Source organism: Dactylosporangium sp. NPDC000244 (assembly GCF_040300725.1).
Classification (GTDB): Bacteria; Actinomycetota; Actinomycetes; order Mycobacteriales; family Micromonosporaceae; genus Dactylosporangium.
Map to the genome: position 1 here is coordinate 151094 of NZ_JBEPEH010000001.1, position 115343 is coordinate 266436.

A 115343-nucleotide genomic window follows, 5' to 3' on the forward strand; every position below is an offset into this window, starting at 1 on the left:
GCCGGTGCGACGTGCGAGCCGGTGCGACGTGCGAGCCGGTGCGACGTGCGAACCAGCGTGACGTGCGAACCAGCGTGACGTGCGAACCAGCGTGACGTGCCGCTGCCCGAGGCAAGCCCTGTACGTCGCCGCGACCCGGGTGGCCGGCCGGGAGCGTCACACCGAGAGGCGCAGGAGCTGGAAGCTGTGGTCGGACTGGCCATCGGTGCGGCCGAACTCGTAGGAGTGCACGCGTACGTCCGAGGTTGTGTACGCCCAGTCCAGGCGCCACCAGCGGGGCAGGCCGTCGCGGTCGCGCCAGGAGGCGGGGTAGAGCGACGGCAGCAGCGCGCCCGCGTCGTGCAGGCGGGACGGGACCTTGCGCAGGTCGCCCATCGCCGGGGACGTGTTGAAGTCGCCCGCCACCAGGATCGGGTTCGCGTTCGCGGACACGTCGGCGGCCAGGGCGCGCAGCTGCGGCTCGCGCTGGGCGTGCTGGTCGCGCACCGTGCGCCAGAAGGCGCCGTCGAACACGCTCAGGCCGGGGGAGAGCTGGACCGGCAGGTGCAGGTTGTAGACCGACAGGACGTGGCCGGAACCCAAATCTACGTCCGTGCGCAGGATCTTGTCGCGCACGAACTCGGCCACCCAGCCGGTGTCGGTCAGGGGGACGTCGGCCGGCAGCGGGTACGTGCGCAGGATCGGCAGCCGCGACACCGTCACCAGCTCGCCCGCGATCGCGATGTGGTAGCCGGGGAACGCCGCCTGCAGGCGCTCCAGGTCGTGGACGGGCGTGGGGATGTCGCCGTCGTTGAGGTACTCCTGCAGCAGGTAGATGTCGGCGTGCTGGCGCTGCAGGAACGGGTAGAAGGGGCCGCCGTCGCTGTCCCAGTACTCGGTGTTCCAGCTGAACACGGTCAGCGCGCCGGGCGGGGGCGTGGTGGGCGACGTCCACAGGGCCGGGACGTTCCAGCCCGAGATGAACACGCCGGGGATCAGGGCGGCCAGGCTCAGCAGGGCCACCGGGCGGCGCAGCCGGCGGAAGGGGGCCGCCCCGGCCGCGAGCACGACCGGGACGGCGGTGAACACCAGGGGCGGGACGATGTCGGGGACGAGCCAGAGCCACCACCGTCCACTGAGGACGAGGTGGGCCAGCACGAAGGCCGGCCACAGGGCCACCAGGAACGGCAGCACGGGCCGGGATCGGGCGGCGACCGGCGCCGGGGCGGGGTCGAGGACCGTCGTCACGCCGTGGCCTCGGCCGGGAAGGTGCGGTCGTAGAGGCGGCGGAACGCGCGCGAGCCGAGCCACTGCACGGCCCCGGCCGCGACCCCCGCGGTGATGGTGACGTTGACGACGAAGTGCACGGCCGCGAAGAGGCCCAGGAACGCGGGGCCGTTGCGCCGCAGGACGAACGCGTACATGCCGGCGTCGCAGGCGAGCGAGAGCACGAGCAGGGCCGCCGGGAGCAGCACGAGGAACGGGCTCAGCAGCGCCAGGGGGAGGGTGACGAGGGACGCGGCGGCGGCGAGGCTGCCCCACGCGCGGGACTGCGTCTCGAAGCCGGACGCGAAGCGCCGCGCGCGCAGGTAGAGCGGCACCCGTAGCCGGCCGCGGTGGAAGAGCTTGCGCAGCAGGCCCCGCAGCGCGTGGTCGTGGTCGTGGCGGCCGCGGACCTCGGCGGTGAGCACCATCCGCCAGCGGCGGGTGAGGCGGTAGCCGTAGTCGACCTCCTCGGTCTGGCGCAGGTCCGGGTTGAACGGGCCGACGTCGTCGAAGACGTCGCGGCGCAGCGCGCACAGGGCCGGGAAGAGGAACGTGATGTCGCCCTCGGCCGTGATCGACCAGTAGTGGTACTGCAGCCCGCGGTAGCGCGCCGTGATGGTGTCGTGCAGCAGCGGCTCCGGGTCCTCGATGCCGCACACGCACCCGATGGCCGGGTCGGAGCCGAGGATGCGCACGGCGGTCGCGACGGCGTCGGGGGCGAGGCTGACGTCGGAGTCGACGAAGTACAGGATCTCGCCCCTGGTCGCGGCGACGCCGACGTTGCGGGCATTGCCGCAGCCGCCGTTGGTGCCGGTGCTGAGCACCCGCACGCCCAGGCCCTCGGCGACGGCGACGGAGTCGTCGGTGGAGCAGTCGTCGACGACGAGCACCTCGAGGTTGGGGTACGTCTGGTCGAGCACCGAGCGCAGGCAGAGATCGAGGGACTCGGCGTAGTTGTAGTTCGGCACGATGACCGAGACGAGGGGCTCGCTCATCGCGCCAGCTCCGGCACCTCGTACAGGTTGCGGAAGCGGGCCGACCAGAGCCAGGCGAGCACGCCCGCGATGGCCGCGGCCGCGATCACGAGGTTCAGCAGGAAGTGCATCGTCACGAAGTACAGCAGGAACACCGGTGATCGCAACCGCGCCACGAACCGGTGCATCGGCAGGTCCCCGGCCACGAACAGCGCCAGGAACGCGGCCGGCACCAGCCACAGCACCGGGCCGAGCAGCACCGGCAGCGCGACCGACAGCACCGCGAGCAGCGCGGCGATGCTCACCCAGGCGCGCGGGCCGCTGGTGATGCCGCCCGGGAACGTGGGCTTGCGGATGAACATCGGGATGTGCAGGGCGGTGCGCACGAACACCTTGCGCACCAGCGTCGCGAGGTCGTGGTCGTGGTCGTGCACGCCGCGGACGCGGGGGGAGAGCCAGATCTCGTACCGCTGGGCGAGCCGCCGCCCGTAGTCCGCGTTCTCGGTCTCGCGCAGCCGCGGGTTGAACGGGCCGATCTCCCGGAACACGCCGGCCGGGATCGCCAGCAGCGCCGTGTACAGGGTGGTGATGCGGCCCTCGTCGGCGATGAGCCAGTACGACTGCTGCAGGCAGCGGTACTCCTCCAGCAGGCTGTCGCGGATGAGCGGCACCGGGTCGTAGTTGCCGCACACCGCGCCGATCGCCGGGTCCGAGCGCAGCAGCTCCACGGCGTTGGCCACGGCGTCGGGCTTGGCGGCGACGTCGGAGTCGACGAAGAACAGGATCTCGCCGCCGGCGTGTTCGGCGCCGAGGTTGCGCGCGGCCGCCGGCCCGCCGTTGCGCGGGGTGCGCAGCACGCGGAACCCGAACCCGGCCGCGACCGCGGGGGAGTCGTCGGTGGAGCAGTCGTCGACGACGATCACCTCGAGGTTCGGGTAGGTCTGGTCGCGCAACGCCTGCAGGCACAGCGGCAGGGCGCCCGCGTAGTTGTAGTTCGGCACGATGACCGAGACGAGTGGGAGGGCGAGAGTCATGGTCCCATCCAGGTCAGCAGGGTCGGGTGGTGGTGCGCGGTGATGGCGGCGGCGAGCACGAGGCCGACGACGCAGGCGCTGGCCACGATCAGCCGGTCGTGCAGGACGGCCCGGACCGGGTCGCCGCCGGCCCGGTGGACGTGGATCGCCTGCAGGTACCGGAACGCCGCGAAGAGCCCGGCGGGCGCGGCGACGGCGAGCACCGCCTGCCGGTAGGGGTCGACGGGCGCGTCGGTGGCCAGGTACAGCAGGAACGCGCCGGCGGTGAGCGCGAGGTTGAGCCCGAGCAGCTGGTCGGTGAGCGGCAGCGTGTACCCGGCCAGGGCGGGGCGGTGCTCGGGCCCGGCGGTGCCGAGCTCGTGGCGTCGCTTGCCGAGCACGAGCACGAGGCAGCCGGTGAACACGGCGCTGAGCAGGGGCAGGGACACGGGGGCGCCGACCGCGCCGTAGCCGTACAGCACCCGCAGGACGAACCCGGAGGCCACGACGCAGATGTCCAGCGGCGCGGCGTGCTTGAGCCAGCGGCTGTAGGCGACGTTGACGAGCAGGTAGGCCGCGACCGGCCACGCCGGCACGGGTGGGCCGAGCAGCAGCAGGCTGCCCAGGAGTACCGCCACCAAAGCCCCGAACCCGGCCGCCACCGGCACCGAGATCCGCCCGGCGGCGATCGGCCGGTGCCGCTTGGTCGGATGCAGCCGGTCGGCGCGGCGGTCGCTGATGTCGTTGCCGATGTAGACGAGCACGGCGGCGCACGTGAACACGGCGACCGCCCAGCCCGCCTTGGCCGCCCCGGCCCAGGTCGGGCCGGCGTCGAGCAGGGCCAGCGGGACGGCGAGGAGGTTCTTGGCCCACTGGCGCGGGCGGGCGAGCCGCACCAGCTGCCCGGCCAGCGCGGGCGCGGCGGGAAGCTCGACGGCGGCCCCTTCGGCGGACATCAGAAGAAGACCCTCGCGGCGGACAGGGCTCCCTGCCGCCACGGGTCCCGGCTGGTGCGGCCCTTGGACGTGGACGTGAGCGTTTTCTGCGTGCGCCACCACGCGTAGGTGGCCAGGATGGCGTCGCGGTTCGACTGGCGCGGCTCGAAGCCGAGGCGTTCCCGGGCCCGGTCGATGCTCACGTACGAGTCCGCCATGAGCTTGTGCAGCAGCCGCCCGTACACCGGGGAAAGTTTCATGCTCTGCAGGCCCTTCAGCGCCAGCAGCGCCGGGCGGGCGGGCACGGACACGACCCGCTTGCCGTGCCCGGCCGCGTCGAGCACCGCCTGGAAGTCCTCGCGCAGCGTCCCGAACTCGGCGGCGGCGAGGTTGTACGTGTCGTTCGCGGCGTCCGCCGGGGCGCCGAGCACGGTCACCACCGCGTCGACGAGGTCCTCGACGGCGAACATCTGGATGCGCACGTCGCCGCGGCCCAGCACCGGGAAGTTGCGCCCCTCCTCCGCCCACTCGAACAGCATCGCGAACAGCCCCATCCGGCCCGGCCCGAGGAACGTCTTCGGGCGCAGGACGGCCACGCACATCCCGCCGGCGCGGTGGCGCTCGGCGACCTCCTCGGCCGCGGCCTTCGCCCGGCTGTAGGTGTCGACGGGGCTGCGCGGGTACGACTCCGGCGTCGGCACGACCGTGGGCAGCCCGTAGACGGCCGTCGAGGACACGTGCACGACCCTCGGCACGCGGGCGGCCGCCGCCGCGTCGAGGACGTTGGTGGTGCCGCCGACGATGATCGAGCGGATCTCGTCGGCCGGGTAGCTGGGCAGCGCCGCGGCGCAGTGCACGAGCGCGTCGGCGCCGGCGGCCGCCGCGGCCATGGCGGCCGGGTCGCGCACGTCGCCGACGAGCGTGACGGTCGGGGCGGGCCGCAGGTCCACCCCGCGCACGTCGTGGCCGTCGGCGCGCAGCCGCTCCACGAGCCGGGACCCGAGCATGCCGGCCGCGCCGGTGACGACGGTTACCACAGGTTCCCGACCTTCTGCGCGATGAACCGGGTCACCAGGCGCGTGAGCCCCTGGCCGAGCACCTCGCCGAGCGCGTCGACGCCGCGCTGGACGTCGTCGAGGTCGGTGACCAGCGACGGGCCGAGCACCAGCGGGTTCAGTCCGTTGAGGGTGTAGTAGGCGAAGATGTCGTGGTCGCGGTACAGCGCGTTGATCACCGCACACGTGATGAGCTTCGTCTTGAACCGGGGGTCCTTGTTCATCCCGCCGGGCGCGAGCCTCGCCACGAGGTCCAGCAGCGCCGGGCCGCCGTCGATGAACACGCCCCACAGCGCGCCCGCCCCGGCGACGTGGCTCACCGCGTCGGGGTACTGCTTCGCCAGCCGCTGCAGCCCGGGCTCGAGAACCCGCCCGATCGCGCGCGCCCGGGCCGGGTAGTCGTCCTCGACCACGACGTTGATCGCCTCGATCGCGGTCGCGCACTCCTCGCCGAAGCCGTAGTACGTGGTGCTGGTCGACTGCAGCAGGGCGTCGCCGAGATTGTCGTAGGCCTTGCGGAAGATCTTCTCCCGGGCGACGAACGCGGAGATCGACGACTTGCCGCCGCCGAACGCCTTCGAGGTGGTGAGCACGTCCGGGATGAGTCCGTCGTACCGCATGAAATAGAACAGCTCGCCGGTCTTTCCCCAGCCGGTGTAGATCTCGTCGAAGATCAGCACGATCTCGTGCTCGGTGCACAGCCGGCGTACCTCACGCAGGAACCCCTCGTCGCACCACGACATCGTCGAGGCGCTGAACGGCTCGACGATCAGCGCGTAGACGTCGCCGGGGTGCTCGCGAATCGCGGCCCGCACCGAATCGATGTCGCCGTAGGTGAATGTCGCGATTCCCGGGATTGTCGGGAAATCGAAGTGCGGCTGCCCGGTCAGCCCGCCGGAGCCGAGCAGTTTTCCGTGAAATCCGATATCCGCGCGCAGGATGGTGCCGCGCCGCCCGCCATGGTACTTGTACGCCAGCTTCACCGCACCCTCCACCGCCTCGGCGCCCGAGTTCGGCAGGAAGGACATGTTCAGGTCGCCCGGCAGGAGCTGGGCGAGGTTGTGCCCGAGCGCGGCCAGATACGGCGAGAAGTACGTCTTGTGCACCTCCATGCGCCGCTGCTCGGCGAAGTACCGCCGGGCGGCGAGAATGCGCGGGTGGTTGTGCCCGTGGTTGAGCACGCCGACGCCCCCGGTGAGGTCGAGGATGCGGCGGCCGTCACGCTGCTCGAGGTACGCGCCCTCGGCCCGGTCGACCAATTCCCGGCCGAACCCGAACGACGTCATCAGGCTCACCTGGCTGGCGTTCACGTAGCGGCGGTAGAGCTCGTGCGTCTCCCGGACGGTGAGCCGCTCGCACTCCCGCAGACCTATCAGGTTGGACATGCCGCGACCGTACTGACGGCACCTCGACGGGATCGGAATCGTTCCTGAATCGACCCTGTACCCGATCTGGACTACCCACCGCAACGCTTGCCCGGGTCGTGATCGGGCCGATACTTTGGGTTCGGCAATGCAGCCATGAGCGTGAATGTCCTTTTGTTCTAAAAAGGAGTTCTGATCATGCGACCGGATGTGTCGGTCATCGTGCCCGCCTTCGACAGCGCGCAGACCCTCGGGGCGTGCCTCGCCGCCGTCCGCGCCCAGCGGGAGCCGGTCGCCGAGGTGATCGTCGTCGACGACTGCTCCACCGACGGCACCCGCGAGATCGCCCGCGCCTTCGGCGCCACCGTCGTCGAACAGCCCGAGAACCGCGGCCCGGCCGCGGCGCGCAACGCCGGCATCCGCGCCAGCCGCGGCGACGTGCTGTTCTTCCTCGACGCCGACTGCGCGCCCGAGCCCGACGCGCTCGCCGTGGCCCTGCGCATCCTGCGCGACGAGCCCGACGTCGCCTGCGTGCACGGGATCTACTCGCTGCGGCCGCTCTTCGACGACGGGCCGGTCGAGGCGTACCGCCTGCTGCACGGCCACTACTGGCGGCTCAAGCACGCCGGGCGCGTGCGCACGACCCTCTTCGCGGTGTGCGCGATCCGCCGGTCGGTCTTCGACGAGGTCGGCGGCTTCGACGAGCGGCTGCGCGCGTCCGAGGACGTCGAGGTCGGCGACCGGATGCCGGCCCGGCTCGGGATCGTGCTCAGCCCCGCGATGGTGTGCCGGCACGACGACGACAGCCGGCTCCTCGCGCTGCTGCGCAAACAGTTCCGCCGCTCGCAGCTGCTCCTGCCGGTCGCCCGGCACGAGCGTGGCCCGGCCGGCATCCGGGCGAACTCGCTCGCCACGGTCGGTCTCGCCGGCCTGACCGCGTTGGCCCTGCCGCTCGCCGCGTTCTGGGCGTGGGCGCCGCTGCTGGCGTTCCTCGGGTTCGTCGTGGCCGATCCGGGGCTGCTGCGGTTCGTGGTGCGGCACCGGGGACCCGCCTTCGCGGTGTACTTCTTCGCCGTACACCTGCTGGTCGTCTGGTCCGTGCTGGCCGGCGCGCTCGTCGGCGCGCTACGCCCGTCGCCGTTGCTGGAGCCCGCATGAAGCCGGCCGTGGTCCTGCACTACGCGTGGTTCGCGGCCCGGGCGCTGGGCGTCCTGCGACCGCGGCTGGGCCCCGTCTTCCGGGTCGAGGGGCGCGCGGTCGCGCTGACCGTCGACGACGGCCCCCACCCCGAGTGGACCCCGCCGCTGCTGGACCTGCTGGCCCGCCACGACGTCCGGGCCACCTTCTTCCTCATCGGCGACCGCGTCCGGGAGCGCCCCGACCTCGCGCGCCGCGTCGCCGACGCCGGTCACGTGCTGGGCAACCACTCGATGACGCACCCGCACCCGTTCGCGGCGCTCACCCCCGGCTCGATCGAGGACGAGATCGCCGGCGCCCAGGACGCGGTCGTCGAGGCGACGGGAGTCGTACCGCGGGTCTTCCGCGCCCCCTCGGGGAACTGGTCACCGGCGGTGCTGCGCGCCGCGGCCCGCCACCGCCTCACCCCCGTCGACTGGGCCGTCAACCCGAGCGACTGGCGCAGCCCCGGCACCGCGCACATCGAGCGCGTGCTGTCCCGCAGCCGCCCGGGCCACATCATGCTCTGCCACGACGGGGGCGGCGACCGGTCGCAGACCATCGCCGCGCTCGCCCAAGTGCTCCCGCGCCTGCGCGCGCGGGGCCTGACCTTCGCGACTTTGGGGTGAGCGGCTGTGTCTGATCTTTCGATCTCGCTGTTAGGTCCCGTCCGGGCCCGCCGCGGTCCCGCCGCGCTGTACCTGGGCACGCCGCGGCAGCGGGAGGTGCTGGCCGTGCTGGCCCTGCGCTCCGGCATGGTGATGTCGGTGGCGCAGGTCGTCGATGCCGTCTGGGGCCCGCGCCGGCCCACGTCCGTGGAGAACATGGTCCACACCTACATCGGCCGGCTGCGCCGCGCGCTGGAGCCGGTGCGGGAGAAGCCCTCCCGCGCGACGGTCCTGTGCTCGACCCGGCCCGGCTACACGCTCGTGCTGCCCGGGTCCGCCATCGACGTCAACCTGTTCGAGCAGGACATCCGCCGGGCGCGCACCGCCCGGGCGGCCGGTCGCCTGCCCGACGCCCTCGTCTCGTTCCAGTCCGCCGTGGCCCGCTGGAGCGGCCCGCCCCTGCACGAGGCGACGGGCCCCCTCGCCCTCGGCGAGCGGACCCGGCTCGTGGAGCTGCACCAGGACGTGCTCGAGGAGATCGCCGGCGTGCGGCTGCTGCTCGGCGACGACGAGAACCTGGTCTCGGAGCTGCGCTGGATGCTGGCCGAGCAGCCGATGCGCGAGCGCCTGTGGGAGCTGCTGCTGGTGGCCCTGGGCCAGTCCTCCCGCCGAGCGGAGGCGCTGACCGCCTTCCAGGACGCGCGCGTGACGCTGGCGGACCGGCTCGGTGTCGAGCCGGGCCACCAGCTGCAGGACCTGCACCGCCGCCTGCTGCGCAGCGAGCCGGTGGGCGTGCGCCCGTGGTGGAACAGCCGGATCCCGGCCTGAGCGCACGCCGGGTCAGGCCCTGACCACGGGCGACTTGAGCAGCAGGAACGCGCCGGACGGCCCGTCGCCGAGCCGCGCCGGAACCTCGCGGTCGACCGGCACGCCGCAGCCGCGCACGAGCTCGACCACGTCCCGCGCCTGCTCGACCGAGTGGATCTGCACCACGATCCGCCCGCGGTCGCTGAGCAGCCCGGGCAGGCGCAGCAGCAGGTCGCGGGACTCCTGCGGGGTGAGGTAGTACAGCACCTCGCGGAGCAGGATCGCGTCGTAGCGCTCGTCCGTCGTGAACGTGCGGATGTCGGCGACCTCGAACGACGTGTGCGGCCGGCCGAGGCGGCGGGCCTGGGCGATCGCGGCCCGGCTCACGTCGACGCCGTGGTAGTGGCGGTAGCGGCCCGCGGGCAGGGGCATGTTGGCGCTGCTGCCGCAGCCGAGGTCGAGGATCGTGGGCCGCGGGGCCCAGGTCTCGACCAGCGCGAGCGGCATCTCGCCGTCGCTGAGGCGGTCGAGGTAGCGCCAGAAGCCCAGCTTGTACTGCAGGTCCCAGACGATCGAGTTGATGCGCGGGTTGGGGCGGATGTAGCGCTCGACCGGGGCGCGCAGCAGACGCGACACGCGAGCCAGCACGGCGTTCAGCACGGGGACTCCTCTACGTGGGGACGTTCAGGGCGGGCCGGCGGCGGTGCATCATCTCGGCGGTCACGAGGCCGCCCGCGCCGACCAGCATTTCGCTCAGGGAGCAGACCAGGCGGCTGGCCAGGACCACCGACGTCGCCACCGAGAACGGCAGCACCGTCACCAGGCCGACCATGACCACCGCCTCGCGCACGCCCAGGCCGTCCGGCGCCACCAGCACCACCACGCCCGCAACCGCGCCCGCGGCGAAGCCGCCGATGCACAGCAGGTACGACGAGGCCGGGGGCGCGCCCGCCACCACCGCCAGCAGCCACAGGTGGTGGCCCGACACGATCCACGACAGCGTCTGCGCGGCCAGCGCCCGGCGCATGCCACGGTCCGACGCGAGCACCTCCGGCGGCGGCCGCCGCAGCACCCGCGAGGCGAACCCGAGGACCGTGTTGAACAGGGCGGGGCGAACCAGGAGCGCCGCGACCGGGACGGCCGCCAGCAGCAGCCAGCCGAAGCGCCCGCCGGCCAGGCCCGGCCCCGCGGCGATCCCCACGGTCAGGCCGGTCAGCGCGACCACGCCCCAGCTCAGGACGAACAGGCCGGCCAGCCGCACGGGGCCGACGTCCACCTCGCGGCCCATGCGCAGCAGGACCGGCAGGGCGATGAAGCGGCCCGGCAGGAACTTCGTCAGGAAGCCCACGAAGAACAGCCGGCTCGACGTCCACCCGCTCACCCGCGCGCCCAGGTCGGCGAAGAGCGCGCGCCAGGAGACGAGGCCGAGGACCAGTCCGGCGGCGTTGAGCAGCGCGGCCAGGCCGAGGACGGCCGCGACGCGCGCGGCGCCGAGGTGCCCGGCCAGGTCGCGGGCCGGGGCCCAGTCCTGCGCGCCGAGGAACAGCACCAGCCCCGCGGCCAGGGCGACCCCGAACAGGGCCGTGAACGCCTGGTGGAGGCGGCGGGTGCCGAGCGCCATGCCGGCGAACTCGACGACGTGGGTGAGGTACCGGATCAGCACGAACGAGGGCCCGTAGCGCAGCACGGACCGGTCGAGCACCAGGAAGCCCAGCAGCGCCAGGACCGGTACGAACGCGAACGCGGGCCGCCACAGCGCCAGGCCGATCCCCGGCAGGGTCAGGGCGGCCGAGACCATCGTGGCGACCGCGGCCACGTCGATGCCGCGGCGCCGGCGCACGGACGGGGCGGAGATCGTCGTCGCGTACGTGCGGGCGCGGCGGAACACCTCCCGCAGGTACGGCACCAGCCGGTCGGTGTCGTCGTGGAACCCGACCACCGCCGCGCTCATCCGGATCTCCCACACGTCCGGCAGGCGGGTGCCCCACTCGACGTCCTCGGCGTCGCGCAGCGACTCGTCGAAGCCGCCGACGGCCGCCCAGGCCTCGCGGCGCACCGCGGTGATCGCGAACAGCGTCGCGTCGACGACCCCCGCCCGGCGGCTGCGCCAGTGGTGCTCGGCCCGCGTCTTGTACGCCGCGACCGGCCCGCCACCGGGGAACATCGGCCGGTCCGCGTAGATGCCCTGCACGACGCCGCAGGACGGGTGCCGCTCGAGCTCTTCGACCGCGTTCGCCAGCGCGTCCGGCGCCGGCGCGACGTCGGAGTCGACGAACATCAGCACGTCCCCGGTCGCCAGCTCGGCGCCCCGGTTGCGCGCGTGCGACACGCCGCGGTTGACCGCGAGCCGCACGAGCCGGATGTCGTACCGCGCCGCGATGGCCGGTGACCCGTCGGTGCTCGCGTCGTCGACGACGATGACCTCGGCCGGCGGCACCGTCTGCGCGAACACCGCGTCGAGGCACGCCGCGAGCGACCGTTCCTTGTCGAAGTTGGCAATGATGACTGAGACGCGCACGGCCCGACGCTATCGGCGCCACATCGACCGGACCTCGACGCGACCTTGACTACGCAGCGTTCACCCGGGTGAAGCGGTCAGGACCGGGCGGCCCGGAAGGAGGCCCGCTCGGCGAGTTCGTCCTCGTCGACGAGGGTGAGCATCGGCGTGCCCGGCTCGCAGAGCATCGTCACCGTGAAGCGGACCGGGATATCGGGACGGTTGTTGGCGTCCTGGTAGTGGATGACGTCGCCGCCGGGTTCCCAGAAGACCTCGCCCTCGCGGAGCACCCGGGCGGGGGAGCCCTCGAGCTCGAAGACCATCTCGCCGGACAGGACGTAGCCGAATGCGGGGCCGGAGTGGCGGTGCGGCGGCGTGCCGGGGGAGCCCGGCGGGTGCTCGACGACGATCGTCATCGCGTGCGCGCCGTCCGGAATGCGCGGCGGCGAGACCTCCTGGAGCGTGGTGATCGGCATGGGGGCTGGCTACCCGGTCGTGCGCGAGGTACACAGGCCGTGGCCGTCCTCGTCTTCCTGGCCCCGGCGCTGTAGGCGGGTCACCCCTCGAACCACACCCGCAGCTGCTTCGCGGCCTGGGCCTGGGCGACCTTGCCGGCCTCGAGCGAGCCGGCCATGGCGAAGAACCCGTGGATCATGCCCTCGTAGCGGGTCACCGCGACCGGCACGCCCTCCTGGGCCAGCCGGGCCGCGTACCGCTCGCCCTGGTCGCGCAGCGGGTCGTACTCGGCGGTGATGACCAGCGCCGGCGGCAGCCCCGCGAGGCTCTCGGCCTGCAGCGGCGAGGCGAGCGGGTTGTAGGCGTCGTCAGGGTCGGCGAGGTAGTGCTGGCGATACCAGGCCACCGAGTGGTGGTTGAACAGGTAGGTGTCGTCGTTGGCGCGCATCGACTCGTCGTCGGCGGTCTGGTCGGTGTTCGGGTAGACCAGCAGCTGGCCGGCGAGGGCCGGGCCGCCCGCCTCCTGCGCCATGAGGGAGATGCCCGCGGCCAGGTTGCCGCCCGCGCTGTCGCCGCCGACGGCCACGCGGGCCGGGTCGGCGCCGAGCGTGGCCGCGTTGGCGATCACCCACTCGGTCGCGGCCCAGCAGTCCTCGACCGCGGCCGGGAACGGGTGCTCGGGCGCGAGCCGGTAGCCGGGCACGGCCACGATGCAGCCGGCCGCGTTGGCCAGGCTGCGGGCGATGCCGTCGGCGGTGTCGACGGTGCCGAGGACCCAGCCGCCGCCGAAGAAGTACATGAGCACGGGCAGGTCCCGGGCGGCGCTGGGGCGGTAGACGCGGACCACCAGCCGGCCGCCGGGGCCCTCGATCCAGTGCTCGGTGACCTCGTGGACCTGCTCGGGGCTGCCGCCGGCGGCCCGGATCGAGGCGAGGTCGGCGGCGCGGGCGGCGTCCAGGCTCATCGTGTAGAGCGGCGCCGCCGCGTCGCGCTCCTTGGCGTCGCGCATGGCCTGCACCTGCGGGTCGAGCGGCATCAGCGGAACTCCTCCAGACTCGCGAGGCGGTCGAGCACCGCCGCCGCCGCGATCCTATGGCTGTGCGCGTTTCCGTGCAGCCCGTCCTCGCCGGTGAGGGTCTCCCCGGCGGCGATCGCCGGGTGCCGCGACAGGTCGGCGTGCACGGTGCCGAGCCGGGCCGCGAGCGCGTTGGTGCGCTCCGCGAGCACCGCCATGCGCCGCGCGAAGCCCGTCCCGAGCCAGGCCGGCATCCGCGGGTACTCGCGCATGACGAACACCGAGACCGTGACGACGGTCGCGCCCGCGCGCTGCAGCGGCTCGACGATGCCCGCGAACGCCGCGTCGACCTCGTCCGCGCGGGCCTCGTAGCCGGGCCGCATCGCGTCGTTCGCGCCGCACACCACCATCGCCAGGTCCGGCGCGAACGCGAGGGCCCGTGGAAGTTGCGCGTCGCGGACCTCGGCCGCGCGCAGGTTGCGCACGCCGAGGTTGACGAACGCGTCCGGCTCCAGCGCGTCGCGGACCAGCTCGGCGAAGCCGCCCGGCTCCTCGACCACGCTGTCGCCGAGCGCGCAGTAGCGCCGCCAGGGGGAATATTCCGGTGCCATGTAGGCCTTTCGGCTCATGGAGGAGCGGGCGGGGGTACCGATAGGCTACTGCCTATGAGGCCCCGCCGGTGACACCAGTGCGAAGCGGGCCGCCACTGCTCACCGCGTCGGACTACCGGCATAGCGCCGAGCGGATCGCCGAGCCGGACGTGTGGGACTTCATCGAGGGTGGCGCCGAGGACGAGCGCACCCTGGCGGCCAACCTGCGGGCCTTCGACCGGGTCCGGCTGCGCCCGCGGATGCTCGCCGGGGTCCCGGATGCCGACACCACCGTCTCGCTCTTCGGGACGCGGTATGCGACCCCGATCGGCGTCGCGCCCACCGCCTACCACCGGCTCGTGGACCCCGAGGGCGAGGTCGCGACCGCGCGCGGGGCGGGCGCGGCCGGGGCGCTGTTCGTCGTGGGCATGTTCGCCAGCCGCACCATCGAGGACGTCGCCGAGGCGTCCACGTCCGGGCTGTGGCTCCAGCTGTACTGGCTGCGCCGCCGCGACGTGATGCGCGCCCTCGCCGAGCGGGCCGAGCGGGCCGGCTACGGCGCCCTCATGCTCACCGTCGACGTCCCCCGCATGGGCCGGCGCTGGCGCGACATGCGCAACGGCTTCACCATCGGCGGCGGGGTCGCCGCGGTCAACATCGACCCGGCCGTGATGGCCTCCGCGCACGAGCGCGACGCCGGCAGCTCCGCGATCGCCAGGCACACCGCGGACGCGTTCGACCCGACGCTGACCTGGTCCGACCTCGCCTGGCTGCGCTCCTGCACCCGGCTGCCGCTGGTGCTCAAGGGCATCCTGACCGCCGAGGACGCCGTGCTGGCGGCCGAGCACGGCGCCGACGCGATCGTGGTGTCCAACCACGGCGGCCGCCAGCTCGACGGCGCCGTCGCGAGCCTCGACGCGCTCACCGAGGTCGTCGACGCCGTCGGCGACCGGCTCCCGGTGCTCTTCGACGGCGGGGTCCGCCGCGGTGCCGACGCCCTCGCCGCGCTCGCGCTCGGCGCCCGGATGGTGCTGCTGGGCCGGCCGCCGCTGTGGGGCCTCGCGACCGGCGGCGCCGACGGCGTGGCCGGGGTCCTGCGCGCGATGACCGAGGAGCTCGAGCACGCCATGGTGCTGTCCGGCCGCCCGGCGCTGGACGCCCTCGACCGCTCGCTCGTGCGTACAGGAGGCGTCTGATGGTGGTGTTGTCCCGCGAGCAGCTGCACACGTCGGTCGTCGACCCGGTATCGGCGTCGATGAACTTCCTCAACGAGGTCGCCGGGCGTTATCCCGAGGCGATCTCGCTGGCCGCGGGGCGCCCGTTCGACGAGTTCCACACGCCGTCCGACATCGACAAGCACCTGCAGGCGTTCCGGGCCAACCGGCCGGTGCTCATGCAGTACGGGCGGACGAACGGCCACATCGGCGACCTCATCGCCCGGATGCTCGAGGTGGACGAGAACATCCAGGTCCCGTCGGCGGCGGTGATGGTGACGACCGGCTGCCAGGAGGCGATGATCATCGCCCTGCGCGGCCTGTGCGCCGGTCCGGACGACGTGGTGCTCGCGGCCGAGCCGTGCTACGTCGGGCTGACCGGCGCCGCGCGCATCCTCGGCGTCGAGGTCGTCGGCGTGCCGGAGTCGCCCGACGGGCTGCGGCCCGAGACCGTGCGGGAGGTCGCCGCGGCCACCCGGGCCCGGGGCAAGAACCCCCGCGCGCTGTACCTGGTGCCGAACTTCGCCAACCCCTCCGGCGTCTCGCTGCCCGTGCCGGTGCGGCGGGCCCTGCTGGCCGCGGCCGCCGACGAGGACCTGCTGATCCTCGAGGACGATCCCTACGGGCTGTTCGGCCTCGACGACGAGCCCCGCCCCACCCTCAAGAGCCTCGACAACGACCAGCGGGTCATCTACCTCGGCTCCTTCGCCAAGTCCTACTTCCCCGGCGCCCGCCTCGGCTACCTCGTCGCCGACCAGCCCGTCGTCGACGCCGCCGGCCGGCACACCCTGCTCGCCGAGGAGCTGTCGACGGTGAAGAGCATGCTCACCGTCAACACCTCCGCGCTGTCCCAGGCGGTCGTCGGGGGCATGCTCATCGACGCCGGCTACAGCCTGCGCGCCGTGAACCAGGCGAAGATCGCGTTCTACCGGCACAACCTGCGCACGCTCCTGGCCGCGCTGGAGCGCCACTTCGCGGGCACCCCGGTGCGCTGGAACAGCCCGAGCGGCGGCTTCTTCGTCGTCTGCGACGTGCCCGCCGACGCGTCCGAGGAGCTGCTTGAGCGCTCGGCCCAGGACTACGGCGTGCTCTGGACCCCGATGCGCTTCTTCTACGTCGGCGGCGGCGGCGAACGGGCGCTGCGGCTGTCCTGCAGCGCCCTGGAGCCGGCCAGGATCGAGGAGGGCGTGCGGCGCCTGGCCGCCCTGCTGCTGCGGTGACCGCGGTCGTCGACGTCTGGCTGGTCGACACCCGCACCCCGTTCGAGTCCACACTGGACGCGGAGGAGCTACGGCGGCGCGACGCGCTGCGCCTGTCCGAGGACCGCCGGCGGTTCGACGCCGCGCACTCGGCCCTGCGCCGGATCCTCGAGCCGCGGGTCGGCGCGGTGCGCTGGAGCCGCGGCCCCAACGGCAAGCCGCACCTCGCCGGCGAACCGTGCCAGGTGAACCTGTCGCACGCGGGGGAGTGGGCGGCGATCGCGGTCACGGACGCCCGGCCCGTCGGCGTGGACCTGCAGGACGCGGTCGCCGGGCTCGACTACGCGGCGATGGCGCGCCGGTTCTTCCCGCCCGCCGAGGCCGAGTTCGTCGCCGCGCGCGGGGCGGAGGCGTTCGCGCTGCTGTGGGCGCGCAAGGAGGCGGTGGTGAAGGCGGCCGGGGACCGGCTCACCCGCGGCCTGCTGCTGCCCGTGGCCGGGGACCCGCCGCCGGCCGTCACCCACGACGGTACCGGCTACACCCTCGCCGACCTCGCGGCGCCGGACGGATTCCGGGCCGCGGTCGCGCTCGCCGGCCCGGAACCGTTCAGCATCCGAAGGCACTGACGCAGAGGTACCCCAGCGCCGGGTCGAAGTCCGCGACCACCGCGGGACCGTCCACCGACGCGAGGGCCTCCCAGACGCCCGTCATCGGCTGCGCGGGATCGGCGAGCACGACCCGGTCGGCCTTCACCCCGACGCCCGCGAGGTGCCCGCCCAGCACGACGGTCGCGTCGCCGACCTCGCCGAGCAGGTCCACCACGTCGTGCGGGCCGGCCCCGCGCACGATCCGCGGCCGCCCGACCTCCACAGTGGACGGCCCCAGGTGCAGGGCGACCGCGCAGTGCTCGGCCGGCACCTCGGCGGGCACGCCCGGCTCGTAGGGCAGCACCGACTGCTCGGCGACGACGAGCAGCGCCCGCTCGTACGTGCCGGACAAGGCGTAGTCGCGCAGCAGCCGCAGCGCGGTGTGCGCCCCCGCGCGGCCCTGGTCCGAGACGGACAGGGCCATCGGGCCGCCCGGGCACACGTGGCTGAGCCAGGTCGCCGTCGCGCGGCCCGGCTCGACGTCGGGGATGTCGTACGCGAGCACCAGCGCGTCCACCGGCTCCCGCGGCAGCAGCGCCGCGGCCATCTCGCCGTAGGACTGCCCGCCCGCCATGCCGCCCGGCGCGCCCAGGGCGTACGGCTCCAGCAGGTCGCCGAGGTAGGTGGCCAGGCGCGTGGCGTGCCCCGGGTCGCCGGCCTGCCCGGCCGGCTCGGAGAAGCGCCGCGCCACCGCGCGCCGCAGACCCCAGACTGGGCTCACTCCTCGTCCAGCAGGTTGCCCGCGACGTAGCTCGCGAGCGTCCCGACCGTCTCGAAGTCGTCGCGGCCGAGGTCCTCGACGCTGATCTCCCGCTCCAGGCGGTCCTCCAGCTCCAGCACCAGCTCCAGGCCGGTCGTCGAGCTCATGCCCAGGTCGTCCATGAGCGTGGTGCCCTCGGACGCGTCGGGCACCTCCCGCTTGAGCACGCGGGGCAGCAGGGCGCAGATCGTCTCCACGACGTGCTCGCGCAGCGCCGGATCGATGGTCGCGGTGTCGGACACGGCAGTTCCTCCAGAGTGCGGGCTGATCAGTGCTCGAAGACCATGGCGGAGAACGTGGCGCCGCGGCCGGCCCCGGCGGCGGCGATCACGTAGCGGTCCCCGGGCCGCAGCAGGCCGCGCTCGACCGCGGTCCGGTGGTTGATGAACGCGTCGGCGCAGAACACGTGGCCGATGGCGGCGACGTGCTCCAGCAGCACCCGATCGAGCGGGAACCCGATCCGCTTGCAGGTGCGCTGCCAGGCGACCTGGTTCACGTTGTGCGGCAGGATCACCGCGATGTCGTCGAGCCCGAGCCCGGCCCGGGCCACCGCGGCCGTGACGGCCTCGCCGAGCGCGTCGTGGTAGATGCGCTGGAACTCCTGCGCGACCTCGTCGAGGTCCCCGTCGAACTCGCCGCGCAGCCGGGCCACGTAGGCCAGCAGCCGGTCCCGCTCGCCCGACGCGGCCACGAGGCAGGCCGCCGCGCCCTCGCCGAACATCGACGTCTCCGGCACGAACCGGGCCTCGCCGGTGAACGCCTTCTCCCCGGCCAGCACGATCGCCAGCCCGTCGTCGCCATCGGCCGCGAGCAGGCGCCCGGCGAGGTCGATGGCCAGCAGCCCGGACGCGCACGCCTGCTGCCCGACCGCGAACGCCTGCGCGTGGCCGAGGCCCACCGCGGCGAGCGCGTCGTGCAGGGGATTGCGGGGGTACGGCACGACGACCGGAAACGTCCGGGCGTAGAGCACGTACCGGACCCGGACCCTCTGCTCCTCGCTCAGCGCGAGGTCCTCCAGGGCCAGCCGCAGCAGCCCGGTCAGCGACTCGTCCGAGCGGGCCGCGGAGCCGAGCTTGTGGTAGCGGCGGAACACCCGCACCTGCATCGGCGTGAGGTCGAACTCCTCGGCGTAGGACTCGATGGAGACCCGCGCCTCGGGCACGAAGGTGCCGATCCCGGCCAGCGTCGTCATGGCGTCTCCTCCAGCATCGCGATCGCCTCCCGCACGGCGAGCTCCTCGGCCCGCCGCAGCATCGCCTCGGCCCCGGCGGCGGACAGGCGGGCGGTGTCGGTGAACACGGTCAGCAGCAGCCCGCCGGAGTCTTCACCGTCGTCGTCGATGTCGACGCTGAGCGGGTCGAACGGGTCGTCCTGCTCGACCGTCCAGCGCAGGGCGCCGGGGGCCGCGGCCAGCAGCGCGGCGGCGTCCGGCACCGGCCCGCTGAAGCCCTGCCGGGTGGCGATCCGGCGGTCGTTGCACCACAGCCCGGCGTCGGGGTCGGCCCCGGCCCGCTCGTACAGGGCGGCGACGGCGTCCGGGTCCACGTAGGCGTACTTGTACGCGGCCATCGCCGCGACCCCGACCCGCCGCAGCGCCTCGGCGAACGGCTCCCCGGCGACGTCGGCGGCGCAGATGCCGCGCTGGGCCACCATGGCGACCACCCGCTCGAACCCGCGCCGGAACCGGTTGCTCACCATCGGCCGCAGCACCGCGGGCCCGTCGCCGGGCAGCGCCTGCGCGAGCAGCGCCATGAGCACCTGCGAGGAGTCGACGTCGGCCCGCTCCGACAGCACGTGCACGGCGAGCGGCAGCGCGGTGGTGCGCAACTCCCCGCGCAGGGACCGCCCGGCGGCCGGAGCCGGCTTCGCGGGGAGGCGGGCGATGGTCCGCTCCCAGTGCCGCAGCGCCTTGGCGTTCTGGCGCTGCCCGGCGTCGCTCGACTGCCACCGCGCCTGCTCGAGGGGCGGCAGGCCGGTGTCGGGATCGGCGTCGGCGCGGCCGGCGACCTCGGCCAGGAACAGCCGCCCGCCGAGGCCGTCGGTGACCAGGTGGGGCATGACCGTGGACAGGTGCGTGGGCGCGCCCCGGTGCCGGACCACGGCCATGCGCACCGGCCACTCCTCGACGAAGTCGAAGGGGCGGGCCCGGTCCCGCGCGTCGAGCGCGATCACGAACGCCTCGGGGTCGGCGTCGTCCGGGCAGTCGTACACGTCGAGGCCGATCGTGCCGCGGTCGGCCACGCTCTGCAGGGGCCGTCCGCCGGCGGTGAACCGCAGCCGGGTGCGCGCCGGCGGGTACCGCCGCATGATCCAGCACAGCTCGTCGGCGACGTCGGCGAGGGTGGTGCCCGGGGCCAGCCGCGACCAGCCGCCGATGGGCAGCCAGGAGCGCTGGCGCAGCATCGTCAGCCAGATCTCGCGCTGGCCCCACGACAGCTCGCCCAGCCCGGCCCCGTCGCCGGTGAACCGCACCGGGATCCGCCGCACGGGCGCCGGCGCGATGCCGGGCGCACCCGCGCCGGGCACCGCGCGCGCGGCCGTGGCCATGGCCGTCGCCGTGTCAGGCATGCGCCATCGCGGCGAGGTGCCGCTGGCGCATGAGGAACTTGCGCACCTTCCCCGTCGGCCCGACCACGATGTCGTCCTCACCGAAGACGACGACCTTGCGCAGCGTCGCGCCCGCGGCCGCGGTCAGGGCGCCCCGGACCGCCTCGGTGTGGTCCGCCGCCGGGTCGGCCCCGGCGTGCAGGGACAGCAGCACGTCGGTGACGACGGAGCCCTCCGGGGTGCGGGCCGAGACCACGGTGCAGTCGCGAACCTCGGGCACCGCCCGCAGGATCCGCTCCTCCGACATGGCGGTGTAGAGCCACTCGCCGCCGCCGAGGTCGATGGAGTCCACCGCCCGGTCGACGTGGTAGTAGTAGCCCTCCTCGTCGCGGTACATGAGGTCGCCGGTCAGGTAGTAGCCGGCCAGCCGGTTGCGGTAGGTGTTGACGTGGTCGTTCCAGTAGCCGGGGGCGAGCGTCGGCGACTTGAGCCCGAAGTGCCCGACGGACCCGACCGGCACCTCGGCGCCGGACTCGGTGTCGAGCAGGGCGACGTCGGCGAAGACGTGCGGGACGCCGACGCAGCGGCCGTAGCGCTCGGTGTCGCTGCGGTGGGTGATGTGGAAGGCGCTGTGGCCCATCTCGGTCGAGCCGAGCCCGTCGACGAAGCTGGAGCCCTTGACCCGCCGCACGCCCTCGCGGGTGACCACGTTGCGGGTGCCGGCGTTGACGAGGTTGCGGATGTGCGGCTCGTGCGCGCAGTCGCCGGTGTTGAACCACAGCGACACCGAGTCGAGCTCGTGCGCCTCCAGGTCGAAGCGGGCCAGCTCGGCCCAGGTGACGGCGAAGCCGAACACGCCGGTCGGCTTCCAGCGCTCGATCGCCTCCAGCACCGCCGCGCCGTCGTCCTGCCGCGACAGGAACGCCAGCTCCGAGCGGTTGCTCAGGGCGTGGTTGATGGTCATGATGCCGGCCGCGTGCGGGGCGGGCAGGGCGCTGAGGATGCGCTCGGTGCCCTGGGCGCGGGGGCCGCTGAGCCGGATGCGGCGGGTGGCGTGGAACAGGCTCGCGTGCGAGTGCACGACGGCGGTCGGCATCCGGGTGGTGCCGGAGGAGTGGGTGATGGCGATCGGGTCGTCCGCGTGGTGCTTGAACGCCACGGGCGCGTCGGCCGGGTCGGCGGTGCCGGTCTCCGCCACGTCGTGCACGGCGAGGCCGTTCAGGTCCTGGCCTTCGAGCCGCTCGCGGTGGGCCGCGTCGGTGAGCAGCGCGACGCCGCGCAGCTTGCGGATGTACTCCGCCGCGATGTCCCCGGGAATGTTCGGGTTCATCAGGGCCGGGATGGCGCCGAGCCAGGTCAGGCCCATCCAGTTCAGGAAGCAGTCGGCGGCGCCGCTCACGTAGATGGCGACCGGGTCGCGGCGGCGGATCCCGGCCGCGTGCAGCCACGCGGCGCGGGCCGCGGCTCGGGTGTAGAGCTCGCCGAGGGTGAGCGGGTGCCAGGCCGGGAACCCGTCGACCGGGGTGTCGAACGCCATGCCGGGCCCGTCCAGCGGGGCGCCGTGCTCGATCAGCTTGTGCAGCACGTTGCCGGCCCCGACGCTCGGGTCGGCGGCGAGCGCCGCCCGGATGTTCGCAGCAGCCATGGTGTCTCCCTCTATTTCGCCGACAGGAAGGGCTTCAGGACGACCTCGGTGCCGTCGGCGCGCAGGGCGGGCGGCAACGCGGGGAACTCGTGGCGGGCGGCGGGGCGGCCGGGGATCAGCGCCCAGGCCTCGCCGGTGCCGGCGCCGGCCGCGACCGCCTCGACGGCGGCGGCGACCTCGTCCGGGCTCAGCAGCGGGATCTTCTGCTTGCGCAGCAGGCGCCCGGTGATGCCCAGGAACGGGGTGTCGGTGAACCCGGGGCACAGCGCGTTGATCCGCACGCCGCGCGGCGCCAGCGGGGTCGACAGGGCCCGCACGTAGCCGACGACGGCGGCCTTGGTGAGCGCGTAGACGGGGTTGGCCTGCTCCGGCCCGAGCGCGGCCAGCGAGGCGACCGCGACGATCTGCCCGCCGGAGCGCTCCAGGGCCTCCAGGGCGGCGTCCACGCCGAACACGACCCCGTCGAGGTTCACGCCCAGGGCGCGGCGGTACCGGGCGAGGTCCACGCCGGGATCGGGCGGCACGTCGGACTGGATGCCCGCGGCGAGCACGAGCAGGTCGAGGGCGCCGTGCGTGTCGAGGGCCCGCGCCACCATGTCCGCGTTGCCGGCCGGGTCGGCGACGTCGGCGCGCACCGCGGTGCCGCCGCACTCCTTCGCGACCCGCTCGGCCGCGTCCAGGTCCAGGTCGGCGACGACGAGCGAATAGCCGGACGCGGCCAGCCGCGCGCAGATCGCGGCCCCGATGCCGCCACCGCCGCCGGTGACGAGTGCGACCGGCATGTCAGGCCTCCTGACCCAGCTCAATGACACATGCCTCGTCGGTGGGCACCCAATCGGCCGGCGCGCGCTTTGCGACGTCCTCGATCGCGGCGCGGATCTGGGCCCGGCTGGGCTGCAGTGCCAGGTCGAGCTCGCGCGCGAACGGCAGCACGGCCCCGTCGGGGCGGGTCACGCGGCGCGGGGGCGCGACGAGGCGCATCCCCTCCGCGGCCGAGGCGAGGATCTCCCCGGCGATGCCGCAGGAGCGGTTGGAGTCGTCGACGACCACGAGCCGGCCGGTGCGCTCCAGCGACGCGGCCAGGCCCGCCCAGTCGAAGGGGTGCAGGGTGCGGGGGTCGAAGACCTCGACGGAGACGGTACCGGCGAGTTCCTCGGCGACCGCGAGCGCGTCGTGGACGAGATGGCCGACCGCGACCACCGTCACGTCCTCGCCGGCGCGGTGGACGCGGCCCACCCCGAGCGGGATCGGCTCCAGCGTCGCGAAGTCGACGTCTGCCCGCACGCCGACCGCGCCCGCGGGGGCGAAGACCACCACCGGGTCGTCGTCGCGGATCGCGGTCACCAGCAGCCCGTAGGCGTCGGCGGGGGTCGCGGGCACGACGGTCTTCACGCCGACGTGGGCGAAGAGGCTGTACGGGTGGTCGGAGTGCTGGCCCGCCCAGCCGCCCCGGGAGCCGGAACTGGGCAGCAGGTACGTCACCGGCACCCGCGTCTGCCCGCCGGTCATGAGCGAGAACTTGTGCGCCTGGTTCGCGATCTGCTCGAAGGCCAGGAACAGCAGCGCCGGGATCTGGAACTCGATCAGCGGCCGCTGCCCGGACAGCGCCGCGCCGGTGGCGAAGCTCGTGAACGCCTGCTCGGAGATGGGCATGTCGATGACCCGGTCGGGCCCGAACTTCTTGTGCAGCCCGGTGGTCACGTTGCTCACCGCGACGCGCACGTCCTCGCCGAACACGCACACGGCCGGGTCGCGCTCCATCTCCGACGCGATCGCACGGTTGAGCGCCTTGAGGTACGACAGGATCGTCATGCCGCACCCGCCCGCACCCGCAGGCCGTCGGCGTAGAGGTGCTCGAGGGCGGTATCGGGGTCCGGCATGGGGCTCTCCTTGGCGAAGCGCACGGCGGCCTCCAGGACGTCCTCGATCTCGGCGTCGATGCGGGCCCGATCGGCCGGGTCGAGCCGCGCGCCCTGGATCTCCACGGGGTCGCGGGACGTGCCGTCGGCGACCTCGGCGTCGGTGCGGTAGCGGGGCCGGGCCGCGTGCTCCCAGGTGTGGTGGGCGTCGAACCGGTAGGCGACACACTCCACAAGCGACGGTCCCTCGCCGGCCCGGGCGCGCTCGACGGCGACGCGGGTCGCGGCCAGTACACCTTCCGGGTCCGCACCATCCACCGTGGACGCCGGGATGCCGAACGCCTCGGCGCGCCCGGTGATGGTGCCGGCCACCGCCTCCGCGAGGCGGGTGGTGGTGGCGAAGCCGTTGTTCTCGCAGACGAGCACGACCGGCAGCTTCCACAGCGCCGCGAGGTTGAACGTCTCCAGCACCACGCCCTGGCTCACCGCGCCGTCGCCGAAGTAGGTCAGCGCGACCCGGTCCAGGCCGGCGCGGCGGGCGGCCCAGGCGGCCCCGGTGGCGATCGGCACCGCGGCGCCCACGATCGCGTTGGCGCCGAGGATGCCCAGCGAGAAGTCGGCCGCGTGCATGGACCCGCCCCGGCCGCGGTTGAGCCCGGTGGCGCGGCCGGCCAGCTCGGCCATCATCCGCGCCGGGTCCGCCCCCTTGGCCAGCACGTGCCCGTGGCCGCGGTGCGTGCTCGTGATGACGTCGCCGGGCCGCAGCGCGGCGCACGTGCCGGCCGCGATGGCCTCCTGCCCGAGGTACGGGTGGATGCCGCCGACGATCGTGCCGTCCCGGACGAGCTCGACGGCCCGCTCCTCGAAGCGGCGGATCAGGCGGACGGTCCGGTACAGCCCGGCGGCGTCAGTCACGTTCGGTCCCCTTAAGCCGGAACGGTCGCGTCGATCTCGGCGAGGATCCCGCTCCACAGCTTCGCCCTGGCGGCCAGGGCGAGGTTGATGGTCGCGGCACACTCGTCCCACTTGGCCTCGTCGTCGCCGCACAGGTCGGTCACCATCTGCATGGCCATCGGCGTGTGCTGCTCGCCGTCGACCTCGATGTGCCGGGCCAGGTAGTCCACGAACGTGTCGAGCTGCCCGACCTGCTCGTTGACCTTGACGACCTGCTGGAACATGTCCGGGATCAGGTCCTCGCGGCCGAACGCGAACGCGGCCGCCTGGCAGTGCACCGGCGCGGTGTCGATGAGGTGCCAGGTGAGCGCGACGAACTCGGCCGCCGGCGCCGGCACCCCGGCCTTCTCCATCGCGGCCGGCACCGGGGTGCCCGCGCGGAGCAGGTCGATGAAGGCGTCGACGGTCGAGCGGTCGGCGCCGGCCTCGGTCATGCCCTCGAGGTACAGCTCGAAGTGGCTGATGAACCCACCCCGCAGCTCGTCGCTCTCCTCGACCAGCACGATGTCGTTGATGAGCCGGCGGCTGCCCGTCGGCCCGGTCGGGATCCACGGGACCTCGACGCAGGTGAGGTTGCGCTGCAGCGACTTGAGCAGCGACATGAAGTCCCACACCGCGTAGACATGGTGCTCCAGGAACGTGCGCACGGCTCGCAGGTCGTCCAGCCGGGCGTAGATGGGGTGGGTGACGACCTCCTCGCGGGCGCTCGCGATGAGCTCCTCGAGGCGGTCGATGCCGGGGTGGCGCTGGCCCCAGTCGTAACGGGACATGCGATCTCCTTCAGGGGGTTCAGGCGTTTCGCCACAGGACCGGGCAGAAGTCCGGGTCCGCGTAGTCGGGCCGGCCGTCGGTGGTACGGCGGACCAGGACGTCGTGGTTGTACTGCACGACGTCGCCGCTGGAGAGCTGGAAGGCGCGGTACTCGTTCGAGCCCGGCTGCAGGTGGAACGAGATCGCCCGCCGCGGGCTCCCGCTCACGTTCGCGCCGCTGCCGTGGTAGGTGCGGCAGTGGTGGAAGCTCATGTGCCCCTTGGGGATGACCATCGGCACCTTGCGGACCTCGGCCCCGTTGTGGGCCGCGTTGCGCTCCAGCATCGTCTCGAGGTCGTCGTTGTCGCGGTCGGCGAAGTGCTTCGTGGTCGAGTCGTCGGCGCCGATCTCGTCCCAGCGGTGGCTGCCGTCGACCATCGTGATGGTGCCCATCTCGACGCCGCAGTCGTGGAACGGGATGAACGCGGTGAGCATGTCGTCGGACGTGCACGACTGCCAGTAGTGGCGGTCGAAGTGCCACGGCACGACGTTGGAGGGCTCCCCGGCGATCGGCGGCTTGTAGATGAGCGTCGACTGGAAGATCCGGATCTCGTCGGCCTGGGCGAGCCGGGCCGCGACCGCGCCGAGGATCGGCTTGCGCAGGATGCGCGCGATGTCGTCGCTCTCGTAGTGGACGTAGTCGTTGTGCCGCTGCACCGGGCCCTGCTCCGGCGTCCAGTAGGCCAGCCGGGGCGGGCGCACGGGCAGGGTCCGCGCGCGGTCGCCCGCGTAGAACCGCTCGCTGGCCGCGACGAGCTCGTCCACCTCGTCGTCGGTGAACAGCTTGCGGGTGAGGTACCACCCGCTGCGCGCGTACTGCAGGACCTCCTCGTCGGTCGGCAGCAGCGCGAGATCCTCCGCCGAGAGCGCGAAGTCGCGTTCGATGGAAACGGTCACAGGACGGTCCTTTCCGAGGCAGTGGTATCGCGGACCGCCGCCAGCTCGCGCTCCTTCGCCGCGTACAGCGCGGGGATGTTGCTCGTGCCGAACGTCCGCGCGCCGTGGCGGTCGATGAGCTCGTTGAAGTACGTGCGCCGGATGTGCGTCGACTTCGCGAAGATCTGGTACATCTGGCCCCAGTGGTCGCGGTCGACGAGGATGCCGAGCGGCCGCAGGTCCTCGACGGGGACGTCGGTCTCGCCGAGGCGCGCCGCGAGCATGTCGTAGTAGCTGCCCGGCGTCTGGGCGAACTCGACGCCCCGCTCGCCCAGCGTGCGCACCGCGGCGACGATGTCGTGGGTGCTCAGCGCGAGGTGCTGCACCCCGGCGCCCTCGTGCCAGGCCAGGAAGTCGTCGATCTGCCCGGCGCGGCGGCTGATGTCGGGCTGGATGAGCGTGAAGGTCACCCCGCCGGACGGGCTCTGCACCACCTTGGACTGCATGCCCTGCTCGCCGACCTCGATGTACTCCTGGAAGATCATCGCGAAGCCGAAGACGCGCTCGTAGTAGGCGACGGTGCTGTCGAGCTCGCCGGCCGGCAGGCACACGGCCGCGTGGTCGATCTCGTGCAGCAGGTCACCCTCGGCCGGCACGGTCGCGCCGGCCGGCATGTCGATCAGGCCCGGCAGGAACTGCGGATCGGTGCGGTCGCGCTGGATCAGCCGGTGCGTCACGTCGCCGAAGCCGGACACCTCCGCGATCACCACCGTCGAGCCGCCGTGCGAGACGGTCCGGGGCTCCTCGATCGGGGTGGCGCCCGCGGCGACCGCCTCCGCGAAGGCCGCCCGGGCGTCGGAGCACCCGAACGCGACGATCGCCACGCCGTCGCCGTGCTGGGCCACGTACCGGCTGGCCCGGTGGCCGCCGGAGAGCCCGGACGTGAGCAGGATCCGGATGTCGCGCTGCCCGAGCAGCACGCTGCGCTGGCCGGTCAGACCGGTCTCCGGGCCGCCCTGCCCGTAGACGCGGAAGCCGTACTGCGCGCAGAGCTGGGCCGCCGCCGCGCGCGCGTCGCCCACATACAGTTCGACGTGGTCGGTGTCCTGGATATCCATTTGCGGGTCCCTTTCGGGTTTTTGGGGCGGGTCAGGCCTTCGTCCACTCGGTCGTCGGCTGGGTGCCGGGCGGGGCGAACACGAGGCTCACGTTGTGGCCGCCGAAGCCGAAGGAGTTGGACAGCGCATGGGTCACCGGCGCCGTGCGGGGTGCGCGCAGGTGGTCCAGGTCGCAGGCCGGATCGGGCTCGTCGAGGTTGTGCGTCGGCGGCAGCACGCCGCGGCGCAGGGCCTCCACCGTCACCGCCGCCTCGGCCACCCCGGAGGCGCCGAGCATGTGCCCGGTGACGCCCTTGGTGGAACTGACCGGCGGGGTGTGCGGGCCGAACACGGCGCGGATCGCGAGGGACTCGGCGACGTCGCCGAGCTTCGTCGAGGTGCCGTGGGCGTTGACGTACCCGATGTCGGTGGGGGAGAGCCCGGCGTCCGCGACGGCGCGGCGCATGCACTCGGCCGCGGCCGTGCCGTCGGGGCGCGGCGTCGTCGGGTGGTGCGCGTCGTTCGTCGCGCCCCAGCCGAGCAGGTCGGCGTGGCGGGCGGCGCGGCGGGCGTCGGCGTGCTCGGGGCGCTCCAGGATCATGACCCCGGCGCCCTCGCCCAGCACGAGGCCGTTGCGGCGCCGGTCGAACGGGCGGCTCGCCTCGGCCGGGTCGGCCCAGCCGCGGGCCAGGGCGCGGGCGTTGCCGAAGGTGTCGGCCAGGGTCGGGAACAGCGGGGCCTCGCTGCAGCCGCAGACGACGACGTCGGCCTCGCCGGCGCGCAGCAGCCGCAGGCCCTCGCCGATGGACTGGGCACCGGCGGCGCACGCGGTGCCGACCGAGGAGCTGAAACCCATGAGGCCGTACTTCATCGCCACCCGGGCCGCGCCCATGTTCGGCAGCATCCCGGGCAGCAGGTACGGGCTCACCCCGGCCCGCCCGCGCCGGTCGCGCTGCACGGCCTGCGCGTCGAGGGTCGCCAGGCCCCCGGTGCCGGAGAGGATGACGGCCACCCGGTAGGGGTCGACGTCGCGCCCGGCGACGATCCCGGCGTCGGCGAGCGCGGCCTCCGCGGCGGCGAGGGCCATCACGATGTACCGGTCGACGAGCCGCGCGTCCGGGCCGGGCAGCACCGACAGCGGGTCGATCGCGGGGCCGAACGCGGCCACGTCGACGGAGCCGGCCAGCGGATGGTCCTGCGGCGGGCGGGACAGCCCCGAACGGCCCTCGCACATCGCGTCGAAGACCTCGGCGGCCGTACCGCCGACGGGCGTGACGAGTCCGATGCCGGTGACGGCGGCGTGGCGCGCGCTCATGTTGTTCCTTCCGAGAGCAGCACTGCGGTGGCGGGGTCCGCGGTGACGTCGATGAGCAGCACCCTTCGGGCGTCCTCGTCGGCCAGCAGGCCCCGGGCCGAATCGAGCGCCGATGCGGTGTCGCACAGGCAGCTCACCGGGCCGGTCAGCCCCCACTTGGCGGCGACGTGGCCGAGCACGGCGTTGGGGACCGACTGGAAGAAGAACAGCGGCCCGATCCGGGTGCCGGCGTCGACCGCCTTGGCCACGTGCTCGGCGCTGGCGATGTCGCCCTCGTCGCTCACCAGCATCACCGCGGTCTCCGGCTCCGGGCCGGGGGCCGCTTCCAGGCAACGCCCGGCGACGGCGGCGATGAGCGGGTTGAAGTCCGAGTGCACGAACCCGGCCAGCTTCGGCGGCTCCACATCGCGGGGCCACTCGGCCGACGTGAGGACGGTGAGTGTTAAGCCACTCATGCTGCGCCCAACAGCAGCGCGGTGTTGGCGCCGCCGAACGCGGCGTTGAGGCTGAGCGCGTAGCCGGGCCCGGCCGGTCGCGGCGCGCCGAGCACGAGGTCGAGCGCGCACTGCTCGTCGGGCTCCAGGTAGCCCGCGTTGACCGGCAGCAGCCCGCCGCGCAGCGCGTGCAGGGTCACCGCGAGCTCGAGCACGCCGGAGGCCTCCAGGGCCTGCCCGTGCAGCGCCTTGGTCGACGACACCGGCACCGTCGCGGCGTGCCCGCCGAGGGTGGCGCGCAGCGCGAGGGTCTCCGCCGCGTCGCTCTGCGCGGTGCCGGAGCCGTGCGCGTTGACGTAGCCGACCTCACCGGGCTCGGCCCCGGCCCGGCGCCGGGCGCCCTCGAGGGCCCGGGCGCCCCCGCGGCCCTGCGGATGCGGCTGGCACGGGTGGTGCGCGTCCCCGGCGCGGCCCCAGCCGGCCAGGCGGGCGAGGGGCTCGATGCCGCGCTCGCCGGACGCGGCCGCGGACTCCAGCACCACGGCGCCGGCCCCGTCGCCGAGCAGCAGGCCGCGGCGGCCGGCGCTGAACGGGCGGACCTGCCCGTCGGCGGCGAACGCGCGGCCGGCGTCGAAGAGGGCGTACTGGTCGGGCTCGACGAGGTACCCGCCGGCGACCACGACCCGGTCCGCCTCGCCGCGCGCGATGATTCCGGCGGCGTCCGCGATCGCGGTGCTCGCCGCGACGCACGCGGAGGTGTAGGCGCGGGACGGGCCGAGCCCGGTGTTGCGCGCGAGGCCGTCCGCGAACGCGCTGCCGCCGTGGCGGGGCCGCTCCGCCGGGGCCGAGCGGGCCAGCCGCGGGTCGCCGTGCACCGCCAGGAACAGCGGCGCGGCGGCCCGCTCGGCGGTGCCCAGCTTCGCCTCGTCGCAGGCCTCGTCGACCAGCCACCACAGCTCGTCGTCGAGGTCGGGGTCGCCCGGCAGCGTGGCCGCGACGCCGACCCGGCGGCCGGCGACGTCGAAGCGGGTGACGGGCGCGAACGCCGGCCGGCCGGCGTCCAGGCCGGCGGCGAGCGCGCCCATGCCCCGGCCGAACGCGCTGAGCACGGCCAGGCCGGTGATCAGCACGTCCGTCTTGCCCTTGCTGTTCACAACGTCACCGGGCGCCCGTCTCGGCCTGTAACTCCGCCAGGACCGCGACGGCACCGTCCACGGTGGACATGCGGGCCAGCTCCTCGTCAGAGAGGTCCAGCACGGTGCCGTAGTGCTGCTCGAGCTGGTGGATCAGCCAGGCCAGCTCGAGGGAGTCGATCCCTTCCGCGACGTCCTCGCGGCGCCGGTCGCCGTAGGTGGCCAGCATCGCGACGACCTCGTCGCGAGACGGTGCCGAAGGTGCCACCGTCAGCTGCCCGCGGCCGCGGGGGCCCGGCGCTCGGCGACGGCGGCGATGAACTCGCCGACGGTCATGCTCGCGAGCTTCTCGGCCTCGTCGTCGTCGAAGCGGACCCCGAAGCGGTCCTCGACGCGCACCGCGAGCTCGGCGAGCGACAGCGACTCGAGGTCGGCGCCGGCCGGGCCGAGCGCGGTGTCGTCGTCGATGTCGTCGGTGCTGTAGTTCATCTCGGTCAGCGAGTCCAGCAGGAACTGCCGGATCTCGGTGGCGGTGTCGTCGCTCATGCCTCGGTGTTTCCTTCCTTCACGGACGCCGCGACCAGCAGGGCGCGGTCGCGGACGAGCTTGCCGGTGGCCGTGCGGGGCAGCTGCTGCACGACGCGCAGCACCCGCGGGCGCTTGAAGGCGGCCAGACGCCGGGCGAGCTCGGCCTGGACCTGCTCGGCGGTGGCGTCCTCGCGCAGCATCACGTACGCCTCGATGGCCCTGTCGTGGGTGACGACGGCGGAGACGACGCCGGGCAGCGCGGCGAGGGTGTGCTCGACCTCGGTGAGGTCGACCTTCAGCCCGCCGACGGAGACCTGCGAGTCGTTGCGGCCCTGGATGCGGAAGCGTCCGGTGGCGGGGTCCACGGTGCCGGCGTCACGGGTGTGCAGCCAGCCGTCCGCCCAGCGGGTCGGGTCGGACAGGCCCAGGTACGGCGACTCGGCCAGCGACACGAGCAGCTCGCCGTGCTCCTCCCGCACCCGCAGGCCGGGCGCCGGGGTCAGGGCCGGGCGGTGCTCGCCGAAGAGGTCGGTGGCGATGACGCCGACCTCGGTCATGCCGTACATGTTGCCGAGGCGGACGCCGAAGCGCTCCGTGAACGTGTCGTGCACGCCGGCCCGCACGAGCTCGCCGCCGGTGGTCATCCCGGTCAGCTGGGGCAGGCGCGGCGGCGTCGGCCCGGAGGACAGCAGCTCGATGTGGAAGGGCACGCCCAGCAGCGTGGTGGGCTCGGGGCCGGCGGCGACCGCGGCGAGGATGCCGTCCGCGGTCATCCGGGCCGGCACGATCACCTGTGCGCCGGCGTGCAGCCCGTAGAGCAGGCCGCCGACGAGGCCGAGCACGTGGACCATCGAGGCCAGGCACACGATGCGCTCGCCGGGCTGGGGCACGCCGGCCCCGATGGCCACGTAGCGCTCCAGCTCCTCGACGAGGTTGGCGGCGGTGCGCGCGATGACCTTCGACGGCCCGGTCGAGCCGGAGCTGAGCTGGACCAGCGCGTGCGGGGTCTCGGACGGGCGGCCCGGGTAGGTGGCGACGCGCTCCTGCACGTCCTGGAAGCCGCGCAGCGGGCCGCCGGTGGCGTGCTTGGCGGACACGACCGCCTGCGGGGCCAGTCGCTGCAGGGCGGCGTCGATCTCGAACGGGGTGAGCCGGTGGTCCAGCAGGGCCGCCCGGGCGCCCAGGCGCCAGCAGGCCAGCAGGTTCGCGACGAAGGCGAGCGACGGGGCGAGGCAGATCGCCACCGAGTCGCCGGGGCCGTTCGCGCCGATGCCGGCCGCGGCCAGCACCGCCTGGCGCTGCTCGACGAGGCGGCGCAGCTCGGCGCGGGTCACCGGGGCGTCGAGGACCAGGGCGGCGTCGGGGCGTCCGGGCCCGCCGGCCAGCAGCACGTCGTCGACCCAGCTCGGGTCGAGGGCCGGTGCGGTCACCGCGGCACCCCCTTCTTTTCGTTTCGGCACGACGGATCGGCGGCCGGGGGCACCACGGCGCCGGAAATGCCGGCGGGCGGTGCGCCGGGGCCGCTCGGGCACACCGCGCGCAGGGTTGAGCCGCTGACCGGGCCGGCCCGCATTGGCCGCCGATCAGCGTGCGCATCCCGGGATGAACACACTGCGAAGAGGTCGAGGGCAAGTGGCGCCTGACGTCCGTCATCGTTGTCCGAACTCAAGTGCCCGCCGCATTGCATAAGGAATGGGCACCTCGACTAGGGATAGACCTTACGCAATCGAAGTCGTTTGACAAGAGTGTGCAGCCTGAGCATGTGACGGGATGTCCGATCTGTCACACCACCTCCCGGGAAAACTCGTTTGGATCGTTACGATCGGCATTCTTGCAACGCCGCTGGTCAGCGCGGGTGCCCGTCGCGCGAGTTCGCCGGGGATTCGGACATTCGCCCCCATGTGCGCCCGCTTCGGGTCGAGCCGAGGTGTTTCGTCAGTTAATGCGGACCCGAACGCGCGTTCATTCGGGCCATCGCGGATATATGGCCTGGACAGGTATCCCGATGGCCCGCATACGCGCGTTTGTGGAAGTTCCACGGCAAACTCCCGGTCATTGACAAGCGCCATCGCGGAGTTCATACAATGGCCGGGCTCGCGCCGACATTGGGGTTCAGCGCGTACTTTCCCGGTACAGTGTTTCGGAGATTTGCGACTGTGAAAGCCGATACCGGTTCCGCATACCCGTCCGCGCCCGCCGGCCCGGGGCTCAACGCCGCGGTCGAGCGCTATTACGACACCACCCTCGACCTGTACGAGGACCTGTGGGGCGAGCACGTGCACCACGGCTTCTGGGATGCGGGTGAGCGTCCCGGCAGCGACGACGAGCGCCACGCCGCCACCGACCGGCTCGTCCGCGAGCTGGTGTCGTACGCCGGCATCCCGGCCGGCGCGCGGGTGCTCGACGTGGGCTGCGGCATCGGCGGCCCCGCGCTGTACCTCGCCGGCCCGCACGGCTGCACGGTCGAGGGCGTGACGCTGAGCGCCGCGCAGGCGGCCCGGGCCAACGAGAAGGCGGCCGCGGCCGGACTCGGCGAGCGGGCCCGCTTCCACCAGCGCGACGCGCTCGACAACGGCTTCCCGGACGCGTCCTTCGACGCGCTGTGGGCCGTGGAGAGCCTCATGCACATCGCCGACCGCGTGGCCTTCTTCGCGGAGGCGATGCGGCTGCTGCGCCCGGGCGGGGTCCTCGCCATCGCCACCTGGTCGGTGCGCGACGGGGAGCTCGACGCCGAGGAGCACCGCGTCGTCGACCAGATCCTGCGCCACCAGGTGATGCCGAGCTTCTCGTCGCTGGAGGAGCACGAGCGGCTCGCCACCGCGGCCGGGTTCACCGAGGTGTCCAGTGTGGACTGGAGCGCGAACGTCGCCAACTCCTGGGAGCCGACCTTCGCCCAGGTGCGGGAGCTGGGCAACGGCCGGGCGATGATGCGCGACCTGGCCCGCGACCGGGGCGTGGACGTGCTCGGCTTCTTCTACGCCGGCCCGCTCATGCTCAAGGGCTTCAGCACCGGCGCGATGACCTACGGCGCGGTCCGCGCGACGAAGCCGGCCGGGGACTGACCATGTCCACGCCGACGCAGCTCGCGGTCACGCACCTGCTGCGGGAGGTGACGGGGGAGGACGCCGCGTGGGCGGCCGGGATCGGCCCCGGGACGCGGCTCGACGGGGATCTGTTCCTGGACAGCCTCGAGCTGGCCGCGCTCGGGCACGGCCTCGCGGCCAGGTTCGGGCCGGCCGTCGACCTGGCCGGGTTCGTCGCCGGGCTCGACCTCGACGCGCTGCTGAGCCTGAGCGTCGCCGACGTCGTGTCCTATGTGGACAACACTCGCGGTACGACATGAAGCTCCTGTTCTTGTCCCTGCCCCTGACCGGGCACGTCAACCCGATGGCGGCGGTCGCGGCCGCCCTGACCCGGCGCGGCCACGAGGTGCTGTGGGCCGGCTCGGAGTCGTTCCTGCGGCCGCTGCTCGGCGACGCCGCGCAGATCCACCCGATCCCGCTGCGCGCGCACCGCGGCCAGGCCGAGCGCGGCCTCGACGCGACCCGCTCGCGCTGGGAGGGCTACATCGTCCCGCACGCGAAGAGCACCCGGAAGGGCGTCGACGCGGCGATCGAGGCGTTCCGGCCCGACCTGCTCGTCGTCGACCAGCACGCGATCGCCGGGGCCGTCGCCGCGCACGCGCACGGCCTGCGCTGGGTCTCCGTCGCACCGACCACGATGGAGCTGACCCGGCCGTTCCGCCGCGGCCTGCCCCGGGTCGAGGAGTGGATCCTCGGGCAGCTCGCCGCGGCCTGGACCGCCGCCGGGCAGCCCGGCGAGCCCCCGCACGACCTGCGCTTCTCCCCGCACGGCACGATCGCCTTCACCGCGGGCGCCCTGGCCGGAGAGCCGGCTCCCGGGGTGAGGCTCGTCGGCCCGGCCCTCGCCGAGCGCGCGCCGGACCCCGACTTTCCGTTCGACTGGCTGGACCCCGGGCGCAAGCACGTGCTCGTCACCATGGGCACCCTGTCGATGGACCTGGCCAAGGACTTCTACCGCCGCATCGCCGAAGCCCTCGCGCCGCTCGGCGACCGGCTCCAGGCCATCGTGGTCGCGCCCGACGGCACGCTCGACGAGCCCGCGGACCACGTGCTCGTCCGCCGCCGCGTGCCGGTGCTCGACCTGCTGCCGCGCCTGCACGCCGTCGTCGCGCACGGCGGCCTCAACACGGTCTCCGAGGCGCTGGTGCACGGCGTCCCGCTCGTCATCGCGCCGATCAAGGGCGATCAGGCGCTCAACGCCGAAGCGGTGCGGGCGGCCGGCGCCGGCGTGCGGGTCTCCTTCGACCACATCCGGCCCGAGGCGCTGCGCGAGCACCTGCTGCGCCTGCTCGACGACCCGGCGTTCGCCGCGGCCGCGCGGGCGGAGGGCGACCGGTTGCTGGCCGGCGGGGGAGCCGAGGCGGCGGCCGACATCCTCCAGGCACTGGCTCAGGCACACCACAACGATTGAGGCGATCCCCGTGAAAGTACTGCGCGACACCTGGCTCATCTTCCAGCGCAACATGCTGCTCATGCTCCGCTCCCCGCTGTGGGTCGTCCTCGGCATCGCGCAGCCGGTGGTGTACCTCATCCTGTTCGCCCCGCTGCTCAAGCCGGCCCTGAACGCCCCCACGATGCTCGACGCCTACCGCGTCTACGTGCCCGGCATGCTGGTCGCGCTGGCCATCGGCGGCGGCCTCTACGTCGGCTTCGGGCTGCTCGGCGACCTCGCCAACGGCAGCATCGAGCGGGCGCGGGTCACCTCCGTCAGCCGGGTCGCGCTGCTGCTCGGCCGCGCCCTGCGCGACGTGGTGACGGTCCTCGTGCAGGCGGTCATCATCACCGTGCTGTCGCTGCCGTTCGGGCTCATCCTGAACGTCGGCTACATCCTGCTCGGCTACGCCATCCTGGCCCTGATCAGCCTCGCGGCCGCCGCGATCTCCTACGGCATCGCCATCAAGGTGAACAACGCCAACGTGCTCGGCCAGGTCATCAACAACGTCGCCCAGCCGCTGATGCTGCTGTCCGGCACGCTGCTGCCGCTGACGCTCGCGCCGCTGTGGCTGAAGACGGTCGCCGACTACAACCCGTTCAACTGGGCCGTCACCGGGATGCGCAAGCTCTACGCCGGATACCCCGGCGACGTCCACGTCTGGGGCTCCATCGTCTTCTGCGGCGCGGTCGTCGTCGTCGCCATCGTGTGGTCGTCGAGCCTCTTCGCGCGCTCGGTCAAGTAGCCCGCCTCGGTTCTCTCGGGAGATTGTCATGATCAAGACCAAGGGGCTCAAGAAGTCCTACAAGACCAAGGCGAAGCGCCAGACCACCGAGGTCGAGGCGGTCAAGGGGATCGACCTCGACGTCGCCGAGGGTGAGATCTTTGGCTTCCTCGGCCCGAACGGCGCGGGCAAGACCACGACCCTGCGGGTGCTGGCCACGCTGCTGCCGCTCGACGACGGCGAGGCCACCATCGCCGGCGCGAACCTGCGCACCGAGCAGGCCGCCGTCCGCCGCGCGATCGGCTTCGTGGCGCAGGGCGGCAGCACCTCCGACGACGTCACCGCGCGGGAGGAGCTGATCCTGCAGGCGCGGATGTACGGCATGAGCCGCGCCACCGCCGCCACGCGCGCCACCGAGGTCATCGAGTCCTTCGAGCTGACCGAATTCGCCGACCGCAAGTGCAAGACCTACTCGGGCGGCCAGCGCCGCCGGCTCGACATCGCGCTCGGCGTCATCCACCGCCCGCAGGTGCTCTTCCTCGACGAGCCGACCACCGGCCTCGACCCGCAGAGCCGCGCCCACATGTGGGACGAGGTGCGCCGCCTGCGCGAGGAGGGCATGACGGTCTTCATCACCACGCACTACCTCGACGAGGCCGACGCCCTCTGCGACCGCATCGCCATCATCGACCACGGCGAGGTCGTCGCCGAGGGCACGCCGGAGGCGCTCAAGCGGGAGATCTCCGGCGACGTGGTGACCGTCGGCGTCGGCGACGCCGTCGAGGAGGCGGCGGCGCTGCTCAAGGCCCAGGCGTTCGCCCGGGACGTGGAGGTCCGCGACGACGGCGAGCTGCGGCTGACCGTCGAGTCCGGCGACACCGCGATCCCGCAGATCATGCGGGCGCTCGAGGGCGGCGGGGTCTCGCTGACCACGATCGAGCTGCACCGCCCGACGCTCGACGACGTGTTCCTCACCAAGACGGGGCGCTCGCTGCGGGACTGAGCTTTTCGTCCCCGGAACACACAGACGGGCGGCCCGCGCTGGGGCCGCCCGTCGTCCGTGTCCGAACACGGCGAGGTCCGCCGCTCGAGGGAGCGCGGCGATCCGGTGGTGGTGCGGCTTTCCGGCCGGCGGCCGGTCCGAACCGCGCTCGGCTCGAGGCCTCACGCGCCCGGCTGCCGGGCCGTTCCCTTCGAGCATCGTCCCGCCGCCGGGACGGTGTCAACCAGAGCTTTTTCAGTTAACTGTCGTGCTTGGGTCCACAGTGGACAGTCTGATCGACTGGGGGTGGTGGAAGACGTCCTGCGGGTCGTACGCCGCCTTGACCGCCTGCAGGCGCGGGTAGTTGGCGCCGTAGTACGCCGCGGGCCAGTCCCGCAGATCGCGGTCGGCGTAGTTCTGGTACACCTCGCCGGTCAGATGGGGCCGCAGCGCCTCGTGGAAGTCGTCGATCCACGCGACGTTCGCGTCCGTCTCCTCGTCGCCGGGCCACTGCGCGATCACGGAGACATAGTGCAGGGCGCCGCGGTGCACGAACGCGGTGGCGTCGGCCGGAACCCGGGCGATCGCGCCACCCGCGAGCAGGTCGAAACGCACCATGGAGAACCCGGACGGCGCGCGCCGGAACCCCTCGATCAACACGTCGAAGGCGTCCTCGTCGAAGCCCTCCTCCTGGAAGTACCCGCCGAGCCACTTCGACTGCAGGCCGTACACGATCTCCTCGCCCATGACCGTCATCATGTCCAGGTAGTCGGTCTCGCCGATGGAGCTGAACAGCGGCTCCCCGAGCGCGTGCACGGGGGCGAACGCGGCCTCGGCCTCGGCGGGCGGGCCGACGTACATGCCGTACATCCCGATGACGGGCTCGCCGTCCGGGTACGGCTCGGTGGTGAGCAGCAGGCAGAGCGCGAGCCGGTCGTCGGTGCGGTCCTGGTAGAGGTCGCGGTAGGCGGCGAAGACCTCCTTGGCCCGCTCGAACGGCCAGGCGACCATGCCGCCGACGACGGTCTTGGGGAGCGGGTTGAGCCGGTACGTCAGGCTCGTCACGACCCCGAACCCGGCTCCGCCGGCGCCGCGCAGCGCCCAGAACAGGTCGGCGTGCTCGTGCTCGTTCGCGGTCAGCCGCTCGCCGTCGGCGTTGACGAGCTCGACCTCCACGATGTGGTCGCAGCCGAGCCCGTACGTGCGGCCGAGCGGCCCGTACCCGCCGCCGAGGCTGTAGCCGGCGTTGCTGACCGTGGGGCACTCGCCGCCGGGCCCGGCCAGCCCGTACTCGAGGCCGTCCTCGCCGGTCTCGCTGTACCCCGCGTAGGTGACCCGGTCGATCTCGCGCCACCCCACGCCCGGCCCGACCTTGACGGTCCTCGCCGCCGCGTCGAACTCGATCTGCCCCATCCCGCCGACGTCGACGACGACGCCACCCTCCACAAGGGACAGCCCGCTGGCGTGATGCCCGCCGCCGCGGACGGAGAGCGGCAGCTTCTGGTCGCGCGCGTACTTGATGGCGGCGGCCACGTCTTCGGCGCTGGTGCAGCGCGCGATGAGCGCGGGCCGGGTGCGCACGCGGGTGTTGAACAGCACCCGGGCGCCCTCGTACGCGGGGTCGTAGGGGGTGAGAAGCTCGCCGTGGAAGTTCGCCAGGGGGGTCAGGTCCAACCGCACCGGCCGATCTTGTCATCGCCCCCATGGATCGGCAACCGCGACTCGTCCACTGCTCTCGATCATTTCGCTTCGCGGCCATCCCCCTTTCCGCCACCGCTCCCGCCCCGGGTGATTGCAGCGTTTATGCCGATAAATCCGGACATGTCCCGCGCGCGCCGACTCGGACCCGCACCTCCGCGACATCGAGTCGGGCTTCTCCGCGGTGCTGTGCAACGCCGACGACCGCTTCGCCGGGTTGACGCTGGCCCGCACACCCTGCGGGCCGGCACCCCGTCATGCCTGGACCGCAGCTCCCGTCACAGGCCTGCTGGCTTGCTGGCTTGCTGGCCTCGAACCGCGCGGTCCGCCGACGAGTTCGTTCGGACCCGATCGATGCCGCTATCCGCGTGCTTGCGTTCGTTCGCCCCGATTCGCCGCGTGTCCCCGGCCGCCGGGCCCCGCTCCTGGCCGCCGCGAGATCGGCGGTTATGGGCCGGCGCTGTCGTGCGGCGGTGCGTCCTGCGTGGCCGCGACCGGCGGCTCCGGATCGCCCGTGACCGGCGGCTCCGGATCGCCCGTGACCGGCGGCTCCGGATCGTCGGCGGCCGCGGCGAACTCGCCCACCAGCCGCCGCAGCCGCCTCACCACGGGCCGGTCGCCGAGCTTCCCTTCGAGCACGCCGAGCACCTCGCGGTAGTTCCACAGCAACTCGCGCGCCGTCCGCGCGCTCCGCTCGAACAACGCGGGCCCGAACCGGTGCAGATCGTCCACAAGGGACTGCAGGCTGCACACCTTGTCGGCCGCGATGACGAGCAGCGACTCCGCCCCGGCCTCCGAGCTCATCCGGCCCAGGTGCTCGCGCTTGCGCTCCCACCAGGTGAGGGCGCGGCGCTCGTCGGCGTCGGCGTCGGTGCAGTCGTGCACGATGCGGTACACCTCGTCGCCGAACGTCGCCCGCAGGGCGCCGCGGCCCGTGGGCTGGTCCTCGAGCACGTCGTGCAGCAGCGCGCCGATCGCGGCCGTCTCGCCGCCGCCCTCCTCCAGCACGATCGCGCACGTGGCGAGCAGGTGGGAGACGTACGGGGTGCCGGTGTTGTGACGCACCTGGGCACCGTGGCGGCGCGCGGCGTAGGCGAGTGCCTCCTCGAACCTCGGCGACAGCAACCCGGTGCCCCCTCGGGGCGAGAGCAAGAGAGGTGCACCACCCCGGCGGCGCTCCCCAATTTCAGGCTTAGTTTAGCCGGTGCGTCCTAATCGATCTCGTATTCGATCACCGAGCGGTCACCGTCAGTAGTGGCGCCGGGCTAGGCGAGCATGGCGGCGATGTCCGACAGCTGGCGCACCACCTCGGCGCGGCTCAGGCGGCGGCCCAGCTGCACCCCGCCCCGGGGCGAAGGCTCGTCCTGACGGTAGTACACCTGCGACTCGCGCTTCTCCCGGGGACCGCGCAGCACCAGCGTCGCGCAGGCCTGGGTTCGGTCCGTCACGGCCTGGTGCACGACCGTCGCCGTCGTCTCGTACTCGCCCCGCAGGGGTGCGCGCTCCACGGTGCGGAAGGGCTCCAGGCCGACATTGCCGGTGAAGGAGACGTACGCGATCCGCCCGCCGAGGTAGGGGCGGTAGGTGAAGCGGCGCCACGGGGTCGTCGAGCGGGTTTCGTTCAGCTCGATGAAGTGCTGGCGGCCGCCCAGGAGGATCGAGCGGAAGGGGAAGCGGTGGTCGTGCGGGCGGGAGACGTGCTCGCGCTCGGCCGGGTCGGCGGGCCAGTAGTGCAGGGTGAGGCGGCTGCCGTCGGGGTACTCCGCGGCGACGATCTTCGTGAAGCCGTTGACGTGGCGGTAGGGGCGGCCGGCGGGCTCGCGGCCGGCCCGGACCTCGGCGGTCAGCCGCTGCAGGAGCTCGCCCACGTCGAGGCGCGGGAGGAGCAACGTGTCACCCACGGCGCGTCCTTAGGTCGCGGTGAAGCTGATAGGTGAAGCTGATGTCTGAAGCGTGGCACAAATCGGACGCGCGAACGTGCACTAGCCGGGGATGCAACCTCGAAGGGCTAGCGCTTCGTGAAGCGTTCGGCCGCGTCGATCACGCGCTTCAGGGTGTCACCCGTGGCCTCGCGCAGCAGCCTCGCCGGGGAGCGGCCCGCGATGCCCGCGGCGCCCACCTCGCGCAGCCACCCTGCCGCCACGCCGAGCCGGTTGGCCCGTGCGAAGGCGTCGGCCACCTCGACCGCGCCCTGGATGCGCGCGCCGAACTCCGGCCAGCGCCGCCGGTCGCCCCGCCACCGGTGGAACTCGCCCACCGTGGCGGCGCCGGCGATGTACGCCGTCAGTTCTTCGCCCAGTAACGACACGCAGCGATCAATCCCGCTCGCCGACAGGACCCCCACCGTCATGCCACAAACGCTACCTGCAGAACGCGAGGTCAGCGACCCTACGAATCCAAGAACCGAACATACACGAAAAATCCGATATGTCGCGGCGCGAAGCGCCCGACATATCGGAAACCAGCTAGCCGAGGTAGAAAGAGGAGACGTCCGAGGCGAGCAGGTCCAGCACCGGCACACCAGCGTCCAAGGCCGCCGCGAACGCCGACCAGGAGTCGAGGTGATAGCCGCCCGCCTCCGGGAACGACTCGCCGGTCAGGTACCGCGGCAGGAGGAACGCGTTCTGGACGAGCCAGTGCACGTACCCGCCCTCCGAGCCCCATCCCGGCAGGCCGCGCGTCGAGGACAGATAGGCGCGCAGCTCCTCCGGCGACGCCCACCGGACCATGCGCGACTCGTTGGTCAGGTGCTTGATGTACGGGTTGTAGAGCAGCGTCCCGCCGAGGCCGAAGTGCTCGCGGAACTGCTCCCAGAGGAGGCGCTCGTCCGAGCCCGCGTACGCCATCACCTCGGCCGCCGGCTCGGTCTCCAGCAGGTGGTGCAGGTAGGACCAGGTGGTCAGCGGCGTCAGGAGACGGTTCGCGTCCTTGCTCAGCAGCGTCTGCACGATCGCCCCGGCGTTGCGCTCCAGGTCGTGCAGGGCCAGGTGCGGGACGACCTTGATGGCGGCCAGCACGCTGTAGAGCGACGGGTTGCGCTCGCCGTAGAAGATCCGGGCCACCGACCACGGGTCCGTCGGGCGCTCCAGCGACACCGCGGCCGTGGCCACGTAGTCCTGCAGCGACGCCACCTCCGGCGCCGCGTCCGGGTCGACGCGGCGCATCCAGCGGGTGAGATCGGCGGCGAACTCGGCGCTGAGCGCCTCGCGGCCGGTGACGCCGAAGTCGTCGAGGCACACGACCACGCGCACCCCGCGGGCGCTCAGCGCCGCGGCGGTCAGCGACTGCACGGCGTTGATGAGCGACGCCCGGGCCCGCAGCCGGACCGGCCAGAAGAGCAGCCTGGGGCGCTGGGGCTCGGCCGCCCAGTCCACGCCCCAGCCGTAGCGCCGTTCGAGCTGGCGGAGCAGGGGCAGTACACCTTCCGGGACGGTGTTGCCGGGCTGCGAGAACAGCTCGCGTTCCCACTCGAGGTGGCGCACCCGGCGCCGCGGGTCGGTGCGGGGGCCGGCCGGGGGCACCTCGAGCCGGTCCGCGAGGCCGGTGAACAGGTCGTCGCCGTGGATGTCGGTGAAGAACTCGACCAGCCCGGCGAGGCGGTCGGGCAGCAGCAGCGGAGCCGCGTCGTGCAGCGCCCACAGCACCCGGACCGGCCGTGACGCCGCCACGGCCCGCAGGGCGCCGGTGACGACGTCGTCCCAGCCGCTGTACCCCACGACGAGCACGACATCGCCCGTGACCAGCTCCGCGAGGGCCCGCGAGTGGGACTGCGACGCGGTGGCGTCCGGCGCCGGGTCGTGCAGCAGCGGCGAGGGCGGCTCCTCGCTGACCGGCCGCCAGAACCCGTGGAGGTGGAACACCTGCACGGCGCCCTCGCCCTCGGGGCGGCGGTCGGGGCGGCCGTCGAGCGCGACCGGGACGCTGAGCGCCTGCCGGCCCGTCTGGCGGACCGCGACCTCGAAGAGCGGGTCGAAGTTCGTGGTGAGGATGCTGTTGCCGAACTCGTCGGGCCGCCCGGCCAGCAGCCGCCCGACCGCCCGGACCCCGGCCGGCAGCTCCCACCAGTCCAGGCTGTTCTCGACCCGCTCGCCGAGGCGCAGGTCGACGCGCTGCCAGATGCCGTGCGTGGCCAGCGGCGAGGAGTTGAGATCGGGCGCCCGGTAGCCGGCGAGCACGGCCTGCTGGGCGACGACGTCGAACTCGCCGGGGGAGCGGCGGGCGGTGAAGACGCGGCGGTACGCCAGGTAGAGCTCGATCGGCAGCGCGTGCGGGTCGAGCCCCTCGCGCGCCTGCCGCAGCGCCTGCGTGAGCTCGCCGTCGTCGCCGAGCCCGGCCGCGTACCGGTCCGCGAGCTCGACGAGGTCGCCGAGCCCGGGCACCACCGGCATCGTCATCCCGGCGCCGAGGATGAGTGTCACCGTCCCGCCGTGGCGGATCGCGGACACGATCTCGTCGATCAGCCTCAGTTCCATGGTCAGTCTCCCGGGCTCTACTCGCCCGCGGCCCGGGCGTGCAGGGTCGTCCACAGGTCCCGCGGCCGGCTCGACAGCGCCTCGCGCACGTCGGCGTCGCTGAGCAGCAGCAGGCCCCCGTCGATGTCGGCCTCCAGCTGGTCGGGGCCCCAGCCGAGGTAGCCGGAGAACAGCCGCAGCCCGGCGATCACCGGCGCGAGCGGCTGCGGGTCGGCGGACAGGGCGATCACGCCGAGCCGGTCCTTCACCGGCCGCCACCGCAACGGCGGCTCGACGTCGGGCCGCAGCCGGGCGACCGCGATGAACCCCTCGTACCGGCTCAGCGGCCCCGCGTCGAAGAGCACCGCCGGCGTGGTCAGCAGCCGCCGCCAGCCCTGCGGGATGTCGGCCGGCAGCGGGTCGGTGGTGGGCCGGTTGATCCGCACGCCGACGGCGCCCCGCCCCCGGTCGTGCCGCAGGATCAGCACCGCGGCCTGGCGCAGGTCGCGGTCCTCGACGGCGGCGGTGGCGACCACGATCCGCCCGACGAGGTCGCGGTGGTGGCGGGCCGCGTTGTGCACCAGCGCGAGCTCGTCGCCGGCCGAGCGCAGCTCCGGCAGCTCGAAGCCGCGCTCGCGCAGCCGCAGGGTCACCTCGCGCCAGACGGTCCGCACGTCGAGCACCGCGGGCCGGTCGGGCAGGCCGCCGCGCAGCACCCGCAGCAGCTCGCCGGTGAACGCGGTGTACGGCTCGCCGGGCGGCGCCTGGGCGGTGCGGTTGCGCGGGGCCGAGACGAGCAGGCAGGTGTCGTCGGTGCCGGCCTGGTCCGCGACCGCCTGGCTGCCGGACTCCCCGGCGGCCAGGTGCCCCGCGGCCCGCCCGGCGTAGCAGCAGTCCAGGATCACCAGGCGGCGGCGGGCCCGGCTGCCGGCCACCGCGCGGCGGATCAGCTCGAAGGGCAGGCCGGCCTCGTACGGTACGGCGGGATCGGTCTCCCGCAGGCCCAGCACGAGCGAGCCGTCGATCGGGTCGACCAGCCCGTGCCCGGCGAAGTAGACGACCAGCATCCCCTCGGGGGCCGTCTCCTCCGCCGCGCGGCGCAGCACCCGGGACACCTCCCGGGCGTCGTCGGGGTCGTGCAGCACCGTGCAGTGCTCGGGCGCCAGCCCCCAAAGGTCGGGGTCCTGGAGCACCCCGGCGAGCCCGTTGAGATTCCTCGTGATCGCCGGTACCTCGGGCAGCGCCGCGTACCGCGCCCCGCCGACGAGCACGGCCCGCGACGCGCGCGGGTCAGCCAGTTCCGCCACGGTGCCGCCCGGCTCAGCCGTCGAGCGCCCGCGCCGCGGCGGCGACGGCCTCCGGGTCGGAGGACTCGATGCGCACCGACCGCCCGTCGGGGTCGATGCGGGTGAGCACGATCGCGGGGGCCAGGGGCCGCGTCCGGCGCCAGGCCGACACCGCGAGCAGCAGCTGCCCGACCGACAGCCCGGTGCCGAGCACCAGGCTGATGATCTCGACGGCCCCGGAGAGCTCGCCGGGCCGCGTGGCCGTCGACAGCCCGATCTCGGACTGCACGATGCCGGACTCGCCGACCAGCCACCGCTGGAGGTTGAGCAACTCGTCGACGTCGGGCGTGGGACCGTCCCCGAGGGGCTCGAGGTGGATCTGCAGCTGCACTGGTCAACCCGGGGTGAGAGGGATGCGGACTTCGAACCTTATCGAACCCGCGCATCCCCTGTCACCCGGTGCTCACCCAGCGCTCGCCCGGTGCTCGCCCGGGGCGTCACCCGAACAGGGCCCGGGCCGCCTTGCGCACCTTGCGGCGGGCCTTGGGCACGTCCCGCAGGGCCAGCCGGCCGTGCTCGTCGGTGCGCGCGTGCAGCAGCCCGTAGGTGAACGCGTTCTCGCCGGCGCCGTACGCGCTGATGCCGTACTGCCGCAGCAGGTCCCCGGTCACCAGCGCATCCTGGTGCGCGCCGAGCGCGTCCTGCAGGGTGGTGACCCGGTCGGCGAGGCGTGTGGCGGACTTGCCGGCGACGGGCGCGACGAGCTCGGCGGCGTAGCGGGCGCGCTTGTAGGCCTTGCGCGCCTCGTGCCGCCGCTCGTCCACGGTCGCGGTGGCGGCGCCGGTGTCCGCGGCGGTGTCCGCGGCGGCCAGGCGGGCGTCGGCGCGGCGCAGGGCCTTGCGCGCGCGGCGCAGGAGCCGGCGGCGGGGCACGCGCTCGGGCCGGGCGGAGCGCAGGACCAGCGCGTCGATCGCGTTGAGCACATCGGTGTACCGCCGGCTGTCCAGCCCCGCGACGAGCGCCCGGCGGGCCTCGGCGGCGCGCGCGGCGAGCAGGGAGGTGATGCGCGCCGCGACCGGGCCGAGCACGAGCTCCGGCGGCTCGGCGTGCACGAGCCCGGCCAGGCGCTCGCTCATCACGTCGCAGTCGCGGACCTCGCCGAGCAGGCCGGTGACCCACTTGATCTCGTCGTGCAGCCGGTCCAGCGCGGCCGGGTCGTCCGAGCCGTCGGCCAGCAGCGGGGCGAACGAGCGCAGGCTGGAGCGCAGGCGGCGGGTGGCCACGCGCATCTTGTGCACCGCCTCGGCGTCGCCCTCGCGCACGTGCGGGTCGTGCTCGACGAGCGCGTCGCGCTGGATGGCGAGGTAGGCGGTGAGCGCCCGGCGGGACTTCGAGCCGGGCATCCGCACGCCGACCGGCTGGGGGTAGTCGGGGCCGAGGGCCTGGGCGAGCTTCGACGGGCTGTGGGCCGGGCGGGCGCCGGCCCGGCGCAGGGCGGCGTCGAGGCGGTCGAGGGCCTTGGCGTCGCCGTCGACGAGCTCGATCTCCAGCTCGTGCCATTCGCGGGCGCCGCCGCCGTCGCGCAGGGACTCGGTGCTGACCCGGTCGTCGGCGAGCAGGGCGACGGTGCTGCCGTCGGCGGCCTTCAGGGCCCGCTCGACGCGGTGGGTGCGGATGCGGGCGACGGGGGCGAGGTCGGCCCCGCGGGTGAGCGCGCGGACCTGGTCGGTGACGGCCCGCGGCGGGGACTTCTGCCGGTTGTTCGCGGGCAGCTGCAGCTCGCTGCGCTCGCCGCCGGCGGGGCGCTTGAGGTGCCAGCCCGCGTCGTTGCCGCCGGTGCGCCGGCGCAGGGTGACGCGGCCCCGGGCCAGATGCAGCCCGGCGGTGTCGTAGTAGACGGCGTCGAGGCGCTGGTCGTCGGGTTCGCCGACGGCGGTGACGCCGCCGACTCCGGTGAGGTCGGGCAGGGCAAACCCGTCCGGCAGCTCGTACTTGCGCTCCACTTCAAGCTTTCCGGCCATGTCGCCCATTGTCGCAGCGAACGCGGCACGTCGCGAACGTGAACGTGGGATAAACGAGAGGTGCACCACGACGTACTCGGGCTGCTCGACGCGCATCTTGCCGAGCTGACCGCCCTTCGCCATGTCCTCGCCGCGCCCCGACCGGTGCACCCCGGCGAGCGCTGGGCCGCGGCCCTGGAGACCGTCCGCTCCGCCGACCGATACTCGCAGGCGGTGGGCGCGCTGATGGATCCCGCGCCCGTGTAACGACCGGCGCGGCCGTTAATCTGGCTGCGTGGGGGTCGTCGCTCAGCGGATTCGCTTCGCGTTGCGGCTGCTGCGCGACTGGCGCCTGACCGTCGCGTGGGGCAAGTCGCTGCTGCGCTCCGGCGTGACGAGCTTCGCCGTGCTCGCCGTCGTGTTCTGGGCGCTGCCCGGCGTGACGGCCAGCGGCGGCCCGTTGGCCCTGGTCGAGCTGACCGTGCTGCTCGCGGTCATCGGCACCCTCATGCGGCTGGTGCTGCTGGGCGTGGCGGTGCTGGTCGGCGGGGTCGGGGTGCTGGCCGTCGGCGTGGTCATCCAGGCCGTGGTGATGTTCACCGCGCTGCACCTGGCCAACGGCGTCAGCGTCGGCTCCTTCGCCGACGCCTGGATCGCCTCGTGGCTCGCCGCCGTGCTCACCGCGCTCGTGAACTGGCTCGCCGACGCCGGCAGCGAGGACGTCTTCCTCGGCCAGGCGCTGCGGCAGATGGCCCGCCGGCACCGGGGCACCCCGGCGACCGAGCCGGGCGTGCTCATCGTGCAGCTCGACGGGCTCTCCGCGCCGCTGCTGTCGTGGGCGGTGAAGGCCGGGAACCTGCCCAACCTCGGGCAGTGGCTGCGCACGGGCACGCACGCGATGCGGGCGTGGCACACGGGCCTGCCGGCGACCACCCCGGCCAGCCAGGCGGGGATCATGCACGGGGACTTCGCGCAGATCCCGGCGTTCCGGTGGTACGAGAAGGACGGCGCCCGGCTCGTGGTGACCAACCGGCCCCGCGACGCCGCCGACGTCGAGGCCCGCATCTCCACCGGCCGCGGCCTGCTCGCCGACGGCGGCGTGAGCATCAGCAACGTGTTCTCCGGCGACGCCCCGACGAGCCTGCTGACCTTCAGCAACGCCTCCCTGCCGGGCCGGTCGGCTCGCGGCTACCTGGCCTTCGTGGCCAGCCCCTACGGCTTCGCGCGGGCGCTGGTGCTCTCCGTGGGCGAGATGCTCAAGGAGATCCAGCAGGCCCGGCGGCAGCGGTTTCGCAACGTGTACCCGCGGGTGCCGCGCACGGCCGCCTACGTGGCCCTGCGCGCGGTCACCAACGTGCTGCTGCGCGACCTCAACGTCTCGCTGATCGCCGAGCAGATGAGCCGGGGCGCCCCGGTGATCTACTGTGACTTCGTCGACTACGACGAGGTCGCGCACCACGCCGGGCCGCTGCGCCCGGAGGCCCTGCAGACCCTGGAGGGGCTCGACCGGGTGCTCGGCACGCTGCACAAGCTCGCCCGGGTCGCCGGTCGCGACTACCGCATCGTCGTGCTCTCCGACCACGGGCAGAGCCAGGGCGCGACCTTCAGCCAGCGCCACGGCGTGACCCTCGAGCGCCTCGTCGCCGACCTCGCGGGCAACGGCTCCGAGTCGGCCGCCGCCGGACCCGACGACGAGGACTGGGGCCGGGCCAACACCCTGCTCGCGGGCGTGTCGCACCAGACCCGCTCGTGCGGCCCCGTCACGCACGGCCCGCGCGGCGAAGTGATCACGATCGCGTCCGGGAACCTCGCCATGCTGTACCTCACCGCCGTCCCCGGCCGCGCCGAGCTCGACGCGATCGAGGAGCTGCGCCCCGGCCTGGTCGACGGGCTCGCCAAGCACCCGGGCATCGGCCTCGTCGTCGCCGCGGCCGCGGACGGCCCGGTGGCGATCGGCCCGGCCGGCCGGCACCACCTGCGCGACGGGCGCGTCGAGGGCGTCGACCCGCTGCTGCCCTACGGCCCCGCGGCCGCCGCCGACCTGCTGCGGCACCAGGGCATGGCCCACGTCGGCGACCTGGTCGTGGTGAGCCGCGTCGACCCGGGCACCGACGAGGTCGCCGCGTTCGAGGAGCTGGTCGGCTCGCACGGCGGCATCGGCGGCTGGCAGACCGAGGCGATCCTGGTGCACCCCGCCGACTGGCCGATGCCCACCGGGGAACTGCTCGGGCCGGTCGCCGTGCACGAGCGGCTGGTCGCCTGGCTCGAGGAGCTGGGCCTGCGCGAGGAGATGCCCGAGACGCCCGCCGGCGAGAAGGATCTTCCCTTGTCCGCCAGAGTTCGAGGTGTTTAGATCAACGCATGTCTGAGGCCGCATTACGCCCCTGGAACTGGGAAGACCCGCAGGAGCTGGCCGCCACGGTCGACTCGTTCACCGAGGACCTGGCGCGCGTCGAGAAGCTCGCGCCGGAGCTGTCCGCCGAGGTGCTCGACCGCTCGCACTTCGACCGGCTCGGCCTGACCGGCATCGAGTTCGCGGCGTTCAAGACGAGCCACCCGCGGGCGCTGGGCACCGACCTCGTCTCGCTCACCGCCGCCGACGGCACGCGGACCGAGCGCGGCCAGGTGTACCGCGTGGACGACGCCGCGTACTTCACGGAGATGGACATCACCGGCCGGCTGCCGGTCGCCGACGACACCGTGGACTGGGCCTACGCCGAGCACCTCATCGAGCACGTGACCCTGCGGGCCGGCATCGCCTGGCTGACCGAGGTCAAGCGGATCCTGCGCCCCGGCGGCCTGCTGCGCGTCACCACGCCGGATCTCAAGGTCTACGCCGAGAGCTACGTCAACAACGACGGCTTCTTCGGCAAGCACCGCCGGCGCATGAACCGCGCCCTGACCGGGGTCGCGCCCGCGATGCCCGCGCGCGGGGCGTTCATGTTCAACCAGCTGTTCTACGTGTACGGCCACCGCTGGCTCTACGACCTCGAGGAGCTCACGTACGCGCTCACCGCGGCGGGCTTCGCCGAGGACGGGATCGCGGTGCGCGCCTACCGCGAGGGCGCCATCCCGGACGTGGCCGACCTCGACCAGGTGCTGCGCAACGACGAGACGATCTACGTGGAGGCTACGGCGTAACGTTCGCCGCCGGGTCCTTGGCGCCGCGGGCCCGCCGCTTCTCGACCCAGCTCGCGGCCTGGCCGGCGACGAGCACGACGATGATCGCGCAGACCACGCCCTGCCACGGCTGCGGGAAGACGTTGCGGCTGAGCAGGCCGATCGCGCTGTACGTGGCCGACCACAGCACGCACGCGGCGATGTTGGACACCACGAAGGTGCGCCACGACAGCCCGACGATCGCCGCCGCGAGCAGCACCGGGATCCGCCCGCCGGGCACCAGCCGGGACACCAGCAAGGCGGTCACCGGCCGCCGCCGCAGCCGCTCCCGCACGGTCTCGGCGAGCCGCCACGGCTGGCGCAGCAGCCGCAGCCGGCGCGTGAGGGCCTCGCCGCCGGCCCGGCAGATGGCGAACGTGACGGCGTCGCCCACGTAGGCCCCGAGCCCGCCGGCCGCGATCACGACGGGCACGGCCAGGGGACTGTAGTGCGCGGCGAGCACCGCGGTGGCGCTGACCGCGGCGCCGGTCGGCAGCACGGGCAGGATCGAGCCGGCCGCCACGATGCCGAACATGATCGCCACCGCGGCGATGAGCCCACCGAACGTGATCACGAAACGGTCAGGCTCTCGCCGGGCGCGAGCACGCGCACGCCGGTCTGCGGGGCCGTGTCGCGGGTGTGCGCGGCGAACTCGTCGCCCGGTCGGTGGAAGCGGTCCGGCCGCACCCGGCCGCACCCGATCGGCCACAGCGTGCCCCAGTGGATCGGCACCGCCTGGCCGGGCTCCACCAGGCGCATCGCCTCGGCCGCGCGGGCCGGGTCGAGGTGCCCGGGCCCGAGGGTCCAGCCCCAGCCCCAGACCGGTACCAGCGCCAGATCCACCGGACCGATCTCCTTCATCTCGTCGAAGAGCCCGGTGTCCCCGCCGAACCAGGCCGAGCGCTCCCCGGCGACGACGTAGCCCAGGGCCACGGCCCGGATGCGCGACTTCGGGGTCCGCCCGCCGTCGTGCGCGGCCGGCACCGCCCGCACCGTCACGCCGCCGACTTTGGTCTCCTGCCCGGCCCGCAGCTCGACGAAGTCCCGCTCGCCGAGCCGCGAGCGCAGGAACGCCGCCGCCCCGTGCGGCACGATGAGCCGCGTGGCGGGCGGCAGCGACCGCAGCGACGGCAGGTCGCAGTGGTCGGCGTGCAGGTGGGACACGACGACCGCGTCGGGGGCCCGGTCCAGGTGCGGCCGCGGCCCCCGGCGCCGGTGCAGGTGCGCCAGGCGGTCGCGCAGCACCGGATCGGTCAGGATCGTGACCCCGCGCTCGCGGATGGCCACGGTCGCGTGTCCCCACCAGGTGACGTCCATCCAGCCATTATGGGCTCGGGCTAGACAGCCTCGCTGACGACGGGCTCAGGCGCCGGCCGCGGAGCCTCCCAGGCCGGGCGGCCCGTGCGCACCACGAGCAGCACCAGCACCGCGGCGGCCAGGCCGGTGAAGCCCGCCACGGCGACCACATGGTTCACTGCGTCGGTGGGTGCGTGGTGCCCCGCGAGCCGGTGGGCGAAGATCGAGCCGAACACGGCCACGCCGAGGGCGAACCCGAGCTGGCGGAACGTGTTGACCGCGCCGCCGGCCATGCCGCTGCGCTCGTGGGGGACCGCGGCGAGGGCGGCCGAGGCCATCGTCGGCAGCACCGCGGCGACGCCGAGCCCGACGACGATCAGGCCGGGGATGAGCGCGGTCGCCGGGGACGCGGGCGTGAGCCGGGCCTGCAGCAGGGCGCCCGCGCCGATGAGCAGCAGGCCGATGCCGATGGACCAGCGCGGGGACACCCGCTGCAGGAACCGGCCGCCGAACGCCCCCACGAGGAACGAGGCGGCGCTCATCGGCAGGGCGCCGAGCAGCCCCGCGTCGACCGGGCCCTTGCCCATGAACTGCTGCAGCCAGACCGTCGTGAACGGCAGGTAGGCGAAGGCGGAGGCCTGGGCCAGTACCGATGCCGCCATGAGGGCGCTGAAGGACGGCTTGGCGAACAGGCGCAGGTCCAGCATGGGGTGGTCGGTGCGCCGCTCGGCGACGACGAACGCGGCCAGGGCCACGGCGGCGACGGCGAAGGCGGCCAGGGTGCTCGGCGCGGTCCAGCCGGCGTCGCCGCCCCGGATCAGGGCGAACGTGACGGCGGTGGCGCTGAGCGTGAAGGTGACGATGCCGGTCAGGTCGAGCCGGTTGCCGGTGCTGGAGCGGCCGTGGGACTCGGTGACGCCGCGCAGGGTGAACCAGACGGCCAGGAGGCTCACCGGGAGGTTGACGATGAAGATCCAGCGCCAGCCGAGGTGCTCGGTGAGCAGGCCGCCGGCGATCGGGCCGGCCGCGGCGGCGGCGCCGTTGACCGCGCCCCAGACCCCGAAGGCCACGCCGCGGTCGCGGCCGGTGTAGGCGACGCTGAGGATCGCGACGGTGGTGGCGAGCATTGCGGCCCCGCCGAGGCCCTGCAGGAACCGGGCGGCGATGAGCAGGCCGGCGTTCGGCGCGACCGCGCACAGCAGCGAGGCGGCCGCGAACACGACGGTGCCGCCGAGGTACACCCGGCGGCGCCCGTGCCGGTCGGCCAGCGACCCGGAGGCGAGCAGGACGGCGGCGAGCGCGAGGGCGTACCCGTCGAGGACCCACTGCAGGCCGCCGATCGTGACCCCGAGATCGCGGGAGACGGCGGGCAGCGCGACCGTCACGATCGTGACGTCGACGAGCAGCATGAACGTGCCGATGGAGACGGCGACGAGGGCAGACCATTTGGGCATGCCGTCGAATGTGCGGCCCGCGCCGGTTCATGGGTAGCCGTCCGGCCCGGGGTGGCGGATTCCGACATCGTTTATCGTGGGCCGGTGGAAGTCGACACCCTGGACCATCAGATCGTCGACGCGCTGCGGCTGGACGGGCGCGTCCCGTTCAGCGCCCTCGCCGAGATCCTGGGCGTCTCGGATCAGACGGTGGCGCGGCGGTACCGCCGGATGCGCGACGGCGGCCTGCGGGTCGCGGCCCTGCCCGACGGCGTGCGTCTCGGCTACGACATGTGGATGATCCGCCTGCAGACCACGCCGGACAGCGCGGGGGCGATCGCCGAGGCCCTGGCCCGCCGCCCCGACACCACCTGGGTGACGCTGGGCTCGGGCGGCACCGAGGTCACGTGCGTCGTGCAGAACCCGGGCACCGCCGACCGCGAGACCCTGCTGCTGCAGAAGCTGCCGCGCACCCCGCGGATCGTCTCGGTGCGCGCGCACTGTCTCATGCACCACTTCGCCGGCGGCCCGATCGGCGGCGAGGCCCGCGGCACCCACCTCAGCGCCGAACAGGTCGCCCGGCTGCGCCCGCCGGTGCCGCCGCCGGGCATCCCCGCGGTGCTCACCGGCGAGGACCGGCCGCTGCTGGCCGCGCTCAACCGCGACGGGCGCCTCGGCTACCCGGCGCTCGCGGCGGCCCTGGGCTGGTCGGAGTCGACGGTCCGGCGGCGCCTGGAGCACCTGCGCGCCACCGGGGCGATCTTCTTCGACGTGGAGATGGACCCGGCGCTGCTCGGGTACCCGGCGCGGTTCCTGCTGTGGCTGACGGTCGCGCCGGCGCACCTGGCGGCGGTGGGGGAGGAGCTGGCGCGGCACGAGGAGGTCGTGTTCGTCGCGGCGACCACGGGCGAGACGAACCTCATGGCGACCGTGATCTGCCGGGACATGGCGCAGCTGTACACGTACGTCACCCGTCGCATCGGGCCGCTGCGCGGGGTGGAGCGGCTCGAGTCGGTGCCCGCCCTGCGCCATGTGAAGCAGGTCGCCGCGGTGGTGTGAGCCGATAAGTCGGGCACTTCGTGCCACGACTTATCGGCTTTATCCGTTGCCAGGCGATATATCGGTTTCGGCCCGGGATTTCGCGGGCGGGTCCGCGGTGAAGGGTCGCGCGTCGGGCGGGACCCAGCCGGTGCGGGCCGCCTCCGTGGCGAGGGTGCCCGGGCGGTAGTGCTCGTTGAGGAGCCGCTTGTCGAGCACCTCGGGGTGGCGCGCCGCGAAGGCCGCGAAGTCGGGGTCGTCCGGCGTCATGCGGGCCGCGATCAGCTCGACCCAGGCGCGGCTCATCGTCACGTGGTACTTGCGGGGCTGCCCCGCGTACCGGGCCGTGCGCCGGATGCCGTCGCTGACGAGCCCGAGCGCCGCGTCCGGGCCCACCCCGTGGATCGCCAGCCAGGTCAGGTGCACGTGCTCGCGGTGCCCGAAGTGCCCGGGTCCGGCGGTGACCGCCGCGAACAGCTCGTCGAAGGTGGGGCTCATGTGGCGGCCTCCGTCAGCGCGTGCAGTACCGCTGCGGCGTCCCCAGCGGCGTCCGGGGGCAGGGTTGCCAGGGCGCGCCGCTCCAGGTCGGCCATCGCTGCCAGCACCCGCGTGGCGACGGTCGTGCCCGGTGCGGTGAGCCGGACGACCACCGTGCGCCGGTCGCGCTGGTGCGGGCCGCGGCTCACCAGGCCGCGTTGCTCCAGGCGGTCCAGGATGCTCGTGAGGGTGGTGGGGCGCGTGCCGGCCGCGGCGCCCAGCTCCGACACGGTGCACGCGCCGGCCGGGTGGCGGGCCAGGTTCGCCAGGGCGTTGAGCTCGGACGGGGTCAGTTTCAGATCGGCCAGCTCGGTCGTGAGCCGGTGCAGGGTCGCGTGGGTGGCGCGCTGCAGGTCGAGCAACAGGAATACCACGAGATCGGACTATACGATATCGCAGTAGTTTACGCAGCCTCGTGGATGTGGTACGCGCCCGTTTTGCGGCGTTTCTTGGCGGTGTACATCGCCAGGTCGGCCTGGCGCAGCAGCTCGTCGGGCAGCGAGGCGTCGTTCGACAGGGCCACGCCTACGCTCGCGCTCGCCGGTAGCCGGTGGCCCTCGACGATGATCGGGGCGCCCACCGCCTCCACCACCCGCTCCGCGATCCGCACCGCGGCCGCCAGGTCCGGCAGGTCCTCGGCCACCACCACGAACTCGTCGCCGCCCAGGCGCCCTACGGTGTCCTCGAGCCGCACGCAGTGGGTGAGCCGGCCCGCGACCGCGCGCAGGAGCTCGTCGCCGGCCTCGTGCCCCAGCGTGTCGTTGACCAGCTTGAAGCCGTTGAGGTCGACCAGCAGCACGCCTACGTGCCGGCCGTTGCGGCGGGTGCGCGCCAGGGCCTGCGCCAGCCGCTCGCCGATCAGGCGGCGGTTGGCCAGGCCGGTGAGCGGGTCGTGCAGCGCGCGCATCGTCAGCTCGGCGGTGAGCGCGGCGCCGTCCAGGGCCAGCGCGGCCTGGGTGCGCAGCGTCTCCAGCGCGCGGCGCAGGTCGGCGTGCAGGGTCCGCTCCGCGGTCACGCACAGCACGCCGAAGAAGCGGCCGTTGACGACCAGCGGGAGCAGCAGGGCCGTGCGGGTCGTGGTCAGGCCCGGCACGCCGAGCTCGGCGATGTCGCCGACGCCGAGCACCTCGCCGGCCTGCATGAGCGCGCGCAGCTGCGGCGGCGGGGCCAGGCGGCGGCCGACCAGGCCCGTGTCCGCGCCGTCGAGGTCCGTGCCGGCCGCCGCCGCCACGACGAGTTCGTCGACCTGCGGCACCAGCAGCACGGCCAGCGCGTCCGGCGTGTCGGCGAGCAGCGCGGCGGCCCCGTGGACGGCGAGATCGTGCACGGCCTCCGTGTCGGCCGCGGTCAGCAGGCCGGTGCCGGTGTCGGCGAGGATCTGGTCGCGCACCATCGTCTTGCGCAGGGCCGCCAGGGTGCGGTCCAGCCGCCGCAGCAGCCGCGCGTGCACCCGCAGGGACCACGCCTGCCGCACGAGCACCGCGCCGTTGAGCGCCAGCGCCGCGACCGGCACCGCCCACCCGTGCTGATCGGCGCGGTCGCCCCAGGCCGCGAGCAGCACCGCGTCGATCACGCCGACGGCCAGCAGCGACACCCAGGTGACGACCCGGCCGTTGAGGTTCACGCTTCGCTCATCGGCACAGGGCCGCACCCTGCTAACGTTTTCGTGCCGCTTGCCGATGGGAAGACCCGTGGCAGCGGCAGCGGTACTCGTGAGGCGACTGATGGTCGCGATCGTCGCCTGCATGCTGGCCGCCGCGTCGTGGGCCACGCTCTACGCGGCCGGCCTGCCGATGCCCAAGCAGATCGTGTGGGTGGCCGGCCCGTTCGGCCTCGCGATGTCCGCGTGGATGGCCTGGCTGGCCGGGGAGGTGCCCGGGATCGCGGCGAGCGCGCGGCGGTTCTGGCACCGGTTCGCGCTCGCGACGGGGCTGGTCACCATCGGTACTGCCATCATGACCCCGGCCCGGCTCAGCCCCGAGTCGCCGTATGCGCTGCGGCTCATCCAGATCGCCGCGCCGGTGCTCGCGACGAGCATCCTCATCGTGCTGTACGCGCTGCTGCGGCTCCCCGTGCGCACCCGCACCCGGGCCGAGTGGACCCGCCTCGGCCTCGACGGGCTCACGGTGCTCATCACCACGGCCCTGTTCCTGTGGCACCTCGCGCTGCGCCCGATCGCGGAGCACAACGGCCACCTCGGCGTCGTGATCGGCCTCTCCCTCGTGGGCATCACCTGCCTGGTCACGCTCGTGGCGGTGCTCAAGGTCGTCATGCTCGGCAGCGGTACCGTCAGCCGCCGCTCCATGGCCCTGCTCGCCACGACGCTGGTCGCCGGCGGGCTCAGCTCCGCGGTGTCGCCGCTCATCGCCACCCACCCGCGCCTGGCCGGGCTCCAGCCGATGCTCACCCTCGTCGAGTGCCTGCTCGTCGCGGCGGCGGCCCGGGCCCAGTGGCGCCCCGCGGCCGCCCAGCGCACCGCGCGCGGCGGGCGCACGTACAGCAAGCTGCCCTACTACGCCGTCGGCGCGACCCTGGTGCTGCTCGCGTTCGTGGCGTACACCGACCACCGCGACATCGCCGCCGTGGCCACCGGCGCCATCGCGGTCAGCGCGATCGTCGGCGCCCGCCAGCTCGTCGCGCTGCGCGACAACCAGCGGCTGCTCGCCGAGGTCAGCGCGCACGAGCGCCGGCTGCGCCACCAGGCCACCCACGACGCCCTCACCGGCCTGGTCAACCGCAACCACTTCACCGAGCTGCTCGGCGCCGCGCTGCGCCACCCCGGGCCGACCGCGGTCCTGCTCATCGACCTCGACGACTTCAAGCTCATCAACGACACCCTCGGGCACGCGGTCGGCGACGAGGTGCTCATGACCGTGGCCGAGCGCCTCCGCGGGGCCGTGCGCGCCGAGGACGTCGTGGCCCGCCTCGGCGGCGACGAGTTCGCGGCCATGCTCTACGAGGTGCCCGGCGAGCACGCCGTCGGCGTCGCCGAGCGCATCCGCGACGTGCTCACCACCTCGGTCCGCGCGGCCGGGCACGAGCTGCTGGTCCGGGCCAGCGTGGGCGTCGCCACCTCCTCGCCGGAGCTCGCCGAGGACGTCGACACCCTGCTGCGCAACGCCGACCTGGCCATGTACGCGGCGAAGGAGCGGGGCAAGGGCGGCCACTTCGTGTACGTGCCGGGCATGACGACGCGCATCGTCGCCCACGCCGAGATCGGGGCGCGGCTGCGCGACGCGATCGATGCCGGGCAGCTCCATCTGCAGTACCAGCCGATCGTGCGCCTCGACGACGGCCGCACCGTCGGCACCGAGGCCCTGGTGCGCTGGCGCCACCCCGAGCTCGGCGTCATCCCGCCCGGCGACTTCATCCCCGCCGCCGAGCAGACCGGGCTCGTCGTGCCGCTGGGCCGCTTCGTCATGCGCGAGGCGTGCGCCCAGCAGGCCCGCTGGCTGCGCGAGCTCGGCGCGTCCGCCCCCGGCTACGTGTCCGTGAACGTCGCCGGCCGCCAGCTCACCGACCCCGACTTCGTGACCGACGTGCTGGCCGCCCTCGACGACGCCGGCCTGGACCCGCGCCACCTCACCGTCGAGGTGACCGAGACCGCGGTGGTGGACGAGGCCGCGATCGCCGCGCTGCAGCAGCTGCGGGACCGCCGCATCCGCATCGCGCTGGACGACTTCGGTACCGCCGCCTCCTCGCTGGGCCTCCTGCTCACGTGCCCGGTGACGGCGCTCAAGCTCGACCGCTCCTTCGTGGACGAGATCACGACGGTGGCCCGGCAGGAGGCGGTGGCGACGGCGGTGATCCGCATGGCGCAGGCCCTCGACCTGGACACCGTGGCGGAGGGCATCGAGACGGAGGCCCAGGCGCGGATGCTGCGCCACCTGGGCTACACGTTCGGCCAGGGCTACCTGTACTCCCGCCCGCTGGCCCCCGAGGACCTGGCCAGGCGGGCCGCGGTCGCCCCGCCCGCCTTCGCGGGCCTCGCGGTCCACCACGCCACCTGAGTACTCGGCCGCGGCCTCGGTCCTTCGGCCGGCGCGATCAGCCATTCGTATTCTTGTCTACATCAATGTCCGAGTGAACGATCGCCATACATGGAACGCATCACGGTGACCTTCGAGGGCGAGGGCGCCGCCACCGGCGAGCTGACGTGGGGCCAGCAACAGGTCTTCCAGGCCATGCGGGAGATGAACAGCTCCATGAGCATGGGCGGCGTGGTCCCCGTCCACGACGGCCGCACGGTCGCGGACTTCGCGGATGAGCTGCGCTTCTTCATGAGCCGCTACCCGTCGATGCGGACCCTGCTGCGCTTCGCCCCGGACGGCCGCACGACCCAGGAGACCTTCGGCTCGGGCGAGGCGTACCTGGAGGTCCACACCGCCGAGGCCTCGGCGGCGGCCACCGTCGCCGCTCCGGCCGTGTCCTCGTCGTCCTCGTCCCTGGTCCCGGTGGCCTCGGTCGCGCTGCCGGCCGCCGCGGAGGCGCTGGCCGCGGAGGTGTTCGCGGCGTGGAAGTCGCGCCCCTTCGACTACGGCACCGAGTGGCCGATCCGCATGGCCGTGGTCCGCTCGGGCGCCGGCGGTCCGGTCACCCACGTCCTGGTCGAGGTCACCCACATCGCGACGGACGTGACGGGCCTGGCCACGATGATCCGTGAGCTGTCCCAGCGCGACTCGCTCGGCCCGGAGCCGGTGCCGGGCCCGCTGGACATCGCCGCCCAGCAGTGCTCCGCGACCCGCCAGACCGACAACGCCATGCGCCACTGGGAGTCCCAGCTGCGGGCCGTCAACCCCCAGCGCTTCCCGCTCGGGTACCGCGACCCGGCGGCACCGCGCTTCCGCCAGGTGGTGTGGGCGTCGCGGGCGCTGCACGCGGCCAGCGAGCGCCTGGCCGCCCGGCTGGCCATCGACACCGCCCCGATCCTGCTCGCCGCGTACGCCGTGGCCTTCACCCGGGTGGTCGGCGGTGCCCCGTTCGCGACCCAGGTCATCGTCGGCAACCGCTTCCGCCCGGGCCTGGCCGAGGTGGTCTCCCCGTTGTCGCAGAACGGCCTGGTGGTGCTGGACCCGCGCACGATCACGGCCGCCGAGGCGGTCCTGCGGGCTCGCCAGGCGTCGATGAGCGCGTCGAAGTACGCCTACTACGACCCGCAGGCCCGCCAGGCCCTGCTGGAGCGGGTGGCCAAGGACCGCGGCGAGCCGATCGACCTGCAGGTCTTCTACAACGAGCGCCGCCTGGCGCTGCGCCCGCCGGCGACGGCCGCGGACGACGGGGCCATCCGCGCGCTGCGGCGCGAGACGGCGCTGATCCGGGAGACCGAGCTGCCGTACTTCAACGAGAAGCTGATGGTGAACATCGACGACGTCCCCGACACGGTCCAGATCACCACGGAGGTGGACACGGCCTACCTGACCATCCCGCGGCTGCACCTCCTGCTGGCGGAGATGGAGCACTTCACCGTGGAGGGCGCCCTGAACCCGGAAGCACCGGCCATCCCGTAGCGCTTCCAACCTCCCAGCAGACGCCCCACCGCAGCCCAGCCAGCCCGGGCCCGCCACTTCGCGCACCCTGCAACGTCGCTCGGGCCGCCGCTCGGTTGACGATCCGTCTCGGCTCATTCGCGCGTTCCGCCGTGGTCCGCCGCTTCGCGGTGCCCAGTCCACTGGTGAACTGGTGCGCAGGTCCGCCGGCCGCAGGACCGTCGGCTTCGGCCGGTTGCCGCGTCACTTCACGACTCACCGGACCGCGGGTTCCTAGTTCGCGGCGCAAGTCCATTGGTCCGTCGGGTTGCGGCCCGCGCCTCGGGTCGCCCGCGCCTTGGGGTGCGGCCCGCGCCTCGGGTTGCCGCCCGCCGGCCCGCAGGTGCCCAAGTGACCGCGCCGCCCCGTCGCGGAAGCGCTTCGGATGCCTGGACCCTGCTCAGAGCCCCGCCATGCGTCCTCGCTCCCTGGCCTCGTCCCGCCCAAGACCGTCGAGCCCGTCGAGCCGCCACTTCTTCGCGTTGAACAGCCGGATCCAGAGCCCGGCCGCCCACGCCGCCTCGATCTCCTCGCGGTTGAACCGCCGCCCGCTCGCCCGCTGGTACCCGTCGAGAAACTCTCCACTCTCCTGCAGCGTCGCGCCCCACCGCCCGTCGCCCGCCGGCCACATCGCCGCCGCCACGCCCACGATCACCGCCTCGGGTTCGGCCACCACGCTGTCCCAGTCGTGCACGGCCAGCGGCACGTCCCCGCGCCACCAGATGTTGTGCGATTCGAAGTCGCAGTGCCCGATCACCGGCTCGGCCGCGAACCGCCTCAACCGCGCCCGTACCGCCAGCGCCGCCGCATCATGCCAGCTCTCCTCCGCATGCAGATCGACGTCCCGGTCATCGGGCCAGGGCCAGATCGGCCCTTCCTCGTGATGCCAACGAACCCAGGGCGGTGACGGCGTCGTCGAAGGCGTGTCCCGCACCCGCGGCGCCATCTCGATCAGCCTTGCCAGCAGCGCCGAACACTCTGCCGCTCCCGCGACTCCCGCTCCCGCGACTTCCGCCCCCGCATCGAAGCCTCCGCAAGCCTCGCCGACCGGCTTCTCGTGACCGTCGCCTGTCGTGCCGAGCGGGCCGGACGTCGAAGCCGGCCAGACCGCCTCTCGTCGTGTCGTCGACACCGCCGGGCCGGCGGCGGGACCGGCGGTCGGCTCCACGGCCATCTCGGCGCTCACCGCCAGCTCACCGAATCGGGTCGGCCCCGCGATCGGCTCAGGACAGGGGAAACCGGCCCGCCAGAGATGCCGGTGCACGTGGGCGCACCCCAGCAGCCGGTCCTCCGCCGGCCGCGCCTTCACCACTACCGCGCGCCCGTCGGCCAGGCGCAGGACGTGCACGACGGCCAGGTTGCCGGTCGTGCGGAGCGTCCCGGTGACGTCACTGCCGAGCCAGGCGCCGATGGCGGCGTGCGGAATCATGTCAACGGCAGCCATGCGAGCACCTCCCGGATCTTGTCGTCCCAGAAGGCCCAGTCGTGAGCGCCGGGGGAGAACTCGGTCTTCAGTGGGATGCCGCGCTCGGCGCAGGCGTCGCGGAACCGTACGTTCGAGGAGTACAGCACGTCCTCCGTGCCGCACGTGACGAACAGTGGCGGCGGGTGCTCGACGGTGTCGAGCAGGTGCAGCAGGTCGTTGTCGGTGCCCTCGATGGTGGGCGGGGTGCCGTAGATGCGCCCCCACATCCGCGGGTCTTCGGGCCGGACCAGTTCGCGCGCCCGTGTGGCGAGGTCGAGGACGCCGGAGAGGCTGGCCGCGGCGCCGAATCGGTCGGGGTGGCGGAGGGCGAGCTTGAATGCGCCGTACCCTCCCATGGAAAGCCCGGCCACGAACGTCCTCGCGGGATCGTCGGTGAGGCGGAACAGGCCGCGGGCGGTTCGCGGCAGCTCCTCGGAGATGAACGTCCAATATGGACGGCCCCAGACCTCGTCGGTGTAGAAGCTGCGTTCGACCCGCGGCATGACGATGGCGATCTGCCGCTCGGCGGCGTAGCGCTCGAGCGACGTGAACCGCGTCCAGGCGCTGTCGTCGTCGCTGAGGCCGTGCAGGAGATAGAGGGTCGGGAACTCGGCGGTCTGGCCGGTCGCCTGTTCGGGAAGGAGGACGGTCATGGAGGTGCCGACCCCGAGCGCGTCGGAGGAGAAGTCGCATCGGATGCGGGCCATCGTCATGCTCCCATCGTAGCTCAGTTTGGTGGTAGCTGTCTGCCCCGGCGGCGGTCGGTGAGGCGGCGGGCCTTCACGCGCGAGCCGCAGTCGGTCATCGAGCACCATCGCCGCGAATGGTTGCGGCTGCGGTCGAGGAACAGCCAGCCGCAGCCGCCCTCGTTCAGCGGGCAGATGCGGAAGTCGTCGACGTTTTCGCTGGTCAGCACGTCGACGGCGATCGCGGCGAGACGATCCTGCACGGCGAACGCGGCCACGTCGCCGATCCGCAGGTGCGCGGCCGTCGGGGCGTCAAACGACAGCGTGACGCGCGCCCGGGCCACCGCGGCCGAGTAGCGCGTGCTGAGCTGCTCGAGCGCCGGCTGATACGGCAGCCGTGTCTTCAGGGTCTCGTCCAGCCGCACAAGCAGTACCGTATAAAGGGCCTCCCGGATCGCCAGGGCCGCTGCCAGGGCCTGCTCGCCCTGCCACGTGAGCCGGATGTCGGGTGCCTCCTCCGGCTCCACGACGGCCGTGCGGATGGCCCACCTCAGCAGCTCCTCCGGCGTGCTGAGGTGCTCCTTCTCCGGCTCGGCGTTCGGCACCCGCGGCTCGACCGTGTTCACCAGGTCGAGCGCGGTGTGCCCGCCGACGACGCGGAGGGCGGGCTTGTCCGTCGTCTCCATATGTGCGATGCTACCACCGTACCGCAGTTGACTGGAATCACATCGGAGCGGGGGAGTGCTGATGCTCGAACACCGACGCGCAAACCTCGCACTGGCCGCACTATCCATCTCGACCTTCACCTTCGTCACCACCGAGATCCTGCCCGTCGGGCTGCTGACGCTCATGGCCGACGATCTGCATCGTTCGAGGTCGCAGGTCGGGTTGCTGATGACGGGCTACGCGGTCGTGGTCGTGCTCATGTCGTTCCCGCTCGCGCACCTCACGCGACGCATCCCGAAACGGCTCCTGCTCGGCACCACGCTCGGCGTGTTCTCCGCCGCGACAGTGGTCACCGCGATCGCGCCCGGCTACGAGGTGCTGCTCGGCGCGCGGCTCATCGTCGGGCTCAGCCAGGCGCTGTTCTGGTCCATCGTCGCCTCGACCGCGACGAGTCTCTTCCCGCCGTCGCAGCGCGGCCGCACCGTGGCCCGCATGTCCATCGGTGCCGCCCTGGCCCCGGTGCTCGGCGTGCCGCTCGGCACCTGGCTCGGGCAGCAGGCGGGCTGGCGCGTCGCGTTCCTCGTCATGGCCGTCGTCGGAGTCGCGACCTGTGCCGTGGTGGTGGCACTCGTACCGTCCGCCCCGCCCGAGGCCGACTCGGCATCGCGAGGCGTGAACCCCTCGCTCCGGCGCTATGTGCTGCTGGTGCTGTGCACCGCCATCGTGGTGACCGGCGCGCTGACCGCCCAGACCTACGTGACGCCGTTCCTGCTCGACGTCACCGGATTCGCCGCCGCGACCCTCGGCCCGCTGCTGCTGGTGACGGGCTCCGCCGGATTCCTGGGCACTCTGGTGGTGGGGCGATTTCTCGATCGGTACCCGTGGTTCGCGCTCGTCGTCCCGATGGCCCTCATCTGCCTGGCACTGGTCGTGCTCTACGCGCTCGGCACGATGAAGGCGGCCGCGATCGTGGCCCTGGCTCTGAACGGCTTCGCGTACAGTGCGATGGCCGCGGCCGTGCAGAACCGCATCCTCCTGGTCGCCCCGGGCAGCACCGACCTCGCCTCGGCCGGCGGCAGCTCGGCGTTCAACGTCGGCATCGCCACCGGCTCGTTCGTCGGCGGCGTGATCATCGACCACGCCGGTGTCCGGTCCGTCGCCCTGGCCGGCGCGCTCATCACCGTCGTCGCCGTGGCGCTCCTCCTCGCCGAACCCCGCCTCGCTCGCACCCGCCGCGACCCGTCCGCAACGCCGGCAGAGCCGCAGGCCGAGGCGGCGACGCTGAACTGGCAACGCGCGGCGGCCTGAGACCGGCCGGTCAGGGGGCCTCGACCCGGCCGGAGCGGCCATCGCGGTGCGACCGCGCCTCGGGGCCACGGTCGTGTCCGGGCCACGCGTAGCCGCACCGCGCTTGAGAAACCAGCCGCGCCGCGTCAGACCCGCGGACGAGCCGTGCGCCGGGCTGCGCCGGATGAGACTGAGCCGCGCGCCGGGACCGCGCCGGGTCGGGCCGCTGTGGTGGGACCGGACGGAACAGAGCCGGGCCGGATCGTGTGAGGGCGTGCTGCTTCGGACTGGGCTGCGAGCGGGGGCCGGCACAGCGTCGGGGCGGGCGTGTGGCGCCGGGCCGTGGCGTGGGGGAGTCCGGCTCGTGTGGAACTCGTCAGACCGCGACGCGGTGTGAATCGGGTCGAGGCTGCAGTGCTCTGAGGAATCCCTATCGGTCGATGCGGTGTTCCCGCTGCGAGATAACACGAGCGATGACACAGGCTCCGGGCGGTCTGCGGTGCTCAGACCTGGGCTCGCGGCGGGGTTGCGTCGGCCCGTGCGCCCGTCTCGTGTGAATGGGTCGGCCCGTCGGCCATCCCGCTCGCGTGCACCCGGCAGTCGTGGAACCACAGCCACGGATCTGGGATATCCGCTGAGACCGCGTGGCGGTGGCTGCCGAGGCTGAGAGAGAAAGGCGGCCGTCATCGGGAAATGGGGCTGATACTGATCCACAACTGTTGCTCGATGTCGGCTATTCGACAAATTCCGGTGTATTTCTGCCGTCAATGGATTCGTACAAGAAAGAGACCCGGAAACAGCCTGTCGGATCCGTTACATCGGCGAGTGGCGGGCGGGGTTGGGAAGTGGTGCGAGACGGCTCTCACCTGCGGAAACGATCTCGGATAAAGGATCGATGACCGGCCGTTCGGGTGGTCCTCGTGATCGCATTCTGTGCCTACCATCGGCATTGCCGTAAGGGCGGCGAGCATCCAAGATCGGAGGCTGGGTCGTTGCTGGACACCGTCGTGCCCCCATCGGCGACTTCCGCGGCCGAGGCCGAGAAGCCGGGCCGTCTTGAGCGGCGTCTGAAGCGGCGGCAGGCGAAGCTCGCCGAGACGCACCGCGCCTACGAGGACTGTAACGAGCTCGCCGGGCCGCTGACCACGCCGGGGCGGGCGCAGCACCCGGTGGTCTACCGGTACGTGGGCGGGGTGGGGCGGCGGGTCGTGCTGTCGCTGCTGATCGCGCTGAATTTCCTGACGGGGTTCGTCTTCGTCGGCTGGCTGCTGCTGCCCGAGCACATTCCCGGCGTCGGCCAGGACTGGCACGTCATCGTCGCGCGGGTTGCGTTCTGTTTTGTCGTGCTGGTCGAGGCCGTACGGATGCTGCAGAACTTCGCGGTGTGGGTGTTCGCCTGCAAGGCCAGGGACCCGGTGCCGATGGTGCCCGAGCGCGGCCTGCGCATCGCCATGCTCACCACGATCGTGCCGGCCAAGGAGCCCATTGACGTCGTCGTGCGGTCGCTGCGGGCCATGCAGCAGGTGCGCTACGACGGGCAGGTCGACATCTGGATTCTCGACGAGGGCGACGACCCCCGCGTGAAGGCGATGGCCAAGCGGCTCGGCGTGCACCACTTCAGCCGCAAGGGCCGGCCCGAGTTCAACCAGGACCACGGCGCGTTCCGGGCCAAGACCAAGGCCGGCAACCACAACGCCTGGCGGGCCACGCACGAGCACCTCTACGACGTCGTCGCGCAGATGGACCCCGATCACGTGCCGCTGCCCAGCTTCCTGGAGCGCACGCTGGGCTACTTCCGCGATCCCGACGTCGCCTTCGTCGTGGCGCCGCAGGTGTACGGCAACATGTACGACAACTGGGTCGTGCACGGCGCGTCGGTGCAGCAGTACCTCTTCTCCGGCCTCATCGAGCGCGGCGGCAACGGCCTCGACGCCCCGCTGCTCATCGGCACCAACCACCTGTACCGGCCGCTGGCGTGGGGGCTGATCGACGGCTACCAGGACTCGATCATCGAGGACCACCTGACGAGCATGGTCGTGATGGGCGCCCGCAACCCGCTCACGGACCGGCGCTGGAAGGGCGTCTACACCCCCGACGTCGTCGCGGTCGGCGAGGGCCCGACGAGCTGGACCGACTACTTCAACCAGCAGAAGCGGTGGGCGTACGGCGTGTGGGAGATCCTCCTGTGCCGCTCCCGGCCGCACCTGAAGAACCTCGGGGCCGGGCAGCGCCTGTGCTACGGCCTGGTGCAGTCCTACTACCCGAGCGTCGCGCTGTCCGCGGTCTCCGGGATCGTGGCCACCGGCACGTACCTCGGGCTGGGCATCAACGCGGCGACGATCGAGTGGCAGTGGTGGCTCGGGCTCTGGTCGGCCAGCATGGGCAGCTGGGCGGTGCTGTGGCTGTGGCTGCGCCGGTTCAACCTGGCCCGGCACGAGCGTAGGGAGATCGGCGTGCACGGCATGGCGCTCGCGCTCTTCGCGGTGCCCGTCTACGCCGCGGCCGGGCTCGCCGCGCTCGCCCGGCGGCCGCTCGCCTACGCGGTGACGGCGAAGGGGCGGCTGCGCAGCGCCGACGGGCCCAGGACGTTCCGGACGCACGCGGTCTGGGCCCTGATCGGCGTCGCGCTGCTGGCGACGAGCGGGCTCATGGGGTACGACTCCATCGCCCTGCGTTTCTGGGCCTCCGTCAGTGTGGTCGTCGGGGTCGTCCCGCCCCTGATCGCGTGGGTGGCCTATCTGCGCGACCGCGGCGTCGAGGTGCCCGAGGAGGATCCGGTGACCGCAGGGCTCGTCGTCACCGTCCGCGCCACGGCGGCCAGCGCGACCGCCGTCGACGAACTGCCGACCGTGCGCGGGTTCCCGGCCGTGCCCCACGCCGGCTTCCCGCTGCCGAACCCGGCCGTGCCGCAGGGGAGCGCCGCGTGATCACGCTGCCGCGCGTCATGCTCGCCGCCCTCGTGCTCATCGGCGGCTACGTCTTCGTCGTCGCCCCGCGGGTCGAGGCGAACACGCGCACCACGGCGAGCTGGCAGGAGCAGGTCGCGGAGCCGGTGCCGAGCTTCAGCCCGGTGCCGAGCGCGCCGAACAAGAGCCGGCAGACCTTCCCGCAGGCCGGCACCGCGTTCTTCGGCGTGTTCACCGAGAAGGGGCCCGGCGACCTCACCGACTACGACGGCTTCGTGCGGGCGGCCGGCAAGAGCCCGCAGGTCATGATGTTCGCGTCGGGCTGGGGCGCGGAGAAGCACTTCGACCGCCAGCCCTTCGACCGGATCGTGAACCGCGGGATGCTGCCGATGCTCGGCTGGGAGCCGTGGGACTACCGCGCCGAGTCCAAGACCGACCGGGACCGGGGGACGCAGCCGCAGTACCGGCTGGCGAGGATCAGCGGCGGGGACTTCGACGGCTACCTCACCGAGTGGGCGCAGGGCATCAAGGCGCTGGGCTATCCGGTGGCGATCCGCTTCGCGCACGAGATGAACGGCTACTGGTACCCGTGGGGCGAGTCCGCCAACGGCAACCGGAAGGGCGACTACGTGGCCGCCTGGCGCCACGTGCACGACCTTTCGATCGCCTCGGCGCCCGCAACGTCATCTGGGTCTGGAGCCCGAACGTCGTCTACGAGAACGCCACCCCGCTGACCCAGCTGTACCCGGGCGACGAGTACGTGGACTGGGTGGGTTTGTCGGGCTACTACGGCACCGCGGGCATGGAGACGTACCAGACCTTCGACCAGATCTACCGGCCGACGCTCAACGGGCTCAAGCGGCTGAGCCGGCGCCCGATCGTGGTCACCGAGACGGCCGCCACCGACAAGCAGGGGCGCAAGGCCGACTGGATCACCGACCTGCTGCAGACGCTGCCGCAGCACCCGGAGATCATCGGCTTCCTCTGGTACGAGTCGGTCAAGGAGACCGACTGGCGCATCGCCGCCACGCCCGCCGCCTCGGCCGCGTTCGCCCAGGGCATCGCCCGGCCCTACTACGGCGCGACCTGGGACCCCGACATGGTCCCGCGCCGCCTGACCCGAGCCAACTAGAGGAGCAGCGTCGTGGTGAGCCCCACGCCCGGCGGGTACGTCGTCGGCATCGACCTCGGCACATCGAACACCGTCGCGGTGATCCGCTCGCCCGACGGGCGGCGCCGCCCGGTGCTGTTCGACGGCGCCCCGCTCATGCCCTCGTCGCTCTTCCTCACCGACCACGGGCAGCTCGCCGTCGGCCGCGACGCCCAGCGCCTCGCCCAGCTCGACCCGGCCCGCTACGAGCCGAACCCGAAGCGGCGCATCGACGAGCCCTCCGTGCTGCTCGGCAGCGCCGAGATCCCGACCGTGCACCTGCTCGGCGCGGTGCTGCGGGCCGTCGCCGCCGGGGTCGCCGAGGTCACCCGCTACGCGCCGCCCGTCGTGCTCACCTACCCCGCCTCCTGGGGCCAGACCCGGCGCAAGGCGCTGCACGACGCCGCGCTCGCCGCGGGGTTCACCGACGTCAGCATGCTGCCCGAGCCGGTGGCGGCGGCACGGTACTTCATCAGCGCCCTCAACCACCCGCTGCCCCGCGGCGAGGCGCTCGTCGTCTACGACTTCGGCGGCGGCACCATCGACATCGCGGTGGTGCGCAACGACCCGCAGGGCTTCACCGTCATCGGCTCCGGCGGCCTCGAGGACGTCGGTGGCCTCGACCTCGACGCCGCGCTCGTCGAACGCCTCGGCGAGGTGCTGCAGGCCTCCCAGCCGGACGTGTGGCGCCGCCTGCAGGACCCGCGCACCGCCCAGGACCGCCGCGACCGCCGCCTCTTCTGGGAGGACGTCCGCGGCGCGAAGGAGATGCTCTCGCGCACCACCGTCGCGCCGGTCAGCGTCCCCGGCGTCGAGTCGGCCCTGCACCTGACCCGCGACGAGCTCGAGCAGAAGATCGGGCCGATGATCGCGCGCACCGTCGCCGAGACCGCCCGCGTCGTGCGCGACTGCGGCCTGGAGCCGAACAAGCTCGCCGGCATCCTGCTCGTCGGCGGCTCGTCCCGCGTCCCGCTCGTGGCCCGCATGTTGCACCGCGAGCTCGGCGTCGTGCCGACCGTGCTGGAGCAGCCGGAGCTGCCGGTGGCGGAGGGCGCGGTCGTCCACCCCTCGGAGCTGGCCGCGGCTTCGGCGGTCAAGGCCACCGCGTCCGTCCCGGTGAGCGCGCCACCCTCCGGAACGGTCTACGGCACCGAGAACATGGTGATCCCGGTGTCCGGCGTGCCCATGTCGGCCCCGCCGATCTCCCGGATCTCCCCGATCTCCGCGATCCCGGTGTCCCCGCCGGTGGGCACGCCGATCCCGAAGCCGCCCACCATGGACGGTCCGCCGCCGCCTCCGCCCCCGGGCGGTCGCGGGCGGGCGGCCCTCATCGCCGGTGTCGCGGCGGTGGTCCTGCTCGCCGCGGGCGGCTTCTTCGCCTACAAGGCCCTGAACAAGACGGACACGACGCCGACCACCACCACGATCGGCAAGTGGGAGAAGCTCAGCGAGATCCCCTCGAAGATCGGCATCGAGGGCGCCGGGGCGGCGGTCGTCAATCGCCAGCTGTACGTCATCGGCGGCTACACGGCCGAGGAGCCGCGCGGCCAGACCAGCGACGTCTACATCTACGACCTCGACCGCGACAGCTGGCTCAAGGGCCCGAAGCTGCCCCGTCCGCTGAGCCACATGTCCGTGGTCCTCGACGGCGGGAAGAGCATCTGGGTCCTGGGCGGGCTCGCCAGCGACGGCGCCACCGACCAGGTCTGGCAGCTCAAGCTCGGCGCCGACGCGTGGGAGGAGGGGCCGAAGCTGCCGGCCAAGCGCAACTCCGGCACCGCGGTCTACGACAGCGACGGCATCGTCTTCGCGGGCGGCACCGGCTCCGACGGCTTCGCCACCGACACCGTCTGGGCCCTGGGCACCAGCGGCTGGACGACGACCGGGCAGCTCTCCGAGAAGCGCGAGAAGCTCGCCGCGACCACCGACCGGGCCGGGCGCGTCTGGTTCATCGGCGGGCGGCGGCAGAAGCCGGACAACGCCACGCTCGACTCCGTCGACATCATGCTCAACCGGCAGATGACCGGCGAGCACCTGAAGCTCGACGGGCCGCGCGAGGGGGCCGCGGCCATGAACATCAAGGGGATCGGCCTGTGCGTGCTCGGCGGCAACAACGGCGCGAACGCCTACGACTGGTGGTGCCAGGACGGCACGCAGACGGCGAGGCTGCCGAAGCAGGAGCTGCCGCGGGCCGGCCAGGCGGTCGCGGTCTCCGACGGCGTCATCTACACCGTCGGCGGCTACAACGGCTCGAAGAACCTCAACGGGACCTTCGACGTGCAGGCGTTCCAGTACACCAGCTGAGTCACGGACTTGGCCCAGTGGGAACGGCACCGAATTGGCGCTTCTTCGGTCCAAGAGGGCCTGCTTGAATCGCCGGTGTGACTGTCGTGGACATGTGGTTCGACCCGAAGTGCCCCTGGGCGTGGAACACCTCGCGCTGGCCGCCGGGGTGCCGAGGTCCTCGCCGACCGGGTCGAGCCCCGCGCGCGCTGCACATCGGCTCGTCGGCGTTCTTCGGCCCGGTGGTGACGCCGGTCCCGCGCGGCGAGGCGGCCGGCCGGCTCTTCGACGGCCTGCTGCTGATGGTGCACACGCCGGGCTTCTACGAGCTCAAGCGCGGCAACCGCGTGTCGCCCACGGTGGACTGACCCGTGTGTAGGGTCGAAGGCGTGGAGCATGACGGGTTCGTGGTCCGGCCGGTCGGGCGCGTCGAGTCGCCCCTCACCGAGCGCGCGGACGCGCCGCGGCAGGGCGACGAGGGCGCCCCGCAGGCGTGGCTCGTGTTCGACGAGCGGGTCGCCCCGGCCCTGGCCGACCTGCGCCCCGGCGACCGGGTGCTGCTGCTCACCTGGCTGCACCGCGCCGACCGGGACGTGCTGGCGGTGCACCCGCGCGGCGAGCGCGACCGCCCGCGCACCGGCGTGTTCAGCACCCGCGCACCGGACCGGCCCAACCCGATCGGCCTGCACGGCGCCGAGATCCTCGCGGTCGACGGCCTGCGCGTGCGGGTCTCGGGCCTGGAGGCGATCCACGGCACCCCGATCCTGGACGTGAAGCCGGTCCTCGGCGAGGTCGACGCCCGCTGAGGCCCGCCGCGCCTCAGGCCTTGCGGACCTCGCCGGCGCAGGCCGAGGCCACGCCGGCCCACGCGGTGGCGAACCGGGCGGACGACGCCGACTCCAGGGACTGCTTCTCGCGCACGACGTCGCCCCAGAAGTCCAGCATCTTCGCCTCGCCGAACCGCTTCGCGAGGCAGGAGATGCCCAGCAGGGCGATGCCGTACCGCGCGTCGATCTCCACCCCGCCGGCGCGCTCCGGCGGCGGGCCCATCGCGATCTGGCCGTCCCAGCCCTGCTTCACGAACTTGTGGATGGACGGCAGGCGGCTGCGCGTCGCCTCGCCGTTGCGGTCCGCGATGTACTCGGCGATGCCCTCCTGCAGCCACCACTGCTCGGCCGTGGGGTAGTTGTCGCCGATGGTCACCACGTGCCCGAACTCGTGGGTCAGCACGATCTGCAGGTAGGGCCGGCCCAGGTCGTCGACCGGGATCACGACGCCCTGGGCGCCCATCGAGTAGCCGTCGTAGTAGGGGCCGAGGTCGGTGTTGTCGAACCACGTCTTCCACTCGCTCGGCGAGGCGACGTACACGATGTACCACTTCGGCGCCGGGCCCCAGTGCGCGTAGCGGTCCGCGACCTCGGCCGCGGCGTCGGCGGCGCTGAGCACCTGCTGGAGCTTGTTCGCGGTGGCGCCCGAGCCGGCCACGATGACCCGGTGCCCGGTGACCGCCTTCAGGTCGGAGGCGTCCCAGGGGTCGGTCGCCTGCGCGTACTTGGTGACCGTGGCCTCGCCGCCGGAGATCGCCCAGGAGGTCTGCACGAACTGGCGGGACTCGGGCTTGCAGCCCTCGCCGAGGCAGTAGTCGTACTGGACGATGACGTCCCAGCTACCGCTGCCGTCGGAGCTCTGGCTCGGCTTGTCGATCAGGTTCGGCGTCCAGGCCTTCACACCCAGTGACCGCAGCGAGCCGAACCGGCGCCGGTAGCCGTCCTTGAGCCCGGCCGCCACGCCCTCCAGGTAGCCGTCCTGGTCCCCGGCGAGCAGCGCCTTCGCCTGCTTGTCGAGCGCGGTGCGGATCTTGTCGGCCACGGTGGGTTCGCCGGTACCGGTGGTCGCCGCGACCGGCCCCGCCGAGGCCGACGCGCTCGCCACGGCCGACGGCGGGGCGGCGGCGGTCTGGCCGCTCGGGCCCTGCGCGGCGACCCACACCACGAGCGCCAGCACCAGCACGGACGCCACGACCAGGCCCGAGATCAGCGGCCAGCGCCGGCGGCGCGGCGGCGGGGGAGTCGCAGGGTAGCCGGGCGGCTGCCAGTACATCGGCGGCGGGGCTGACACGGGCGGGGCGGACACCGGCGGGAGGAACATCTCCGGGCCGCGTTGCTGCGGGACCATGGTCACCGGCTCGGTGACGGCGGCCGGCTCGGTGTTCTCCCCGTCGTGCACCCAGGCACCGTACTGGATGCGCGCGGACTGCGGAATCCGCGAAGCGGTCACGCGCGGAGTCGGCTACCGGACGTGGGACGGCCGGGGGCGCCGCGCGGCTGAGCGGCTGGAATAGGATGCCGCGATGCCTTTCCGGTTCGCGGTGGACCTCGGCACGTCCAACACCGTCGCGGTGGTCGACCGCGGTGACGGCACGCCCCGGCCGCTGCTGTTCGACGGCAGCCCGCTGCTGCCCTCGGCCGTCTTCGCCGACGCGTCGGGGGCGCTGCTGGTCGGCCGCGACGCCGAACGGCACCTGATGACCGACGCCGCGCGCTTCGAGCCGAACCCGAAGGGCCGCGTCGACGAGGGCGTCATCCTGCTCGGCGACCGCGAGCTGCCCGTTGCCGAACTGCTCGCCGCGGTGCTGCGCCGGGCCGCGACCGAGGCCGCGCAGACCGGGGTGCCGGTGACCGGCTCCACGGTGCTGACCTGCCCCGTCGACTGGGGCAACACGCGCCGGTCGGTGCTGCTCGACGCGGCCGCCCGCGCCGGGCTCGGGCGCGTCACGCTGCTGGACGAGCCGGTGTCGGCGGCGACGTACTGCGTCCGCGCCCTCGGCGGCCGCCTCGCGCCCGGGCGCTGCGCGGTGGTTTTCGACTTCGGCGGCGGCACGCTCGACGTGACCGTCGTGCAGGCCACGGGCGCGACGCCGGCGCTGCGGGTGCTGGCGACGGGCGGTCTGGCCGATCTGGGCGGTACCGACGTCGATGACGCCCTGGTCGGACACGTCGGGCACCTCGTCGCCGCGGCCGACCCGCAGCTGTGGCGCCGCCTGGCCGCGCCGCGCACGCCGGCCGAGCTGCGCGACCGCCGCACGTTCTGGTCCGAGGTCCGCCAGGCCAAGGAGATGCTGTCGCGCGCCGCGTCGGCCCCGATCCACGTGCCCGGCGGCGACCACGCGACCCACCTCACGCGCGAGGAGCTCGATCGTGTCGCCGGCCCGCTGGTCGACCGCGCCGTCGACGAGACCCGGCGGGTCCTGGAGCGCTCGGGCGTCACCCCGGCCCAGCTGGAGGCGATCGTGCTGGTGGGCGGCTCGAGCCGGCTGCCGCTGGTGGCGAGCCGGCTGCACGCGCGGTTCGGGCTGGCCCCGGTCGTGCCCGAGCAACCCGAGCTCCCGGTGGCGTTCGGCGCCCTCCTGCTGGCCAACGGCACCGCTCCCGCCCCGGCCGGGCCACCGCCGGTCCCCTCGGACCGCACGTCGACCGGCACCGTCTACGGCGCAGGTCCTTCGACATCCACCGCGATGCCGCCCGTGGCTCCGGTCAGCGTCCCGCCCGTGGCTGCGGTCAGCTCGTTCCCGGTGGCCCCTGCCAGTGTCCCGCCCGTGGCTGCGGTCAGCTCGTTCCCGGCGGCCCCTGCCAGTGTCCCGCCCGTGGCTGCGGCCGGCACGTTCCCTCCGGCTCCCGGCGCGATGCCGCCCGTGGCCGCGGCTGGCGCGTTCCCGCCGGCCCCCGGCGCGATGCCGCCCGTGGCCGCGGCTGGCGCGTTCCCGCCGGCCCCCGCCAGTGTCCCGCCCGGGCCGGCCGCCGCCCCGCGGCGCCCTTCCGTGATCATCGGGCCCGGCGTGACTATCCAGGGCAACGTGGCCATCTACGGCGATGACTCCCTCATGCCGCGCGACGAGCCGGAGCACGACGAGCCGGCCCCGGAACCGCCACGCTCCGTGGAGCCGCGCCGCCGGGGCGGGATGCTGCGGCGCCTGCGGTTCGCGGCGCTGCCGCTGCTGCCCGTGACGCTCGTCATGGTCCTGACCCCGTGGGGCCGCGCCCTGCTCGACGACGGCCGGGCCAAGGCCGAGTCGCTGTTCGGTGCCGGGCCGAGCCCGAGCACCTCGGCACCGGCGAGCGAACCGGCCCCGCCGGCGGCGGCGTCCTCGGCGCCGGCCACGCCGCCCGCGACGGTGCAGCTCCAGCCGAGCTCGGGCAAGGCCGGAGTCGCGGTGAAGCTGACCGCCAACGGCTTCGCGGCGGGGGAGAAAATCGAGGCCCGGGCCGGCACGAAGCTGCTCACCACCCTGACCGCGGACGCCGACGGCGCGGCGGAGGCGAGCGTGACGGCGGCCCCGGCGGGCACGAAGGCGGGCGCGGTCGTCGTCCAGCTCGTGGGCCGGACGAGCCGGAAGTCCGCCACGGCCACGTACCGCGTCGCCGCCTGACGTCCCCGCGTGCGCCGGGGCGCTACTGTCGAGCGGCCCGGCCCGAACGGCGGACGATGCCGGGCGATGCGCCGATGGCATCCGCCCGCGACGTACGGTTCGGTCGGACTCCATGTGGCAGTGTGCGGTCTGCGGCACCAGTAACGGTGGCGACGTTGCGGCCTGCGGGTCGTGCGGTGCCCGGCGCCCGTCTCCGAGCGCGCCCGGCCCTGCTCCGAGCGCGCCTGGCTTGTCTCCGAGCGGGCCCGGCCTGGCTCCGAGTGCGCCTGGCACGTCTTTGAGCGCGCCCGGTCCGGCTCCGAGCGCGCCCGGTCCGGCCGCTGAGGGGCTCGGGGCGTGGCCGCCGCCCGGCACGCTGCCCGCCGACCCGCCCGTCGCCTGGCCCGCATCCGCGCCGGCCGACGCGTTCGGGTCGTGGTCGCCCGCGAGCGCGCCGCCGAACCCCGGTGCCGAGGGCGGGCCGGCCTCCGGGCCGCCCGCGCCGAGCTGGCCGTCCGCCGGCACGCCGGCCCCTGGTCTCCCCGCGCCGGACTGGTCGCCCGCCGGCGCACCGGCCCCTGGTCTGCCCGCGCCGGACTGGCCAGCCTCCGGCGCGCCGGCCTCGGGGCCGCCCGCGCCGAGCTGGCCAGCCGCCGGCACGCCGGTGGAGGCCGGCGATCTCGCCGCGCAGAACTGGCCCGGCGCCGGGCCCGGGCTCGGGCAGACGCCGGTGCCGTGGGTCACCAGCGCGCCGCCCCAGCCGCCGTGGGTCCCCGCCGCCCCGCCCGCCGGGGAGCCGCCCCGGAGCCGGCCGATCTGGATCTTCCCGGCGATCGTGGCGGTGGTGCTGCTGCTGGCGGGCGGTACCGTCGCGTTCGTCCTGCGCGACCGCTGGCTGCCCGGCGGCGGTGGCGAGGCGAGCCCGACCACGGGCCCGACGAGCACCGCGAACCCGGTCGCCCCGACGGCGACCCGCACCGCCGCGCCCACGACGGCGGCGCCGCCCACGGCCGCACCCACGTCCGCCGGCCCGACGCTGCCGGCGAGCGTGGGCGCCGTACGACTGGATCCGAGCCTCGATCCCGCGCAGGCACCGGCCGTGGCCGCGACCTTCGACAAGTACTTCGCCGCCGTGAACGCCCGCAACGCGAGCGCCGCGCTCGCCGTCATGGACCCCAACGGCTCGATCAACCAGGGCGACGCGGGCGCCGTGAAGCGCTTCACCGACGGTATCTCCACGAGCACCGACGACGACATCCTGCTGCTCAGCCTCGGCTCGGACCCGACCGGCAAGGGCCTCCTGCAGGCCCATGTCACGTTCCGCAGCCAGCAGCAGGCCGGCAAGGGCCCGAAGGGCCGCGAGTCGGAGACCTGCACGCGCTGGGACGTGACGTACTCGATCACCCAGCCCGGCGGCGAGTACCGCATCTGGGGCAGCACCAACGCGGGCAACCGCCCCTGCTGACACCGCCGCGGGCCTCGGCCGTGCTGCGGGCCTCGGCCGTGCCGCGGGCGCTTGCGGGACGGCGGCGGCTTGGCCGCGCGGGATAGCATCCGCGGCGTGCTGGAGTCGACCCGAGCCGTTCGCATCGCCGCCGTCCTGACCGCCGTCCTCGCGATCGGCGTGGCCTTCGGCATCCGCGCACTGGCCGGCGGCACGCTCTTCAGCAACGGCCCGCTGCAGCAGAACACCGGCACGGCGCTCTACGCATCGGCTGTCTACGCCGGCGTAGTCTTCCTCGCCCCGCGCTGTAGCCCGCTGACCGCCGGTGCGTACGCACTGGCCTGGTGCTGGGCCGCCGAGACGTTCCAGCTCACGGGCATCCCGCACGAGCTGAGCCGGTACAGCCTCCTGCTGCGTCTGATCTTCGGCGATGCCTTCGACTGGCTCGACATCGCCTGGTACCCCGCGGGAATCGTCCCCCTCGTGCTGCTGGAGCTCCTGGTGAAGCCGCGGCGCCGAGCCGCGTGACCGACCGCGGCGGTGCGGGCGCGGCCGGGGCCGGCGTGCGTCAGATGGCGTGGCCGGCATCCCCGCACGCCGCGCCCGTGTGACAGCCCCGCAGCGCCGAGTGCCGGGCACTTACGCATACCTACAGCCGTACCCAGCGGGGTACGGCTGTAGGTAAGTGGCGTGCGAAGGGATCAGGTGGCGGTGATCGCGCCGGTCGCCAGCAGGGCGACGAGGATGCCGCCGACGGCGACGCGGTAGTACACGAACGCGGCGAAGGTGTGCCCGGCGACGTACTTGAGCAGCCACGCGATGCTGACGTAGGCCACGATGAAGCTGATCACCGTGCCGACGCCGGTCTGCACCCAGCCGACCGTGGCGGCGATCTCGTCGGCCCGCGTGACGGCCTCGAGCAGGCCGCCGCCGGCCAGCGCCGGGATGCCCAGGAAGAACGACAGGCGGGTCGCGGTCACCCGGTCGAGCCCGCGGAACAGCGACGCGCTGATCGTGGCGCCGGAGCGCGAGACGCCCGGGACGACCGCGATGCACTGCGCGAGGCCGATGATGAGCGCGTCCTTCCAGCCCACGTCGCCCTCGCCGCGCTTCTGCTTGCCCAGGTGGTCACCGAGCGTCATGACGATGCTCCACACCACCAGGCCCGCGGCCACGAACCACATGCTGCGCAGGACGCCCTCGATGTAGTCCTTGAACAGCAGGCCGACGATGACGATCGGGATCGAGCCGACGATGACGTTGATCGCCATCCGCCAGTCCTCGTGCTGCCGCGCCTCGGCGTTGAACAGGCCCCGGAACAGCCCGGTGATGAACCGGATGATGTCCTTGCGGAAGTAGATGACCGCCGCGAGGATCGCGCCGACCTGGATGACCGCGGTGAAGGCCGTGACGCCCTTGTCGTCGATCGGGATGCCCATCAGCTTCTCGGTGATGGTCAGATGCCCGGTCGAGGACACCGGGAGGAACTCGGTCACGCCCTCCACGACGCCCAGCACGATCGCTTCCCAGATCTGCAACGCCGTTTCCTCCTCGCCGCGCCCGACTTGCCGGAGAGGAACTTACCGGACGCGGCTGAGAGGACTTTCAGTCACGGTGGTGCTGGTTGGCGTGCCCGGCGGCGAGTTCCTCCCGCAGCTCGGTCAGGTGCTCGGTGTCCTCGGGCAGGTCGAGCCGCTCGAGCAGCTCGAGCGCGGGCGCGATCTCCAGCGAGCCATAGACGTCATGGAAGCTGTACAGCACGCCGCTGAACACCGCCCGCCGCAGCCGCTCGTGCTCGGCGGCCGCGGTGTAGACCGGATACTTGAGCTTCCACGGAACCGGGCCGCTCACCTTCAGCACCGAGCCCGCGCGCCGCTGGAGCCCCTCGTCGTCCTCGCCGAGCCGGTTCACGTCGCGGGCCAGCACCTCGGTGAACGCGCGCTCGACGGTCTCGATGTCCTCGAACCAGTCGACCCACAGCGAGTACAGCACCGCCTCGCTGGGCCGCGGCTGCTCGAGGTGCTCGCGGATCGCCTGCCAGTGCGTGGCCCAGAGCTCCTCGTCATCGGCGGCGTTGACGAACCAGCGCAGCTCGACGGTCACCCAGTAGGCGTCGAGGATCTCGAGCAGCCCGAGGCCGACCTCCAGCTTCTCGGCGTTCGAGAGCGCCTCGTCGCCGCGGATCTCCGGCATCAGATCACGAGCGGCATCATTGGGATCACCGTCCGTGTCGAGCTCGTGCGCGGCCAGCCAGGCTCGTGTGCGATTGCTGCGTGCAGTCTCCACGATCGACAAGTATCGCCGGTCGCCCGCATTCCCGCGCTACCGCGGATCCGGACCGTGACCTGCGCCCCACAAGATCGACCGGCCGCGACGGCGCCCCCGCCCGGCGTTGGGGGTGTCAGGCAGCGGATCCGAGGTTCCGGTCGAGCTCCCCCATGGCTCGCAGGGCGGTGCGCAGCTCGCGGCGCGCGGCCTCGAGGTCGATGTGCACCGCGGCCGCGAGGGCGGCGTTGCGGATGTAGGTCGAGAGCGGCTGCCCGGCCGCGGCCGCCGCGGCGGCGATGGAGTCGAGCTCGCCGCGGCTGAACCGGACCGACACTACCGAGCGGATCTCCGGGGCGGGCTCGCTCGCGACCTCCTCGCCGGCCGCCAGGTCGCGGTGCTCGTACAGATCCTCGGCCGCGGCCTCCATCTCGGCCACGCTCAGGCCGGTGACCTCGTCGATCTCGTCGCTCATGACGGCATAGTGAGTGGCCCCATGGCCATATTAGAGGGGGAGGACGCCGACGGGGAGGGGGCTGCTCGCCACGTGGTCGAGCAGCGTCGTGCGCAGGGCCTGGGCCGCGTGGGGCAGGACCGACCCGCGCCGCTGGGCCAGCGCGATCGTCCGGTGCACGCCCGGCGCGACCAGCGGCGCCGCGTGCAGCAGCGGGCGGTTCACCAGCGCCATGCTCGGCACCAGGGCCACCCCCAGCCCGGCTTCGACGAAGGCGAGCACCGCGTCCATCTCCCCGCCCTCCACGGCGTAGCGCGGCGTGAACCCCGCCCGCCGGCACGCCTCCAGGGTCGTGTCGCGCAGGTCGTACCCCGTGCGGAACATGACCAGCGGGGTGTCGCGCAGCTCGGCGAGCGCGATGCGGGGCGCGGACAGGGGTGCGACCGAGGCGACCACGAGGCTCTCGCGCAGCACCGGCACGGTCGACAGGGCCGGGTCGGTGCCGCGCGCGGGCTCGACGATCAGGGCGAGGTCCAGGCCGTGCGCGACGAGCGCGGCGACGAGGTCCTGGGAGCCGCCCTCGTCGACGTGCAGCTCGATGTCCGGGTACCGCTCGTGGAACTCGCGCAGCACCAGCGGTACCAATGACGTGCACAGACTCGGCGTCGCGCCCAGCCGCACCCGTCCGCGCCGCAGGCCCACCACCTCCTGGACGGCGTCCCGGGCGCTGTCGGCGTCGGCGACGACCCGGCGCGCGAGCGGCAGCAGCGTCTCGCCCGCGGTCGTGAGGGCCACGCCGCCCCGGGAGCGGTCGAACAGCGGGGCACCCAAAGCCGACTCCAGGGTGTGAATTTGTTTACTGAGTGTCGGCTGGCTCACACCGAGTTGCTCCGCCGCACGGGTGAAATGTCGTACTTCGGCGACGGTCACGAAGTATCGAAGCTGCTGTAGCTGCACGTTCATAGCCTACGGCTATCGCCACTGTGACCTTCATGCATTGGACGAATCACGAAGCCCGCCCCTAGCGTCGGCGGAGTGGCGGTAATGACGGCAGAACGGACGAATCGGGTCAAGCCCCGGAGCAAGACCTCGTCCGTGGCGCTGAAGATCCTGATGGCGGGCACGGGCCTGCTGCTCGTGCTGTTCCTGTTCGCGCACATGGCCGGCAATCTGAAGATCTTCGTCGGGGCCGAGGCGTTCGACCACTACGCGCGCTGGCTGCGCGACCTGGGCGCCCCGCTGCTGCCGCACACCGGGTTCCTGTGGCTGCAGCGCGGCGGGCTCACCGTCGCCGTGCTCGCGCACATCGCCGCGGCCGTCGTGCTGGCCCGCCGGGCCCGCGCCGCCCGCCCGGTCCGCTACGCCCACCGGCCCAAGGTGCAGGGCAGCTACGCGGCCCGGACCATGCGCTGGGGCGGCGTGATCATCCTGCTGTTCGTGGTCTTCCACATCCTGGACCTGACCACCGGCACCGTGAACCCCGTCGGCGACCACGAGCACCCGCACGCCAACGTGGTCGCGGACTTCGCGCCCGGCCGCTGGTACGTGACGCTGTTCTACACGCTCGCGATCGTCGCGGTCGGCTTCCACCTGCGCCACGGGATCTTCTCCGCGCTGCGCACCCTCGGCCAGCGCTCCCCGCGGGGAGAGCGCATCGCCCGGGCGGCGGCCCTCGTGGTGTCGCTCGTGCTGGTCGTCGGCTACCTCTGCGTACCGTTTGCCGTTCTGACCGGGCTGGTGAAATGACCATGAACCTCTGGAGCGAGGGCGACCCGATCGCCGACGCGGCCGCCCCCGACGGGCCGATCGAGACCCGCTGGGAGCGGCGGCAGTTCGCCGCGAAACTCGTCAACCCGGCCAACAAGCGCAAGCTCACCGTCATCGTGGTCGGCACCGGGCTGGCCGGCGGCTCCGCGGCGGCGACCCTGGCCGAGGCCGGATACAAGGTCCGCTCGTACTGCTACCAGGACAGCCCCCGCCGCGCGCACTCGATCGCGGCGCAGGGCGGGATCAACGCCGCCAAGAACTACCGCAACGACGGCGACTCCGTGTACCGGCTGTTCTACGACACGGTCAAGGGCGGCGACTTCCGGGCGCGGGAGTCCAACGTGTACCGCCTCGCCCAGGTCTCGGTGAACATCATCGACCAGTGCGTGGCCCAGGGCGTGCCGTTCGCCCGCGAGTACGGCGGCCTGCTCGACAACCGCTCGTTCGGCGGCACCCAGGTCTCGCGCACCTTCTACGCGCGCGGGCAGACCGGCCAGCAGCTGCTGCTCGGCGCGTACCAGGCCCTGGAGCGCCAGATCGCGGCCGGCAACGTCGAGATGCACGCGCGCCACGAGATGCTCGAGCTCGTCGTGGTCGACGGCCGGGCCCGGGGCATCGTCGTGCGCGACCTCGTCACCGGCGAGATCACCACCGACCTCGCCGACGCCGTGGTGCTCGCCTCGGGCGGCTACGGCAACGTGTTCTTCCTGTCCACGAACGCGAAGGGCTGCAACGTCACCGCGTCGTGGCGCGCGCACCGGCAGGGCGCCCTGTTCGCCAACCCGTGCTACACGCAGATCCACCCGACGTGCATCCCCGAGTCCGGCACGCACCAGAGCAAGCTCACGCTGATGAGCGAGTCGCTGCGCAACGACGGCCGCGTCTGGGTGCCGGTGCGGGCCGGCGACGACCGCGTCCCGGCCGACATCCCCGAGGACGAGCGCGACTACTACCTCGAGCGGATCTACCCGTCGTTCGGCAACCTGGTGCCGCGGGACATCGCCTCCCGGGCCGCCAAGAACGTCTGCGACGAGGGCAGGGGCGTCGGCCCCGGTGGGCTCGGGGTGTACCTCGACTTCGCCGACGCCATCGCCCGGCTGGGCCGGCCCGCGGTCGAGGCCAAGTACGGCAACCTCTTCGAGATGTACGAGCGCATCACCGGCGACGACCCCTACGTCACCCCGATGCGCATCTACCCGGCCGTGCACTACACGATGGGCGGGCTCTGGGTCGACTACGACCTGCAGTCCAACATCCCGGGCCTGTTCGTGGTGGGCGAGGCGAACTTCTCCGACCACGGCGCCAACCGGCTCGGCGCGTCCGCGCTGATGCAGGGGCTGGCCGACGGGTACTTCGTGCTGCCCAACACCATTAACGACTACCTCGCCGCCGGCCCCTTCCCCAAGGTCGCCGAGTCCGACGCGGCCGTGGTCGCGGCCCGCGGCGCCGTGGAGGATCGCATCGCGAAGCTCCTGGCCGTGGACGGGGACCGCACCGTGGACTCGTTCCACCGCGAGCTCGGCCACATCATGTGGGAGTACTGCGGCATGGAACGCACCGAGGAGGGCCTGACCAAGGCGATCAGCCTGATCCGGGCCCTGCGCGAGGAGTTCTGGACCCGCGTCAAGGTGCCCGGCACCGGCGAGCAGCTCAACCAGAACCTCGAGCGCGCCGGGCGGGTCGCGGACTTCTTCGAGCTCGCCGAGCTCATGTGCGTCGACGCCCTGCACCGCGCCGAGTCGTGCGGCGGGCACTTCCGCGGCGAGAGCCAGACCCCGGACGGGGAGGCCATGCGCCACGACGAGCAGTTCTCCTACGTCGCCGCCTGGGAGTTCGCCGGTACCGGCGAGCCGCCCGTGCTGCACAAGGAGGCGCTCGAGTTCGACTACGTCCACCCGAGCCAGCGGAGCTACAAGTAATGGACATCAAGCTGCGTGTGTGGCGCCAGAGCGGGCCTCAGGACCGGGGCCGCATGGTGACGTACGAGGTGCGGGACATCTCGCCGGACGCCTCCTTCCTGGAGATGCTCGACGTGCTCAACGAGCGGCTCATCGTCGAGGGCGAGGAGCCGATCGCCTTCGACCACGACTGCCGCGAGGGCATCTGCGGCATGTGCGGCATGATGATCAACGGTGTCGCGCACGGCCCGCTCAAGGCGACGACGACGTGCCAGCTGCACATGCGCCACTTCAAGGACGGCGAGACGATCGACGTGGAGCCGTGGCGGGCGGCGGCCTTCCCGGTCGTGCGCGACCTCGTCGTGGACCGCGGCGCGTTCGACTCGATCATCCAGGCGGGCGGGTACATCACCGCCCCGACCGGCGCCGCCCCCGACGCCCACGCCACCCCGGTGCCCAAGGCCGACGCCGACGCCGCGTTCGAGGCGGCCACGTGCATCGGCTGCGGCGCCTGCGTGGCCGCGTGCCCGAACGGCTCGGCGATGCTCTTCACCGCGGCCAAGGTCGGCCACCTCGGCCTCATGCCGCAGGGCCAGCCGGAGCGCGACACCCGCGTGCTGGGCATGGTCGCCGCGCAGGACGAGGCCGGCTTCGGCGGCTGCACCAACGCGGGGGAGTGCACCACCGTGTGCCCCAAGGGCATCCCGCTCACCCTGATCGGCCGGCTCAACAGCGACTACCGCAAGGCGGCCACCGGACGGCGCGGATAAGCTTCCGACTCATGCAGTTGTCGGAGCTCGCCGGGCGGCGGGTGGCGGTCTGGGGTACCGGCCGGGAGGGCATCGCCGCGATCGAGGCGATCGCCCCGGTCGGGCCCGCCTCGCTCGTCGCCGTGCAGGACAAGACCACGTTCCTGGCCGCCTCGCGGTGGGACGGGGCCGTGCCGCTGTTCGAGGGTGAGGCGATGGGCCCGGCCATGGACGGCGTCGAGGTCCTCGTGCGCTCCCCGGGCGTGGGCGAGTCGAACCCGTGGATTCAGGAGCTGCGCCGGCGCGGGGTCGTCATCACCGGCGGCACCGCCCTGTGGATGGCCGACCACGCCAAGCAGACCATCGGCGTGACCGGCTCCAAGGGCAAGAGCACCACCACCACGCTGATCTCGCACCTGCTCACCGCGACCGGCCGCCCGAACGAGCTGGGTGGCAACATCGGCATCGCGGTGCTGTCGCTGCCGCCGGCCGAGCGGTACGTGCTGGAGCTGTCGATGTACCAGTGCGCGGATCTTCAGGATTCTCCCCGCGTCTCGGTGGTCACGTCGCTGTTCGAGGAGCACCTGGACTGGACCCGCGACGGGCTGCCGTCGCAGTACTACGCGCACAAGCTCAACATCGCCATGCACGGGCCGGAGGCGGTCGTCTACAACGCGACGGACCCGACCCTCTCCGCCGAGCTGGCCGCGCGCTCCGGGCTGCCGCTGGTCCCCGTCGAGCCGTGGGAGGCCGAGGGCTGGATCGTGCGCCACGGCGAGCGGCTCTTCCCGCGCGACGCCTTCCCGCTGCGCGGGAGCCACAACACCGGCAACCTCAGCGTGGCCCTCGCCGCGCTGGAGGCCGCCGGCGTCGACGTCGTCGGTGAGCGGGCCGCGATCGAGGCGGGGCTGCGCTCGTACACCCCGCTGCCGCACCGCCTCACCCCGATCGCGGACCCGTCCGGCGTCGAGTTCGTCAACGACTCGCTGTCCACCGCGCCGCAGACGACGATCCACGCCATCGAGGCGTACGCCGGGCGCCCGCTCGTGGTGCTCGTCGGCGGCCAGGACCGCGGCATCGACTACACGCCCCTGCGCGACTATCTGCGCGACAAGGCCGTACCGCTGACGCTGGTGGCCATTCCTGATAGCGGCGAGCACATCCTCGACGTCGTCGGCGAGCTGCCGAACGTCCGCCGGGAGGTGGCCGAGGACCTGCCCGCCGCCGTCGCCCTGGCCCGCGGGCTGGTCCCGGCGGGCGGCGTGGTGCTGCTGTCCCCGGCCGCCCCCAGCTACGGCCGCTACGACAACTACGAGGCGCGGGCGAAGGCGTTCATCGCCGCGATCGAGTCGACCCGGGTCACAGGTACGGGCGGGTGAGCAGCTCGAGCCCGTGGCCGGCGGGGTCCATCACGTAGAACCCCCGGCCCTCGTGCTCGTGGTTGATCTCGCCCCGGCGCCGCCGCTGCGGGTCGGCCCAGTAGTCGACGTGCCCGTCCTGGAGCCGGGCGAGGGCGCGGTCGAACAGCTCGTCGTCGACCAGGAACGCGTAGTGCTGCATCTGGATCTCCACCGGCGGCTCGGCGAACTGCAGCAGCACGCCGTCGGCGAGCTGGATGTTGGTGAACGGGCCCCAGGACGGGGCGTCCGCGGCCTCGAGCAGGTCGCGGTAGAACCGCGCGGACGCACCGCGGTCCTTCGCGGCGATGATGGTGTGGTTGAACGTCGCTGACACTCGGCTTCCTCACTGTTGTCTCCGGCACGCGATCGTCGACAGCGCCTGGTCGGGGCGGTCCGCGGGCCGGAGCGGTGAGGGTCAGTCAGCCACCGGGTCGCCGATCCGTGCGTGGCTGGAGGCCGGTCCGGTGGTCACAAGATCGAACATTATCATGAGCCGCATGGGAGCCAGGGCCACGCTGCTCGCGTTCGTCGACGGGGATCTGCCGCCCGCGCTGCTCGGCGCGGTGCCGACCGACCCGGCGGAGGCGGAGGAGTTCGTGCGCCGCGTCCACCCCGGGTTCACCGTGGAGGCCGACCCCTACGAGGACAGCACGCTCGCCGAGACGTACCCGCCGGACGGCACCACGCACGTCGCGATCCTGGCCGGCGCCGAGGTGCTGGCCGACAAGCGGCTCGTCTGGGACTGCCCCTCCGAGCTGCCCGGGCACCTGCTCGCGCTGGGCGCCGGCCGCCGGATCCTCATGCTCGGCATGCATTCGGTGATCGACTGGCTGTGCTTCGCCGTCTGGGAGGACGGCGTGCTGGTGCGCTCCCTGGGCCTGCTGCCGGACGAGGGCATCCAGGAGAACATCGGCGAGCCGTACCCGTTCGAGCGCCCTTTCTGGGCCGGCGAGCACCCGGTCGAGCCGGACGAGGAGGAGGGCGAGTATCCGCTGCCCTTCCACCCCCTCGAGCTGGGCGACGTGGTGCTGCGGGAGCTGTGGGGCTTCGAGGCGCTTGACTGGACGGACGTGCCCATGCGCGGCTTCCGCACGACCGAGCCCGAGGCCGGCGAGCCGGCCTGACCGGGTGCCCCCGGACGCCGTTCCCCCGGCCCCGGTGACGGCAAGAAGCGTCAGCAGTTGTACGCGCACCGCGGCGGCAGCAGCCGGCTGCGCAGCCCCCGCCGGACCCGGCCCGCGGCGAGCAGGGCCACGCCGAGCGCGAGGCTCAGCAGGGCCGGCGTGGTGACTCCGGCGAGGTTGCTCCCGGTGACGGGCAGCGAGCCGGAGCCCGCCGCGGGCGCCGCAGCCGCAGCCGCAGCCGCAGCCGCGACGGTCACGGCCAGGCTCAGCGCCCGGGCGGTGCCGTCCGGCGCGGCGCCGACCGCGACGATGGGTTCCCACCCCGACGGTGTTCGAGGACAGCTGCACCGAGTACGGCGTCCCGACGGTGGCGTCGGGCGGGCTGCTGGGCGAGATGGCCTCGGGCCGGTGCGTGCCGTGGGTCTTCGTCTTGTGGCGATCGGCGGAGAAGGCGGGCGCCCCGGTGGCCCCCGCGCTCACCAACCCTCGGCGCTTGTAGCCCGGCAACGAAAAGTTGCGAAATGTTCAGCCCAGCCAGGACGCCTCGGCCAGGGCGCGGGCGGCGGCGTCGGCGTACGTCGCAGCGGCCAGCCAGGCCTGCGCGAACGCGGTGCCGTCGTCGTCGCCGAGGCGGCCGAACGCGTTGCGCGGGCGGTCGTTCGCGGCCGCGACGAGCCGGTCCAGCAGCGCCGCGCCGGCGTCGAGCCGGGCCCGCCGCAGCCGGGTCGCGTCCGACGGGCCGCGGCCGGCCGGGAACGTGAGCATGACCCGGCCGCCGTTGACCGTGCGCTCGACCTGCGCGCTCAGCAGCTGCAGCGCCGGATCGCGCACGGCCGGGCGCCACACCTCCTCGGCGGCGGGCCCGGCCGCGGCAGGGCGGGCCGAGGCCACCTCCTCGCGCAGGTGCTCCTGCGGCAGCTGGCTGCTGTGGAGCCGGTCGAACGCGAGGTCGGCGTGGCCCTCGACCCGCCACTGCTCGCCCTCGACCGGCGCGACGGCCAGCGGGAGCACCGTGCCGGGCCGCCCGGGGTCGGGCCGCGCGATCAGCAGCATCCGCAGGCCGGCCGCGCGGCCGAGCACGCGCAGGTTCTCCCGGTAGCCGAGGGCCGGATGATCCACGGCGACCCGCAGCGTGAGCGGGGTGCCGTCGGCGTGCTCGGCCTGGATCGCATCCCCGTCGGTGCCGCGGACCGTCACCGTCAGGAACAGCAGATCGGCTCCCGCGGTCCGCTCGGTGAGCGGCTCCGCCAGCGCCGCGAACGCCCGGTGCACCTGCGCGGCGACCGGCTCCGCCCACAGCCCGGCCAGCGGCTCCTCGTGCCAGGCGGCCCCGGAGGCGGTGACCGCCCGCACCCCGCGTCCGGCCCCGAGCTGCCGGCTGCCGGCCGCGGTCGCGCCGGTGACCACGAGCCCCGCCCGGGTGAACCCCCGGTGGGTCAGCGCCGTCTCGCCCATCGCGAGGGTCGCGTCCCCGCCGCGGGCCGCGCGCTTCGCGTCGCCGGGCATCACGTCGGCGACCATCCACAGGCGACCGTCGCGATCCGCCGCGTACGTCACGACCCCCGCGTGCCCCGTCCCGGCGAGCACCGCCGTGCAGCACAGGCCGTACAGGCGCAGGCTCCCCTCGACGTGGTACTGCCGCCGCGCCGTGCCCAGCTCGGTGCTCGCCCCGGTCCGCAGCGCGTGCGCGACGAGCAGCAGCTCCCGCATCGCGTCGCTGAGATCCGCGAGCCGGTAGTGCGCGTCGTCCCCGCGGGCCGCCTGCAGCTGCGTGGCCACGACCCGGGCCGCGGCCGCCAGCTTGTACACCTTCGTCGCCTGCGCCTCGTGCGCCGCCCGCAGCAGCGCCGCCCGCGCCACGGTACCCGACCCGCTGACCCCGCCCCCGAGCACCGCCACGGCCGCCCGCCAGACCTGCTCGACGGCCGCCCGCTGGGCCACCCCGAGCTCGTCGCCCGGCGCCTCGGGCGCCTTGTCCCCGGCCGCGACCTCAGCCGAGACCTCAGCCGCGACCTCGACCTCGACCTCAGGCGTCCCTTCCGGTGTCGCGGAGGCGTCCCAGACCGGCGCGTTGGACAGCACGCCCGCGCGGTGCAGGCAGTTCGGCGCCAGCAGGCAGGTGCACGTCACCTCCGCGGCCGTGCGCACCACCCCGCCCGGCGCCAGCAGCGTGACGGTCGTGGCGTCGTCGATCGCCACCGTGTACCGATCCCCGTCGGCGACCACCGCCAGCGCCGCGAACCGCCCCACGGCGTCGTCGAGCTTCTTGCGCAGCCGGGCCGGCAGCCCGTCGACCGCCTCCACCAGGACCGGCGCGTCGATCGGGGGCAGCGATGCGTTCACGGTTTCACCTTCTCCGCGACCCAGCGGGCCAGCTCCAGGGGGCTCAGCGCGGCGACCGGCATTCCGGCCGCGACGAGCTGTGAGGCGACGGACACCGAGTACCGCGGCCGCCCGGCGTCATCCAGGCTCGCGCAGCCGAGCACGGTCACGCCCGACTCGGCGAGCGCCCGCGTCTCGGCGAGCAGCCCGCCGATCGGGTAGCCCTCCTCGAAGTCGCTGACGAGGACGACGAGGGTCCGCGACGGTACCGTCACGAGGCTGCGCGCGTGCCGCAGCCCCTTCGCGATGTGCGTCCCGCCGCCGACACGCACCTCCAGCAGCAGGCCGAGCGGATCGCCGACCCGGTCGGTCAGGTCCACGACCTCGGTGGAGAAGGCGACGAAGTGCGTCGTGAGCGCCGGTACCCCGGCCAGGATCGCCCCGGTCAGCGCGGACCAGATGATCGAGGCCTCCATCGACCCGGACACGTCCACGACGAGCACGAGCCGCCAGTCGACCCCGCGGCGCGCCCGGGTCTTGAACACCGGCCGCTCCGGGATGACCCGCACCCGCCCGTCCTCGTCGCGCCGGGTGGTGGCCAGGTTCGCCCGCAGCGTGCGCGGCAGGTCCAGCGGCCCGCCCGGCCGGTACGTCGGCCGCGGCGTGCTGATCCCCGCGAGCGCCGGCCGCAGCCGGGTCGCGAGCCGCCGCGTGAGCTCGTCGACGATCCGGGCCACGAGCGGCCGCAGCCGGGCCAGGGAGCTCTCGGGCATGCCGCCGGCGAGCGACAGCACGGTCTGCAGCAGCTCGACCGAGGGATTGACCGCCTCGGGCTCGAGCAGCATGACGGCGTCGCGCCGCCCGCCCTCGGCCGCCCGGGCGAGCACCTCCTCGCGGATGCCGGGCCCGAACAGCGCGGAGAGCTCCTCGGCCCATTCCCGCACGCCGGGGAACGGCGCCTCCCGCCCGGCCCGTCCGGCCGCGTCGGCCGCAGAACCCTCGCCGCGCCCCCTCCCGTACAGCTCGTCGAGCGCGGTGGCGTACCGCCGGGCGGCCGCACCCATCTGCTGGTCCTGCCGCCCGAGCAGCAGCCGCCACCGGTCGATGACGGCCAGGCTCCGCTCAGCCTTGTCGGGCTTGTCGGGCGCGGTCGTAACGGGCTCGGCCTTGTCGGGTGCGGTCGTGGCGGGCGAGGTCTCGTCGGGTGCGGTCGTGGCGGGCTCGGTGGCGTCCGTTGCGGTCGCGGCGGGCTCGGCCTCGTCGGACGCGGTCGTGGCGGACTCGGTGGCCTCCGGTGCGGTCGCGGGTGGCATCAGGCCCAGCGACTCGGCCGCGGCCCGGCCCGCGCGGTCCGCGAGCAGGAGCCGCAGCAGGGCCGAGGGGTCCACGTCGGCGACGTCGGCCGGGGTGGTGTCGCCGAGGCGGTCGCGCACGACCGACAGCAGCCGGTCCCGCCCCGCCGGGCTCACCGCCTGGAACCCGCCCCGCAGCGCCGGCAGCCGGGCCAGGAACGCGTCGTCGGGCAGCATCGCGACCCGGTCGAGCAGCCCGTCCAGCGCGTCGGGGCCGGACTGCAGCAAGGGCTCCGCGGCGGCCAGGAGCCCCCGCAGGTGCCCGAGCAGCCGTCGCCGGGCGTCGTCGTCGGCCGCCGCGTCCACCCAGGACGCGACGCGCGCGCCGAGCACGGCCGGCTCCGCGAGCCCGAGCAGCACCTCGACCGCGCCGGCCGCGGCCGCCATGGTCGGCGTGCCGTCCGCGGCCAGCCGGCGCAGCGCGTCCGCGAGCCGCAGCCCCACCCCGGCGGCGTCGGCGCGCCGGCCCAGCGCCACGAGCGCGTGCACGTCCGCGAGGTCGTCGGAGCCGGCGAGGCCGTCGACCTGCCGCACTGCCGCCGCCTCCAGCGCATCGCCCAGCGCCCCGAGGTCGGCCAGTCCCGCCGCGACCGCGGCCGGCAGCCCCGGGACGTGCCCGTGGCGCAACCGGTCGAGCAGGCCCAGGGCGGCCATCAGCTCCTCGAGCGTGGCGCTCGCCGGGACGTGCTCGGCGACCTCGGCGAGCCGCTCGGCCGCCAGCCCCGCCAGCCCGCACTCGGCCGCCGCCGCCAGCCCGCCGATGATCTGCGCCGCGGTCGCGCCCTCCGCGCCCTCCTCGCGCCGCCGCCGCTCCCGCAGCGCCCCCTCGGCCGCCTGGGCGAGCGTGACCCCGCGCACCCCGGCGACGTCGAGCATCGCCTCGGTCCCCGGCGTCCACTCCACGCTCCACCGCGTGGTGAGCGCATCGACCCCGGCCGTGCCCTCGACCCCGGTGGACTCGGCGTAGGGGATCCGGCACGCCGCGAGCTGGCGCAGCGCCACGTCCCGGCGCCGGTCGAGCTCGGAGCGCAGCGGGTCGAGCCGCAGGTCCTTCACCGCCGCGCCGGCCACGGGCAGCCGCAGCTGTTCGAGCAGCGCGGTCACCGCCGGGCGCAGTCCCGACCGCGGCGCCCCCGCCGCCAGCGCGCCGCGCACGTCCCCGACGAGCACCGCCTCCATCGCGGTCGCGACGACGCGCCCGCGCCCGAGCACCTCCCCGTGCGCGAGCACGCTCTGCAGCGCCTCGACGAGCTCTCCCCGCCCGGGCGCGGGCAGCCCCCGCAGCCGGGCGAGATCGCCGGCCAGCCGCACGACCTCCCGCGCCTCGGCGGGCCCGGCGGGATGCCCGCCGGCCCGCACCCGCGCGCAGACCTCGACGACGGAGGACAGCGCGGCCGCCTCCACGCCCTCGGCCCGCCCGGCGGCGTCGACCACGGCCTGCTGCCACCGCGGGTCCCGAATCCCGGCCGGGTACCCGGACCGCGAGTCGAGCAAAGCGAAGCTGTAGGGCACCAGCGACGTGACCACGTCCGAACCCGCGGCCCCCCGCTCGCTCGCGAACGCCTCCTCCGCGCCGGGTCCGGCGCCCTTCGCACCGGGCCCGGCCTTTTTCGCGCCGGGTTCGGCCTTTTCCGCGCCGAGTTCGGTGTCGTTCGAGCCGGGTCCGGCGTCAGCAGCGGCCGGGTCGGTGAGCAGCGCGGCGGTGTCCTTCGCGCCGGGTCCGGCATCGGTGCCGGCCGCGCCGGTGAGCAGCGCGGCGGCGTGGAACGAGCCGACGACGGCCGCCACCCGCCGGTCCCCGGCCGCGGCCAGGCACCGGCGCATCCAGGCCTCGCGGCGCAGGTCGAGCTCGGACACGCCCGGCCCGGTCGCCGCGTCGGTCCGCATGGCCCACCCGACGAGCAGCGCCGCCCGCCGCACCGCCTCGGGGTCCGACCCGGGCGCGCGGGCCTCGACGACCCGGTCCCACATGTCCTCGTCGGGCCGCCCGCTGGCCGCCTGCCGGAGCGCGTCGCCGAACGCCGACCCCGGCGCCGGCGACCCCGACTCCGATTCCGACTCCGGGGAGTCCACGACCGCGGGCGACGCCGACGCGGGATCGTGCCAGACGCGGGAAGCAAGGGGCAGATCGCACGGCACGACCTCGACCCCGTGCTTCGCCGCCCACCGCACGGCCACGAGCTCCGGCGAGAAGTCCGCGAACGGGTAGAACGCCGGGCTCCCGTCAGCCCCGCGCACGCCCGCGAGCGCGACCGGCGCGGCGGTGCCCGGGTCGGCCAGCCAGGGCAACCAGGACGCGAACTCGGCCGGCAGCTCGAGCAGCAGCACCTCGGGCCGGAACCGGTCGAGCAGCTCCCCGATCACCACCGACAGCGCGGGGGAGTGGTGCCGCACCCCGATGAGGAACGGCACCGTGGCCCCCGCCAGGGCCGCGATCGCCTCGTCCGGATCGACCCCGGCGAACCCGGCCCCACCGGATGCACCCCCGGCCCCCGCAACGCCCGACGCCACCGAGCGCAGCGCGGCCGAAGCGGCACCAATCAAGCGCGGCGAAGGCGCGCCATCCCCGTAGGGCGAAGGCGCGCTGCCCGGGAGCGGCGCGCCGTCGCCGATTGCGTCACGGCTTGAGGACATCGCGCAGTTCCCACAGCCGGCTCCACAGGCGGGCGCCCTCCTCGGCGCGGCGGCGCACCGCGCCGTCCCAGTAGCCCAGCAGCTTCGCGCCGTCGGCCGGGTCGTCCTTGCACACGACGCCCTGCAGGTGAGCGGGCAGCAGGGAGAGGACGTCGCGGTCGCCCGGGAAGTATGCGGCGGCGAGGCCCAGCGATGTCGCCACCGCGACCGCCTCCGCCGTGCTCATCACCGTCGACGGGCGCTCGACCTCCCAGCCCTCGACCGACCGGCCGGCCCGCAGGTCGCGGAACGCGGTCACGAGCGCCTCGAGGACCGCCTCGTCCACCTCGAACGGCGTCTGGACCCGGTCCAGGGCCGCCCGCGCCTGCCGGCCGACCAGCGCGGTCTCCTGCGCCAGGTCGGGGATCGGGCCGACGGTCTCGAAGTTGAAGCGGCGCTTGAGGGCCGCCGACATCTCCGACACGCCCCGGTCGCGCAGGTTCGCGGTGGCGATGAGCGTGAAGCCCGGCGCGGCGTGGACGGTCGCGCCGTCGGTGCCGGACAGCTCGGGCACCGCGATGCGCCGGTCGGACAGGATCGACACCATCGCGTCCTGCACCTCCGGCAGGCACCGCGTGATCTCCTCGATCCGCGCCACCTGCCCGGCCCGCATCGCGGTCAGCACCGGCGACGGCACGAGCGCCTCCGGGCTGGGGCCGTGCGCGAGCAGCAGCGCGTAGTTCCAGCCGTATCGCAGCTGGTCCTCGGTCGTGCCCGCGGTGCCCTGCACGACGAGCTCGCTCGTGCCGCACACGGCGGCCGCGAGCAGCTCCGACAGCATCGACTTGGCGGTGCCGGGCTCGCCGACGAGCAGCAGCCCGCGCTCCCCGGCGAGGGTGACCACGCACCGCTCGACGAGGGCGCGGTCGCCGACGAACTTGCGGGCGATCTCCAGCTTCGCCGGCACGCCCTCGGGCCGCTTGCCCTTGGGCAGGGCCAGCTCCCCGTCGCTGCCGACGATGAAGGTGACGACGGCCCGCGGGGTCAGCCGCCAGCCGGGCGGCCGCGCCCCGCCGTCGAACGCGGCGAGGAACGCGAGCTCGGTCGCGTGCGCGTGCTCGGCGGGATCGACCTGCCGGGGAGCGGTCACAGTGGCGGTCATGAACGGCCCTTCCAGAAGAACGCGGACAACGAAACAGCACTCATCGACGGCCCCGCGTCTGCAGCTCCTCGAAGCGCGGCGTGTCGCCGGACGTGATCCGCTCCCAGGCGATCGCGAACAGCTGCGGCGCCGGCGCGACCGGGACCACGGCCCCGAGCGCGGTGCCGTCCTCGCCCGCCCCGATGAGCAGCGGCAGCTTCCACCGCTCCAGCGGCGGCAGCGGCGCCTTCCACGCCATCCACCCGCCGGGCAGGAACAGCGACCGTCCCGCGCGCGGCCGCTTGGCCTCCACGACGAGGTCGGTGCCGAGCAGCTCGGCGCGGGCGGCCTTGAGCCGGGCCGGCTTCCACCCGGTCCACCCGGCCACGTTGCGGTCGGTGGGGTCGGGCAGGGTCAGCAGCTGCAGGTAGAGCGCGGCGGCGTCGGCGCTGAGCCCGTGCCGGTCGGCGACCTCGGCGACGAGCTGCGGCGCCGAGCGTGACGGGTCGTGCGGCGCCTCGACATCGGGCGCGTCGAGCCAGCGCGCGATGTCGTCGCCGAGGATCGCCCGCAGCGCCACGATGCCCTGCGGCGCGCCGTCGAGGGCCGCGATGAGCGCGTCGACCCGCCGGTCGCCGGGGCCGTCCATGCGGGCCGTGCGGACCCGGGCCCGCCGCCAGTAGCCCTGGGCGGAGATCACGAACAGCCCGGCGTCGAGCTCGTGCTCGCCGCGCTCGACGTCCAGCCCCAGCTGGGCGAGGGCCTTGTCCATCGAGGTCTCGTCGGAGCCGGCGACGGCCACCTCGAAGGCCGGGTCCCGCGTGAGCCGGCGCACGGACTCCAGCACGCCGGGCAGGGTGGCCCGGATCGGGTCGCCGGCGGGGAGGCGGCGCACCAGCCAGGGCAGGCCGCGGGCGACGGCGAGGAGCAGCTCGGCGCCGTCGACGCCCTGGTCGGGCGCCTGCAGCCACTTGCACGTGCCCGGGTTGGCCACGCCGTGCAGGAACGACGACGGGCTCAGGGTGGACTGGGTGACGGCCCGGCGGAACTCGGTGATGAGCTCGTCGCTCACCGGGGTGCGGGCGCCGACCTGCTCGGTCCGCCAGGCGCCGAACCGCGCCGGGTCGGGCCCGGTGGTCCACAGCTGCGCCGGGTCGGCGGGCACCAGCGCCGCATGGGCGCCGCTGATCTTCGGGGCCAGCGTCGGGTCCCGCCGCAGGTGGTCGATCGCGGTCTCGATGGCGTAGTCGGTGACCGTCGGGTCGGCGGGCTCCCAGCCCTCCTTGGTGGCCGACCACTGCCGCGCGTCGGCCGCGCCGGACAGCAGCACCGTGGCCTCGGCGAGGCTGATCCCGCCCGCGGCCGACAGCGCGCGGACCGTGTCCGGGTGCAGCAGCGCCGTGGACCCGCCGCCACCGTCGGCGGCGAGGGCCCGGCCGGCCGCGACGAACCGCAGCACGCCGTCGCGGTCGATGCCGTGGCGGTCGTATTCGCGCGCGAAGCGGATCTCGTGCCCGGGCACCGCCCCGAACCGGCCGTCGGCCGAGTGCTCGATGCCGCTGGCCGTGCCGTCGTGCGGCGAGACCTGGAACGGCAGGAACGTGCGGCCGGGGCCGGACTCGTAGGTCTGCCCGACCGTCATCTCGGGCCGCCCGCTGTCCGGGCCGATACCGACCCGGCGGGTGCGCCCGGCGCCGTCGAGCAGCCCGGAGCCGGCGATCACCCCGAGCGCGTCCAGCAGCGCGGCGCGGTGCTCCGGCTTCGTGGCCGGGGACGCCGCGCGCAGGAGGACCGAGGGCAGCACGCCGAGCGTGTCCCACCAGTCGAGGTCGCCGTTGCGGCACCAGTCCTCGAGCGGGGTGCGGGGCTCGCCGCCGGTGAGCGCGGCGCCGCAGTCCATGAAGTGCCTGACCCACTCGCGGCCGTGGTCGTAGCAGCTCGGGATGAGGCCCGAGAGGGCGTCGTTGAGCACGCCGTCGGCGGCCAGATGGGCGTCGGGGTTCTGCAGCGCGGCGGCCGCGGGGCCGCCGGCCAGGATCTCCTCGGTGACGCCGGTGAGCCGGGCCAGCCGCAGCGCCGCCCGGGCCGCGTGCCGCACGACCCCGCCGACGCCGGCGAGCAGCGCCGGGTGGCTCAGCTCCGGCAGCGCCGCCCGGACCGCGTCCCGCACGGCCTCGTCGGCGATGGTGGCCCGGTCGGCCTCGGCGCCGGCCAGGGCCGCCACCGTGGCCATCAGCGTGCCGGCCGCGTCGTCGCCGAACGCCCGCAGCGCCCGGGAGCCGGCCTCGTCGCGGGGGCGCAGCTGGTGCCAGTAGGCCACGTGCGGCACGAGCGCGGTGGCCTCCGCGAACGGGCCGCTCTCGCCGGTGGTGCTGGTCCGGGCGAAGCAGAGCCCGTCGGGCGTGTAGAGGTGCACGACCACGGCCCGCCAGGCGCGCTCGACGTAGAGGCCGTGCACCGTGTCGGAGCCGGGGAAGCGGATGCCGCCGCCCAGCACGCCGGCGTTGCCCGAGCGGGACGAGGGCGGGTTGGCCATCGCGAACGCGCGGCCGTCGACGCCCTCGCCGGCCTGGCCGCCGTCGGTGCGCCGCACCCGCCAGCCGACGAGCCCGTCGTGGGCGCCGAGCGGGCTCTGCGCCATGCGCGGCGAGGCCGGCCGGATGCCGCAGTTGCCCGCGTCGAGCTGCTGGCCGTCGGTCGCGCCGTCCTCGAAGAAGCGCGGCAGCGAGGCGCGGCCGCGTTCGCCCGTGGCGGCGTCGTACTCATACCACCGCGACGAATAGTCGGGCTCGTGCCGCAGCACCCAGTGGTGCCGCCCGTCGCTCACGACCGCGCCGAGCTCCTGCGCCTTGCGGTCACCGGCCCGCAGCGGCCGCCCGCCCGCGGTGCGCCCGCCCCCGGGCAGCGGCAGGGAGTGCTCGCCGAGGTCGTTGAGCCCGTCCTCGGCGGCGGTGAACACGTCGTCGGGGGCGCCGCTCCAGTAGCCGGCCCGCTCCCCGCTGCGGTTCCAGCCCACCAGCAGCTGCCCGTCGACGTAGCGGACCGCAACGTGCCACGAGTAGCGCAGCTCGTCGGCCGGGACCCGCAGCGTGTGGTCGAGCTCGACGCCCTCGTCGCCGATCACGAGCACCCGGTCGTTGCGCCGCAGCACCAGCGCCGGCCACTGCGGGGTGATGAACAGGTTCTCGGTCAGCGCGCCGCGGTCCAGCCCGCCGAGCATTTCGGTGGCGGCCTCCAGCGCGGGCCACCCGAGCTCGTCGAGGACCCCGGCCCGCAGCGTCCGGCCGAGCACCGGGCCGAGGTCGAACGCGGTGATCCGGGCGATCGCCTCCGGGTTGACCGCGAGCCCGTCCGGGGAGGCGACGAGGGTGAGCCGGTCGAGCTCGTGCCCGATCGTGGTGAGGCCCTGCGCCTCGACCCGGTCGGCGAGGCGGTCCAGCCACCAGTGCAGCGCGGTGCGCAGGCCGGGCACCGCGACCACCTGGCTGACCTTGACCGCGTCGACCTTGGCATCCTCCGAGCGGTAAAACGTGTGGAGGTGCCCCTCGATGCTCGCGGCGACCAGCCCGCGCAGGCGCTCGTGGCCGGCCACGGCGCTGAGGTCGCGACGGCCCTCGCCGTCGTCGCCGAGCCAGACCCCGACGTCGCATCGCGCGTGCTCGTGGGCCTCGGCCATCGGCACGTCCAGGCTCAGCATGAGGTCGGCGAGGTCCAGGTCGACGCGGCCGTGCGAGGTGGCCAGCTCCAGCGGCGTGCCGTCGGCGATGAGCCGCGGCGCCATCCGCTCGGCCAGCGCGAGGTAGCGCGCGTTGCGCCGCTTGCGCCAGCCCCGGCTGCGGTCGGCGCGCACGAGCCAGCCCGCGGGCCCGTCCGGCGACTCGGCGGGCGCGTCGACCGTGCCGGCCGCGCCGGTGAGCGCCTCGGTGGCCCCGGTCTCCTCCAGGATCTCCAGCCACGTCTCGAACGGGCAGTCCTGCGGGAACATGCCGAGCAGCTGGCCGCGGACCTTCGGGTCGCGCTTGGCGATGCGCAGCAGGGCCGGGCGATACGCCTTCCAGAATCCGCCGGGCGCCCGCAGCAGCGACGGCGCCGCGAGCAGCTCGGTCAGCAGCGCCTCGTCCTCCTCCGGGCCGAGCTTGGCCGCCTTGGCCAGCCGCCCGAGGTCGACGTGCATCTGCGCGTAGGGCGGCATCCCGCCCAGCGTCCGCTCCAGGCACAGCCGCCGGAACCGCTCGTAGGCGACCGCGGGCGTGCACCGCCCGGCGAGGTCGCGGGCGTGCTGGGCGAGCGACTTGGCGGTCAGCGCGCCGGCGAGGGCGAACTCGAGGAAGACGGTGTGCTGCCGCTCCTCGTCGATCTCCAGCGCGTAGGTGCGCTCGGCCTCGCGGGCCTTGCCGAACATGCTCGCCGCGTAGGTCTGGCTGTCGGCGGCCAGGAACGCGCGGGCCGCCTCCTCGTAGAACGTCGGCAGGAAGTGCGGCACCGCGCGGGCCAGCCGGTCGCCGAGCTCGTTGAAGCCGTCGCGGGCCGGGCCGATGCGGGACTTCGCGACCCGCACGAGCCGCTCGATGTCTTTCACCAGGGCCAGCGCGTGGTGGCCGTTGGCGGGGTCGTGCACGAGCGCCCAGGCGGGGAAGCCCAGCGCCTGCTGGCGGACCAGGCCGACCTCGGCGACGGTCTGCGGCGCGGCGAAGCCCAGGAACTCCATCGTGAGGTCCTCGGCCTGCCCGAGCGTGCCCGGCACGAGCCGGACCACCTTGCGCTCGCCGAGCACCGGGTGCGCATACTCCCGCGTCGTGAGCGTGTCGACGGTGTCCTTCTCGACAGAGGACCCGAGCGGCAGCACGGCCCCCGCGTCCAGCAACGCCTCGCTCACGCGTCCTCCTCCTTCGACTCCTCGACCACTCGGCCGGCGTAGAGCGCCGCGGCCATGCGCATGCCTTCGGACCAGGCGACCGGCCCCACCTCGGCGAGCGGGATCGACTTGCCGTCGGGGTGGACGAACACCAGGTCGCCGGTCTCGGCCTCCGTGTAGGGATCGTCGGCCCCGACCCAGCTGCGGGCCTCCAGGCCGCGCCCGTCCTCGAACACGCGGCAGACCGCGTAGCCGCCCCGCACCGGATAGCCCAGCGAACCGGCCCGGGCGAGCAGGTGCCGCAGCTCGGCGAAGCGGCCGCCGGCGTAGTCGCGCACGCTCGCCGCGCCCGGCTCCAGCTCCGCCGGGCGGGTCCAGGTCTGGCGGAAGAGCTGGTCGACGGACTGCTTGACGCCGAGGTCGGCGGCGAACTCGCGCAGGTCCTCCAGGTCCGGCAGGCGCGTCGGGTGCGGCACCGCGACCCGCTCGGCCGGGAGCCGGACCGTCTCGCCGTCGAGGTTCACGACGCCGATCCCGTCGGCGGTGGCGTCGCGCAGGAACCCGGCCTCGTCGGGGTCGAACGAGCCGTCCTCGTCGAGCACCGCGACCACGAGGTCGGTCAGCGCCGCGCGCCACGTCTCGTCGGCCCAGACCCGGGCCAGCAGCTCGGCCGGCACCGGCAGGGAACGGATCATCCACAGGTCGACCTGCTCGCGGACCTCGGCCTCGTGCCGGCCCAGCCACTCGGTCAGCTGCCGCAGCCCGGCCACCACCGGGTCGTCGCGCAGCGCCGGAGGCAACGACCTGAGCACTTTGCCCTTCTGATTACGGCACGCTATGCGCCCTGCATCCAGGGTCACCTCATAGCCGCCGCCGGCCGCGAGCCACGCCATCCGGGTTGCCTCCGTTCCCTCGTTGATCGGATGCCCGGCAGACTAGCGAGGGGGTGCGACATTTTTCCGCGGGCCTGGCATCGTGGACGGCATGTGCAGGAACATCCGCGTGCTGAACAACTTCGAGCCGCCCGCGACCGAGGACGAGATCGAGGCCGCCGCGCTGCAATACGTGCGCAAGGTCGCCGGCATGACCCGCCCGGCCGCGGCGAACCAGGAGGCCTTCGACGCCGCCGTGCAGGCGGTCACCGAGGCGACCCGGACACTGCTGGACAATCTGGTGACCCGCACCCCGCCGCGCGACCGCGAGGTCGAGGCCGCCCGGGCCCGGGCGCGCGCCGAGCAGCGCTACGGTCCGCGCGACCGGTAGCAGCCGTGCGGTTGCTGGAACGGGAGTCCGCGCTCGCGTCGCTGACCGAGTACGCCCGCGCGGCGCACGCCGGCGAGGCCCGCCTGGTGCTCGTCGGCGGCGAGGCCGGCGTCGGCAAGACCGCGCTCGTCGAGGCGTTCACCGAGGGCCGGCCCAACGTCGTGTGGGGCCTGTGTGACGGTCTGTTCACGCCGCGGCCGCTGGGCCCGCTGTTCGACATCGCCGACCAGCTCGGCCTGGACCTGCGCTCGGCGGACCGGGACGAGCTGTTCGCCGTGACCCTGCGCGCGCTGCGGGACGTCGACGTCCTCGTGGTCGAGGACCTGCACTGGGCCGACGAGGCGACGGTCGACTGGATCCGCTACCTCGGCCGGCGGCTGCGCGGCACCGTCGCCGTGCTCACCTACCGCGACGACGGCCTGTCGCGGGGTGACCCGCTGCGCCTCGCGCTCGGCGACCTCGGCACGCAGCGCGGCACCCGCCGCATCGGCCTCGCCCCGCTGTCGGAGCCGGCCGTGCGCGCCCTCGCCCGGGAGCGCGGGGTCGACCCGGCCGAGCTGTACCGCCTCACCGGTGGCAACCCGTACTTCGTGACCGAGCTGGTTCGCGACAGTACCGCCGGCATCCCCGCGTCCGCCGCCGACGCCGTGCTCGCGAGGGCCGCGCGACTGCGCCCGGACGCGCGCGCCGTGCTCGACACCGCGGCCCTGATCGGCACCCGCGTCGACCCGCGCCTGCTCGCCGAGGCCACCGGCGCCACCCCTGAGGCGCTCGACGATCTCGTCGCGTCCGGCCTGCTGACCGGGGACGGCGCGGGGCTGCGATTCCGTCACGAACTGGCGCGGCTGGCGGTGGAGCAGGCCGTACCGCCGCATCGAACCGCACCCGCGCACGCCGCGGTGCTCGCCGCGCTCCAGCGGCTCGGCTCCGGCGACGACGCGAGCCTGGCCCACCACGCCGAGGCGGCCGGCGACCGGGCCGCCGCCCTGCACCACGCCGTGCGCGCGGCCCGGGCCGCGGCCGGGCTCCGCTCGCACCGGGAGGCGGCGGCGCAGTACCACCGCGCCGTGCGGGCCGACGGGAACGATCCGGAACTGCTTGACGCGCTCGCCTTCGAGCTGTCGATGATCGACGCCTGGGCGGGCGTGGCGGAGGCGGCCGAGCGGGGCCGAGTGCTGTGGCGCGCGGCGGGCAACGGCCTGCGCGAGGGCAATGCGCTGCGGATGCGCTCGGCCGCCGGGGTCAGCCTGTGTCGCGGGGAGGAGGCGCTCGCCGACGCCGAGGCGGCCATCGCCGTGCTCGAGCCGCTCGGCCCGAGCGGCGAGCTCGCCCTCGCCTACGGGCACCTCGCCAAGCACCACATGCTCGCCGACCGCTACGCCGAGGCGACCGAGCTCGCCGGCCGCGCGCAGGCGATCGCCGCCCCGCTGGGCCGCTTCGACCTGGTCAGCGACACCCTCAACACCGAGTCGGTGGCCCGGCTCATGCTGGGCGAGGAGTGGATCCCGCTCATGCGCCGCGCGCTGGACGTGGCGATCGAGCACGGTCACGACGAGAAGGCCGGGCGGGCGTACACGAACCTCTACGGCCTGCTCTGCCGGGCGCGCCGCTACGCGGAGGCCGAGCCCGTCTACCACGAGGCGATCGCGTACTGCGACGAGCACGACGTGGACACGTACGGCACCTGCCTGCGCGGCGAACGCGCCTCCGCGCTCGCCCGCACCGGCCACTGGGACGAGGCGATGGCGCTGTGCCGGCAGGTGCTCACCCGGGTCGAGGAGGCGTCCCCGATCAACCGGATCTATCCCTTGTACGTCCACGCCACGATCCGCGCCCGGCGCGACGAGGACGGCGTGTGGGCGGCGCTCGACGAGGCGGCCGAGTCGGCCGACGGCGCCGGCGAGCCCCAGTGGATCATCAAGGCGCGGCTGGGCCGGGCCGAGGCGCGCTGGCTCGCGGGCAAGCACTCCGACGCGCGCACCGAGGCGGAGCTTGCCGACGACGTCTGCGCCCGCGCCGACGGCTGGCTGCGCGGCTGGGTCGCGACCTGGCTGCGCCGCACCGGCTCGGACCGTCCGGCGCGCGGCGAGCTCGCGGAGCCCTTCGCGCTCGAGTGGGCCGGCGACCACGCGGGCGCGGCCGCGGCGTGGGACGCGCTCGGCTGCCCGTACGACGCCGCCCTGGCCCGCCTCGGCGCCGGGGACGAGCCCGGCGTGCGCCGCGCCCTGGCCGCGTTCGACGACCTCGGCGCGACGGCGGCGGCGCGGGTGGCCCGGCAGCGGCTGCGTGACCTCGGCGCCCGCTCGATCCCGGCCGGCCCGCGCACGGCGACCCGGGCGCACCCGCACGGCCTGACGCGCCGCGAGCAGCAGGTGCTCGACCTGGTCGCGGAGGGCCTGACCAACGCCGAGATCGCCGCGCGGCTGGTCCTGTCGGTGAAGACGGTGGACCACCACGTGTCCGCGGTCCTGGCCAAGCTTGGCGTGGCCACCCGCGCCGAGGCCGCGCGCAAAACCGGGTAGGCACCCACCCAAACCTGGGGAATGCTTCCCGATTCGCCGGCACCCCCGCCATCCGTACGGTCGGTGCATCGCTCGAACCGAAGGAGGCGCTGGCAATGCCGCTGTACATGGACATCCACAGCATCGAGGGCGGCGTGTCCGTCGACGACGTCGTCAAGGCCCACATGGCCGACCTGCGCACACAGGGCCGGTACGACGTGAGCTACCTGCGGTACTGGGTCGACGAGGCGCACGGCAAGATCTTCTGCCTCGCCGAGGCGCCGACGGCCGATGCGGCCGCGGCCGTGCACCGCGAGGCCCACGGGCTCGTCGCCGGCGAGATCTACCAGGTCCAGGAAGGCTCCTGACGCCGATGCCGACCTTCATGGACGTGCACGCCGGCTACGCGGACGTCACCCCGCAGGAGCTGGCCGCGGCGCTGGACGCCGACCGCGAGCACGCCGTCGCCGAGGGTGTCCGGTTCGACCGGCACTGGCTCGACCACGCCTCCGGGCTGGTGTTCCGGCTGGCCCACGGGCCGGACCGGGAGGCCGTCCTGCGCGTCCATGAACGCGCGGGACATCCGGCCACCGATGTGTACGAGTTGCCGCAATAATGTCGTTGCACCTCTCCCGCCTGTGCCGTACTGGGGGCACGCCGAGGGGGCGGGAGCGCGCCGGCCGTGTCACCTTGAGGTCCGCCCTGGGAGGCCCCTTGGTGACACGGCCTGGACGCGACCCGGACACGGAATGGATGGGCCGACGCGCCGATGTCCGTCGATCCCGAAGGCGGGCACGATAGGCGTCGATGGCGTTGACGGAGCGGGTGCGGGCCGCGCTGGACTGGTCGCGGATCCCGGACGAGTCCGGCGAGGAGATCGTCCGCGCCAACGAGCAGCGCCTCGCCCGCATGGTCGCCTACGTCCGGCTGGCGACGGTGCCGTTCCTGGCCGTACCGCTGGTGGAGTGGCGCAACCTCCCGAGACCCTGGCTCGTGCTCCTGGCCCTGCTCGCCGCGGCCGCCTGGGCCCTGTTCGTGCTGCGCCGCGTCCGCCGCAACGAGGGGCTGCGCGACGACCAGCTCCTGGCCTTCGCCGACGCCGCGTTCTGCGTCGCGCTCATGGCCGCCGGCTCCCGGGCCGGCGTGCCCGAGCAGCGCAACGCCGTGCTCACCGAGCTCGTCCCGGTCAGCCTGGTCAGCCCCGTCGTGCTCGCCTTCGCGGTCGGGCTGCGGTGGCGGGCGGCCGCGGCCGTCGCGCTGCTCGGCGCCACCTGGGTGGCCTCGGTCTGGCCCGACGTCTCCCAGAAGCTGGGCTCCGACCTGCTCGGGTTCGTGGTCTGGTACGTCGCCGGACTGGCCGTCGCGACCCTCATGCGCGGCATGGCGGCGCAGACGGCCGCGGCCGTGGCCCATGCCCGCCGCCTCGACCTCGCCCTGCACCGCGAGGGCTTCCGGCGCTCCCTGCACGACGGCGTGCTGCCGATCTTCGACGGGATCGCCCTGGACGAGCGCGTCGGGCGCGACACCCGCCGGGCCGCCCGCCGCGGCGCGATCCGGGCCCGGGCGCTGCTGTCCGCCGACGCGCCCGCCGACGGCTTCGAGGCCCGGGTCTTCGAGCTCGCGGCCACCTTCGCCGACCTCGGGCTGCTGCTGTTCCCGCGGGTGTACGTCCACGAGGAGCCCCCGCCCGAGGTCGCCGCCGCCCTGCTCTCCGCCGCGCACGAGGCCCTCGCGAACGCGCTGAAGTACGCCGGTGCCGACGCCGAGGTCGTCCTCTTCGCCGAGGCGACCGCGGACGGCGTGGAGATCTCGGTGCTCGACAGCGGGGCCGGCTTCGACCCCGGCCGCACCCCGCGCGGGCGCGGCTACACCTCGTCGCTGCCGGCCGTCACCGCGGCCGGCGCCGGCTGGGACGTCAGCTCGGCGCCCGGCCAGGGGACCAAGGTGGTGCTGCGGTGGCCGGCCCCGTAGTCGTGGTCGACGACCACCGCCTGGTCGCCGGCCCCCTCGTCACCGTGCTCACCCCGCTGCTGGCCGGGCACGGCTTCACCCTCCGGCCCCTCGCGACGAGCGTCGCGGCGTGCCTGGCGTCCGGGCCGCCGGGCCTCGCCGTCTGCGACGTGATCCTCGAGACGGGACTGTCGGGCGCGGAGGCGGTCAAGGCGCTGGTCGCGCACCGGTGGCGGGTGCTGCTCATCTCCGGGTACGCGCCCGAGGAGCAGACGCTGGACGCCATCGCCGCCGGGGCCGCCGGCTACGTGGAGAAGTCCGAGGACGCGGCCGGCCTCGTCGCCGCCGTGCGCGCCGTCGACGCCGACGGGCTGCACCTGTCCGCGGCCCTCGCCGCGATGTTCTACGCCGACCTGCGCCGCCGCCCCCTGCCGTCCGGCGCCGAGCTGGCCGCCGGTGACCTGCGGGTGCTGCGCGCGTGCGTGCAGGGCGAGCCGCTCGGGCGCGCCGCGCGGGGCTGCGGGCTCACCCTCGGGCAGGCCCGGGAGGCCGTGGCGCGGATCTTCGCCGCGGCCGTGGCCCGGCGCCAGCAGCACCAGCTGACCCCGCGCGAGCTGGAGGTGGTGCGGCTGGTCGGCTGCGAGCACCTGTCGACGGCGGCCGCGGCCCGGCGCCTCTTCGTCTCGATCGACACCGCGAACACCCACCTGCGCTCGATCCGCCGCAAGTACCACCTCGTGCACCCCGAGGCCCCGCGGAACCTGCCCCAGCGCACGGCCGCCCAGCTCTGGGCCAGGGAGCTGAACCTCTGCTGACCCGCTCACCAGGACTGGGGAGTGCGACCCCTACCCCCGAACCGGGAGAATCGAGGACACGGCGCGGTGGTCGCGCGGGGGGTGTGACCACCGCCCGGTTAGACTCGCCCGTGACCCGCGGCCGGGCCGATCTCCTCGCCGTGGCGAGCTACGTGCTCGCCGCCGTCGTGCTCTGCGGGCGGCTGCTGGCCCATCCCGGGCAGCGGCTGCCGTACACACCCGGCGACCGCATCCAGGCCGAATGGCACCTCGCGCTGGCCGCCCGGCTGCTCGGGCGCGGCGGGAACCCGCTGCTCATCGACCGGATGAACGCGCCCGTCGGGGTCAACGGGATGGCGAACACGACGCAGTACGGCCTCGGGGTGCCCATGGCCCCGATCACCTGGCTGCTCGGCCCCGGTGTCGCGTTCGACGTGCTGATCGTGCTGGCCCTGAGCGGTACCGCGGCCGCCTGGTTCTGGCTCCTGTCCCGGCACGTCGTGGACTCCCGGCCCGCCGCCTGGGCCGGCGGGCTGGTCGGCGGGTTCGCGCCCAGCGTCGTCGGCCACGCCACCTTCCACCCCAACCTCGCCGCGCAGTTCCTCGTGCCCGTCATCGCGTGGCGGGTCGTGCGGATGCTCGATTCGCGGCGGTACCTGCGCGACGGCCTCGTCCTCGCCGCGCTGGTCGTGTGGCAGGTCTTCATCAACGAGGAGACGCTGTTCATCACGGCCCTCGCGCTCGGCGTGTTCCTGCTGCTGTGGCGCGGCGTGCGCTGGCGTCCCCTGCTGCCGGGCCTCGGCGTCGCGGCCCTGGCGGCGACCGCAGTGCTCGCGTACCCGCTCTGGTACCAGTTCTTCGGCACCGGGGCCTACCGCGGCGGCGAGCGCCAGATGACCGCCTTCCACACCGACCTGCTCGGCGTGACCTCGTTCTCCCGCACCTCGGTCGCGGTGCGCTGGAGCGAGTACCCGCCGGCCCCCGGCTTCTCGGCCGAGCAGCACGCGCACCTGGGCTGGCCGATCATGCTGGCCGCGCTCGCGTTCGTGCTCTGGCAGCGGCGCGACCGCCTGACCCGCTCGCTCGCGATCACCGGCGCGGTCTTCCTCGCGCTCTCGCTCGGCACCGGCCTGACCCTCGGCGGCCGCTCGCTCGGCATCCCCGGCCCCTACGCCCCGCTGGCGCGCCTGCCGCTCTTCGACACCCTGCTGCCGACCCGGCTCGGCGAGGTCCTGACCTGGTGTCTCGCCCCGCTCGCGGCCCTGGCCGCGGCCCGCTGCCGCCTGCCGTCCCGCCTGCTCACGATCGGCCTGGCCGCCGCGCTGCTCGTCCCCGCCGCCCCGACGCCCACCCCGGTCGAGCCCCGCCCGGCCGTCCCGTCGTTCGTCAGCGGCGGCGCGTGGCGCGGCTATGTCGATGCCGATCATTCGGTACTGGTCGTGCCCCTCGCCGACTTCGAGCACTGGACGGCGCTGTCCTGGTCGACCGCGACCGGCCTCGACATGCGCCTCTCGCACGGCTACTTTCTCGGCCCCGAGGGCGGCGTCACCGGCCGCCACGCGATCGTCGGCCCGCCGTCCCGCCCGCTGGACCGGCTGCTGCGCGATCCCCGGCCGGTCACCGACGCCGACCGCGCCGCGGCCCGGGCCGACCTCGCCCACTGGCGCACCGCCATCGTCCTGGCCCCGCCCGGCCCCGCGTACGCGGCCCAGCGCCGGCTCCTCGACGACCTGTTCGGCCCCGGCCGGCTGATCGGTGGCGTCTGGCTGTGGGACGTCCGAGGGGTGCGGTAGGAGGCCCTGAACACGGCGTACGCGACACTGATCGCATGACCAGCCCGCTCGCGCGCCGTGTGTACGAGACCTGCCACCTGACCGGCTCCTTCCGCCTCCGTTCGGGGCAGGTGAGCGGCGAGTACTTCGACAAGTACCTGTTCGAGGCCGAGCCCGCCCTGCTGCGCGAGGTCGCCGCGGCGATGGTCGAGCTGCTGCCCGAGTGCGACGCCCTCGCCGGGATGGAGATGGGCGGCATCCCCATCGCGACCGTGATGTCGCAGCTCACCGGGTTGCCGACGGTCTTCGTGCGCAAGGAGGCGAAGGCGTACGGCACCGAGAAGGCGGCCGAGGGATTCCCCGTCGCCGGCCGCCGCATCGCGGTGATCGAGGACGTGGTGACCACCGGCGGCGCGCTGCTGGCCTCGTGCCGGGCGCTGCGGGCCGAGGGCGCCGAGATCGTCGCGGTCGTCTGCGCGATCGACCGCGAGCAGGGCGGCCGCGACAACCTGGCCGCCGAGGACCTGCAGCTGCGGCCCGCGCTCACCCGGACCGACCTGGAGGCGGCCGTCCGGGCGCAGTGATCCCCAGCCGGTGTTGAGCTCGCGACTGGCGCGGCGGCGGTACCGTCGTGCTCCACGGCAGACGACGGTGGAGCGATCATGATCGGTCCGTGGGAGATCGGGCTGGTGGCGGCCCTGGCCATCGCCGGCGGCTACGCGCTGTGGCGCATCGTCGCGCGCGTGCGGTTCCGGCGGGCCGCCGGCGCGCGGGGAGGGCCGTCGGGGCCGCCCAAGGCCGAGGCGGTCACCGCGGACCGGCTGGTCAAGCGGGCCGAGGCGGCCGTGGCGCGGCTGCGCGAGCAGACCGACTCGCCCCGCGACCCGGTGCTGCGCGCGCAGATCGGCGACGTCGACGACCACGCCGCCGAGGTGCTCGCCGACCTGCGCCGCTTCGCCGAGCAGGTCAAGGCGATCGAGCGCTCGCTGCGGGAGATCCCGGTCGACCGGCTGCGGCGGGACCTCGGCACGGCGACGGCCCAGCGCGACGAGGCCGGCGACGAGGCGCTGCGGGCCGAGCTCGACCGGTCGGTGCACGCGATCGAGCAGCAGCTCGCGGTGGCCGACCGGCTCGACACCACCCGGCGCACGCTGCTGGCCCGCATCGAGGCGGCGGTCTTCGACCTCGAGGGGCTCGGGGCGCGCGTCGCCGAGCTGATCGTCATGCACGACGCGGCCGGGGCGGGCGACACCGAGTCGCGGCTGTCGGAGCTCACGGGCGACCTGGAGGGCATGCGGGCCGGCCTCGCCGAGGCGCGCGGCCTGTCCAGCACCGTCCTCGGAGGCTCGCAACCGGCTCCCGAGCAGCGCGCATCCGCGCCGGCCCCGCCGCCCGAGCCCGCGCCCGCGCCGGTCAGGCCGGGGCGGGCCCGCTGGGACCTCGTCGCCGTGGCCGTGGCCGTCGTCCTGGCGCTCACCTGCCTCGCCAACGCCGTCATCCCGCACGCGAGCAGCCCGTCGGCCGGCGGCACCTGGGGGCCGGACGAGTGCGCCCGGACGATCGCGTTCATGGGCGAGCTGACCGGCGACGCCGCCGGGGACGGGCCGGGGGAGCTCGACGCCGTCACCCTGGCCGTGACCCAGGACAACGCGGCGCACCCGGACGAGTGCGAGGTGCGGCTGCGGCAGTACGACACCGCGATCACCGGCGACGTGGCGGAGTCGGCGAGGAAGATCGCCGAGGACGCGTCGATCGTCGCGGTCGTCGGGCCCACCTACGGCCACGAGGCCGAGTCCGCGGTGCCGGTCCTCGAACCCGCCGGGCTGGCCGTGATCAGCCCGTCCGCGAGCGACTCGAACCTCACGGCGAAGGGCTGGACCGTCTTTCACCGCACGCTGCCGAGCGACGACGACCAGGCCGACGCCGCGGCGCGGTACCTGCGCGACACCCTGAAGGCCGGGCACGTCTTCGTGATCGGCGACGACACCGCCTTCGGCAAGGACGTCTCGGCCCGCGTGGCCGCCACGCTCGGCGCACCGGCCGTGGCCGGGCAGGCCGCCGTCGCCCAGGACAGCACCGACTGGGCCCCGGTCGTGGACCAGATCCGGCACAGCGGCGCCGACGCGGTCTACTTCGGCGGCTGGGCCGACGACACCGCGCCGTTCGTGCAGCGGCTGCGGGCGGTGCTGCCGAAGATCCCGCTCGTGACCGGCGACAAGGTCATCACCGAGACCTTCCGCAAGACCGCCGGCGACGCGGGCCACGGCACGTACGCCACCTGCCCCTGCCTGCCCGTGACCCAGGGCCTGGAGACGTTCCGCTCCCAGTTCAAGGCCCGCTTCGGCGACACGCCCGAGTACTACGCGCCGGAGGCGTACGACGCGGCCCGGATCGCGCTCGCGGGCCTGCGCGCCGGGAAGACCACGCGGCCGGCGATGCTGCAGTTCGTGGACGCCTGGGACCGCGACGGGCTCGGCCGGCGCATCCGGTTCGGCCGCGACGGCGGCCTGGCGGGGCCGGCGCTGAACGTGTGGGCGTACCAGTCCGGCGACGACGGCTACTTCGCCCCGAAGAGCCCCATCGCCTGACGCCTCCTGGCTCCTTTTAGCGCACTGCAAATCCCCGTTATGCCTTCCTTCGCCGCCCGCTGCGGCCCCTGACCCGGCAGTACGGTCGTGGCCGTAGCCGTCGAGGTTGCCGCACGGGCTCCCGGCCCCGCCGATGCCCGTGTTCCGCCAGGACAAGGAGCGCGGCGTGTTCGACCAACGCCCGGCCGGTCGGCCGGGTCATCGCAGCTCGGGGCCCGAGTCCACCGGTCTTCGCCGGTGGCTGGGCCGGCCACTGCTGACCCTCGGCGTGCCCGCGTTGATCGCGGTGCTCGGCGGCATCGCGCTCACGTCGCAGGCCGCCCTCGCCGGCCAGGACGCGCCCGAGGTCGCGTGCACGCTCGCCGTGCCGGCCGACCCGTTGAGCGCGAAGGGCCTGGCGACCCCCTACCGCCTCGAGGCGCCCTGCCACGAGGCCGACGCCGGCTCGGCCGCCTTCGTCCAGGCCACGATCGTCGACCCGGCGACCGGCGCCATGTCGGTCTACAACCCGCTGGTCGTCGACGCCGGCGCCCGCCCCGCCGTGCCGCCGGCCCCGCCGAAGCTGCCCGCCGGCGCGGTCGTCGGCCTGTGGTTCGGCTTCAACGGCGACCAGCTGCGCCTCGCCGGCGACCACGGCAGCCTCGCGGCCGGCCGGTGCGTCAACGGCGAGCGGAACTCGATCTTCGGCCAGTTCGCGTACTGCAACGCCCCCGCCGTGTTCACCGCCGCCGGCAACGCGATCGCCGCCGGCAAGCTGAAGGTGCCGGGGCTCGGCACCGCCGCCGACGGCCGCCCGTGCCCGTCGACGCGCGACTTCGGCCTGGTCGACATGGACCAGAGCGACAACGTCACCACCACCTACCTGGTGCTCGCCGACGGCACGACCGCGCAGAACACCGCGGCGAACCGCGCCGCCCTGGCCCGCCGCGGCGCCCGTGTCGCGGTCAACGGCAGCGACAACGCCCTGCTCGACGCGCACGTCTTCCCGGCGCTGGGGTGCACGCCGTACCGCGCGCCCGACCTCGCCGACGCCGGCGCCCCGGCCACGGCGCTCGCCCTGAACGAGCTGCAGGCCGCCGCGCACCAGGCCGCCCCGGTGGCGCTGGTGCCGACCTCGGACCCGATGACGCAGGTGGCCGGCAAGCCGAGCGTCGCCAAGACCAACCTGTACCGCGCCGGCGTCGGTCAGCCCGCCGTCGCCGCCGCGACCGAGACGCCCAAGGCCTACTGCGCCGATCTGCTCCGGGTCGGCCCCGACCGCATCGAGCTCGACCGCAGCCTGACCGTCCGGGCCGCGTCGCCGGACCCGGCGGCGGCGAACAGCCTGTTCACGTTCCTGGCCCAGCGCTTCAGCGGCTCGTACGACGTGCTGGACTGCCCGCGGCTGCTGCACACGAAGAACCCGGTCACGGTGACTACCGACGCGAAGGGCATCGTGGTGAGCGCCCGCTTCGGCGGCCCGTCCCGGCCCTCCGCATCCCCGCCGGCCTCCGCCGCTTCGCCGGCCCCCGCCACCACCCGGCCGGCGGCGGCCGGACGGCAGCCCGAGCACGGCCGGGCGTCGGCGCCCGCGACGACGACCGAGCCGCCGCAGACGGCGGTCCGCACCACCGAGCCGCCGCAGACGACGGTCCAGACCACGCAACCGCCGCAGCCGGTGCGCACGGCCACGCAGGCGGCGCGCCCGGTCCAGACCGGTCAGGCCGGCCCGCCGGCCGCCACCCGGCCGGCGAGCACCGCCACGACGTCGGCCCCGCCGCCGGCCGCGGACGCACCGGGGGACGAGGCCCCACCGGCGGCCGACGCGGGCCAGCCGGACCTGGTCGTCGACGCGATGCGGCTGAAGGCCCCGGACCCGAAGGCGAGCGTGACGGGCACCTCGTTCGCGAGCACCATGGTCGGCGTGGTCCTGCTCGTCGGCGGGACCATCGGCTGCACCGCCGCGATCGTGCGCGCGTACCGCCGCAACCGAGGCAAGTACTTCCCCGAGCCGGCCGCGGAGTAAGCCCAGGTGCCACCCGGGCGTGCTTGCGATCGAGAGTGATGAGTCTCAATATGTGAGGCGTTGGCTGCTTCCCGCCTCTCGAGAGGACTCGGTGATGATCAGAGCTCGCTCCGCCACGCTGCTCGCGGCCGCCGCCACGGCCGCGGTCGTCGGGGTTCCCGCCGCCGCGCACGCCGCCGTCGTCAGCCAGGCGTTCGCCGCCGACTCCGGGGACAGCTGCCGCTACGGCTCCAGCAGCGGCACGTTCAGCTGGCCGCAGGGGCCGGTCTCGCCGCTGCCCGCGCCCGGCGTCGGCGTGTCCGGGAAGGTCGCGGACCGGCCGCTGCCGATCGATCCGGGGCCGGTGTGCCGCGACGACGGGTACAGCAGCACCGTCACGTTCGTCGCCTACCTCGGGACGACCGAGGTCGCGAGGCAGAGCCGCACCGCCGACAACGGCACGGTGCCGTTCTCGTTCGTGCTGGGCGGCGCCTCGGCGGACAAGGGGATCGACCGGATCACGGTGCAGGTCTGCCGCAACCCCGTCGTCACGCTGCCGCCGAGCTACTGCGGGCGGGCGGTCACGTACGTCGCGCCCTGACCCCGCCGGCGTGCGGCCCCCGAATCGGCGTGCAACCGATTCGGGGGCCGCGGCGCACCTATGGGGCAGGGAGGTGTCATGCCGGGCGCAGAGACAGACGAGCAACAGCAGTTCCGGGAGTACTTCACGGCACGGCACGACACGGTTCGGCGCACGGCCTACGTGCTGTGCGGCGACTGGCACTGGGCGGACGACCTGACCCAGACCGCGTTCATCCGCCTCGCCGTCGGCTGGCGGAAGGTGCGCGACCGCGAGGCGCTGGACGCCTTCGTGCGCACGTGCCTCGTGCGGGCGTACCTGTCCGACGCCAAGCGCGTCTGGCGGCACCGCGAGCGGACCGTCGCCGAGCCGCCCGACGTGGCCGGGCACGGCAACGCCGCCGAGCGGGCCGACGGGCGGATGGCGTTCGAGGCGGCGCTGCGCAGGCTGCCGCCGCGGCAGCGGGCGGTGCTGCTGTGCCGCTACTACCAGGACCTCGACGTCGCCGAGACCGCCGCGACGCTCGGCTGCTCGCAGGGCACGGTGAAGAGCCAGGCCGCCCGCGGCCTGGCCAAGCTCCGCGAGCTGCTCGGCGACAACGCCACGACGACGGTGCCGGGAGGGCGATCGTGAACCGGATGCACACGGAGCTCATGCACACCGACTTCGAGGACGTGGCCGGGCAGGCCGCGCCGCCGACCCGGCTCACGGCCGACGGGGTGCTCGCCGAGGCCGTGCGGTGGCGGCGCCGCCGGGCCACGACGTGGGTGGCCGCGGGCGTCGCGACGCTGCTCGCCGCCGGGGTGGGGCTGAGCCTGCAGCAGCACCCGGCGGCGCGCCCGGAGCCGGCCGGGCCGCCGGACCCGTCGGTGACGCCGGCCCGCAACGACCCGTTCGGCGGCCTGTACTCGCTCGTCGCCACGGACGACGTGCACCTCTTCGCCAAGGTCGGCGCCGCGTCCCTGCGCTCCGAGGACGGCGGCGCGACCTGGAAGGCGTGGACGGACACCTCCGGCGGCGGCGAGCTCACGTCGCCCGCGCCCGGGGTGCTCACGACCACGGTCGAGACGATCAACGACAAGTTCGACGGGCAGCCGGCGAACGGGCCGAAGGCGTACTACACGCATCGGATCAGTACCGATGCCGGACAGACGTTCCGCGACGTGCTGGTGACGACCGAGGCGGTCGCGGAGGTGCCCGCGGGCGGCTGGCTCTTCCACACCTGCTACTCGGCGAGCGATCCGTGCCCGTTCCAGGCCCTCGACCCGGGCCGCGCGCGGCTCGCGCCGCTGGCCGCCCAGCCGCCGCTGGAGCGGGCCGAGGCCGCCGGCGTGCCGGTCTCGGCCGGGCTGTGGGTCACCGGCACCGATCCGGCCAGCAAGCTCCCGGCCGTCGCGGTCAGCCACGACCGGGGCCGCACGTGGACCAAGCGGGTGCTCGCGACCGGCAAACAGGCCCTCGGGGGCGTCGTGGCGACCGTCGACGGCGTCACGGCGTACACCATCGTCCAGGTGCCGAACCCGAACTATCCCGGCACCCAGCGCACCCCGGCGCCCGACGCCTCGGTCGGGCTGCTGTTCCGCACGACCGACGGCGGGCAGACCTGGACCCAGGCCGACCCGGGCCACACGCTCCCGTCGAGCTACGAGTACTTCGACGGCGACGCGTACGTGGCGGCCGACGGCACCCACGTCGCGGCCTCCCCGCGCAGCCGGCCGCAGCAGTGGTTCACCAGCCGCGACGGCGCCGCCTACCGGGCCGGGCGGCCCGACGGGCTGGGCGAGAACCTCAACGCCACCGGCGAGCACCCGCCGGTCGTCGCCCGCCCCGGGTTCTACCTGGCCTTCGACGACGAGGCCATGTACCGCTCGCCGGACGGGCTGCACTGGACCCGCGTCCCGATCAAGGCGCCGTAGCCGGCGGAGGCGCCCGGGTCCGCTCGCCGCTGGCCCGGGCGTTAGGCTGACGTATGTCGATGCTCGAGACCCTGGGCGTGCTCGCGCACCGCGGCGGCCTGATCGTCGAGCACCCCGAGCTGACCGTCGGCGTGGTCCGCGCGATCTCCCGGCCGACCGGCCTGGAGCTCGAACTGCTCGCCCGCCGCCCGCTCGACCACCGCGACGTCCTGCGGCGCCAGGCCGACATCCGTGCCGGCCGCACGGGCCCGCCGCCGGCCCCGAGGCGCCTGCTGCCCGCGTTCGACGAGGGCATCGACCTGCGCGTGGGCTGGCTCGACGACACCGGCCGCGCGCACTGGGAGTTCGGCTCGTGGGAGTCCAGCAGCGACTACGACGGGTTCCGCCTGCGCACCCGGCTGCAGTTTCCGCCGCGGTACTCGCACGTGCCCGTCGCCCTCGCCTGGCCCGAGATCGGCTTCCCCGAGACCGTCGTGGACCTCGCGCTGCCGGACCGCGTGACGGTCGAGCGCGGCACCGTGTCGATCTGGGACGCCCCGCTGGACACCGCGATCCCACCGTCGCCGCTGCACTACCGCGCGGACGAGACGATGCTCGGCGAGCCGCGGGTCGAGGCGGGCCGGATCGTCGCCGAGCCGCGGGTCCTGCACCGCGGCGATGACGCCGCCGTGGTCCTGACCCGGCTCACGGCCGTCGCCGGGGTGCTGTCCCTGGAGATCGTGAGCATCGCCCACGGCGAACGGGCGAGGGCCGCCACCGCCGCCGACTTCCCGCCGCGCGAGGCGCATCTGGAGACCGGCGCCTCCATCGCGACCCTGGACGGCCACGCGGCGACCCGGGTCCGGCCCTACGCGGCGTCGTCGTCGGGCGGCGCGACGGCCTTCCAGTCGCGGGCCGAGTTCGCGGTGCCCGCACCCGCCGGCGACACCCTGACGCTGCTCGTCGCCTGGCCGGCCGCCGGGCTCTCCGACGCCGTCGCCGCCGTAGCGGTGCACGCGGCCTGAAGCGGGCCGCGGCGCGCTCGCCCGGGCGGTAGCATGCCGCCGTGACGACCGAAGCCGCCCTCGCCGAGCCGGTTCTGGCCGAGCCCGGCCCGGCGCCGAAACGGTTCACCGGCGACCGGCGGGCGCTGAGCGGGCTGCTCGCGCTCTGTGCCGTGCCGATGACGATCTCGGCTCTCGTCCATCGGTACACCCGCATCCCCGACGGCGACGAGCCGCACTATCTGGTCATCAACGAGTCGCTGCGGCGGTACGGGTCGATCCACGTCAAGCGCGTCTACGACAACTGGGAGTTCAAGGCGTTCCACCCCGGCCCGCTCGACGCGCACCTGGCCGCCGCGCCGCACCAGACGCTGCCGTGGCACGGGATCGGCGGGCCGCTGCTGTGGCATGTGCCGTACCTGCTCGGCGGCCGCCTCGGCGTGCTGCTGTTCATGGTCGCGGTGTCGCTGCTGACCGTCGCGAACGTCTTCTGGCTCGTGCGCGGGCTCGGCCTCGGGCGGCCCGTCGCGTTCCTCACCGGCCTGGGCATCGGGCTCGGCTCGACCGTGCTGACCTACACCGCCAAGGCCTTCGTGGAGCCGCTGGCGGCGCTGGCGGTGCTGTACGGATTCCGCGTCCTGACGAAGGAAACCCTGCGCGTCCGCGATCTCGCGCTCGCCTCGGCCGCGCTGGGCACGCTGCCCTGGGTGCACAGCCGCTTCATTCCGCTGGAGGTGCCGCTGGTGCTCCTGCTGGCCTGGCGAATCCGCCGCGACGGCGCCCGGCGCTGGACCGCGCTCCTGGCACCGCTGGGCGCGCTGACCGCGGGCCTGTTCACCTACCTGTGGCTCGTCTGGCACAGCCTGAACCCGTCGATCAACCAGGCCGGCGACACGTCGCTGCTCTTCGGGGCCGACCCGGCCACCAACCTCGTCGGCGTGCTGCTGGACCAGGAGCACGGCGTGCTGTTCTCCTACCCGATCCTCCTCTTCGCGCTCCCGGGCCTGATCCTCGGCTGCGCGGGCGAGCGCCGCGGACTGCACCTGCGACTGCTCGCGGTCATCGGCCCGTACTGCCTCATCCTCCTGACCTCCCCGGGCTGGTGGGGCGGCTGGGCCCCACCAGCGCGCCTGTGGGCCGCCGTGCTGCCCATGTTCGCCTTCCCGATCGCGTACGCCCTGCAGCGCGCCGCCCACTGGACGACCACGACCTGGGCGACCGTGTGCGTGCTCATCAGCGTCGGCCTGGACACGCTGTGCCGCTTCAGCCCGAGCAACGGCTTCTCCGCGGACTTCGGCTACCTGGTGCCGCTGCGGGTGCTGGACGACTGGACGGGCTGGTCACTCACCGCGCTCCTACCGGCCTGGCAGACCCGCAACGCGG

General features: G+C 74.1%; 105 protein-coding genes (1 of these 105 cut by a window edge). 48 read left to right on the plus strand and 57 right to left on the minus strand.

The window, feature by feature from the left end; translation table 11 throughout:
- Positions 1-156: 156 nt before the first annotated feature.
- From ABT369_RS00645 to ABT369_RS00670, 6 genes are read right to left on the minus strand one after another with little or no spacing between them, the layout of a single operon-like run.
- Positions 157-1227, minus strand: coding sequence for an endonuclease/exonuclease/phosphatase family protein (locus tag ABT369_RS00645; RefSeq protein ID WP_350609137.1), 1071 nt, complete (start codon positions 1225-1227; stop codon positions 157-159).
- Positions 1224-2240: a glycosyltransferase family 2 protein gene (locus ABT369_RS00650; RefSeq protein ID WP_350609139.1), complete on the minus strand. Its 1017-nt coding sequence runs from the start codon at positions 2238-2240 to the stop codon at positions 1224-1226. Before ABT369_RS00650 ends, ABT369_RS00645 begins: the two co-directional genes overlap by 4 nt.
- Positions 2237-3253, minus strand: a complete 1017-nt coding sequence (locus ABT369_RS00655; RefSeq protein WP_350609141.1) for a glycosyltransferase family 2 protein — start codon at positions 3251-3253, stop codon at positions 2237-2239. The genes ABT369_RS00650 and ABT369_RS00655 overlap by 4 nt, the downstream gene beginning before the upstream one ends.
- Positions 3250-4188: a UbiA prenyltransferase family protein gene (locus ABT369_RS00660; protein ID WP_350609143.1), complete on the minus strand. Its 939-nt coding sequence runs from the start codon at positions 4186-4188 to the stop codon at positions 3250-3252. The genes ABT369_RS00655 and ABT369_RS00660 overlap by 4 nt, the downstream gene beginning before the upstream one ends.
- Entirely contained in the window at positions 4188-5204 is a 1017-nt protein-coding gene (locus ABT369_RS00665; RefSeq protein ID WP_350609145.1) for an NAD-dependent epimerase/dehydratase family protein, read from the minus strand. Before ABT369_RS00665 ends, ABT369_RS00660 begins: the two co-directional genes overlap by 1 nt.
- The gene (locus ABT369_RS00670) at positions 5198-6508 is read right to left on the minus strand and encodes an aspartate aminotransferase family protein (protein WP_350609856.1); all 1311 of its coding nucleotides are present in this window, start codon (positions 6506-6508) and stop codon (positions 5198-5200) included. Before ABT369_RS00670 ends, ABT369_RS00665 begins: the two co-directional genes overlap by 7 nt.
- Positions 6509-6784: 276 nt before the next feature.
- On the opposite strand from ABT369_RS00670, the gene ABT369_RS00675 reads away from it, so the two are divergent.
- The 3 genes from ABT369_RS00675 to ABT369_RS00685 are packed head-to-tail and all read left to right on the plus strand — an operon-like array spanning position 6785 to position 9198.
- Complete coding sequence (locus tag ABT369_RS00675) at positions 6785-7744, plus strand: glycosyltransferase family 2 protein (protein WP_350609147.1); 960 nt, start codon at positions 6785-6787, stop codon at positions 7742-7744.
- Positions 7741-8391 (plus strand): polysaccharide deacetylase family protein, encoded by a 651-nt coding sequence (locus ABT369_RS00680; protein WP_350609149.1) that lies wholly within the window; start codon positions 7741-7743, stop codon positions 8389-8391. The genes ABT369_RS00675 and ABT369_RS00680 overlap by 4 nt, the downstream gene beginning before the upstream one ends.
- A 6-nt stretch (positions 8392-8397) precedes the next feature.
- On the plus strand, positions 8398-9198 hold the full coding sequence (locus ABT369_RS00685; protein ID WP_350609151.1) for an AfsR/SARP family transcriptional regulator: 801 nt from the start codon (positions 8398-8400) through the stop codon (positions 9196-9198).
- Between the two features lie 12 nt (positions 9199-9210).
- On the opposite strand, the gene ABT369_RS00690 is transcribed toward ABT369_RS00685, so the two are convergent.
- From ABT369_RS00690 to ABT369_RS00710, 5 genes are all read right to left on the minus strand, one after another.
- On the minus strand, positions 9211-9837 hold the full coding sequence (locus tag ABT369_RS00690; RefSeq protein ID WP_350609153.1) for a class I SAM-dependent methyltransferase: 627 nt from the start codon (positions 9835-9837) through the stop codon (positions 9211-9213).
- A 10-nt stretch (positions 9838-9847) separates the two neighbouring features.
- Complete coding sequence (locus ABT369_RS00695) at positions 9848-11695, minus strand: glycosyltransferase (protein ID WP_350609155.1); 1848 nt, start codon at positions 11693-11695, stop codon at positions 9848-9850.
- 77 nt (positions 11696-11772) lie between these two features.
- Positions 11773-12150, minus strand: coding sequence for a cupin domain-containing protein (locus ABT369_RS00700; protein ID WP_350609157.1), 378 nt, complete (start codon positions 12148-12150; stop codon positions 11773-11775).
- An 80-nt stretch (positions 12151-12230) separates the two neighbouring features.
- On the minus strand, positions 12231-13166 hold the full coding sequence (gene lipP1 / locus ABT369_RS00705) for a LipP1 family hormone-sensitive lipase (protein ID WP_350609159.1): 936 nt from the start codon (positions 13164-13166) through the stop codon (positions 12231-12233).
- The gene (locus ABT369_RS00710; protein ID WP_350609161.1) at positions 13166-13756 is read right to left on the minus strand and encodes a GDSL-type esterase/lipase family protein; all 591 of its coding nucleotides are present in this window, start codon (positions 13754-13756) and stop codon (positions 13166-13168) included. Before ABT369_RS00710 ends, lipP1 begins: the two co-directional genes overlap by 1 nt.
- Positions 13757-13824: 68 nt before the next feature.
- Here ABT369_RS00710 and ABT369_RS00715 point away from each other — a divergent pair, with 68 nt between their 5' ends.
- From ABT369_RS00715 to ABT369_RS00725, 3 genes are read left to right on the plus strand one after another with little or no spacing between them, the layout of a single operon-like run.
- A complete protein-coding gene (locus ABT369_RS00715; RefSeq protein WP_350609163.1) occupies positions 13825-14931 on the plus strand; it encodes an alpha-hydroxy acid oxidase in 1107 nt (368 codons plus the stop codon).
- On the plus strand, positions 14931-16169 hold the full coding sequence (locus ABT369_RS00720) for an aminotransferase-like domain-containing protein (protein ID WP_350609165.1): 1239 nt from the start codon (positions 14931-14933) through the stop codon (positions 16167-16169). Before ABT369_RS00715 ends, ABT369_RS00720 begins: the two co-directional genes overlap by 1 nt.
- Complete coding sequence (locus tag ABT369_RS00725) at positions 16166-16774, plus strand: 4'-phosphopantetheinyl transferase family protein (RefSeq protein WP_350609167.1); 609 nt, start codon at positions 16166-16168, stop codon at positions 16772-16774. The genes ABT369_RS00720 and ABT369_RS00725 overlap by 4 nt, the downstream gene beginning before the upstream one ends.
- On the opposite strand, the gene ABT369_RS00730 is transcribed toward ABT369_RS00725, so the two are convergent.
- From ABT369_RS00730 to ABT369_RS00810, 17 genes are all read right to left on the minus strand, one after another.
- On the minus strand, positions 16755-17516 hold the full coding sequence (locus ABT369_RS00730; protein ID WP_350609169.1) for a beta-ketoacyl-[acyl-carrier-protein] synthase family protein: 762 nt from the start codon (positions 17514-17516) through the stop codon (positions 16755-16757). The genes ABT369_RS00725 and ABT369_RS00730 overlap by 20 nt on opposite strands.
- Positions 17513-17797, minus strand: a complete 285-nt coding sequence (locus ABT369_RS00735; RefSeq protein ID WP_350609171.1) for an acyl carrier protein — start codon at positions 17795-17797, stop codon at positions 17513-17515. The genes ABT369_RS00730 and ABT369_RS00735 overlap by 4 nt, the downstream gene beginning before the upstream one ends.
- A 26-nt stretch (positions 17798-17823) precedes the next feature.
- On the minus strand, positions 17824-18747 hold the full coding sequence (locus ABT369_RS00740; protein WP_350609173.1) for a 3-oxoacyl-[acyl-carrier-protein] synthase III C-terminal domain-containing protein: 924 nt from the start codon (positions 18745-18747) through the stop codon (positions 17824-17826).
- Positions 18744-20123 carry a condensation domain-containing protein gene (locus tag ABT369_RS00745; protein ID WP_350609175.1) on the minus strand — a complete coding sequence of 460 codons (1380 nt, stop codon included), beginning with the start codon at positions 20121-20123 and terminating at the stop codon, positions 18744-18746. The genes ABT369_RS00740 and ABT369_RS00745 overlap by 4 nt, the downstream gene beginning before the upstream one ends.
- Positions 20116-21747 (minus strand): class I adenylate-forming enzyme family protein, encoded by a 1632-nt coding sequence (locus tag ABT369_RS00750; RefSeq protein WP_350609177.1) that lies wholly within the window; start codon positions 21745-21747, stop codon positions 20116-20118. Before ABT369_RS00750 ends, ABT369_RS00745 begins: the two co-directional genes overlap by 8 nt.
- An 11-nt stretch (positions 21748-21758) precedes the next feature.
- Positions 21759-22529, minus strand: a complete 771-nt coding sequence (locus ABT369_RS00755; RefSeq protein ID WP_350609179.1) for an SDR family NAD(P)-dependent oxidoreductase — start codon at positions 22527-22529, stop codon at positions 21759-21761.
- Position 22530: 1 nt separating this feature from the next.
- Positions 22531-23559, minus strand: coding sequence for an alpha-ketoacid dehydrogenase subunit beta (locus ABT369_RS00760; protein ID WP_350609181.1), 1029 nt, complete (start codon positions 23557-23559; stop codon positions 22531-22533).
- Positions 23556-24521, minus strand: a complete 966-nt coding sequence (locus ABT369_RS00765; protein ID WP_350609183.1) for a thiamine pyrophosphate-dependent dehydrogenase E1 component subunit alpha — start codon at positions 24519-24521, stop codon at positions 23556-23558. Before ABT369_RS00765 ends, ABT369_RS00760 begins: the two co-directional genes overlap by 4 nt.
- An 11-nt stretch (positions 24522-24532) precedes the next feature.
- Positions 24533-25330: a DUF3050 domain-containing protein gene (locus tag ABT369_RS00770; protein ID WP_350609185.1), complete on the minus strand. Its 798-nt coding sequence runs from the start codon at positions 25328-25330 to the stop codon at positions 24533-24535.
- 19 nt (positions 25331-25349) lie between these two features.
- Positions 25350-26267, minus strand: coding sequence for a phytanoyl-CoA dioxygenase family protein (locus tag ABT369_RS00775; protein ID WP_350609187.1), 918 nt, complete (start codon positions 26265-26267; stop codon positions 25350-25352).
- Positions 26264-27364: a 4-hydroxyphenylpyruvate dioxygenase gene (gene hppD, locus ABT369_RS00780; protein WP_350609189.1), complete on the minus strand. Its 1101-nt coding sequence runs from the start codon at positions 27362-27364 to the stop codon at positions 26264-26266. Before hppD ends, ABT369_RS00775 begins: the two co-directional genes overlap by 4 nt.
- A 31-nt stretch (positions 27365-27395) precedes the next feature.
- Positions 27396-28658, minus strand: coding sequence for a beta-ketoacyl-[acyl-carrier-protein] synthase family protein (locus ABT369_RS00785; RefSeq protein WP_350609191.1), 1263 nt, complete (start codon positions 28656-28658; stop codon positions 27396-27398).
- On the minus strand, positions 28655-29113 hold the full coding sequence (locus ABT369_RS00790) for a hypothetical protein (protein WP_350609193.1): 459 nt from the start codon (positions 29111-29113) through the stop codon (positions 28655-28657). Before ABT369_RS00790 ends, ABT369_RS00785 begins: the two co-directional genes overlap by 4 nt.
- Complete coding sequence (locus ABT369_RS00795; protein WP_350609858.1) at positions 29110-30177, minus strand: beta-ketoacyl-[acyl-carrier-protein] synthase family protein; 1068 nt, start codon at positions 30175-30177, stop codon at positions 29110-29112. The genes ABT369_RS00790 and ABT369_RS00795 overlap by 4 nt, the downstream gene beginning before the upstream one ends.
- A 73-nt stretch (positions 30178-30250) precedes the next feature.
- Positions 30251-30493 carry a hypothetical protein gene (locus ABT369_RS00800; RefSeq protein ID WP_502891678.1) on the minus strand — a complete coding sequence of 81 codons (243 nt, stop codon included), beginning with the start codon at positions 30491-30493 and terminating at the stop codon, positions 30251-30253.
- A gap of 2 nt (positions 30494-30495) precedes the next feature.
- Positions 30496-30771 (minus strand): acyl carrier protein, encoded by a 276-nt coding sequence (locus ABT369_RS00805; protein ID WP_350609195.1) that lies wholly within the window; start codon positions 30769-30771, stop codon positions 30496-30498.
- The gene (locus ABT369_RS00810) at positions 30768-32183 is read right to left on the minus strand and encodes a class I adenylate-forming enzyme family protein (protein ID WP_350609197.1); all 1416 of its coding nucleotides are present in this window, start codon (positions 32181-32183) and stop codon (positions 30768-30770) included. The genes ABT369_RS00805 and ABT369_RS00810 overlap by 4 nt, the downstream gene beginning before the upstream one ends.
- Positions 32184-32909: 726 nt before the next feature.
- Between ABT369_RS00810 and ABT369_RS00815 the strand changes: the two genes are divergently transcribed.
- The 5 genes from ABT369_RS00815 to ABT369_RS00835 are packed head-to-tail and all read left to right on the plus strand — an operon-like array spanning position 32910 to position 36995.
- The gene (locus ABT369_RS00815; protein ID WP_350609199.1) at positions 32910-33815 is read left to right on the plus strand and encodes a methyltransferase domain-containing protein; all 906 of its coding nucleotides are present in this window, start codon (positions 32910-32912) and stop codon (positions 33813-33815) included.
- Between the two features lie 2 nt (positions 33816-33817).
- A complete protein-coding gene (locus tag ABT369_RS00820; protein WP_350609201.1) occupies positions 33818-34096 on the plus strand; it encodes a hypothetical protein in 279 nt (92 codons plus the stop codon).
- A complete protein-coding gene (locus ABT369_RS00825) occupies positions 34093-35247 on the plus strand; it encodes a glycosyltransferase (protein WP_350609203.1) in 1155 nt (384 codons plus the stop codon). Before ABT369_RS00820 ends, ABT369_RS00825 begins: the two co-directional genes overlap by 4 nt.
- A gap of 10 nt (positions 35248-35257) precedes the next feature.
- The gene (locus ABT369_RS00830) at positions 35258-36013 is read left to right on the plus strand and encodes an ABC transporter permease (RefSeq protein WP_350609205.1); all 756 of its coding nucleotides are present in this window, start codon (positions 35258-35260) and stop codon (positions 36011-36013) included.
- Between the two features lie 28 nt (positions 36014-36041).
- Positions 36042-36995, plus strand: a complete 954-nt coding sequence (locus ABT369_RS00835) for an ATP-binding cassette domain-containing protein (RefSeq protein ID WP_350609207.1) — start codon at positions 36042-36044, stop codon at positions 36993-36995.
- Between the two features lie 234 nt (positions 36996-37229).
- Here the strand turns inward: ABT369_RS00835 and ABT369_RS00840 are convergent, their stop codons facing one another.
- From ABT369_RS00840 to ABT369_RS00875, 8 genes are all read right to left on the minus strand, one after another.
- Positions 37230-38654 carry an FAD-binding oxidoreductase gene (locus ABT369_RS00840; protein ID WP_350609209.1) on the minus strand — a complete coding sequence of 475 codons (1425 nt, stop codon included), beginning with the start codon at positions 38652-38654 and terminating at the stop codon, positions 37230-37232.
- Positions 38655-39119: 465 nt separating this feature from the next.
- Complete coding sequence (locus ABT369_RS00845; RefSeq protein WP_350609211.1) at positions 39120-39824, minus strand: HD domain-containing protein; 705 nt, start codon at positions 39822-39824, stop codon at positions 39120-39122.
- Positions 39825-39937: 113 nt separating this feature from the next.
- Entirely contained in the window at positions 39938-40573 is a 636-nt protein-coding gene (locus tag ABT369_RS00850) for a hypothetical protein (protein WP_350609213.1), read from the minus strand.
- Positions 40574-40680: 107 nt separating this feature from the next.
- On the minus strand, positions 40681-41022 hold the full coding sequence (locus ABT369_RS00855) for a hypothetical protein (protein ID WP_350609215.1): 342 nt from the start codon (positions 41020-41022) through the stop codon (positions 40681-40683).
- 115 nt (positions 41023-41137) lie between these two features.
- Positions 41138-43144, minus strand: a complete 2007-nt coding sequence (locus tag ABT369_RS00860; RefSeq protein WP_350609217.1) for an SIR2 family protein — start codon at positions 43142-43144, stop codon at positions 41138-41140.
- Positions 43145-43161: 17 nt separating this feature from the next.
- The gene (locus ABT369_RS00865) at positions 43162-44430 is read right to left on the minus strand and encodes a YqgE/AlgH family protein (RefSeq protein ID WP_350609219.1); all 1269 of its coding nucleotides are present in this window, start codon (positions 44428-44430) and stop codon (positions 43162-43164) included.
- A 13-nt stretch (positions 44431-44443) separates the two neighbouring features.
- The gene (locus tag ABT369_RS00870; RefSeq protein ID WP_350609221.1) at positions 44444-44800 is read right to left on the minus strand and encodes an effector-associated constant component EACC1; all 357 of its coding nucleotides are present in this window, start codon (positions 44798-44800) and stop codon (positions 44444-44446) included.
- Between the two features lie 106 nt (positions 44801-44906).
- A complete protein-coding gene (locus ABT369_RS00875) occupies positions 44907-46430 on the minus strand; it encodes a CYTH and CHAD domain-containing protein (protein WP_350609223.1) in 1524 nt (507 codons plus the stop codon).
- Positions 46431-46490: 60 nt separating this feature from the next.
- On the opposite strand from ABT369_RS00875, the gene ABT369_RS00880 reads away from it, so the two are divergent.
- Genes ABT369_RS00880 through ABT369_RS00890 form a run of 3 tightly spaced genes read left to right on the plus strand, consistent with a single transcriptional unit; the run spans position 46491 to position 49550 of the window.
- The gene (locus tag ABT369_RS00880) at positions 46491-46676 is read left to right on the plus strand and encodes a hypothetical protein (protein WP_350609225.1); all 186 of its coding nucleotides are present in this window, start codon (positions 46491-46493) and stop codon (positions 46674-46676) included.
- 28 nt (positions 46677-46704) lie between these two features.
- Positions 46705-48762: an alkaline phosphatase family protein gene (locus tag ABT369_RS00885; protein ID WP_350609227.1), complete on the plus strand. Its 2058-nt coding sequence runs from the start codon at positions 46705-46707 to the stop codon at positions 48760-48762.
- Between the two features lie 8 nt (positions 48763-48770).
- A complete protein-coding gene (locus tag ABT369_RS00890) occupies positions 48771-49550 on the plus strand; it encodes a class I SAM-dependent methyltransferase (RefSeq protein ID WP_350609229.1) in 780 nt (259 codons plus the stop codon).
- Here the strand turns inward: ABT369_RS00890 and ABT369_RS00895 are convergent.
- Genes ABT369_RS00895 through ABT369_RS00905 form a run of 3 tightly spaced genes read right to left on the minus strand, consistent with a single transcriptional unit; the run spans position 49540 to position 52318 of the window.
- On the minus strand, positions 49540-50142 hold the full coding sequence (locus tag ABT369_RS00895) for a DedA family protein (RefSeq protein ID WP_350609231.1): 603 nt from the start codon (positions 50140-50142) through the stop codon (positions 49540-49542). The two genes, ABT369_RS00890 and ABT369_RS00895, sit on opposite strands and share 11 nt — an antisense overlap.
- Entirely contained in the window at positions 50139-50885 is a 747-nt protein-coding gene (locus ABT369_RS00900; RefSeq protein WP_350609233.1) for an MBL fold metallo-hydrolase, read from the minus strand. The genes ABT369_RS00895 and ABT369_RS00900 overlap by 4 nt, the downstream gene beginning before the upstream one ends.
- Before the next feature lie 20 nt (positions 50886-50905).
- The gene (locus tag ABT369_RS00905; RefSeq protein ID WP_350609235.1) at positions 50906-52318 is read right to left on the minus strand and encodes an MFS transporter; all 1413 of its coding nucleotides are present in this window, start codon (positions 52316-52318) and stop codon (positions 50906-50908) included.
- Positions 52319-52402: 84 nt separating this feature from the next.
- On the opposite strand from ABT369_RS00905, the gene ABT369_RS00910 reads away from it, so the two are divergent.
- Complete coding sequence (locus tag ABT369_RS00910) at positions 52403-53356, plus strand: Lrp/AsnC family transcriptional regulator (protein WP_350609237.1); 954 nt, start codon at positions 52403-52405, stop codon at positions 53354-53356.
- Positions 53357-53395: 39 nt separating this feature from the next.
- Here ABT369_RS00910 and ABT369_RS00915 read toward each other — a convergent pair whose 3' ends face one another.
- From ABT369_RS00915 to ABT369_RS00925, 3 genes are read right to left on the minus strand one after another with little or no spacing between them, the layout of a single operon-like run.
- The gene (locus ABT369_RS00915; protein ID WP_350609239.1) at positions 53396-53833 is read right to left on the minus strand and encodes a hypothetical protein; all 438 of its coding nucleotides are present in this window, start codon (positions 53831-53833) and stop codon (positions 53396-53398) included.
- On the minus strand, positions 53830-54246 hold the full coding sequence (locus ABT369_RS00920) for a MarR family winged helix-turn-helix transcriptional regulator (RefSeq protein ID WP_350609241.1): 417 nt from the start codon (positions 54244-54246) through the stop codon (positions 53830-53832). Before ABT369_RS00920 ends, ABT369_RS00915 begins: the two co-directional genes overlap by 4 nt.
- Before the next feature lie 29 nt (positions 54247-54275).
- Positions 54276-55496, minus strand: coding sequence for a diguanylate cyclase domain-containing protein (locus ABT369_RS00925; protein WP_350609242.1), 1221 nt, complete (start codon positions 55494-55496; stop codon positions 54276-54278).
- Positions 55497-55584: 88 nt separating this feature from the next.
- On the opposite strand from ABT369_RS00925, the gene ABT369_RS00930 reads away from it, so the two are divergent.
- A complete protein-coding gene (locus tag ABT369_RS00930) occupies positions 55585-57882 on the plus strand; it encodes a putative bifunctional diguanylate cyclase/phosphodiesterase (protein WP_350609244.1) in 2298 nt (765 codons plus the stop codon).
- Between the two features lie 90 nt (positions 57883-57972).
- Positions 57973-59379 carry a condensation domain-containing protein gene (locus ABT369_RS00935; protein WP_350609246.1) on the plus strand — a complete coding sequence of 469 codons (1407 nt, stop codon included), beginning with the start codon at positions 57973-57975 and terminating at the stop codon, positions 59377-59379.
- A gap of 418 nt (positions 59380-59797) precedes the next feature.
- Here the strand turns inward: ABT369_RS00935 and ABT369_RS00940 are convergent, their stop codons facing one another.
- From ABT369_RS00940 to ABT369_RS00950, 3 genes are read right to left on the minus strand one after another with little or no spacing between them, the layout of a single operon-like run.
- On the minus strand, positions 59798-60841 hold the full coding sequence (locus ABT369_RS00940) for a phosphotransferase (protein WP_350609248.1): 1044 nt from the start codon (positions 60839-60841) through the stop codon (positions 59798-59800).
- Positions 60823-61569, minus strand: coding sequence for an alpha/beta hydrolase (locus tag ABT369_RS00945; protein WP_350609862.1), 747 nt, complete (start codon positions 61567-61569; stop codon positions 60823-60825). The genes ABT369_RS00940 and ABT369_RS00945 overlap by 19 nt, the downstream gene beginning before the upstream one ends.
- A gap of 20 nt (positions 61570-61589) precedes the next feature.
- Positions 61590-62234, minus strand: a complete 645-nt coding sequence (locus ABT369_RS00950) for a CGNR zinc finger domain-containing protein (protein WP_350609250.1) — start codon at positions 62232-62234, stop codon at positions 61590-61592.
- A 61-nt stretch (positions 62235-62295) separates the two neighbouring features.
- On the opposite strand from ABT369_RS00950, the gene ABT369_RS00955 reads away from it, so the two are divergent.
- The 7 genes from ABT369_RS00955 to tsaA all read left to right on the plus strand — a co-directional run bounded on the left by ABT369_RS00955 (position 62296) and on the right by tsaA (position 70646).
- Entirely contained in the window at positions 62296-63522 is a 1227-nt protein-coding gene (locus tag ABT369_RS00955; RefSeq protein WP_350609252.1) for an MFS transporter, read from the plus strand.
- Positions 63523-64493: 971 nt separating this feature from the next.
- On the plus strand, positions 64494-66428 hold the full coding sequence (locus tag ABT369_RS00960) for a glycosyltransferase family 2 protein (protein WP_350609254.1): 1935 nt from the start codon (positions 64494-64496) through the stop codon (positions 66426-66428).
- Positions 66425-67141 carry a glycosyl hydrolase gene (locus tag ABT369_RS00965; RefSeq protein ID WP_350609256.1) on the plus strand — a complete coding sequence of 239 codons (717 nt, stop codon included), beginning with the start codon at positions 66425-66427 and terminating at the stop codon, positions 67139-67141. The genes ABT369_RS00960 and ABT369_RS00965 overlap by 4 nt, the downstream gene beginning before the upstream one ends.
- Positions 67093-67539, plus strand: a complete 447-nt coding sequence (locus ABT369_RS00970; protein ID WP_350609864.1) for a glycosyl hydrolase — start codon at positions 67093-67095, stop codon at positions 67537-67539. The genes ABT369_RS00965 and ABT369_RS00970 overlap by 49 nt, the downstream gene beginning before the upstream one ends.
- Before the next feature lie 12 nt (positions 67540-67551).
- Complete coding sequence (locus ABT369_RS00975; protein WP_350609258.1) at positions 67552-69861, plus strand: Hsp70 family protein; 2310 nt, start codon at positions 67552-67554, stop codon at positions 69859-69861.
- A gap of 77 nt (positions 69862-69938) precedes the next feature.
- Complete coding sequence (locus ABT369_RS57890) at positions 69939-70208, plus strand: mycothiol-dependent nitroreductase Rv2466c family protein (protein ID WP_502891679.1); 270 nt, start codon at positions 69939-69941, stop codon at positions 70206-70208.
- Between the two features lie 21 nt (positions 70209-70229).
- Positions 70230-70646, plus strand: coding sequence for a tRNA (N6-threonylcarbamoyladenosine(37)-N6)-methyltransferase TrmO (tsaA, locus tag ABT369_RS00985; RefSeq protein WP_350609260.1), 417 nt, complete (start codon positions 70230-70232; stop codon positions 70644-70646).
- Positions 70647-70659: 13 nt separating this feature from the next.
- Here the strand turns inward: tsaA and ABT369_RS00990 are convergent, their stop codons facing one another.
- Positions 70660-72117: a hypothetical protein gene (locus ABT369_RS00990; protein ID WP_350609262.1), complete on the minus strand. Its 1458-nt coding sequence runs from the start codon at positions 72115-72117 to the stop codon at positions 70660-70662.
- 73 nt (positions 72118-72190) lie between these two features.
- Here ABT369_RS00990 and ABT369_RS00995 point away from each other — a divergent pair, with 73 nt between their 5' ends.
- The 3 genes from ABT369_RS00995 to ABT369_RS01005 all read left to right on the plus strand — a co-directional run bounded on the left by ABT369_RS00995 (position 72191) and on the right by ABT369_RS01005 (position 76217).
- A complete protein-coding gene (locus ABT369_RS00995) occupies positions 72191-74266 on the plus strand; it encodes an Hsp70 family protein (RefSeq protein ID WP_350609264.1) in 2076 nt (691 codons plus the stop codon).
- Positions 74267-74543: 277 nt separating this feature from the next.
- The gene (locus ABT369_RS01000; RefSeq protein ID WP_350609266.1) at positions 74544-75710 is read left to right on the plus strand and encodes a hypothetical protein; all 1167 of its coding nucleotides are present in this window, start codon (positions 74544-74546) and stop codon (positions 75708-75710) included.
- A gap of 96 nt (positions 75711-75806) precedes the next feature.
- A complete protein-coding gene (locus ABT369_RS01005) occupies positions 75807-76217 on the plus strand; it encodes a DUF2809 domain-containing protein (RefSeq protein ID WP_350609268.1) in 411 nt (136 codons plus the stop codon).
- Positions 76218-76390: 173 nt separating this feature from the next.
- Here ABT369_RS01005 and ABT369_RS01010 read toward each other — a convergent pair whose 3' ends face one another.
- The 4 genes from ABT369_RS01010 to ABT369_RS01025 all read right to left on the minus strand — a co-directional run bounded on the left by ABT369_RS01010 (position 76391) and on the right by ABT369_RS01025 (position 79371).
- On the minus strand, positions 76391-77227 hold the full coding sequence (locus ABT369_RS01010; RefSeq protein WP_350609270.1) for an undecaprenyl-diphosphate phosphatase: 837 nt from the start codon (positions 77225-77227) through the stop codon (positions 76391-76393).
- Between the two features lie 67 nt (positions 77228-77294).
- Positions 77295-77975: a hypothetical protein gene (locus ABT369_RS01015; protein ID WP_350609272.1), complete on the minus strand. Its 681-nt coding sequence runs from the start codon at positions 77973-77975 to the stop codon at positions 77295-77297.
- A 115-nt stretch (positions 77976-78090) separates the two neighbouring features.
- Positions 78091-78429 (minus strand): plasmid mobilization protein, encoded by a 339-nt coding sequence (locus tag ABT369_RS01020; protein WP_350609274.1) that lies wholly within the window; start codon positions 78427-78429, stop codon positions 78091-78093.
- Between the two features lie 30 nt (positions 78430-78459).
- Positions 78460-79371, minus strand: a complete 912-nt coding sequence (locus ABT369_RS01025) for a LysR family transcriptional regulator (protein WP_350609276.1) — start codon at positions 79369-79371, stop codon at positions 78460-78462.
- 81 nt (positions 79372-79452) lie between these two features.
- On the opposite strand from ABT369_RS01025, the gene ABT369_RS01030 reads away from it, so the two are divergent.
- Genes ABT369_RS01030 through murD form a run of 4 tightly spaced genes read left to right on the plus strand, consistent with a single transcriptional unit; the run spans position 79453 to position 84201 of the window.
- Entirely contained in the window at positions 79453-80154 is a 702-nt protein-coding gene (locus ABT369_RS01030; RefSeq protein WP_350609278.1) for a succinate dehydrogenase cytochrome b subunit, read from the plus strand.
- 2 nt (positions 80155-80156) lie between these two features.
- Entirely contained in the window at positions 80157-82094 is a 1938-nt protein-coding gene (locus tag ABT369_RS01035; RefSeq protein WP_350609866.1) for a fumarate reductase/succinate dehydrogenase flavoprotein subunit, read from the plus strand.
- Positions 82094-82843, plus strand: a complete 750-nt coding sequence (locus tag ABT369_RS01040) for a succinate dehydrogenase/fumarate reductase iron-sulfur subunit (RefSeq protein WP_350609280.1) — start codon at positions 82094-82096, stop codon at positions 82841-82843. Before ABT369_RS01035 ends, ABT369_RS01040 begins: the two co-directional genes overlap by 1 nt.
- Before the next feature lie 11 nt (positions 82844-82854).
- Positions 82855-84201 carry a UDP-N-acetylmuramoyl-L-alanine--D-glutamate ligase gene (gene murD / locus ABT369_RS01045; protein ID WP_350609282.1) on the plus strand — a complete coding sequence of 449 codons (1347 nt, stop codon included), beginning with the start codon at positions 82855-82857 and terminating at the stop codon, positions 84199-84201.
- Here the strand turns inward: murD and ABT369_RS01050 are convergent.
- The gene (locus ABT369_RS01050) at positions 84182-84556 is read right to left on the minus strand and encodes a VOC family protein (protein ID WP_350609284.1); all 375 of its coding nucleotides are present in this window, start codon (positions 84554-84556) and stop codon (positions 84182-84184) included. The two genes, murD and ABT369_RS01050, sit on opposite strands and share 20 nt — an antisense overlap.
- Positions 84557-84719: 163 nt before the next feature.
- On the opposite strand from ABT369_RS01050, the gene ABT369_RS01055 reads away from it, so the two are divergent.
- Positions 84720-85346 carry a DUF6928 family protein gene (locus ABT369_RS01055; protein ID WP_350609286.1) on the plus strand — a complete coding sequence of 209 codons (627 nt, stop codon included), beginning with the start codon at positions 84720-84722 and terminating at the stop codon, positions 85344-85346.
- Between the two features lie 50 nt (positions 85347-85396).
- Here ABT369_RS01055 and ABT369_RS01060 read toward each other — a convergent pair whose 3' ends face one another.
- Positions 85397-85603, minus strand: coding sequence for a hypothetical protein (locus ABT369_RS01060; RefSeq protein ID WP_350609288.1), 207 nt, complete (start codon positions 85601-85603; stop codon positions 85397-85399).
- Positions 85604-85674: 71 nt separating this feature from the next.
- On the opposite strand from ABT369_RS01060, the gene ABT369_RS01065 reads away from it, so the two are divergent.
- The gene (locus tag ABT369_RS01065; RefSeq protein WP_350609290.1) at positions 85675-85845 is read left to right on the plus strand and encodes a hypothetical protein; all 171 of its coding nucleotides are present in this window, start codon (positions 85675-85677) and stop codon (positions 85843-85845) included.
- Positions 85846-85871: 26 nt separating this feature from the next.
- Here ABT369_RS01065 and ABT369_RS01070 read toward each other — a convergent pair whose 3' ends face one another.
- The 5 genes from ABT369_RS01070 to ABT369_RS01090 form a co-directional block, all read right to left on the minus strand.
- Positions 85872-87689, minus strand: a complete 1818-nt coding sequence (locus tag ABT369_RS01070; RefSeq protein ID WP_350609292.1) for a hypothetical protein — start codon at positions 87687-87689, stop codon at positions 85872-85874.
- Positions 87686-91531 (minus strand): DUF5682 family protein, encoded by a 3846-nt coding sequence (locus ABT369_RS01075; protein ID WP_350609294.1) that lies wholly within the window; start codon positions 91529-91531, stop codon positions 87686-87688. Before ABT369_RS01075 ends, ABT369_RS01070 begins: the two co-directional genes overlap by 4 nt.
- A gap of 106 nt (positions 91532-91637) precedes the next feature.
- On the minus strand, positions 91638-92795 hold the full coding sequence (locus ABT369_RS01080) for an ATP-binding protein (protein ID WP_350609296.1): 1158 nt from the start codon (positions 92793-92795) through the stop codon (positions 91638-91640).
- 40 nt (positions 92796-92835) lie between these two features.
- Entirely contained in the window at positions 92836-97650 is a 4815-nt protein-coding gene (locus ABT369_RS01085) for a hypothetical protein (protein ID WP_350609298.1), read from the minus strand.
- Positions 97647-98441 carry a DUF4132 domain-containing protein gene (locus tag ABT369_RS01090; protein ID WP_350609300.1) on the minus strand — a complete coding sequence of 265 codons (795 nt, stop codon included), beginning with the start codon at positions 98439-98441 and terminating at the stop codon, positions 97647-97649. The genes ABT369_RS01085 and ABT369_RS01090 overlap by 4 nt, the downstream gene beginning before the upstream one ends.
- Before the next feature lie 172 nt (positions 98442-98613).
- On the opposite strand from ABT369_RS01090, the gene ABT369_RS01095 reads away from it, so the two are divergent.
- The 15 genes from ABT369_RS01095 to ABT369_RS01165 all read left to right on the plus strand — a co-directional run.
- Entirely contained in the window at positions 98614-98892 is a 279-nt protein-coding gene (locus ABT369_RS01095; protein WP_350609302.1) for a DUF2277 domain-containing protein, read from the plus strand.
- A gap of 5 nt (positions 98893-98897) precedes the next feature.
- A complete protein-coding gene (locus tag ABT369_RS01100; RefSeq protein ID WP_350609304.1) occupies positions 98898-101414 on the plus strand; it encodes a LuxR C-terminal-related transcriptional regulator in 2517 nt (838 codons plus the stop codon).
- A gap of 95 nt (positions 101415-101509) precedes the next feature.
- On the plus strand, positions 101510-101761 hold the full coding sequence (locus ABT369_RS01105) for a nickel-binding protein (RefSeq protein WP_350609306.1): 252 nt from the start codon (positions 101510-101512) through the stop codon (positions 101759-101761).
- Between the two features lie 5 nt (positions 101762-101766).
- Positions 101767-102009, plus strand: a complete 243-nt coding sequence (locus ABT369_RS01110) for a nickel-binding protein (RefSeq protein ID WP_350609307.1) — start codon at positions 101767-101769, stop codon at positions 102007-102009.
- Between the two features lie 191 nt (positions 102010-102200).
- Positions 102201-103364: an ATP-binding protein gene (locus ABT369_RS01115; RefSeq protein WP_350609309.1), complete on the plus strand. Its 1164-nt coding sequence runs from the start codon at positions 102201-102203 to the stop codon at positions 103362-103364.
- The gene (locus ABT369_RS01120) at positions 103349-104158 is read left to right on the plus strand and encodes a response regulator transcription factor (protein ID WP_350609311.1); all 810 of its coding nucleotides are present in this window, start codon (positions 103349-103351) and stop codon (positions 104156-104158) included. The genes ABT369_RS01115 and ABT369_RS01120 overlap by 16 nt, the downstream gene beginning before the upstream one ends.
- A 110-nt stretch (positions 104159-104268) precedes the next feature.
- Positions 104269-105930 carry a DUF6311 domain-containing protein gene (locus ABT369_RS01125; protein WP_350609313.1) on the plus strand — a complete coding sequence of 554 codons (1662 nt, stop codon included), beginning with the start codon at positions 104269-104271 and terminating at the stop codon, positions 105928-105930.
- A gap of 35 nt (positions 105931-105965) precedes the next feature.
- Entirely contained in the window at positions 105966-106493 is a 528-nt protein-coding gene (pyrE, locus tag ABT369_RS01130; protein WP_350609315.1) for an orotate phosphoribosyltransferase, read from the plus strand.
- 78 nt (positions 106494-106571) lie between these two features.
- Positions 106572-108497 carry a branched-chain amino acid ABC transporter substrate-binding protein gene (locus tag ABT369_RS01135; RefSeq protein WP_350609317.1) on the plus strand — a complete coding sequence of 642 codons (1926 nt, stop codon included), beginning with the start codon at positions 106572-106574 and terminating at the stop codon, positions 108495-108497.
- Between the two features lie 166 nt (positions 108498-108663).
- Positions 108664-110502: a RodZ family helix-turn-helix domain-containing protein gene (locus ABT369_RS01140; RefSeq protein ID WP_350609319.1), complete on the plus strand. Its 1839-nt coding sequence runs from the start codon at positions 108664-108666 to the stop codon at positions 110500-110502.
- A 94-nt stretch (positions 110503-110596) separates the two neighbouring features.
- A complete protein-coding gene (locus ABT369_RS01145) occupies positions 110597-111082 on the plus strand; it encodes a hypothetical protein (RefSeq protein ID WP_350609321.1) in 486 nt (161 codons plus the stop codon).
- A 78-nt stretch (positions 111083-111160) separates the two neighbouring features.
- Positions 111161-111694: a SigE family RNA polymerase sigma factor gene (locus ABT369_RS01150; protein WP_350609323.1), complete on the plus strand. Its 534-nt coding sequence runs from the start codon at positions 111161-111163 to the stop codon at positions 111692-111694.
- Between the two features lie 5 nt (positions 111695-111699).
- Positions 111700-112977, plus strand: coding sequence for a sialidase family protein (locus tag ABT369_RS01155; protein ID WP_350609325.1), 1278 nt, complete (start codon positions 111700-111702; stop codon positions 112975-112977).
- Between the two features lie 53 nt (positions 112978-113030).
- Positions 113031-113981, plus strand: a complete 951-nt coding sequence (locus ABT369_RS01160; RefSeq protein WP_350609327.1) for a hypothetical protein — start codon at positions 113031-113033, stop codon at positions 113979-113981.
- 41 nt (positions 113982-114022) lie between these two features.
- On the plus strand, positions 114023-115343 hold the 5' portion of the coding sequence (locus tag ABT369_RS01165; protein WP_350609329.1) for a hypothetical protein. 98 nt of this gene lie beyond the right edge of the window; the window shows 1321 of its 1419 coding nt (coding positions 1-1321); the start codon lies at positions 114023-114025; its stop codon lies beyond the right edge, outside the window.

What these genes read in the sequence shown, in the direction of transcription:
- ABT369_RS00740 (WP_350609173.1), bottom strand. Translation starts at nt 18,747, where the DNA reads ATGACGACGCTGGCCGGGATCGGCACCTTCGTGCCCGAGGCGCGGGTC.
- ABT369_RS00950 (WP_350609250.1), bottom strand. Translation starts at nt 62,234, where the DNA reads ATGGAGACGACGGACAAGCCCGCCCTCCGCGTCGTCGGCGGGCACACC.
- ABT369_RS00820 (WP_350609201.1), top strand. Translation starts at nt 33,818, where the DNA reads ATGTCCACGCCGACGCAGCTCGCGGTCACGCACCTGCTGCGGGAGGTG.
- ABT369_RS01025 (WP_350609276.1), bottom strand. Translation starts at nt 79,371, where the DNA reads ATGAACGTGCAGCTACAGCAGCTTCGATACTTCGTGACCGTCGCCGAA.
- ABT369_RS00650 (WP_350609139.1), bottom strand. Translation starts at nt 2,240, where the DNA reads ATGAGCGAGCCCCTCGTCTCGGTCATCGTGCCGAACTACAACTACGCC.
- ABT369_RS01115 (WP_350609309.1), top strand. Translation starts at nt 102,201, where the DNA reads ATGGCGTTGACGGAGCGGGTGCGGGCCGCGCTGGACTGGTCGCGGATC.
- ABT369_RS00655 (WP_350609141.1), bottom strand. Translation starts at nt 3,253, where the DNA reads ATGACTCTCGCCCTCCCACTCGTCTCGGTCATCGTGCCGAACTACAAC.
- ABT369_RS01105 (WP_350609306.1), top strand. Translation starts at nt 101,510, where the DNA reads ATGCCGCTGTACATGGACATCCACAGCATCGAGGGCGGCGTGTCCGTC.
- ABT369_RS00720 (WP_350609165.1), top strand. Translation starts at nt 14,931, where the DNA reads ATGGTGGTGTTGTCCCGCGAGCAGCTGCACACGTCGGTCGTCGACCCG.
- ABT369_RS00855 (WP_350609215.1), bottom strand. Translation starts at nt 41,022, where the DNA reads ATGACGGTGGGGGTCCTGTCGGCGAGCGGGATTGATCGCTGCGTGTCG.
- murD (WP_350609282.1), top strand. Translation starts at nt 82,855, where the DNA reads ATGCAGTTGTCGGAGCTCGCCGGGCGGCGGGTGGCGGTCTGGGGTACC.
- ABT369_RS00945 (WP_350609862.1), bottom strand. Translation starts at nt 61,569, where the DNA reads ATGGCCCGCATCCGATGCGACTTCTCCTCCGACGCGCTCGGGGTCGGC.
- ABT369_RS01055 (WP_350609286.1), top strand. Translation starts at nt 84,720, where the DNA reads ATGGGAGCCAGGGCCACGCTGCTCGCGTTCGTCGACGGGGATCTGCCG.
- ABT369_RS01160 (WP_350609327.1), top strand. Translation starts at nt 113,031, where the DNA reads ATGTCGATGCTCGAGACCCTGGGCGTGCTCGCGCACCGCGGCGGCCTG.
- ABT369_RS00835 (WP_350609207.1), top strand. Translation starts at nt 36,042, where the DNA reads ATGATCAAGACCAAGGGGCTCAAGAAGTCCTACAAGACCAAGGCGAAG.
- ABT369_RS00900 (WP_350609233.1), bottom strand. Translation starts at nt 50,885, where the DNA reads ATGGACGTCACCTGGTGGGGACACGCGACCGTGGCCATCCGCGAGCGC.
- ABT369_RS00755 (WP_350609179.1), bottom strand. Translation starts at nt 22,529, where the DNA reads ATGCCGGTCGCACTCGTCACCGGCGGCGGTGGCGGCATCGGGGCCGCG.
- ABT369_RS00935 (WP_350609246.1), top strand. Translation starts at nt 57,973, where the DNA reads ATGGAACGCATCACGGTGACCTTCGAGGGCGAGGGCGCCGCCACCGGC.
- ABT369_RS00875 (WP_350609223.1), bottom strand. Translation starts at nt 46,430, where the DNA reads ATGGCCGGAAAGCTTGAAGTGGAGCGCAAGTACGAGCTGCCGGACGGG.
- ABT369_RS00795 (WP_350609858.1), bottom strand. Translation starts at nt 30,177, where the DNA reads ATGGGCGCGCTCGCCGCCGGCCTGGACGCCGGCCGGCCGGCGTTCGCG.
- ABT369_RS00750 (WP_350609177.1), bottom strand. Translation starts at nt 21,747, where the DNA reads ATGGCTGCTGCGAACATCCGGGCGGCGCTCGCCGCCGACCCGAGCGTC.
- ABT369_RS00675 (WP_350609147.1), top strand. Translation starts at nt 6,785, where the DNA reads ATGCGACCGGATGTGTCGGTCATCGTGCCCGCCTTCGACAGCGCGCAG.
- ABT369_RS00805 (WP_350609195.1), bottom strand. Translation starts at nt 30,771, where the DNA reads ATGAGCGACGACACCGCCACCGAGATCCGGCAGTTCCTGCTGGACTCG.
- ABT369_RS01135 (WP_350609317.1), top strand. Translation starts at nt 106,572, where the DNA reads ATGATCGGTCCGTGGGAGATCGGGCTGGTGGCGGCCCTGGCCATCGCC.
- ABT369_RS00710 (WP_350609161.1), bottom strand. Translation starts at nt 13,756, where the DNA reads ATGGCACCGGAATATTCCCCCTGGCGGCGCTACTGCGCGCTCGGCGAC.
- ABT369_RS00745 (WP_350609175.1), bottom strand. Translation starts at nt 20,123, where the DNA reads ATGCCTGACACGGCGACGGCCATGGCCACGGCCGCGCGCGCGGTGCCC.
- ABT369_RS00760 (WP_350609181.1), bottom strand. Translation starts at nt 23,559, where the DNA reads ATGACGATCCTGTCGTACCTCAAGGCGCTCAACCGTGCGATCGCGTCG.
- ABT369_RS00785 (WP_350609191.1), bottom strand. Translation starts at nt 28,658, where the DNA reads ATGAGCGCGCGCCACGCCGCCGTCACCGGCATCGGACTCGTCACGCCC.
- ABT369_RS00955 (WP_350609252.1), top strand. Translation starts at nt 62,296, where the DNA reads ATGCTCGAACACCGACGCGCAAACCTCGCACTGGCCGCACTATCCATC.
- ABT369_RS00680 (WP_350609149.1), top strand. Translation starts at nt 7,741, where the DNA reads ATGAAGCCGGCCGTGGTCCTGCACTACGCGTGGTTCGCGGCCCGGGCG.
- ABT369_RS01035 (WP_350609866.1), top strand. Translation starts at nt 80,157, where the DNA reads ATGAACCTCTGGAGCGAGGGCGACCCGATCGCCGACGCGGCCGCCCCC.
- ABT369_RS01030 (WP_350609278.1), top strand. Translation starts at nt 79,453, where the DNA reads ATGACGGCAGAACGGACGAATCGGGTCAAGCCCCGGAGCAAGACCTCG.
- ABT369_RS01110 (WP_350609307.1), top strand. Translation starts at nt 101,767, where the DNA reads ATGCCGACCTTCATGGACGTGCACGCCGGCTACGCGGACGTCACCCCG.
- ABT369_RS01040 (WP_350609280.1), top strand. Translation starts at nt 82,094, where the DNA reads ATGGACATCAAGCTGCGTGTGTGGCGCCAGAGCGGGCCTCAGGACCGG.
- ABT369_RS01150 (WP_350609323.1), top strand. Translation starts at nt 111,161, where the DNA reads ATGCCGGGCGCAGAGACAGACGAGCAACAGCAGTTCCGGGAGTACTTC.
- ABT369_RS01095 (WP_350609302.1), top strand. Translation starts at nt 98,614, where the DNA reads ATGTGCAGGAACATCCGCGTGCTGAACAACTTCGAGCCGCCCGCGACC.
- ABT369_RS01145 (WP_350609321.1), top strand. Translation starts at nt 110,597, where the DNA reads ATGATCAGAGCTCGCTCCGCCACGCTGCTCGCGGCCGCCGCCACGGCC.
- ABT369_RS00940 (WP_350609248.1), bottom strand. Translation starts at nt 60,841, where the DNA reads ATGGCTGCCGTTGACATGATTCCGCACGCCGCCATCGGCGCCTGGCTC.
- ABT369_RS00700 (WP_350609157.1), bottom strand. Translation starts at nt 12,150, where the DNA reads ATGCCGATCACCACGCTCCAGGAGGTCTCGCCGCCGCGCATTCCGGAC.
- ABT369_RS00825 (WP_350609203.1), top strand. Translation starts at nt 34,093, where the DNA reads ATGAAGCTCCTGTTCTTGTCCCTGCCCCTGACCGGGCACGTCAACCCG.
- pyrE (WP_350609315.1), top strand. Translation starts at nt 105,966, where the DNA reads ATGACCAGCCCGCTCGCGCGCCGTGTGTACGAGACCTGCCACCTGACC.
- lipP1 (WP_350609159.1), bottom strand. Translation starts at nt 13,166, where the DNA reads ATGCCGCTCGACCCGCAGGTGCAGGCCATGCGCGACGCCAAGGAGCGC.
- ABT369_RS00770 (WP_350609185.1), bottom strand. Translation starts at nt 25,330, where the DNA reads ATGTCCCGTTACGACTGGGGCCAGCGCCACCCCGGCATCGACCGCCTC.
- ABT369_RS00890 (WP_350609229.1), top strand. Translation starts at nt 48,771, where the DNA reads ATGTCTGAGGCCGCATTACGCCCCTGGAACTGGGAAGACCCGCAGGAG.
- ABT369_RS00995 (WP_350609264.1), top strand. Translation starts at nt 72,191, where the DNA reads ATGCCTTTCCGGTTCGCGGTGGACCTCGGCACGTCCAACACCGTCGCG.
- ABT369_RS00905 (WP_350609235.1), bottom strand. Translation starts at nt 52,318, where the DNA reads ATGCCCAAATGGTCTGCCCTCGTCGCCGTCTCCATCGGCACGTTCATG.
- ABT369_RS01020 (WP_350609274.1), bottom strand. Translation starts at nt 78,429, where the DNA reads ATGAGCGACGAGATCGACGAGGTCACCGGCCTGAGCGTGGCCGAGATG.
- ABT369_RS00670 (WP_350609856.1), bottom strand. Translation starts at nt 6,508, where the DNA reads ATGACGTCGTTCGGGTTCGGCCGGGAATTGGTCGACCGGGCCGAGGGC.
- ABT369_RS00860 (WP_350609217.1), bottom strand. Translation starts at nt 43,144, where the DNA reads ATGGAACTGAGGCTGATCGACGAGATCGTGTCCGCGATCCGCCACGGC.
- ABT369_RS00660 (WP_350609143.1), bottom strand. Translation starts at nt 4,188, where the DNA reads ATGTCCGCCGAAGGGGCCGCCGTCGAGCTTCCCGCCGCGCCCGCGCTG.
- ABT369_RS01080 (WP_350609296.1), bottom strand. Translation starts at nt 92,795, where the DNA reads ATGACCGCCACTGTGACCGCTCCCCGGCAGGTCGATCCCGCCGAGCAC.
- ABT369_RS01155 (WP_350609325.1), top strand. Translation starts at nt 111,700, where the DNA reads ATGCACACGGAGCTCATGCACACCGACTTCGAGGACGTGGCCGGGCAG.
- ABT369_RS00790 (WP_350609193.1), bottom strand. Translation starts at nt 29,113, where the DNA reads ATGAGTGGCTTAACACTCACCGTCCTCACGTCGGCCGAGTGGCCCCGC.
- hppD (WP_350609189.1), bottom strand. Translation starts at nt 27,364, where the DNA reads ATGGATATCCAGGACACCGACCACGTCGAACTGTATGTGGGCGACGCG.
- ABT369_RS00915 (WP_350609239.1), bottom strand. Translation starts at nt 53,833, where the DNA reads ATGAGCCCCACCTTCGACGAGCTGTTCGCGGCGGTCACCGCCGGACCC.